The sequence below is a fragment of the Hymenobacter arizonensis genome (genome assembly GCF_900115775.1).
Taxonomy (GTDB): Bacteria; Bacteroidota; Bacteroidia; order Cytophagales; family Hymenobacteraceae; genus Hymenobacter; species Hymenobacter arizonensis.
In genome coordinates this window covers 114,955-230,297 of sequence record NZ_FOXS01000001.1, presented here as the reverse complement: position 1 = coordinate 230,297, position 115,343 = coordinate 114,955, and the positions used below count along the sequence as shown (strand labels likewise).

At 60.6% G+C, this 115,343-nt stretch carries 97 protein-coding genes (2 of these 97 only partly in view); 47 read left to right on the top strand and 50 right to left on the bottom strand.

Features of this window, described 5'->3' with window-relative positions:
* The 6 genes from hydA to BMZ66_RS00965 form a co-directional block, all read right to left on the bottom strand.
* A protein-coding gene (hydA, locus tag BMZ66_RS00990) for a dihydropyrimidinase (RefSeq protein WP_092668139.1) crosses the window boundary here: on the bottom strand, positions 1–956 show its 5' portion. 433 nt of this gene lie to the left of the window's left edge; the window shows 956 of its 1,389 coding nt (coding positions 1–956); it begins with the start codon at positions 954–956; its stop codon lies off the left edge, out of view.
* Entirely contained in the window at positions 949–1,434 is a 486-nt protein-coding gene (locus tag BMZ66_RS00985; RefSeq protein ID WP_143080001.1) for an SMI1/KNR4 family protein, read from the bottom strand. Before BMZ66_RS00985 ends, hydA begins: the two co-directional genes overlap by 8 nt.
* A 45-nt stretch (positions 1,435–1,479) precedes the next feature.
* Positions 1,480–2,832, bottom strand: a complete 1,353-nt coding sequence (locus BMZ66_RS00980) for an aminotransferase class III-fold pyridoxal phosphate-dependent enzyme (protein WP_092668137.1) — start codon at positions 2,830–2,832, stop codon at positions 1,480–1,482.
* Positions 2,833–3,266: 434 nt separating this feature from the next.
* Positions 3,267–4,739 carry a CoA-acylating methylmalonate-semialdehyde dehydrogenase gene (locus BMZ66_RS00975; protein WP_092668136.1) on the bottom strand — a complete coding sequence of 491 codons (1,473 nt, stop codon included), beginning with the start codon at positions 4,737–4,739 and terminating at the stop codon, positions 3,267–3,269.
* A 218-nt stretch (positions 4,740–4,957) separates the two neighbouring features.
* Entirely contained in the window at positions 4,958–6,868 is a 1,911-nt protein-coding gene (locus BMZ66_RS00970; RefSeq protein ID WP_092668135.1) for a WG repeat-containing protein, read from the bottom strand.
* 63 nt (positions 6,869–6,931) lie between these two features.
* Complete coding sequence (locus BMZ66_RS00965; protein WP_092668134.1) at positions 6,932–7,417, bottom strand: DUF6799 domain-containing protein; 486 nt, start codon at positions 7,415–7,417, stop codon at positions 6,932–6,934.
* Positions 7,418–7,724: 307 nt separating this feature from the next.
* Here BMZ66_RS00965 and BMZ66_RS25775 point away from each other — a divergent pair, with 307 nt between their 5' ends.
* The 7 genes from BMZ66_RS25775 to BMZ66_RS00930 all read left to right on the top strand — a co-directional run bounded on the left by BMZ66_RS25775 (position 7,725) and on the right by BMZ66_RS00930 (position 18,761).
* Complete coding sequence (locus BMZ66_RS25775; RefSeq protein WP_214606935.1) at positions 7,725–8,537, top strand: phosphatase PAP2 family protein; 813 nt, start codon at positions 7,725–7,727, stop codon at positions 8,535–8,537.
* Between the two features lie 300 nt (positions 8,538–8,837).
* Positions 8,838–10,490, top strand: a complete 1,653-nt coding sequence (locus BMZ66_RS00955; protein WP_092668133.1) for a TldD/PmbA family protein — start codon at positions 8,838–8,840, stop codon at positions 10,488–10,490.
* Between the two features lie 210 nt (positions 10,491–10,700).
* Positions 10,701–12,020 carry a TldD/PmbA family protein gene (locus BMZ66_RS00950; RefSeq protein ID WP_092668132.1) on the top strand — a complete coding sequence of 440 codons (1,320 nt, stop codon included), beginning with the start codon at positions 10,701–10,703 and terminating at the stop codon, positions 12,018–12,020.
* Between the two features lie 122 nt (positions 12,021–12,142).
* Positions 12,143–13,795: a TldD/PmbA family protein gene (locus BMZ66_RS00945; RefSeq protein ID WP_092668131.1), complete on the top strand. Its 1,653-nt coding sequence runs from the start codon at positions 12,143–12,145 to the stop codon at positions 13,793–13,795.
* 205 nt (positions 13,796–14,000) lie between these two features.
* Positions 14,001–15,335, top strand: a complete 1,335-nt coding sequence (locus BMZ66_RS00940) for a TldD/PmbA family protein (RefSeq protein WP_092668130.1) — start codon at positions 14,001–14,003, stop codon at positions 15,333–15,335.
* Between the two features lie 180 nt (positions 15,336–15,515).
* Complete coding sequence (locus tag BMZ66_RS00935) at positions 15,516–17,165, top strand: TldD/PmbA family protein (RefSeq protein ID WP_092668129.1); 1,650 nt, start codon at positions 15,516–15,518, stop codon at positions 17,163–17,165.
* A gap of 270 nt (positions 17,166–17,435) precedes the next feature.
* Positions 17,436–18,761, top strand: coding sequence for a TldD/PmbA family protein (locus BMZ66_RS00930; RefSeq protein WP_092668128.1), 1,326 nt, complete (start codon positions 17,436–17,438; stop codon positions 18,759–18,761).
* Positions 18,762–18,950: 189 nt separating this feature from the next.
* Here BMZ66_RS00930 and BMZ66_RS00925 read toward each other — a convergent pair whose 3' ends face one another.
* Positions 18,951–19,577: a porin family protein gene (locus BMZ66_RS00925; protein WP_092668127.1), complete on the bottom strand. Its 627-nt coding sequence runs from the start codon at positions 19,575–19,577 to the stop codon at positions 18,951–18,953.
* A 267-nt stretch (positions 19,578–19,844) separates the two neighbouring features.
* Between BMZ66_RS00925 and BMZ66_RS00920 the strand changes: the two genes are divergently transcribed.
* From BMZ66_RS00920 to BMZ66_RS00890, 7 genes are all read left to right on the top strand, one after another.
* Positions 19,845–20,468: a DUF4159 domain-containing protein gene (locus BMZ66_RS00920; RefSeq protein ID WP_092670163.1), complete on the top strand. Its 624-nt coding sequence runs from the start codon at positions 19,845–19,847 to the stop codon at positions 20,466–20,468.
* A 127-nt stretch (positions 20,469–20,595) separates the two neighbouring features.
* Complete coding sequence (locus tag BMZ66_RS00915) at positions 20,596–21,573, top strand: AAA family ATPase (protein ID WP_092670161.1); 978 nt, start codon at positions 20,596–20,598, stop codon at positions 21,571–21,573.
* Positions 21,574–21,684: 111 nt separating this feature from the next.
* Positions 21,685–22,560, top strand: a complete 876-nt coding sequence (locus tag BMZ66_RS00910) for a DUF58 domain-containing protein (protein WP_234794932.1) — start codon at positions 21,685–21,687, stop codon at positions 22,558–22,560.
* Positions 22,561–22,715: 155 nt separating this feature from the next.
* Positions 22,716–23,498, top strand: a complete 783-nt coding sequence (locus BMZ66_RS00905; protein WP_092668125.1) for a hypothetical protein — start codon at positions 22,716–22,718, stop codon at positions 23,496–23,498.
* Between the two features lie 208 nt (positions 23,499–23,706).
* Positions 23,707–25,353 carry a BatA domain-containing protein gene (locus BMZ66_RS00900; protein WP_092668124.1) on the top strand — a complete coding sequence of 549 codons (1,647 nt, stop codon included), beginning with the start codon at positions 23,707–23,709 and terminating at the stop codon, positions 25,351–25,353.
* Positions 25,350–27,626, top strand: a complete 2,277-nt coding sequence (locus BMZ66_RS00895; RefSeq protein ID WP_092668123.1) for a DUF4175 family protein — start codon at positions 25,350–25,352, stop codon at positions 27,624–27,626. The genes BMZ66_RS00900 and BMZ66_RS00895 overlap by 4 nt, the downstream gene beginning before the upstream one ends.
* Positions 27,627–27,669: 43 nt before the next feature.
* Positions 27,670–29,442 carry a hypothetical protein gene (locus BMZ66_RS00890; protein ID WP_092668122.1) on the top strand — a complete coding sequence of 591 codons (1,773 nt, stop codon included), beginning with the start codon at positions 27,670–27,672 and terminating at the stop codon, positions 29,440–29,442.
* A gap of 87 nt (positions 29,443–29,529) precedes the next feature.
* Here BMZ66_RS00890 and murI read toward each other — a convergent pair whose 3' ends face one another.
* A complete protein-coding gene (murI, locus tag BMZ66_RS00885) occupies positions 29,530–30,381 on the bottom strand; it encodes a glutamate racemase (protein WP_092670159.1) in 852 nt (283 codons plus the stop codon).
* A gap of 143 nt (positions 30,382–30,524) precedes the next feature.
* Here murI and BMZ66_RS00880 point away from each other — a divergent pair, with 143 nt between their 5' ends.
* Positions 30,525–30,752 (top strand): hypothetical protein, encoded by a 228-nt coding sequence (locus BMZ66_RS00880; RefSeq protein ID WP_092668121.1) that lies wholly within the window; start codon positions 30,525–30,527, stop codon positions 30,750–30,752.
* Positions 30,753–30,812: 60 nt separating this feature from the next.
* On the opposite strand, the gene BMZ66_RS00875 is transcribed toward BMZ66_RS00880, so the two are convergent.
* Entirely contained in the window at positions 30,813–31,565 is a 753-nt protein-coding gene (locus tag BMZ66_RS00875) for an arylesterase (protein ID WP_092670157.1), read from the bottom strand.
* 202 nt (positions 31,566–31,767) lie between these two features.
* On the opposite strand from BMZ66_RS00875, the gene BMZ66_RS00870 reads away from it, so the two are divergent.
* Both BMZ66_RS00870 and BMZ66_RS00865 read left to right on the top strand, forming a co-directional pair.
* Positions 31,768–32,469, top strand: coding sequence for an ABC transporter ATP-binding protein (locus BMZ66_RS00870; RefSeq protein WP_092668120.1), 702 nt, complete (start codon positions 31,768–31,770; stop codon positions 32,467–32,469).
* Positions 32,462–35,020, top strand: a complete 2,559-nt coding sequence (locus BMZ66_RS00865) for an ABC transporter permease (protein WP_369407578.1) — start codon at positions 32,462–32,464, stop codon at positions 35,018–35,020. Before BMZ66_RS00870 ends, BMZ66_RS00865 begins: the two co-directional genes overlap by 8 nt.
* A gap of 88 nt (positions 35,021–35,108) precedes the next feature.
* Here the strand turns inward: BMZ66_RS00865 and BMZ66_RS00860 are convergent, their stop codons facing one another.
* A complete protein-coding gene (locus tag BMZ66_RS00860; RefSeq protein ID WP_092668119.1) occupies positions 35,109–36,773 on the bottom strand; it encodes a T9SS type A sorting domain-containing protein in 1,665 nt (554 codons plus the stop codon).
* 406 nt (positions 36,774–37,179) lie between these two features.
* Positions 37,180–37,926 carry an arylesterase gene (locus BMZ66_RS00855; RefSeq protein ID WP_092668118.1) on the bottom strand — a complete coding sequence of 249 codons (747 nt, stop codon included), beginning with the start codon at positions 37,924–37,926 and terminating at the stop codon, positions 37,180–37,182.
* Between the two features lie 250 nt (positions 37,927–38,176).
* Here BMZ66_RS00855 and BMZ66_RS00850 point away from each other — a divergent pair, with 250 nt between their 5' ends.
* Positions 38,177–40,093, top strand: coding sequence for an ABC-F family ATP-binding cassette domain-containing protein (locus BMZ66_RS00850; protein WP_092668117.1), 1,917 nt, complete (start codon positions 38,177–38,179; stop codon positions 40,091–40,093).
* A 198-nt stretch (positions 40,094–40,291) separates the two neighbouring features.
* On the opposite strand, the gene BMZ66_RS00845 is transcribed toward BMZ66_RS00850, so the two are convergent.
* From BMZ66_RS00845 to BMZ66_RS00820, 6 genes are all read right to left on the bottom strand, one after another.
* Positions 40,292–41,077, bottom strand: coding sequence for a class I SAM-dependent methyltransferase (locus BMZ66_RS00845; protein WP_092668116.1), 786 nt, complete (start codon positions 41,075–41,077; stop codon positions 40,292–40,294).
* 182 nt (positions 41,078–41,259) lie between these two features.
* Positions 41,260–42,117, bottom strand: a complete 858-nt coding sequence (locus tag BMZ66_RS00840) for a hypothetical protein (RefSeq protein ID WP_092668115.1) — start codon at positions 42,115–42,117, stop codon at positions 41,260–41,262.
* A gap of 147 nt (positions 42,118–42,264) precedes the next feature.
* The gene (locus BMZ66_RS00835; RefSeq protein WP_092668114.1) at positions 42,265–43,233 is read right to left on the bottom strand and encodes a PorP/SprF family type IX secretion system membrane protein; all 969 of its coding nucleotides are present in this window, start codon (positions 43,231–43,233) and stop codon (positions 42,265–42,267) included.
* Between the two features lie 71 nt (positions 43,234–43,304).
* Positions 43,305–46,493: a T9SS type B sorting domain-containing protein gene (locus tag BMZ66_RS00830; RefSeq protein WP_092668113.1), complete on the bottom strand. Its 3,189-nt coding sequence runs from the start codon at positions 46,491–46,493 to the stop codon at positions 43,305–43,307.
* A 456-nt stretch (positions 46,494–46,949) separates the two neighbouring features.
* Positions 46,950–47,315, bottom strand: coding sequence for a DUF952 domain-containing protein (locus BMZ66_RS00825; RefSeq protein WP_092668112.1), 366 nt, complete (start codon positions 47,313–47,315; stop codon positions 46,950–46,952).
* 182 nt (positions 47,316–47,497) lie between these two features.
* Positions 47,498–47,884 (bottom strand): hypothetical protein, encoded by a 387-nt coding sequence (locus tag BMZ66_RS00820; protein ID WP_092668111.1) that lies wholly within the window; start codon positions 47,882–47,884, stop codon positions 47,498–47,500.
* A 155-nt stretch (positions 47,885–48,039) separates the two neighbouring features.
* Between BMZ66_RS00820 and hppD the strand changes: the two genes are divergently transcribed.
* From hppD to BMZ66_RS00805, 3 genes are all read left to right on the top strand, one after another.
* The gene (hppD, locus tag BMZ66_RS00815; protein ID WP_092668110.1) at positions 48,040–49,173 is read left to right on the top strand and encodes a 4-hydroxyphenylpyruvate dioxygenase; all 1,134 of its coding nucleotides are present in this window, start codon (positions 48,040–48,042) and stop codon (positions 49,171–49,173) included.
* Positions 49,174–49,405: 232 nt separating this feature from the next.
* The gene (locus BMZ66_RS00810) at positions 49,406–50,659 is read left to right on the top strand and encodes a T9SS type A sorting domain-containing protein (protein WP_143079999.1); all 1,254 of its coding nucleotides are present in this window, start codon (positions 49,406–49,408) and stop codon (positions 50,657–50,659) included.
* Between the two features lie 125 nt (positions 50,660–50,784).
* Positions 50,785–52,521, top strand: coding sequence for a phospho-sugar mutase (locus BMZ66_RS00805; protein WP_092668108.1), 1,737 nt, complete (start codon positions 50,785–50,787; stop codon positions 52,519–52,521).
* Positions 52,522–52,612: 91 nt separating this feature from the next.
* On the opposite strand, the gene BMZ66_RS00800 is transcribed toward BMZ66_RS00805, so the two are convergent.
* The 9 genes from BMZ66_RS00800 to BMZ66_RS00760 form a co-directional block, all read right to left on the bottom strand.
* Complete coding sequence (locus BMZ66_RS00800; protein ID WP_143079998.1) at positions 52,613–54,778, bottom strand: hypothetical protein; 2,166 nt, start codon at positions 54,776–54,778, stop codon at positions 52,613–52,615.
* Between the two features lie 118 nt (positions 54,779–54,896).
* The gene (locus tag BMZ66_RS00795; RefSeq protein WP_092668106.1) at positions 54,897–56,588 is read right to left on the bottom strand and encodes an ABC1 kinase family protein; all 1,692 of its coding nucleotides are present in this window, start codon (positions 56,586–56,588) and stop codon (positions 54,897–54,899) included.
* Between the two features lie 183 nt (positions 56,589–56,771).
* The gene (locus BMZ66_RS00790) at positions 56,772–57,248 is read right to left on the bottom strand and encodes a phasin family protein (RefSeq protein ID WP_092668105.1); all 477 of its coding nucleotides are present in this window, start codon (positions 57,246–57,248) and stop codon (positions 56,772–56,774) included.
* A gap of 274 nt (positions 57,249–57,522) precedes the next feature.
* Positions 57,523–58,500 (bottom strand): alpha/beta hydrolase, encoded by a 978-nt coding sequence (locus BMZ66_RS00785; protein ID WP_092668104.1) that lies wholly within the window; start codon positions 58,498–58,500, stop codon positions 57,523–57,525.
* A gap of 115 nt (positions 58,501–58,615) precedes the next feature.
* A complete protein-coding gene (locus BMZ66_RS00780; protein WP_092668103.1) occupies positions 58,616–59,779 on the bottom strand; it encodes a lysophospholipid acyltransferase family protein in 1,164 nt (387 codons plus the stop codon).
* 86 nt (positions 59,780–59,865) lie between these two features.
* Positions 59,866–60,534 carry a YggS family pyridoxal phosphate-dependent enzyme gene (locus BMZ66_RS00775; protein WP_092668102.1) on the bottom strand — a complete coding sequence of 223 codons (669 nt, stop codon included), beginning with the start codon at positions 60,532–60,534 and terminating at the stop codon, positions 59,866–59,868.
* A gap of 134 nt (positions 60,535–60,668) precedes the next feature.
* Positions 60,669–61,691, bottom strand: coding sequence for a vWA domain-containing protein (locus tag BMZ66_RS00770; RefSeq protein WP_092668101.1), 1,023 nt, complete (start codon positions 61,689–61,691; stop codon positions 60,669–60,671).
* A gap of 115 nt (positions 61,692–61,806) precedes the next feature.
* A complete protein-coding gene (locus BMZ66_RS00765; RefSeq protein WP_143079997.1) occupies positions 61,807–62,613 on the bottom strand; it encodes a hypothetical protein in 807 nt (268 codons plus the stop codon).
* A 106-nt stretch (positions 62,614–62,719) separates the two neighbouring features.
* Positions 62,720–63,622, bottom strand: a complete 903-nt coding sequence (locus BMZ66_RS00760; RefSeq protein ID WP_092668099.1) for a DUF58 domain-containing protein — start codon at positions 63,620–63,622, stop codon at positions 62,720–62,722.
* A 37-nt stretch (positions 63,623–63,659) separates the two neighbouring features.
* Here BMZ66_RS00760 and BMZ66_RS00755 point away from each other — a divergent pair, with 37 nt between their 5' ends.
* On the top strand, positions 63,660–64,112 hold the full coding sequence (locus BMZ66_RS00755) for a DUF4296 domain-containing protein (protein ID WP_177204536.1): 453 nt from the start codon (positions 63,660–63,662) through the stop codon (positions 64,110–64,112).
* Here the strand turns inward: BMZ66_RS00755 and BMZ66_RS00750 are convergent.
* The 6 genes from BMZ66_RS00750 to egtB all read right to left on the bottom strand — a co-directional run bounded on the left by BMZ66_RS00750 (position 64,109) and on the right by egtB (position 70,351).
* Entirely contained in the window at positions 64,109–64,453 is a 345-nt protein-coding gene (locus BMZ66_RS00750) for a tRNA-binding protein (protein WP_092668098.1), read from the bottom strand. The two genes, BMZ66_RS00755 and BMZ66_RS00750, sit on opposite strands and share 4 nt — an antisense overlap.
* A gap of 30 nt (positions 64,454–64,483) precedes the next feature.
* Positions 64,484–65,074: a DUF922 domain-containing protein gene (locus BMZ66_RS00745; protein ID WP_177204535.1), complete on the bottom strand. Its 591-nt coding sequence runs from the start codon at positions 65,072–65,074 to the stop codon at positions 64,484–64,486.
* A gap of 121 nt (positions 65,075–65,195) precedes the next feature.
* Positions 65,196–66,569: an MATE family efflux transporter gene (locus BMZ66_RS00740; protein ID WP_234794931.1), complete on the bottom strand. Its 1,374-nt coding sequence runs from the start codon at positions 66,567–66,569 to the stop codon at positions 65,196–65,198.
* Between the two features lie 147 nt (positions 66,570–66,716).
* Positions 66,717–67,838: a pyridoxal phosphate-dependent aminotransferase gene (locus tag BMZ66_RS00735; RefSeq protein WP_092668095.1), complete on the bottom strand. Its 1,122-nt coding sequence runs from the start codon at positions 67,836–67,838 to the stop codon at positions 66,717–66,719.
* Between the two features lie 117 nt (positions 67,839–67,955).
* Positions 67,956–68,918, bottom strand: a complete 963-nt coding sequence (egtD, locus tag BMZ66_RS00730; protein ID WP_092668094.1) for an L-histidine N(alpha)-methyltransferase — start codon at positions 68,916–68,918, stop codon at positions 67,956–67,958.
* Positions 68,919–69,040: 122 nt separating this feature from the next.
* A complete protein-coding gene (egtB, locus tag BMZ66_RS00725; protein WP_092668093.1) occupies positions 69,041–70,351 on the bottom strand; it encodes an ergothioneine biosynthesis protein EgtB in 1,311 nt (436 codons plus the stop codon).
* Between the two features lie 267 nt (positions 70,352–70,618).
* Between egtB and BMZ66_RS00720 the strand changes: the two genes are divergently transcribed.
* From BMZ66_RS00720 to BMZ66_RS00705, 4 genes are all read left to right on the top strand, one after another.
* Positions 70,619–70,888, top strand: a complete 270-nt coding sequence (locus BMZ66_RS00720) for a KGG domain-containing protein (RefSeq protein ID WP_092668092.1) — start codon at positions 70,619–70,621, stop codon at positions 70,886–70,888.
* A 39-nt stretch (positions 70,889–70,927) separates the two neighbouring features.
* On the top strand, positions 70,928–71,998 hold the full coding sequence (locus BMZ66_RS00715) for an o-succinylbenzoate synthase (RefSeq protein WP_092668091.1): 1,071 nt from the start codon (positions 70,928–70,930) through the stop codon (positions 71,996–71,998).
* Between the two features lie 86 nt (positions 71,999–72,084).
* On the top strand, positions 72,085–73,329 hold the full coding sequence (locus BMZ66_RS00710; RefSeq protein ID WP_177204534.1) for an aspartyl protease family protein: 1,245 nt from the start codon (positions 72,085–72,087) through the stop codon (positions 73,327–73,329).
* A 62-nt stretch (positions 73,330–73,391) separates the two neighbouring features.
* Positions 73,392–73,772, top strand: coding sequence for a DUF423 domain-containing protein (locus tag BMZ66_RS00705; protein ID WP_092668089.1), 381 nt, complete (start codon positions 73,392–73,394; stop codon positions 73,770–73,772).
* A gap of 100 nt (positions 73,773–73,872) precedes the next feature.
* Here BMZ66_RS00705 and BMZ66_RS00700 read toward each other — a convergent pair whose 3' ends face one another.
* The 3 genes from BMZ66_RS00700 to BMZ66_RS00690 all read right to left on the bottom strand — a co-directional run bounded on the left by BMZ66_RS00700 (position 73,873) and on the right by BMZ66_RS00690 (position 76,686).
* Complete coding sequence (locus BMZ66_RS00700; protein WP_092668088.1) at positions 73,873–74,427, bottom strand: DUF1573 domain-containing protein; 555 nt, start codon at positions 74,425–74,427, stop codon at positions 73,873–73,875.
* A gap of 227 nt (positions 74,428–74,654) precedes the next feature.
* Positions 74,655–76,085 (bottom strand): ATP-dependent DNA helicase, encoded by a 1,431-nt coding sequence (locus BMZ66_RS00695; RefSeq protein ID WP_092668087.1) that lies wholly within the window; start codon positions 76,083–76,085, stop codon positions 74,655–74,657.
* A 142-nt stretch (positions 76,086–76,227) separates the two neighbouring features.
* Positions 76,228–76,686 (bottom strand): PaaI family thioesterase, encoded by a 459-nt coding sequence (locus BMZ66_RS00690; protein WP_234794930.1) that lies wholly within the window; start codon positions 76,684–76,686, stop codon positions 76,228–76,230.
* Between the two features lie 212 nt (positions 76,687–76,898).
* On the opposite strand from BMZ66_RS00690, the gene BMZ66_RS00685 reads away from it, so the two are divergent.
* The 4 genes from BMZ66_RS00685 (at position 76,899) to coaD (ending at position 79,706) form a co-directional block, all read left to right on the top strand.
* Positions 76,899–77,492, top strand: a complete 594-nt coding sequence (locus BMZ66_RS00685; RefSeq protein WP_234794929.1) for a DUF4126 domain-containing protein — start codon at positions 76,899–76,901, stop codon at positions 77,490–77,492.
* Between the two features lie 133 nt (positions 77,493–77,625).
* On the top strand, positions 77,626–78,150 hold the full coding sequence (locus BMZ66_RS00680; protein ID WP_092668086.1) for an NUDIX domain-containing protein: 525 nt from the start codon (positions 77,626–77,628) through the stop codon (positions 78,148–78,150).
* Positions 78,151–78,286: 136 nt separating this feature from the next.
* Positions 78,287–79,141 (top strand): DUF3822 family protein, encoded by an 855-nt coding sequence (locus tag BMZ66_RS00675; protein ID WP_177204533.1) that lies wholly within the window; start codon positions 78,287–78,289, stop codon positions 79,139–79,141.
* A gap of 97 nt (positions 79,142–79,238) precedes the next feature.
* Positions 79,239–79,706, top strand: a complete 468-nt coding sequence (coaD, locus tag BMZ66_RS00670) for a pantetheine-phosphate adenylyltransferase (protein WP_092668084.1) — start codon at positions 79,239–79,241, stop codon at positions 79,704–79,706.
* A gap of 7 nt (positions 79,707–79,713) precedes the next feature.
* On the opposite strand, the gene BMZ66_RS00665 is transcribed toward coaD, so the two are convergent.
* Together BMZ66_RS00665 and BMZ66_RS00660 are read right to left on the bottom strand one after the other, a co-directional pair.
* Positions 79,714–80,193 carry a hypothetical protein gene (locus BMZ66_RS00665; protein WP_143079995.1) on the bottom strand — a complete coding sequence of 160 codons (480 nt, stop codon included), beginning with the start codon at positions 80,191–80,193 and terminating at the stop codon, positions 79,714–79,716.
* Between the two features lie 16 nt (positions 80,194–80,209).
* The gene (locus BMZ66_RS00660; RefSeq protein ID WP_092668082.1) at positions 80,210–80,914 is read right to left on the bottom strand and encodes an NUDIX hydrolase; all 705 of its coding nucleotides are present in this window, start codon (positions 80,912–80,914) and stop codon (positions 80,210–80,212) included.
* 136 nt (positions 80,915–81,050) lie between these two features.
* Here BMZ66_RS00660 and BMZ66_RS00655 point away from each other — a divergent pair, with 136 nt between their 5' ends.
* Positions 81,051–81,554 carry a metallophosphoesterase family protein gene (locus BMZ66_RS00655; protein WP_092668081.1) on the top strand — a complete coding sequence of 168 codons (504 nt, stop codon included), beginning with the start codon at positions 81,051–81,053 and terminating at the stop codon, positions 81,552–81,554.
* Positions 81,555–82,354: 800 nt separating this feature from the next.
* Here BMZ66_RS00655 and BMZ66_RS00645 read toward each other — a convergent pair.
* Positions 82,355–82,786: a hypothetical protein gene (locus BMZ66_RS00645; RefSeq protein ID WP_092668079.1), complete on the bottom strand. Its 432-nt coding sequence runs from the start codon at positions 82,784–82,786 to the stop codon at positions 82,355–82,357.
* A gap of 234 nt (positions 82,787–83,020) precedes the next feature.
* Here BMZ66_RS00645 and ltaE point away from each other — a divergent pair, with 234 nt between their 5' ends.
* On the top strand, positions 83,021–84,100 hold the full coding sequence (gene ltaE, locus BMZ66_RS00640; protein WP_092668078.1) for a low-specificity L-threonine aldolase: 1,080 nt from the start codon (positions 83,021–83,023) through the stop codon (positions 84,098–84,100).
* A 90-nt stretch (positions 84,101–84,190) separates the two neighbouring features.
* Here ltaE and nhaA read toward each other — a convergent pair whose 3' ends face one another.
* Positions 84,191–85,390: a Na+/H+ antiporter NhaA gene (gene nhaA / locus BMZ66_RS00635; protein ID WP_092668077.1), complete on the bottom strand. Its 1,200-nt coding sequence runs from the start codon at positions 85,388–85,390 to the stop codon at positions 84,191–84,193.
* A gap of 204 nt (positions 85,391–85,594) precedes the next feature.
* Here nhaA and BMZ66_RS00630 point away from each other — a divergent pair, with 204 nt between their 5' ends.
* Positions 85,595–86,248, top strand: a complete 654-nt coding sequence (locus BMZ66_RS00630) for a metallophosphoesterase family protein (RefSeq protein WP_092668076.1) — start codon at positions 85,595–85,597, stop codon at positions 86,246–86,248.
* 33 nt (positions 86,249–86,281) lie between these two features.
* Positions 86,282–86,914 carry a DNA-3-methyladenine glycosylase family protein gene (locus BMZ66_RS00625; protein ID WP_092668075.1) on the top strand — a complete coding sequence of 211 codons (633 nt, stop codon included), beginning with the start codon at positions 86,282–86,284 and terminating at the stop codon, positions 86,912–86,914.
* A 226-nt stretch (positions 86,915–87,140) separates the two neighbouring features.
* Here the strand turns inward: BMZ66_RS00625 and BMZ66_RS00620 are convergent, their stop codons facing one another.
* Together BMZ66_RS00620 and BMZ66_RS00615 are read right to left on the bottom strand one after the other, a co-directional pair.
* On the bottom strand, positions 87,141–87,680 hold the full coding sequence (locus tag BMZ66_RS00620) for a 2'-5' RNA ligase family protein (protein ID WP_092668074.1): 540 nt from the start codon (positions 87,678–87,680) through the stop codon (positions 87,141–87,143).
* A 6-nt stretch (positions 87,681–87,686) separates the two neighbouring features.
* Positions 87,687–88,268, bottom strand: coding sequence for a DUF1572 family protein (locus BMZ66_RS00615; RefSeq protein WP_092668073.1), 582 nt, complete (start codon positions 88,266–88,268; stop codon positions 87,687–87,689).
* Positions 88,269–88,425: 157 nt separating this feature from the next.
* Between BMZ66_RS00615 and BMZ66_RS00610 the strand changes: the two genes are divergently transcribed.
* Positions 88,426–91,128 (top strand): AsmA family protein, encoded by a 2,703-nt coding sequence (locus BMZ66_RS00610; protein ID WP_092668072.1) that lies wholly within the window; start codon positions 88,426–88,428, stop codon positions 91,126–91,128.
* Between the two features lie 181 nt (positions 91,129–91,309).
* On the opposite strand, the gene BMZ66_RS00605 is transcribed toward BMZ66_RS00610, so the two are convergent.
* Positions 91,310–92,347, bottom strand: a complete 1,038-nt coding sequence (locus BMZ66_RS00605; RefSeq protein WP_092668071.1) for an SMP-30/gluconolactonase/LRE family protein — start codon at positions 92,345–92,347, stop codon at positions 91,310–91,312.
* A gap of 169 nt (positions 92,348–92,516) precedes the next feature.
* On the opposite strand from BMZ66_RS00605, the gene BMZ66_RS00600 reads away from it, so the two are divergent.
* Complete coding sequence (locus BMZ66_RS00600) at positions 92,517–94,418, top strand: ABC-F family ATP-binding cassette domain-containing protein (RefSeq protein ID WP_092668070.1); 1,902 nt, start codon at positions 92,517–92,519, stop codon at positions 94,416–94,418.
* A gap of 664 nt (positions 94,419–95,082) precedes the next feature.
* A complete protein-coding gene (gene katG, locus BMZ66_RS00595; RefSeq protein ID WP_092668069.1) occupies positions 95,083–97,329 on the top strand; it encodes a catalase/peroxidase HPI in 2,247 nt (748 codons plus the stop codon).
* Positions 97,330–97,449: 120 nt separating this feature from the next.
* On the opposite strand, the gene BMZ66_RS00590 is transcribed toward katG, so the two are convergent.
* Positions 97,450–97,911, bottom strand: coding sequence for a hypothetical protein (locus tag BMZ66_RS00590; protein WP_143079994.1), 462 nt, complete (start codon positions 97,909–97,911; stop codon positions 97,450–97,452).
* A gap of 432 nt (positions 97,912–98,343) precedes the next feature.
* Between BMZ66_RS00590 and BMZ66_RS00585 the strand changes: the two genes are divergently transcribed.
* The 4 genes from BMZ66_RS00585 (at position 98,344) to BMZ66_RS00570 (ending at position 103,339) form a co-directional block, all read left to right on the top strand.
* On the top strand, positions 98,344–99,693 hold the full coding sequence (locus BMZ66_RS00585; RefSeq protein WP_092668067.1) for a type IX secretion system plug protein: 1,350 nt from the start codon (positions 98,344–98,346) through the stop codon (positions 99,691–99,693).
* 108 nt (positions 99,694–99,801) lie between these two features.
* Positions 99,802–101,262 (top strand): M48 family metalloprotease, encoded by a 1,461-nt coding sequence (locus tag BMZ66_RS00580; protein ID WP_092668066.1) that lies wholly within the window; start codon positions 99,802–99,804, stop codon positions 101,260–101,262.
* 114 nt (positions 101,263–101,376) lie between these two features.
* Complete coding sequence (locus tag BMZ66_RS00575) at positions 101,377–102,780, top strand: M48 family metalloprotease (RefSeq protein ID WP_092668065.1); 1,404 nt, start codon at positions 101,377–101,379, stop codon at positions 102,778–102,780.
* Between the two features lie 142 nt (positions 102,781–102,922).
* On the top strand, positions 102,923–103,339 hold the full coding sequence (locus tag BMZ66_RS00570) for a GxxExxY protein (protein ID WP_234794928.1): 417 nt from the start codon (positions 102,923–102,925) through the stop codon (positions 103,337–103,339).
* Between the two features lie 104 nt (positions 103,340–103,443).
* Here BMZ66_RS00570 and ychF read toward each other — a convergent pair whose 3' ends face one another.
* Both ychF and BMZ66_RS00560 read right to left on the bottom strand, forming a co-directional pair.
* Positions 103,444–104,544 (bottom strand): redox-regulated ATPase YchF, encoded by a 1,101-nt coding sequence (ychF, locus tag BMZ66_RS00565; RefSeq protein ID WP_092668063.1) that lies wholly within the window; start codon positions 104,542–104,544, stop codon positions 103,444–103,446.
* Between the two features lie 161 nt (positions 104,545–104,705).
* A complete protein-coding gene (locus BMZ66_RS00560) occupies positions 104,706–105,074 on the bottom strand; it encodes a DUF3276 family protein (RefSeq protein ID WP_092668062.1) in 369 nt (122 codons plus the stop codon).
* A gap of 335 nt (positions 105,075–105,409) precedes the next feature.
* On the opposite strand from BMZ66_RS00560, the gene BMZ66_RS00555 reads away from it, so the two are divergent.
* The 3 genes from BMZ66_RS00555 to BMZ66_RS00545 all read left to right on the top strand — a co-directional run bounded on the left by BMZ66_RS00555 (position 105,410) and on the right by BMZ66_RS00545 (position 107,451).
* Positions 105,410–106,333: a DUF58 domain-containing protein gene (locus BMZ66_RS00555; protein ID WP_092668061.1), complete on the top strand. Its 924-nt coding sequence runs from the start codon at positions 105,410–105,412 to the stop codon at positions 106,331–106,333.
* A 62-nt stretch (positions 106,334–106,395) separates the two neighbouring features.
* Positions 106,396–106,617: a hypothetical protein gene (locus BMZ66_RS00550; RefSeq protein WP_092668060.1), complete on the top strand. Its 222-nt coding sequence runs from the start codon at positions 106,396–106,398 to the stop codon at positions 106,615–106,617.
* 369 nt (positions 106,618–106,986) lie between these two features.
* Positions 106,987–107,451 (top strand): hypothetical protein, encoded by a 465-nt coding sequence (locus BMZ66_RS00545; RefSeq protein WP_092668059.1) that lies wholly within the window; start codon positions 106,987–106,989, stop codon positions 107,449–107,451.
* A gap of 395 nt (positions 107,452–107,846) precedes the next feature.
* On the opposite strand, the gene BMZ66_RS00540 is transcribed toward BMZ66_RS00545, so the two are convergent.
* Complete coding sequence (locus BMZ66_RS00540) at positions 107,847–108,464, bottom strand: OmpA family protein (RefSeq protein ID WP_092668058.1); 618 nt, start codon at positions 108,462–108,464, stop codon at positions 107,847–107,849.
* 278 nt (positions 108,465–108,742) lie between these two features.
* On the opposite strand from BMZ66_RS00540, the gene BMZ66_RS00535 reads away from it, so the two are divergent.
* Together BMZ66_RS00535 and BMZ66_RS00530 are read left to right on the top strand one after the other, a co-directional pair.
* On the top strand, positions 108,743–110,053 hold the full coding sequence (locus tag BMZ66_RS00535) for a cystathionine gamma-synthase family protein (protein WP_092668057.1): 1,311 nt from the start codon (positions 108,743–108,745) through the stop codon (positions 110,051–110,053).
* Positions 110,054–110,139: 86 nt separating this feature from the next.
* Positions 110,140–110,520: a PH domain-containing protein gene (locus BMZ66_RS00530; protein WP_092670147.1), complete on the top strand. Its 381-nt coding sequence runs from the start codon at positions 110,140–110,142 to the stop codon at positions 110,518–110,520.
* Between the two features lie 77 nt (positions 110,521–110,597).
* Here BMZ66_RS00530 and BMZ66_RS00525 read toward each other — a convergent pair whose 3' ends face one another.
* The 4 genes from BMZ66_RS00525 to BMZ66_RS00510 all read right to left on the bottom strand — a co-directional run bounded on the left by BMZ66_RS00525 (position 110,598) and on the right by BMZ66_RS00510 (position 114,889).
* Positions 110,598–111,569, bottom strand: coding sequence for a deoxyhypusine synthase family protein (locus BMZ66_RS00525; protein ID WP_092668056.1), 972 nt, complete (start codon positions 111,567–111,569; stop codon positions 110,598–110,600).
* A 116-nt stretch (positions 111,570–111,685) separates the two neighbouring features.
* A complete protein-coding gene (hslV, locus tag BMZ66_RS00520; RefSeq protein ID WP_092668055.1) occupies positions 111,686–112,225 on the bottom strand; it encodes an ATP-dependent protease subunit HslV in 540 nt (179 codons plus the stop codon).
* Between the two features lie 124 nt (positions 112,226–112,349).
* Positions 112,350–114,110 carry a pyruvate dehydrogenase complex dihydrolipoamide acetyltransferase gene (locus BMZ66_RS00515; RefSeq protein ID WP_092668054.1) on the bottom strand — a complete coding sequence of 587 codons (1,761 nt, stop codon included), beginning with the start codon at positions 114,108–114,110 and terminating at the stop codon, positions 112,350–112,352.
* A 155-nt stretch (positions 114,111–114,265) separates the two neighbouring features.
* Positions 114,266–114,889, bottom strand: coding sequence for a histidine phosphatase family protein (locus BMZ66_RS00510; RefSeq protein WP_092668053.1), 624 nt, complete (start codon positions 114,887–114,889; stop codon positions 114,266–114,268).
* Positions 114,890–115,028: 139 nt separating this feature from the next.
* Here BMZ66_RS00510 and BMZ66_RS00505 point away from each other — a divergent pair, with 139 nt between their 5' ends.
* Positions 115,029–115,343 carry the 5' portion of a hotdog fold thioesterase gene (locus BMZ66_RS00505; RefSeq protein ID WP_092668052.1) on the top strand. It continues 117 nt past the right edge of the window, so only the first 315 of its 432 coding nucleotides appear in the window; it begins with the start codon at positions 115,029–115,031; its stop codon lies off the right edge, out of view.

The following is a 115,343-nucleotide window of genomic DNA, read 5'->3' as shown; positions in this document are numbered from 1 at the left end:
TGGTCGGTGCCCACCACATTCACCAGCCCTTGGTTGATGCCGGCCCAGAGCGTGGCCTGGTCCTTTTTCTCGCGCAAGGGCGGCGACATCACCACCTTGGCACCATTAGCTTCATCTTCGTACAGCGACGCATCCAGCACCAGGTACTGAATGCAGGTTTCAACCAGCACACGCTGATTACGCTGGGTGGCGCGGCGTACCTGGTTGAGGGCGCCCTCGCAGGTGAGGTGCACGATGTAAGCGTTGGCGCCCGTGTAGTTGGCAATGTCGGCGAAGCGGCCCGAGGCTTCGGATTCGGTCACTTCGGGCTGCGAGAGGTAGTGGTAGAGCGGCGTGAGCTTGCCCGCAGCCCGGTGCTGGGCAATGAGCGTGTCTATCATGTCGCCGTTGGTGGCGTGCGCGGTTACGAGGCCGCCGTGCTTTTTTACTTCCTGCATCAGGCCCACCATTTGGGCGTCGTCAATCATGAGCGCGCCTTTGTAGGCCATGAATGTTTTGAAGGAGGTAATGCCTTCGGCTATCATCTCCTTGATTTCTTCCTTGGTGCTGGGGTTGAAATCTGTCACGGCCATGTGGAAGCTGTAGTCGCCCACGGCGTTGCCAGTGGCGCGGCCACTCCATTCCTCGAAGGCTGAACGCAAGGAATTGCCTTGCTTTTGGAGGATAAAATCGATGACCATGGTAGTACCCCCGTGCAGGGCAGCACGGGTCCCGGTTTCGTAGGTATCGCTGCTGAAGGTGCCCATAAAAGGCATTTCCAAATGCACGTGCGGGTCGATGCCGCCGGGCACGATGATTTTTCCGGTGCAGTCGATTACCTCCGCTCCTCCAGCTGCTAGGTTGCGGCCGATGGAAGCGATGGTTTCGCCTTCAATTAGGATGTCGCAGACTGCGTCGGAATCGGCGGTGACTACGCGGCCGTTTTTAAGCAAAACCAGATTAGATTTCTTATTCATTCTCAAAGAGTATTTCCCAGTAGGTCAAGTCAAAGCCGGGATTTTGCTTTTCAATACTTTTTAATACTATTTCAATTTCAGACTCACTGATTGGATTATTTTTCAACTCATCGGGGTATGCTCTGCCTTCAGAAACCTTTTGAAAAAGATGAATAATCTTTTGGAAATTAACTAGCGTATCCGCAATAGCATATGACTCCCAACTGCCCTCTCCGTGCATCGCAGATAGCACCATTAAATCGTCGTTACTGGTATCGACAATAATCGGGTCGCCCAATCCATCGTTTCCAATCACAAGCCATTCTTCCTGCCATGCTCCTTCCTCACCAGTTATCAGGGAGTTTCCATCGGCATCCACTCGATAACCTACTTGTGACTGCTCAAGAGACTCAGGAGCAAAAAAGGTAATTTCATTGTACCCTAAGGAAATACCAGGACCTCTTGCAAGAAAGTTCTTGACTTTTTGTGGGACTACCATCGCATTGGGATTTCCTGGGTATTGCCAAGTGTGGCCGGCTCGTTCTTAATTCACGTGCTTATCCGCAATGCTGATAGCCTCGGAAATAATAGCCAGCCCCTCGTCAATCTCATCCTTCGTGATATTCAGCGGGGGGCAAATAAAAATGTAGCTCCAGCGCACAAACGTGTACATCCCCAGTTCGCGGATTTTGGCGGCCACCTGGTTCATCACGGCCATTTGGTCGTTGGTGGCGTTCCAAGGGGCCATGGGCTCTTTGGTGTTGCGGTTGCGTACCAGTTCCAGGCAGCCGAAGAGGCCGGTGTTGCGCCAGTCGCCGATGCTGGGGTGCTGGCCCATCAGGTCGCAGATGCGGGCGTCCATGTACTTGCCCATTTCCACCGTGTTTTCGAGCAGGTTGTCCTCTTCGTAAATGTCGAGCACAGCTACGGCGGCGGCGCACGACACGGGGTGGGCCGAGTAGGTCAGACCTAGCGGTAGAGGCTTGTCGTCGAAGGCTTTGGCAATGGTCTCGTCCACCATCACGGCGCCCAACGGCAGGTAGCCGGCGGTGATGCCCTTGGCCATGCACATGATGTCGACTTTAACGCCGTGATGGTCGGAGCCGAACCACTTGCCGGTGCGGCCAAAGCCGCTCATCACTTCATCGGCCACGAGCAGGATGCCGTGCTTGTCGCAGATTTCGCGGATGCGCGTCCAGTAGCCGGGCGGGTACTTAATGCAGCCCGACGTGCCCGACTCCCCTTCCAAAATGATGGCTGCAATGCTGCCAGGGTTCTCGTAGCCAATGATGCGCTCCATGGCATCAGCGGCGCGCTGGGCGCACTGCTCGGGGGTTTCGGAGTACCAGGGGCAGCGGTAGAAATAGGGATTTTCGACGTGCACCACGTTGGGCATAGCCTGGCTATCAACGGCAAACTTGCGGGGGTCGCCGCCGGCACTCATGGCGCCGTAGCTGGCCCCGTGAAACGACTGGTACAGCGTTATAATCTTGTGGCGGCCGGTGTACACCCGCGCCAGCTTGATGGCGTTTTCTATGGCCTCGGCCCCGCCCAGCGTGAAGAAAGCTTTGGTGAGGTTGGGCGCAGTGATTTCGGCCAGTTTGCGGCCCAAGTCGCCACGGGCCTTGGTTATCATGCCGGGATACACGTAGCTGAGCTCGCGCATTTGGGCGGCTACGGCTTCGGTCACGCGCTGGTCGCCGTGGCCGATGTTCACGTTCATCAGCTGCGAGGAGAAATCGATGTAGCGCTTGCCGTCGCGGTCCCATACGTACACGCCCTCGGCGCGCTCGGCGTTGATGGGGTTCAGGCCCGTTTGCTTCGACCAGGAGAAGAGCGTGTGGTCGAGGTTGTCGTGCAGGATTTGGTCCTTGTCGAGTTCGAGAGTGGGATGCATAGCAATCGGAAGGAAAGGAGATAATGAGAAACGGAAGCGAAGAACTTCCCCGTTCAGCGCGGCAACTTACTTGCAATATGCAGCCTTCTATCTCTGCGGCACATGGCAATTCAGACGCCTGGTATTATGCACTGTTCAGGAAAGCTCTCCGTTCCGCCACGGCGCGCGGCGGAAGCGCGACGTGTTGAGTGGGAATTCTCGCCAGGGTGTTGTTTTTAATTGTTCGTTGTTAGTGTTGAATGTCATGCCGAACGCAGCGCAGCAGCTCGCTCGAGGAACCTCACCCCCTGACCCCCTCTCCAAAAGAGAGGGGGCACCGGTTCTGCGCGAGATTGAACTTGTCAGGCTCCCCTCTCTTTTGGAGAGGGGCCGGGGGTGAGGTTCCCCGAGCGAGCTGCTTCGCTCCGCTCGGCATGACGTTTTTTTTACTCAGCCTAGCTCATCCAGTTCACCCGCGACTCGGGGTTCCACTTCACGGTGGTCTTTTTCAGCTGGGTCCAGAACTCGATGGAGCTTTTGCCGGTGATGTCGCAGGCGCCGAACTTCGACTCGTTCCAGCCACCGAAGGAGAAGGGCTCGCGGGGTACGGGCACGCCGATGTTCACGCCTATCATGCCGGCGCTGGCGTTGTCCATTACGTAGCGGGCGTGGCTGCCGCTTTGGGTGAATACCGCGGCGGCGTTGCCGTAGTTGCTGGCGTTTTCGATGGCCAGTGCCTCGTCCAGCGTGTCGGTGCGCATGATGGCCAGCACGGGGCCGAACACCTCTTCTTTGGCAATGCGCATGTCGGGCGTCACATAGTCGATGACGGTGGGGCCGACATAGTAGCCGTCTTCGTGGCCGGGCACCACGGCGCCGCGGCCGTCGAGCAGGACTTTGGCGCCGGCCGCTTCGGCTTCAGCAATGTGCTGTTCGATGCGCTCCTTAGCCTCGCGACTGATGACGGAGCCCAGGTTTTCGCCGGGAATAATCTTGCGGGCTTCCTCTACCAGTTTGGCCACGATGTGGTCGACGGCCCCCACTCCTACCATGGTGGAGCCGGCCATGCAGCGCTGGCCCGCGCAGCCCGACATGGAGGCCGCCACGTTGGAAGCCGTCATGTCGGGATGAGCGTCGGGCAGCACCATCAGGTGGTTTTTGGCGCCGCCCAGTGCTACGCAGCGCTTGAGGTTGCTGGTGGCGCGGATGTACACGACCTTGGCAATCTTGGTGGAGCCCACGAAGGACACCGCCTGAATATCGGGGTGGTCGCAGATGGCTTCCACTATGGTTTTGTCGCCGTTCACGATGTTGAGCACGCCGGCAGGCAGGCCGGCTTCTTTTAGCAGCTCGGCGATTTTTACGGCGCTCAGCGGCACTTGCTCCGAGGGTTTCAGCACCATGGTGTTGCCGAGCACAATGGCATTCGGGATGGTCCAGTGCGGCACCATATTGGGGAAGTTGAAGGGCGCGATGCTGGCCACCACGCCCAGCGGCTTGCGCTCGACACGGGCTTCGACGCCCTTGCTCACTTCCAGCACTTCGCCGGCGATGAGCTGCGGCATGGAGCAGGCAAACTCGGTGAGCTCGATGGCCTTTTCGACTTCGGCGCGGGCTTCGTCGAAAGTCTTGCCGTTCTCTTCGCGCACCAGGTCGGCTAGCGCTTTCATGTCGCGCTCCAGCAGGGTTTTGTAGCGATAAAAAATCTGCACCCGCTCCTTAATCGGCGTGGCCGACCACTCGGGGAAGGCCGCTTTGGCAGCAGTCACCGCCGCGTCAAGCGCCGCGGCACCGCTCAACGGCACGGTAGAAATCAGGGCGCCACTAAGCGGGCTAAATACATCCATAGTGGCCGTAGAGGCATCTTCTACCGATTGACCGGCCACGTAATTGCGGATAGCTGGGTACTTTAAAGTCTGAACTTCCATATTACCTTAATGTTAAGCGGGCCGCAAGCTAAGATTTTTGTTGGGAAAGAAATAGCAGCGCAATCGTTTCCGGAAGATAAATTTCAGTTAGGCGGGCTTAGGAATTCCGTTTTGCTAATGCTGAAGTAAAAGAAGCCTGCATTTTTTCTATTTAATGAATTTATGCTCGCTGCCTTCAGCAGTTTTTAAGTGGTGAAAGTGGTCTGATTCCTTAATGGCTACTTCACCTCGGCGCCGTCTTTGTCAATTAAAAAAGTACGGCCATCCTGCATTACCCAGGCTTGGCCCTTGTCGAAGTCGGTGGCCTGATTGTAGCGGCCAAAGGGCTCCGTTCCGCGGCTGGGGTCGTCCAGGTAATCGGGGGTGATGAAGGTGTAGCCGTCGGGCAGCTTCACGCGAGCCAAGCCCTCGGAAAAAGAATACGCCTCGGTGAATAAGGCCACAGGCTTATCGGGTATTTTGGGACCATCGATGTAGTACCACCCGCGGTGGTCGAGCACGGCGGCGTAGCCATCGGAAAAATCGAGGGCTTTGGAAAAGAAGTGGTCAAACTCCTCCCCATCGGCGTCGAGAAAGGTGTAGGCATCGCCCACGCGGGCGCGGGCATAGCCGTCAGCGTATGGGTAGAGGGCATCGTAGGCCGGCGCTATTACCTCCTGGCCCTTTTTGTCGATAACCCCGTAGATGCCGTCTTTGGCCACCACGGCCCGCCCGTCCTGGAAGGGAGTGGCCGCGGTGTACTGCGCCGACACCACCGGGTTGCCCTTGGCATCGGCGTAGCCCCAGCGGCCATTTTCCTGGTAAGGCACCGGCGGGCTTTCTCCCAAGTGGCTTAGCCCCCACCCCAGCAGGCCCAGGGCCGCCAGACCAGCCGCAACGACGGCCACCCGGGGCCGCTGGTGCCCGGCCCGCAGTTCCTGCGCCCGGCGCCTCCCCTCGTTGAGCCAGGCCGTAGCCCGGGAGCCCGCCGCACCCAGCTGCTTATAGACGGCCGCCTTCCCCACTCGGGGCAGCCTAGGTTTGGCAGGGAGCGTGGTGGTGGCCCACGACGACGGACCCGCAACAGGCGGAATAGGCTGCGAATTAAGCTTTTCGATGAGCTGGTTTAGCTGCTGAATCTTGGCATCCAGCTCCTGGTTGCGGGCCGCCGACTCGGCACGGGAGGCTTGCATGGCTGCTTCCAACGCGGCTTTTTCGCGGTTTTCGTCGGCCAGGCGGGCTTCCAGGGCGGCGGCCTGGGGCGCTACGGCGGGCGCCTGGGCCAGCTCGGTGCGCAGCTGGGCAATGCTGCGCTCGCGCTCGGCTTCCCGCGCCTCCAGGGCCTGCAGTTGGGCACTCAGGTCGGCTTGCATTTGCTGGCGAAGCTGCTCCAGCTGTTCCTTTTCCTGGGTGCGGGCGGCGCTCACGGCCGGCACGTAGCCGTAGGCCGGGTCGTCGGGCACATCGTCGGCGCCCAGCCAGCGCCACAAGGCCTTGGCTTTCTCGCCCAGGTACCGAGCCGACTGGGCCGGCCCAGCGGCGGCCGTGGGCTGCCTGGCCTGGGTGAAAGCTTCCCATTCGGCGGCCCACTCGGCCAGGTCTTCGGCGGTGAGGTTGATTCCGGAACCAGCCAGCTCCTGCAGCGCCTGGGGCAAGTGAGGGGCCGCGCTCAGCAGCCGAAACCCGTTGGGGGCGCTTTTTAGGGCTAACTCCACATCGGAGGCGTAGGAAACGGGCGCCGCGAAAAGCACCACGCTGCTTATGTAGCGCAGGTCGGCTTGGGCGGGGGTGAAACGCGAGCCCAGCCATGCGGCTAGCTCCTGCCGTTGGGCTGTGAGTTGCGCCAAGGGGTTATCAAAGTTGTCGGCGCCGGTCAGGAGGGCGCCATCCAGTTGCCAGGGGCCGGCGTCCAAAGCCGGAATACTCAGTTGCCCGCCCCTCGGCACCAGCACCAGCAGTGTGATGCTGTGCGGGCGGACCACCACGGCATCGAGCGGCGCGGCGCCATCTTCCAGCACCAGGTTGCCGAGCAGCAACGTGTCCGTACTCGCATCGGCTTGCAGGGCGGCTTGCAAGGCGGCTTGCAAGGCGGCGTAGTGGTCGGCACAGGCAGCGTCGGCAAAAGGAGAGGCGAGGAAACTATAAACCATAACAAAAACAAAGTCGATAACAACAAGGCCGGCCCTATCGCGGCCGGCGCAACCAGGCCGCCCCTAGTCGTCGTCTTTCCAACGGCCTTTCCCTTTGCCCGGGCCTTTCCCTTTTCCTCGGTTCTTCTTGGCTTTTTTAGCTTTAAACGACCCTTCGCTGTTGCCAACCATCTGCTGCATCAGGGAGCGAACGGGCGGGGCATCGTCTGCATTGCTTTTTGGCTCGGCGGGTGGGCCCAGCACCAGCGAGCCATCTGGAACCAGGCGCACGGCTACGGGGCGCCCACGCAGGTCGCAGCCCTGGCCTTCGCGCAGCTCGGTGCGGGTGCCATCGGGGCTCACCACGAATCCATCTTTGGTGACAGTGGCCCCCGTGGGCAGGTGCACGTCGCGGGTCATGGGGCGAAGCTGGCCGTTGCGCACCACGTACATCTGGCCGTCGCGCCGCTGAAACCCGTCGTTGCTGCCATGCTTTTGGGCCTGGGCCGGCGGGCTTCGCAACACTAAAAGACTGGCCGTCCAAATCACCAGCAGAAGGTACTTCAACATCTATTACTATAATCTGAATCGCCGGTGCCTTTCCCGGCCAGGCGCACGCCGAAGTTGCTTATACGGCTGTGGCAAGGCCCGGCACGCACAACCTGCTTATAATACGGCCCGCTGCTATGCTGGGACAAAGGTACCCGCCCCGCCCGCAAACTGGACAAAGCCTGTTACCAGGGCAAGTCCTGAATTACTACGCCTGCCCCGGGCAGCTTCGTACTTTTTGTACGGTTGGCATGTTACGTTTAAGTTAAGTGTCCCTATTAGGACCTGATTTGGGCCAGCTCCTTTTTACCGAATTAATCTTACGTCAATGCGTTCCTCGTTGCTGACTGGCTTTGCAGCCCTCGTGCTTTTTTTGGGTGGGTTCAATCCCGCTGTTGCTCAAATTGTTCCGCCCCCGGCCGCTACCGACACCCTTAATAAGTACGAGAACCCGGACGGCGTGTCGGTGCCAGGCCGCACGAAGTGGTACAAGAGCAAGCTGTTCCGAGCCACTATCATTCCGGCGGCCCTCATTGGCTATGGAGCCTGGACCGCGAGCGGGGGCGGATTCTACACCGACCAGGACGCCCGCTACGATGTCCGAAAGCAATTCCCCAACTACCGCACCCGAGTAGATGACTTTCTGCTGGTAGTGCCCTACCTGGAGCTGGGAGCCGTGGCCCTGGCCGGAGTCGAATCGCGCAATGACCGAATCAATACGCTGCTCATCATCCTAAAGGGCGAGGCCATTATGCTGGGCAGCACCTTCCTCGTGAAATACGTGACCCGCAGGGAGCGCCCCGATGGTTCGGACCGGCTCTCGTTCCCGTCGGGCCACACAGCCCAGGCTTTTTTGGCGGCCAGCATCGTGCACACCGAGTTTCGGGACAAGAGTCGGTGGTATGGCGTCGGGTCCTACGCCGTAGCGGGCAGCGTCGCAGCCTTTCGGATGATAAACGACAAGCACTGGCAGAGCGACGTGGTGGCCGGCGCCGGCTTTGGCATTCTCTCGGCCCACCTGGCCTACCTCTCGCACCGCAACCGTTGGGGACGCAAGCCCATTGGCCGGGGCATTGGTATGGCCCCCGCCTATTTTAGCAACGGCGCCTCTGGCCTGACGCTAACGTGGCGCGCCAAGTAACCAGCATTTAGCACGTCAATTACCCACCCCCCAAAGCCCGTGAGCAGCAGTCTGCTTACGGGCTTTTGCGCTTAAATTCAGGGGTAGTAATCGACGTTCTTTATCGGACTTCAAAACGGAAGTGGCTGCATTCCAGCAGCTGGCAAATTCTCCGTCAAACAGGAAGCACTAATAAATCGGGTTTTTTACCTGGAAAGTATGGCATCGCGCAACTGTGCTCGGGCCGCCTTGTCTTTTCACTTAAGATTTGTGCCCATATTTACAAATCCTCCTGTTCTATTCCCCAATCTTTATAATCCTTTGAAAAGACGCGACTTTGTGGGACTCACCGGCTTGGCGGCCGGCACCCTGTTTCTGCCCAACTTTCCAAGTTTTGGCGGCACACCGGTAGACCCCTCCCGCCTGCTGGAGCCTGGTGTTGACGCAGCCATGAAAAAGCGCTTGGCCGATGCTGGCCTCAACGCTGCCAAAGCGGCTGGCGCCACCTACGCCGACGTGCGCATTGGCCGCTACCTCAACCAAAGCATTTTCACCCGCGAAAAGCAGGTGCAGAACATCGCCAGCGGCGAGAGCTACGGCGCCGGCGTGCGGGTGCTGGCAAACGGCACCTGGGGCTTTGCCGCCACCAACAGCGTGACCGAAGCCGGCATTGCCAAAGCCGCACAACTGGCCGTGCAGATTGCCAAAGCCAACGCCAAGGTGCAGAAAGAGAAAGTGGTGCTGGCCCCGCAAAAAGGCTTTGGCGATGTGACCTGGAAAACGCCCATTCAGCTGAATGCCTTCGAAGTGCCCGTGGCCCAGAAAGTGGAGCTGCTGCTGGCAGCCAATGCCAAGGCCACCGACAACGGCGCTTCATTCGTCAACTCCTCGCTGTTCCAAATCAACGAGCAGAAGTACTTCGCCAGCACCGACGGCTCCTACATCGACCAGGACGTACACCGCATTTGGCCCACGTTTAGCGTGACGGCCATCGACCGGGCCTCGGGCAAGTTCCGGACCCGCGATGCGCTGAGTGCCCCCATGGGCATGGGCTACGAATACCTCACGCCCAAGGCCGCCGACAAAATTGCCGGCGCCGCCGGCACCGGCCTCATCGGCTACCGCAACAGCTACGACATATTGGAAGACGCCGCCCTGGCCGGCAAGCAGGCCAAGCAAAAGCTCACGGCCAAGTCAGTAACCGCAGGCAAATACGACCTGGTGCTCGACCCCAACCACTTGGGTCTGACCATTCACGAATCGGTGGGCCACCCGCTGGAGCTCGACCGCGTGCTTGGCTACGAGGCCAACTACGCGGGCACCAGCTTTGCCACGCTGGAGTGGAAGGCGAAGAAGATTCCCTTTGGCTCGAAGCTGGTCAACATTGTGGCCGACAAACTACAGCCCGGCTCGCTGGGTGCCGTGGGCTACGACGACGAAGGCGTGAAAACCAAGCAGTGGGACCTCATCAAGGAAGGCACGCTGGTCGATTACCAGAAAACCCGCGACCAGGCCCACATCGTGGGCCAGAACGAATCGGATGGCTGCTGCTACGCCGACTCCTGGGATTCGGTGCAATTCCAGCGCATGCCCAACGTGAGCCTGCAGCCCGGCACCGCCAAAATGAGTGTCGACGACATGATTAAGGGCGTGGATAAGGGTATTTACATCGCCGGCCGGGGCTCCTACTCCATCGACCAGCAGCGCTACAACTTCCAGTTTGGCGGGCAGGTGTTCTACGCCATTGAGAAAGGCAAAATCACCGAAATGCTCGAAGACGTGGCTTACCAGGCCAACACGCAGGATTTCTGGAACTCCTGCTCGGCCATCTGCGACCAGAGCGACTACCGCCTCTTCGGTTCTTTTTTCGACGGCAAGGGTCAGCCCTCGCAGGTTTCGGCCGTGAGCCACGGCTCGGCCACCACGCGCTTCAACGGCGTGAACGTCATCAACACCGCCCGCAAAATAGGCTAGCCCTTGAACGGTCAAACTCCCCTCCTCAGCCGAGGAGGGGATGTTCGAGCCAACGGCTCGGACGGGGGTGGTTGACCTCGTTGAACGATGCCCGAACAATTTGCACTCAACGGCTCGAACGCCCCAACCACCCCAGCCAGCGCTTCGCGCCGGCGTCCCCTACTTGGTAAGAAGGGGAGTCTTTTTCAACTCCGAATTTCATCAATTCCCATGGCAATACTCTCTCAAACCGAGGCGCAGGACATCCTGAAAAAAGTTCTCAGCTTCAGCACGGCCGACGAGTGCGAGGCCACACTCAATGGTACCATTGGCGGCAACGTGCGCTCGGCGCGCAACACCATCAGCACGGCCGGCGCCGTGGATAATGTGTCGCTGGCCGTGCAGTCGCGCTTCGGCAAGCGCAGCGGCGTGGCCACCTGCAACGAGTTCGACGAGGCCACCCTGCGCCGCTGCGTGCAGCGCGCCGAGGAAATTGCCAAGCTTGCGCCCGAAAGCCCCGAGTACGTGCCCCTCATGGGGCCGCAGAAATACCTAAGCTCGCCGGCCTCGTTTGCCAAGCGTACGGCCGACATCACCCCCGACTACCGTGCGCAGCAGATTGGCGCCAGCATGGCCCTGTGCGACGCCAAGAAGCTTTCGTCGGCCGCGTTCTTTAATGATTCGAATAGCTTCATTGCCAAGCGCAATTCCAAAGGGCTGGAAGCCTACCAGCAGCTCACCAACCTCGACTTCACAATCACGGTGCGCACGCCCGATGGCCTGGGCTCGGGCTACGCCATTGCCAATTATACCGACCTGGCCAAGTTCGATGCCGCCCGCCTCACCCGCGTAGCCGCCGAAAAAGCCGCTTCGTCGGTAAAAGCCAAGGCCATTGAACCCGGCAAGTATACCGTCATTCTGGAGCCGGCCGCGGCCGTGGAAATGCTCAGCAACATGATGCGGTCAATGGACTCCCGCAACGCCGACGAAGGGCGCAGCTTCCTCAGCAAAAAGGGCGGCGGCAATAAGAAAGGCGAAAAGATGTTCGACGAGCGGGTCACCATCTACTCCGACCCCACCCACCCCGAAGTGCCCGACCTCACCTTTGCCGGCGACGGCCGCCCCCAGCAAAAGGTGACGTGGATTGAGAAGGGCGTGGTAAAAAACCTGTACACTTCGCAGTTCTGGGCCCAAAAATCCAACAGCCCCGACATTCCTCCGCCCAGTGGCTGGATAATGGAAGGCGGCACCCAGAGCACTGCCGACCTCATCAAAGGCACGGCCAAAGGCATTCTGGTCACGCGCCTGTGGTACATCCGAGCCGTTGACCCGCAGACGCTGCTTTACACCGGCCTCACGCGCGACGGAACCTTCTATATTGAGAACGGTCAAATCAAGTTTCCAGTGAAAAACTTCCGCTTCAACGAGAGCCCCGTCATCATGCTTAACAACCTGGAAGCGGTGGGCAAGGCCGTGCGTCTGGGCGGCAACCTGGTGCCGCCGCTCAAAATCCGCGACTTCACCTTCACCAGCCTATCCGACGCGGTGTAAGCTTGTAGCGTGGACTCTGCGAGTCCGCGCATCGGCCGTTTTCTGGCGGACCAGCTGGTTTTCTTTCCTCTTCAACTTATCCCACGCGCGGACTTGCAAAGTCCGCGCTACACTCACCCTCTATGAAAAGACGCGACTTTGTGGGACTTTCCGGCTTGGCGGCCGGCGCCCTGTTTGTACCGAGCATACCCGCATTTGCGGGCAATCTGATTGACCCCGCCCGCCTGCTGGAACCCGGCGTTGACACAGCCATGAAAAAGCGCCTGGCCGACGCCGGCCTGAACGCCGCCAAATCGGCCGGTGCCACCTACGCCGACGTGCGCATTGGCCGTTCCCTCAACCAAAACGTGTTCACCCGCGAGAAGCAAGTGCAAGGTATTTCGAGCACGGAGAGCTACGGCGTTGGCGTGCGCGTGATTGCGAACGGCACCTGGGGCTTTGCCTCCACCAACAGCGTAACCGAAGCCGGCATTGCCAAAGCCGCGCAGCTGGCCGTGCAGATTGCCAAAGCCAACGCCAAAGTGCAGAAGGAACAGGTGAAACTGGCGCCAGTGAAAGGGCACGGCGAGGTAGCCTGGAAAACGCCCATTCAGCAGAATGGATTTGAAGTTCCCATCAAAGACAAAGTTGATTTGTTGCTGAGCGTCAATGCGAAAGCCTTGGACATGGGGGCTTCCTTCGTCAACTCCACCATTCAGCAGGTGAACGAGCAGAAGTACTTCGCCAGCACCGACGGCTCCTACATCGACCAGGACATTCACCGCATCTACCCCAGCTTCGGCGTGACGGCCATCGACCGGGCTTCGGGCAAATTCCGGACGCGGCAGGCCCTGAGTGCGCCCGTGGGCATGGGCTACGAGTACCTCACGCCCAAGGCCGCCGACAAGATTGCCGGCCCCGCGGGCTCGGATGTTATCGGCTACCGCAACAGCTACGACATGCTGGAGGACGTGGCCATCGCCACCAAGCAGGTGAAGCAGAAGCTGACCGCTAAGTCGGTGACGCCGGGCAAGTACGACCTCGTGCTCGACCCGCACCATCTGGGCCTGACCATTCACGAGAGCGTGGGCCACCCGCTGGAGCTCGACCGCGTGCTCGGCTACGAGGCCAACTACGCCGGCACCAGCTTTGCCACGCTGGAGTGGAGAGCCAAAAACCTGCCTTACGGCTCGAAACTGGTGAATATTGTGGCCGATAAGCTGCAGCCCGGCTCCTTAGGCGCCGTGGGCTACGACGACGAGGGCGTGAAAACCAAGCAGTGGGACCTCATCAAAGAGGGAACGCTGGTGGACTACCAGAAGACCCGCGACCAGGCCCACATGGTGGGCCAGAACGAGTCGGACGGTTGCAGCTACTCGCAGTCGTGGCAGGACGTGCAGTTTCAGCGCATGCCCAACGTGAGTTTGCAGCCCGGCAAAAGCAAGCTGAGCGTGGACGAGTTGGTACGCAACGTGGACAAGGGCATCTACATCGCCGGCAATGGCTCGTTCTCCATCGACCAGCAGCGCTACAACTTCCAGTTCGGCGGGCAGGTGTTCTACGCCATCGAGAAGGGCAAAATCACCGAAATGCTCGAAGACGTGGCTTACCAGGCCAACACGCAGGATTTCTGGAATTCCTGCTCGGCCATCTGCGACCAGAGTGACTACCGCCTCTTCGGTGCCTTCAACGACGGCAAGGGCCAGCCCTCGCAGAGCTCGGCCGTGAGCCACGGCTCGGCCACCACACGCTTCAACGGCGTGAACGTCATCAACACCGCCCGCAAAATCGGGTAGCAAGAACGGCCCACTCCCCTCCTCAGAAGAGGAGGGGATGTTCGAGCCGCAGGCTCGGACGGGGGTGGTTGAACTCGTTGAACGACGCCTACACGAGTCGTTTGCCCATCGTTCAACGGACGTCACCACCCCAGCTAAGCTTAGCGGCTTAGCGTCCCCGCCTTAAAAAAGGTGGGGAGTTTTCTTAACTCCGAATCTCAGAATCATGCCCATTCTTTCTAAAGACGACGCCCAGACCATCCTGAAGAAGGTGCTGAGCTTTAGCACGGCCGACGAGTGCGAGGTTTCCCTCAACGGCCAAATTGGCGGCAACGTGCGCTCGGCGCGCAACACCATCAGCACGGCTGGCGCCACGGACAACGTGTCGCTGGCCGTGGAAAGCCGGTTTGGCAAGCGCAGCGGCGTAGCTACTTGCAATGAATTTGACGAGGCCACCCTGCGCCGCTGCGTGCAGCGGGCCGAGGAAATTGCCAAGCTCGCCCCCGAAAGCCCCGAGTACATGCCGTTGCTGGGCGCTCAACAGTACCAGGACAACAGCAAAGCCTTCGCCGCGGCCACGGCCGCCATCGACCCCGATTTTCGGGCTCGCCAGATGGGTGCCAGCACGGCGCTCTGCGACCAGAAAAAGGTCAGTTCCGCTGGCTTTTTAGTTGACTCGGCGGGCTTTTTGGCCAAGCGCAATTCCAAGGGTCTGGAGGCCTACCAGCAGTTCACCAACCTGGAGTTCAGCGTGACGGTGCGCACGCCCGACGGCACCGGCTCGGGCTACGCCGCTGCCGACTACACCGACGCCAGCAAGTTCGACGCCGCTCGCCTCACCCGCGTGGCCGCCGAGAAGGCTTCTTCTTCGATGAAAGCGCGGGCCATTGAGCCCGGCAAGTACACCGTCATTCTGGAGCCCAACGCCTTGGTTTCTAATGTTGACACCTCGCTAATGGCCGCCCTGATGGGCAGCTTCGACGCCCGCAACGCCGACGAAGGCCGCAGCTTTCTGAGCAAAAAAGGCGGCGGCAACCGCAAGGGCGAAAAGCTGTTCGACGAGCGGGTCACCATCTACTCCGACCCTACGAACGCCGAAATTCCCAGCCTGATGTTTTCGGGCGATGGCCGCCCGCAGAAGCGCGTGACCTGGATAGAAAAGGGCGTGGTTAAAAACCTGTATTCTTCGCGCTACTGGGCCCAGAAAGCCGCCATCCCCGACCTGCCCCGCCCCGGCGGCTGGATAATGGAAGGCGGCACCCAGAGCACGGCCGACCTCATCAAAGGCACGGCCAAAGGCATCTTGGTCACGCGCCTGTGGTACATCCGCCCGGTCGACCCGCAAACCCTGCTTTATACCGGCCTGACGCGCGACGGAACCTATTACATCGAGAACGGCCAGATTAAGTTTCCGGTGAAGAACTTCCGCTTCAACGAAAGTCCCATTATCATGCTTAACAACCTGGAAGCCATCGGCAAACCGGTGCGGTTGGGCGGCAACCTAGTGCCGCCGCTCAAAATCCGCGACTTCACCTTCACCAGCCTCTCCGACGCCGTGTAGCCCGCCGGCAAACCGAACAAACCCATAATGTCATGCTGAGCGCCGCCGAAGCTTCCCGCGTGTTACTATAATCCGCTTAAACTGGATTACTATTGCACATGAGATGCTTCGACCGCACTCAGCATGACTTTTTTCGACCTTCAACCCTTTCATATTCATCACCTTTTTACTCTGCAATCAATGAAAAGACGAGACTTTGTAGGACTCACCGGCCTGGCTGCGGGTGGGCTATTGCTCCCGAGCCTGCCCGGCTTTAGCTATACCGCCGTCGACCCGGCCCGTTTGCTGGAGCCCGGCGCCGATGTCATAGTGAAAAAACGCTTGGCCGACGCGGCCCTGAACGCCGCCAAAACCGCGGGCGCCAGCTACGCCGACGTGCGCATTGGCCGCTCCCTCAACCAGTATGTGTTCACCCGCGAAAAGCAGGTGCAGAACATCGTGAGCACCGAGAGCTACGGCGTGGGCATCCGGGTGCTGGTAGATGGCTGCTGGGGCTTCGCCTCAACCAGCGTGGTAACCGACGCCAACCTGGCCGCCACGGCCCGCGCGGCGGTCGACATTGCCAAAGCCAACCGCAAGGTGATGAAGGAGCCCGTGCAGCTGGCAGCCCAAAAAGGCTACGGCGAAGTGAGCTGGAAAACGCCCATCCAGCAAAGCGCTTTTGAGGTGCCCGTGAAGCAGAAAGTAGACCTGCTGCTGGCGGCCAATGCCGCCGCGCTCGATGCAGGCGCCAACTACATCAACTCGGGCCTGTTTCAGGTGAACGAGCAGAAGTATTTCGCCAGCACCGACGGCTCCTACATCGACCAGGACGTGCACCGGCTGTGGCCGACCTTTAGTGCCACGGCCGTGGACACGAAGTCGGGCAAATTCCGCTCGCGGGAGTCGCTGAGCGCGCCGGTCGGGCTGGGCTACGAGTACCTCACGCCCAACACAGCCGAGCAGGTGCGCGGCCCGCAGGGCACCGACACCATCGGCTACAAGCTGCGCTACGACATGCTGGCCGATGCCGCGCTGGCCGGCAAGCAGGCCAAAGCCAAGCTGACCATGAAATCGGTGACGCCCGGCAAGTACGACCTCGTGCTCGACCCCGGCCACCTGGGCCTGACCATTCACGAATCGGTGGGCCACCCCACCGAGCTCGACCGCGTGCTGGGCTACGAGGCCAACTTCGCCGGCACCAGCTTCGCCACGCTGGAGTGGAAGGCCAAAAACCTGCCCTACGGCTCGAAAGAAGTCAACATCGTGGCCGACAAGCTGCAGCCCGGCTCGGTGGGCAACGTGGGCTACGACGACGAGGGCGTGAAAACCCGCGAGTGGGACATCATCAAGGACGGCAAGCTGGTGAACTACCAGAAAATCCGGGACCAAGCCCACATCGTGGGCCAGAAGGAGTCCGATGGCTGCGCCTACGCGCAGTCGTGGGAAGACGTGCAGTTCCAGCGCATGCCCAACATCAGCCTGCGCCCCGGCAAAGCCAAAATGAGCCCCGATGAAATGGTGAAGGGCGTGGACAAAGGCATCTACATCGCCGGTGCCGGTTCGTTCTCCATCGACCAGCAGCGCTTCAACTTCCAGTTTGGCGGGCAGCTGTTTTTCGCCATCGAGAAAGGGAAAATCACCGAGCCATTGGAAGACGTTGCCTACCAATCGAACACCCAAGAATTCTGGGGCGCCTGCGCGGGCTCATGCGACCAGTCGGACTACCGCCTGTTCGGCACTTTCTTCGATGGCAAGGGCCAGCCCTCGCAGGTGTCGTCGGTCAGCCACGGCTCGGCCACCACGCGCTTCAATGGCGTGAACGTCATCAACACCGCCCGCAAGGTTTAGCGCTGGGACGACCACAACTCCCCTCCTTTTTTAAGGAGGGGACGCTCAACTGCCAAGTTGAGCTGGGGTGGTTGACCTCGTTGAACGATACCCGAACGACTCACAAGGGAATTGTTCGGGTATCGTTCAACGAGTTCCGAACAACTCACAGTAAAATCGTTCGGGTATCGTGCAACGACTCAACCACCCCCGTCCGAGCCGTTGGCTCGAATATCCCCTCCTCAGCTGAGGAGGGGAGTTTTTCCACCTTTCAATTCCTGCAAATCCATCATGGCTATTCTCACTAAAGACGACGCCCAAACTTTACTAAAGAAGGTCCTCAGCTACAGCACCGCCGATGAATGCGAGGCCTCGCTGCGGGGCCGCACTGCCGGCAACATCCGCTATGCCCGCAACAGCGTGAGCACGGCTGGGGCTCAAGATTCCGTTTCCCTGGCCGTTGAGTCGCGCTTCGGCAAGCGCAGCGGCGTAGCTACCTGCAACGAGTTCGACGAGGCCACCTTGCGCCGCTGCGTGCAGCGGGCCGAGGAAATCGCCAAGCTTGCTCCCGAAAGCCCCGAGTACGTGCCGCTGCTGGGCCCCCAAACGTACTTGAGCCCGCCCTCTACGGCCACCACGCTGCTCACGGCGGCCACCCGGGCCCAAGCCGCTTCCGAAAGCATGGCCGTGTGCGCCGCCAAAAACCTGAGCGCCGCCGGCTTCATGGATGGCGGCACCCGCTTCGTAGCCCTTCGCAATTCCAAGGGCCTGGAAGCCTACCAGCAATCCACCAACACCGACTTCTCGGTGACGGTGCGAACGGCCGACGGCAAAGGCTCCGGCTACGCCATTGCCGACGCAACCGACCCAGCCAAGCTCAACGCCAAACTCCTCACCGAACGCGCCGCCAACAAAGCGCTGAGCTCGGTGAACTCGAAAGCCATTGAGCCGGGCAAGTACACCGTGATTCTGGAGCCCGCGGCCCTAATGGCCGGCGATGACCTGTCGCTGCTCGGTGGTCTCATGTATGGCATGGGCGCCCGTGAGGCCGACGAAGGCCGCAGCTTTCTGAGCAAGAAAGGCGGCGGCAACCGCAAGGGCGAGAAGCTCTTCGACGAGCGGGTCACCATCTACTCCGACCCCATGAACGCCGAAGTTCCCGGCAATGCCTTCGACGACAACGGCCTGCCCACCCGGCGCCAGACGTGGATTGAGAAGGGCGTGGTGAAAGATATGTTTTACAGCCGTTTTTGGGCGCAGAAAAACAACGTGCCGGCCACGGCCTTCCCCAACGGCTTCGTGATGACGGGCGGCACCCAGAGCACCGATGAGCTCATCAAGGGCACGGCCAAAGGCATCTTGGTCACGCGCCTGTGGTACATCCGCGAGGTCGACCCGCAAACGCTGCTCTACACTGGCCTCACCCGCGACGGAACCTTCTACATCGAGAACGGGAAAATCAAATTCCCCATCAAGAACCTGCGCTTCAACGAGAGCCCCATCATCATGCTCAATAACATTGAGGCCATGGGCAAACCCCAGCGGCTGGCCGGCTGCCTGGTGCCCCCGCTCAAAATCCGTGACTTCACCTTCACCAGCTTGTCCGACGCTATCTAAGCTGAAGCTAATAACAAGCATAAAGCCCCCTGCTGAGCTGCATTGCGCTTCACTCAGCAGGGGGCTTTTGCAATAATCGTTGCTCCGGTCCGACCGCCCTAGGCGGTCCGACCGGTTGTCGCTGGAGCAGGGCTGCGCATTCTTAAACCGGTCGGACCGCCTAGGGCGGTCGGACCGGAGCAAACGGCGCTACCTTCCCCCGAACTGCAGGGCGGCATAAAACTGAAACACCCGGTTCTGCAGGCGCGGGTCGTTGATGCCGGAGAGATTCTTGACGTCGTTGATGTCGTTGAGGCCGGCCACGAGCCGACTGCCGAGCGAAAAACCGCCGGCCAGCTTCAGCCCGACGCCGCCCACCACGCTAAAGTCGCCGCGCTTGAAGTTGCCCGTGGCTGGCCGCGACTCGTTGCCGTAGGCCGGTGTGCCATCGGGGGCCAGCCCAACCTGCATTTGGCCCGATTGGTCGGCGCTCAGCAGCACCCCGAATTGCGGACCAGCTTCCACAAAAACCGGCCCCACGGTGAGCTTGGCAAGCACGGGCACCGTGAGGTAGTGCAGCTGGCTGTCGTAGTTGGTGAAGGCTGATTTCAGCCTGCCGCCTGCTACCGAGTATTGTACTTCCGGCTGGATGGCCAGCGGCCCCAGCACCTTGGCTTCGTAGAAAAGCCCCACGTGGTAAAAAGCTTTGTAGGATGAGCTTTCGCCATCGCGGCCGGTAAGCTCGGCTAGGTTTAAGCCACCTTTTACGCCCAGTTGGGCATTGGCAAGCGGAACAAAACAAACAGTAAGCAGGAATATAAAAACAGCCTTTTTCATAGCATAAAAGGGAATGGTGGCAAACGGAGGGGCAGCGCCTTTTTTGGTAACGTGCTCTGCCAGCGCAGGATGGATACGCGGGGTGGGTTAACTTCTTCGTACGGCAGTCGCACAATGAAAAGTTGCGCTTTATCGACCATCTGCTTCAAAACGCCGTTACTTTGCCTGATTTCAACGGAAAAAGCAACTCATTTATTCTGAGCTCGACTATTACCCCGAGGCCTGCTTGTCCGCGCTCCAATCTTCTACTTGCCCACTTCGCTACCTGTGCCCGCAGCCCCTTTCACGTTTGTCCGCCTGAAGTACCAATCCGGCGACTGGGATGCGGTAGACGAGCGAATGCCAGCCAATCTGCTGCACTCGCTGGTGCAGTACACCACGGTGCCCGTCGACCCCAAGGAAAAGGTTGTGGCCCTCGATAGCCCGGAGCTCTTCAACTACCCGTTCTGCTACCTGTCGGGCCACCGGTTGGTGCAGTTTTCGGCGGCCGAGAAAAAGAACTTTATCCAGTACGTGCGCAACGGCGGCTTCGTATTTGTGGATGACTGCAACCACGACATCGACGGCCTTTTTGCCCGCTCCTTCGAGGAGCAGATGCGCCAGTGCTTTGGGGCCGGCGCCCTCAAGAAAATCGCTAAGACGCACCCCATCTACTCGCAGTTTTTCAAGTTCAAGGACGGCCCGCCCAACACCGGCTTCGAGCTGAACGGTTGGGGCGACGACCTGGTGCACGACTACCTGAAAGCCGTGGAAATAAAAGGCCGTATTGGGGTGCTGTACTCCAACAAAGACTACGGCTGCGAGTGGGACTATGACTTCCGCAACAAGCGCTTTCTGGCTGAAGACAATACCAAGTTTGGGGTTAATATCCTGCTGTATGCCCTAACCTGAGAACTAAAAAAGAAAGGTCATGCAGAGCGCAGCGAAGCATCTCGCTCGCGTCATTGAACTACCAACCCAAGCGAGATGCTTCGCTGCGCTCTGCATGACGGCCTTTCCTGCCGACCAAAACCCCAACATGACCGAACAAGAAGTGAACTCTCTCGTGGCCAAGCTGCCAGTGCTCAAAGCCGAAATTGCCAAGGTTATTGTGGGCCAGGAAAATGTACTCGACGAAGTGCTGGTGGCGCTGCTGGCTGGCGGCCACGCGCTGCTGGAAGGCGTGCCCGGCCTGGCCAAAACCCTGCTGGTGCGCACCTTGGCCGCGGCCACCGACCTGCCCTTCCGCCGCATCCAGTTCACGCCCGACCTGATGCCCACCGACATCCTGGGCACCGAGGTGCTGGAGGAAGACCACGGCACCGGCCACCGCTCGTTCAAGTTCAACCAGGGACCCATTTTCGCCAGCCTGGTGCTGGCCGATGAAATCAACCGGACGCCGCCCAAAACCCAGGCTGCCCTGCTGGAGGCCATGCAGGAAGGCCACGTCACCTACGCCGGCACCGAACACGCGCTGCCCAAGCCCTTCTTCCTACTGGCCACCCAAAACCCAATCGAGCAGAGCGGCACCTACCCCCTGCCCGAGGCCCAGCTCGACCGCTTCCTGCTGTACGTGCGCATCGGCTACCCCACCGCCGATGAGGAGCTGGCCGTGCTGCGCGGCACCACCGGCGCGGCCGGCCAGCAAGTGCAGCCCGTGCTGGGCGGCGCCGACATTCGCCAGCTGCAGCAGCTGGTGCGCCAGGTCAGCCTCAGTCCTGAGCTAATGGATTTCGTGAACCGCCTGGTGCGGGCCACGCGCCCGGCCACTTCGGAAGTGAAATTCATCAAGGATTACGGGCGCTGGGGCGCGGGGCCGCGGGCCGGGCAGGCGCTTATTCTTTGCGCCAAGGCTCGGGCCTTGCTGCACGGCCGCTTCGCCGCGACGTTGGATGATGTTCGGACGCTGGCTCCGCCGGTACTGCGGCACCGGGTACTGCTGAACTTCAACGCCGAAGCGGAAAATCTGACGGCGGACGATGCCGTGGCGGAGCTGTTGAAAGCCGTTAAAGTTTAAATTCTCGCTGAGGTTCGCAGAGGTTTCCGCTGAGGTGCGCGGAGTTCGACCACTGCGAACCTCAGCGATACCCTCTGCGGAAACCTCTGCGAACCTCAGCGAGAAATAATTTTGCTCACTCCCGAACTACTCCACGGCCTGCGCAACCTGTCTCTTGCCGCCCGGCAGGCGGCCGAAGGCTTCCTGAATGGCGCGCACGCCAGCCGCCGCCACGGTGCGGGCATGGAGTTCAGCCAGTACCGTCCCTACCAGCCCGGCGACGACCTGCGCCGCCTCGACTGGCGCCTGGCCGCTCGCTCGGACCGCTACTACCTGCGCGAGTCGGAGGTCGACACCAGCCTGACCGTGCACCTACTGCTCGACGCCAGCGCCAGCATGAACCACCGCGACGACAACGGCCTCACCAAGCTCGACTACGCCCGCCTGCTGCTCGCGTCCTTGGCCTATCTGGCCCAACAGCAGGGCGATGCCGTGGGCCTGACCATCCTTAGCCCCGCCGGGCTGCGCCACCTGCCCGCCCGCGCCGACACCCGCCAGCTGCCCCGGCTCTACCACGCCCTAGAAACGGCCGAAGCCACCGGAAACTTCCCCAACAGCGCCACGCTGGCTCCGCTCACGGCCCGGCGCCAGCGCGCCCTCACGGTGTGCGTGAGTGATTTGTACGAAGAGGAATCGGAGATTAACGCCTTGCTCACCCGGCTGCGGGCCGTGAGCGGCGACGTGCTGCTGCTACACCTGATGGCCAATAACGAACTGAATTTCAGCTACCAAGGTGCCGTCACTTTCAGGGATTTGGAAACTGGCCGCACCATGCAGCTCGATGCCGACCAGCAGCGTCCGACCTATCAGCTGCAGCTGCAGCAGTGGCTACTCGACACCGCCCAAGCCGCCCGCCGCCAGGGCTTCGACTACCACCAGCTCAGCACCGCCGCTCCGCTCGACTACGCCATGCGCGAGTTCATCCGCCGCCGCAACGCGTCGCTCTAGGTTCAGATTTCGTCGGCTGAGCGGCCGAAAAGCAGCCGTTTTTGAACGGCGGGATTCATGCTGCTTTTGGTGCGCACCAGGAATTGGGCCGGAAATTGCCTAGCATTATCAGCGTCTATTAGCCCGACGCTCGTATAGCTTTCTTTTACCAACTTATGAAACGCATTCTTTTTCCCATCGCGCTGGCGGCTCTGCTGCTGCCTTTGGCGGCGAGCTCGGCTTTTGCCCAACAGACCACTAGCCCGAAAACCACGCCTGCTCCCACCGCAACTGCCCCCGCCGCTAAAGCGCCGGCCCCAACCACCAAAGCGCCGGCCGCGGCCACCAAGGCTCCGGTTGTCACTAAGGCCCCGGCCACTTCCAAAACGCCAGCCATGAACCTGGAACAAGAACTCCGCACCTTCAGCAACTGGGTCGACGACAAGTTGGAGCTGAACATGGCGACCGTGCGACTCGATTGGACAGCAATTGAGACTGACTACTCCCGCATGACCAAGCGCCTGGACGGCGCCCTCGATACCCTCACGGCCCAGTCGCGCCGCGAGTACCTGGGCCAAAAAGCCCGCTACAAAGCCTGGGCCGCCGAAAACGGCCACCCCGTAATCGAAATTCCGTTGGCGGGCGACGAGCGCAGCAGCGCCGTGAACGACATGCAGCGCAAGCTGCTCAACACCACCGCCCCCATCAACCGGGCCATGGCCAGCACCCTGCCCGACTTATACAGCCGCCTCATCGAATCGACCCGCGTGAGCCACAAGCGCTGGGTAAAAACCGATTGGGAAGGTGCCAACCTGGTGCTGGAGCGCCTCAATGCCCGCTACGAGCAAGTTGGCAGCCAGCTGCAGCTCGAAGACCGGGTGCGTATTCGGTCGCTTCAAGCAGAATTCAAGACCCTGGAAAAAGCGCGCGATTTGAGAGGCATTCTGGACGGCTTGTAGGCCGCCGCACTGCATGCTGTGGGCGTCCGGTGGCTGCATTTGAGCGGCTGCCTTTTGGCCGAAGCAGCATGATGAGTAAGGCAAACCAGTGCGCGGAAAGCTGAGCGAATGGCTACTTTGCAGGACTGTTTGGGATTCTTCCCGGCCTTCCTGCAATTGTTGGGACATTTGGGTGTCCATGTCCTGACTTTACTCCGACTCACTTTCCTTGTTCACGCTACTAACGCCTGCCGCTTTGCTGGCCCTCCTTGGGCTGATAGTGCCGGTGCTTATTCATCTTTGGAACCGCCGGCCCGGCCGCGAGGTAGCAGTGGGCAGCCTACGCTGGTTAGCGGCCGGCGCCAACCGCCGGCTCCGCAACCTAAAGCCCGAGCAGCTGTGGCTGCTGCTGCTGCGTTCGGCGCTGCTGGTCGTGCTGGCGGTGGCCCTGGCGGGCCCGGTGTGGCGAGTTCCACAGCCAGTTGGCCGCGGCCAGGTGCTGGTGAGCCCCGAGCTGCTGGGCACGCCAGCCTTCGCGGCCCTGCGCCCCACAATCGACTCCCTGCGTCGCCGCGGCTACGCCCTGCGGTGGCTGGCGGCTGGCTTTCCCAAGGCCTCGCGGGCTGCCTTGCGCGCCGATTCGCTGGGCCTGCGCGATAGCGCCCGAGTGCTGGCGGCCACTAGCCCGGCAGGGTCGCGGGTGCTGTGGGCGCGGGTGCGGCAGGCCGCCAGCACTTTCTCGGGCCAGCCCCTGTACGTGCTGACGCCAGCTACCATGCAAGACTTTCAGGGCACGCAGTCTCCATTGCCGGCCGAAGTCAACTGGCAAATGCTGCCCACTGCCGCCACCGCAACTTGGTTGCAGGCCGCTGCCATACGCGGCGACAGCCTGCGCCTACTGCTGGGCCAAAGCAGCGAAACCCAGACAACATTCCGGCCGGTGTCCGTGAAGAAACCAGCGCCGGGTGGCACGGTGCGGCTGACCGGTCTGCCTGCTTTTCGGTTCGAAACCGGGACTGCGGGCGCCCAACTCCAACCGGTTGGGGCATCGTCAGCGGGCAAGGCCGTGCCGGCTATACCGGTGCGCACCAACCCGGTGCGCGTGGTCATTTATTCGACCCCTGACTTCGCGCCTGATGCGCGGTACTTGCAAGCCGGCCTGCGAGCCGCTGCCGCGGGCCTACTATCGCCGATGGTCATCAGTACTACTTCCACTCCGCCCGCCCCCACCAACCGGCCAGATTGGCTATTTTGGCTTGCTGATGTCCCTTTGCCTGCGGACTGGCGCGCTGCAGTAGGCCAAGGCACCCAGGTGTGGCAGGAAGCAGTGGGTCCGGGTCGGTCAGACAAAGCGCGCTTGGCAACGGCCACCTTCGATGAAGTCCCGGCTTCCATTTTTAGGCGCAGCCCCTTGCCCGCAGAGGCAACTGGTGGTACTTCCTACCCGCTCTGGGCCGATGGCCAAGGGCGGCCAGTGCTTTCGCGCCAACTGCTGGGCCGGGGAGCTATCCACCACCTAGCCACCCGGCTCAACCCCATCTGGAGCGAGCTGGCCGACAGCCCCGCCCTTCCAGCCCGCCTGCTTGCCCTGCTGCAACCCGAAAGCACCGATGCCGCAAGCCAGCCGCCCACTGCCCTTGACCAGGCACTGGCCTTGCAAGACCAACGTGCCCTCGACCCCATGCAGCTCCGGTTAAGCAGCCAAGCGGCAGGAGCAAAACTAACTACGACTACCGTTGCGCAAGCCGCAGCCCCGCAGTCCTTTCTTCAAACAGACCTTCGGCCCTGGCTGGTGCTGGCGGCCGGGCTGCTGTTTGCTTTTGAACGCTTGCTGGCTTATCGGCGCGCAAACCAGTCCTTGCCTTCAATTTCATGAGCCAACCAGTAGCCGATACTCAATTATTGAGCCTAGCCTCGGCCCGTCAGCTGCTCGGCGCGGTGGGCCGCAGCTATGCCTGGCGGCGGGCGGGCAGCGTGCTGCTGCCCGCGGCGGCTGGTGCGCTGCTCTTGGTATTGCTCAGCCGGCATTGGCCCGCCGCCCAATGGGCCTGGGCTGGTGCGGGAGTGCTGGGTTTGGCGGTAGTAGCAGCGCTGCTCTGGCCGCTGCGGCGGGTGCAGCCAGCTACTACCGCCACTTGGCTCGACCGGCTTTATCCCACGCTCGAAGACAGCACTGGCTTGCTATTACAGCCATCTGAGCGCCTCAACCTGCTGGAACAGCTGCAGCAGAGCCGGGTAGCCCAGCGGCTGCAGGAATTGCGGGCCGCTAAATCTCTCGCCCTGCCTGTGGCTTACCGCAGCGCACTGCTGGCAACGGGACTGCTGATGCTGGCCAGCGCGGTGGTCTGGTGGCTGCCGACTGCTTCGCCGCTGGTGGCCAAGCCGGGCAACGTAGCGGTTCGCTTTTCCAATAGTCCGCCCCCTGTGCCGGGCCAGACGCCAGCCCGCATTGCCGCAACGCAGCTGCTGGTGACGCCGCCAGCCTATACCCGGCAAGCCGCCTTTGCCCCTGCCCAGGCCTCGTTTCAATGCCCGCAGGGGTCGCGGGTGCGGTGGCAGGTGCAGGTGAGCGGAAGCAGCCGCGCGGTGCCCGAAGTGGAAGTAGGCCGGCAACGCCTACGCATGCAGCCAGTAGCAGGGAAGGCAGGCTCCTTTTTCGCTGAACAAAACCTAGCGGCTTCTACGCTTTATCGGCTGCGCTACGCCGGCACGGTGTCCGATGATTACGCCATCGACGTTCGGCCCGACCAAGCCCCAGTCATTCGCATCCAAATGCCCAAGCCCTATACCCTGGTAGAATTTGGCATGCGGCCCGAGTTGCTGGTGCGCGCCACCCTGCGCGACGACTACGGCCTCAGCCGGGCTGAACTGGTGATTACGGTGGCCCAGGGCCAGGGCGAGTCTGTAAAATTCCGGGAAGTGCGGCGCGATTTGAGTGCGGGGCTGGGTGGTCAGCCTTCGCAAACCAGCCTGAGCAGCCAGCTCAACCTGCCCAAGCTTGGCCTCACCTACGGCGATGAGCTGTACTTCTACATCTCGGCCCGCGACAATGCCGGGCACTCTTCGCGCACCGATGCCTACCTCGTGCAGTGGCAGGACACCGCCGTGGCCGATAGCCCCGCCGACGTGGGCATGGGCGTCAAGGTAGCGCCAGCCTACTTCCGTAGTCAGCGGCAAACCATCATCGATACCGAAAAACTGATTGCCGAAAAGCCCAAGCTTGACCCGGCCACCGTGGCCACTCGCGCCAATAACCTGGGCGCTGACCAACAAATGCTGCGCCTGCGCTACGGCAAGTTTATGGGCGAAGAGGTGGGCGGCAGCATCGGCCCCAGCGCCCCGCATTCGCCCATAGCCGAGGATGAGGACGAAGGTGCTGACCACAACGAACACGCGGGTGAACACGCTGGCGAACACGCGGGTGAAGGTCACAACCACGACCACGCCACGCCGCCTGGCTCTTTGGCCCAAGCCTCGCCCACCGCCGAAACCGATGCGCTGATGGAACCCTACGTTCACAAGCACGACGACTCCGAAACCGCCGACTTCCTGGAGCCTGCCGTGAAAGCCAAGCTTCGCGTGGTGCTCGACCAGATGTGGGCGGCCGAGCTGCGCCTACGCACTGGCCAGCTCACGGCGGCTCTGCCGTATGAGTACAAGGCCCTGCGCCTCCTGAAGGAAGTGCAGCAGCAAACCCGCGCTTACGTCAAGAAAGCCGGCTTCGTGCTCCAGCCGCTGCCCGAAGCCACCCTGCGCCTCACCGGCGACTTGGCGGGCGCCGCCGTGCCCCGCAACCAACAAAACCTACCGGCCCCGGCCACTCAGCCCACCGTGCGGGCTGCCCTGCGCTGGCTGGCCCAAACCCCGGCCACCGACCAAACCAAACCCGCCGATGCGCTGCTGCTTGAGCAGGCGGGTGCGGTATTGGCGGGCGCCGCCCTGCAACGGCCCGGGGTGTACCTGCCCGCCTTGCGCGCCCTGCGCGAACTAGTAGCCGATGTGCGGGCGGGCCGGCCCGCTTGCGCCACCTGCCGCCCCCCCGTGGAGCGCGCCCTCACCGACCTGCTGGCCTCGCCCCCGCCCACGCCCCAGGCTCCGCCCGCTCCCAACCGCCTGGCACGGAGCTATTTTCAAGAGTTAAGTCGCTAGCATTTTGCCATTCACGTCGCTTCATCCTACCAGTTATTACGTTTTGCTGGCGTTCTGCCTCCTGCTCGGCCTCGGGCTGATGGTTGGGGCGTGGCGGCGCACCCGGCAGCGGCAGCGGGTAATGCGAATGGTGGCCGGCGCGGTGGCTGCGGCTGCGCTGTGGCTGGTGGCCTTCCCACCCATGCGCTCGCGGCCTGCCGCCCGCGCCGAAGCCATTCTGCTCACGGATGGCTACCAGCCCGATACGCTTCGGCAGCTTTTGCGGCGGCTGGGTGCAGGTACTCCGCTGTGGTACTATGGCAGCGAGCCCGCCCCCGCCAAGGCCCGGCCCCTGGCCAGCTTGCTCACGCTGGCCGAGCAACGGCCCGCACTCCGCCGCGTGCACGTGGTGGGCCACGGCCTGCCCGGCGCCGAATTAGCTGCTCTGGGCAAGGTGGCGGTGCAGGCGCACGCTCCGCCTGAGTCATTTGGCTTTCGCACTGCTTTATGGAATCAGAAAGTAGCCTTGGGCGAGACTTTTCAGGTGGAGGGCACCGTGGCTTCGCCCAAGGGTAGCCAGCCAGCCTGGGTGTGCCTGAGCGCCGCCGGCACCGTGCGCGACTCAGTGTCGCTGCCCACAGGTGCCGGAGCTTTTCAGCTCCGCTATTCGCCCAAAACGGCTGGACTTGCTACTTATAAGCTGCAGCTGCGCCGGGCAAATCAGCTGCTCGCGGCCGAACCACTGCCGGTAGAAATTACCACCTCACAGCTGCCCGCCGTGCTCTTGCTGACTGCTACGCCGGCGTTCGAATTCAAGTTCTTGAAGAACCACTTGGCCGAGGCGCAGTACCCCGTGGCCCTGCGCACTACCGTAAGCCGGAACCTGGTGCAAACTGATTTTGTGAACCAACCGGCCCAAGAGCTGAGTCGGCTCACGCCCGCCCTCCTGAGCCGCTACAAAGTGCTGGTTGCCGATGCTCCCACGCTGGCCGCCCTCACGGCAGCGGAAACACAGGCGGTACAAAATGCCATCAGTGCCGGGCGGCTTGGCTTGCTGGCGCTGGCCGAAGCAGCGCCCCTGCCCCGCGCTACTCCCGGGCGCACAGCGTTTACCATTGTGCCCCGCGCCGCAGCCCAGGCTGTGCCGCAGGTTCTTACCTGGCCCAATGCGCCGCCAGAAGCCCGGGCAGCCCTGCCGGCCCAGCTGCGCCCGGCGGTGGGCTTGCGCTCGTTGGTTACGGGACCAGGCCAGGCGGTGGTAGCGGCCAGCCACCGCCTGGGCCTGGGGTTTGTGGTGGTTTCGGTGGTGCCCGAAACCTTCCGTTGGGCATTGCAGGGCCGCGCCCCTCTGTATTCTTCGTTTTGGAACCAGCTGCTGGCCGCCGCCGTGCCCCCAGCCCAGCCAGCCGCCGCCTGGAACACCGGTTCGCGCTGGCCCCGCGCTTCGCAACCGCTCACCCTGCACCTTGCCGCCACCCTCCCGGAAAGCCAGCCCACCGTGGCCGCCTTACCAACGGGCTCACCCGTGCGGCTCGCCCTGCGCCAGGATACTCGCCTGCCCGAATGGAGCACTGCGCAGTTTTGGCCTGCTACCTCGGGCTGGCACCAAGTGCGTGGCCCCGGGCGCACCACTCATAACTTTTACGTGTACCCGGATTCGGCCTGGCAAAGCCCCGAGCAGCAAGCACGGCAGCAGGCTTTTGGGGCGCGGGCTCTGGCCATGCCGGCCGCAAGCACCCTATCGCAGGAAAACGTGCTGGAGCCCTGGCCAGCGAGCTGGTTTTTTGGGCTATTTCTGCTTGCGGCGGGATACTTGTGGTTGGAAGAAAAACTATAAGTATTCTGCTGGTTTTTGCCTGCCATGCTACCGCAAAAAGGCCTCTGCAGTTGTGTCGATTGTAAGGATTCCGGAAGAGGACAACGCCTACTCCCAGAGGGGGTAATGCTCCAACTGCACTTTTTGCTCGAAGAATATCCGAGTGCTTTCCTCAAACGACCGGGTGAAATCCGACACGTAGAAATGGTGGGCTGGCGGTGTGGCTGTGGCCGGGGCCAGTAGGCCGTGCGCGGCCAGATAGGCTTCGGCATCGGCCGCTACTACGTCGGAGGCATCGAGCACATCGACGCGGCCGGCGTAGTAGCGCGCAATCTGGTCTTTAATGAGCGGGTAATGCGTGCAGGCCAGCACCAGCGCATCAATGTCGGCCAGGGCGGCATTGCCCAGGTAGGTACCGATGATATCGTCGCTGATGGAGTTCTGAAAGAAGCCCTCTTCTATCATGGGCACAAGCAGCGGGGTGGCCAGCGACTGCAGGTCCACATCGGCGTCCAGTTCGTCTACTTTCTTCTTGTAAACGTTAGAGTTCACGGTTTGCTTGGTGCCGATGAGGCCCACTCGCCGGCCGGGGTACGCCTGGCCCAGGTGCGCCACAATGGGGTCGATAACGTTCAGCACCCGCGCTTTGGAGCCCACGTACTCCCGCACCAGCTCGTAGGCCGCGGCCGATGCCGAATTGCAGGCAATCATGATGAGCTTGCAGTGCTGGCGCAGCAGCAAGTCGCATATTTTGACGGAATACGCCTGGATGGCGGCCGCACTTTTGTCGCCGTAGGGCAGATGAGCGGTATCTCCAAAATACACTATCCGCTCGTGGGGCAGGCGCCGAGCCACGGCCCGCGCCACCGTAAGTCCGCCAATGCCAGAGTCGAACATGCCAATCGGCCGGTTGGCCAGGGCCGCAGCCGAAACGGCGGGTGCAGAAGCAACAGTAATCATGCGGCAAAGGTAGGCGAGCCTGATGGTTGCCTTGCCCACTGCCACCGAGTGGCCCGCATCAGAGTGCAACTTTTTCGGGAGCAAGCTTTCTGTTTTCTCAAAAAGCTCCTATATTTCGACCCTATTCTGCATCTCTATTTATTATGAGCACCATCCTGGCCGAAATTGACCACGCCCTGGCCGACCACAATGGTCGCCTGGGCCGCCCGGTGGCCATCTACCTCGGCGAGCGCAAGTTTACCCAGCTCACCCTCGACGCCGCCCGCGCCGCCTTGCCCGACCTCAGCACCGCCGCCGGCCGCCCCCTCACCTACCGCAACCTGGAACTGCTGCGCGACGAGATAGACGTAAACGGCCTGCGAGTAATTTAATTCTCCACTCGCTTCCCAACCGTTGCACCTTGGTGCAGCGGCAATCTAACCAACAGGTTGTTAGCCTTCTTGCGTAACCAGCGCCGCGCTATCGGCGGCTTGCTGGGCACTAGCCTGTGCTTCGAGCAGCGGCTGCAGCACCGTCCACACGGTGCGGGCCAGAATGCGGTGGCCCGCCGGCGTGGGATGAATGCCATCGGGCTGGTTGAGGCGACGGTTTCCACCCACACCTTCCAGAAGAAACGGGATGAGCACCAGCTCGTTTTTGTCGGCGATTTCCCGATAGAGGGCTTTAAAATCGGCGGCGTAGGAGGCCCCCAGGTTGGGAGGAATCTGCATGCCGGCCAGCACAATCTGGGCGTTGGGGCTGCGGCGGCGCACCGTGTCGATGATGGCTTGCAGGTTGCGGCGGGTGTCGGTGAGCGGCAGGCCGCGCAGGCCGTCGTTGCCGCCTAGCTCCAGCACAAACACATCTACCGGCTGGCGCAACACCCAGCCCACGCGGCTGCGCCCCCCGGCAGTGGTTTCGCCGCTCAAGCCGGCGTTAATAACTTCGTAACCAAGGGCCAGCGAATCAATTTTTTTGCCGACCAAGGCAGGGAAGGCTTCTTCGGGCTCGACGCCGTAGCCCGCGGTGAGGCTGTTGCCGAAAAACAGCACACTTTTCCCGGCCGAGCTGCGTTGCTGCAGGCCTGGGCCTTTGGCAGTTGCAGACTTAGACTGTGCAGTGGTGGCGTCGGTAGAAGAGTCGGAACTGCAGGCGCCCGTGGCGAAGGCAAACAGCAGGGCAAAGGACAAGCGAACGAAATTCATGGAGAGCATTTTGGGCACAAACCCGGAAAAGCGGAAAACATAGCGCCGGTTTTGGCGTCTTCTGTACTCGTAACGAACGACAAGCGGCCCGGTTGCGTGCCCGCCCCTCTCCGATTCTGTTGCCGAGCAGCCGCAATGGGCCCGAGCACCTCGTGCGCCCAGGGGCTACCCAGTAACCACATTCTTGATTTTTATCTGTTGCATGAGCATTCTTCGAGTCGATAACCTCACCAAAACGTACGCCAGCGCCGGTCACGAACTCACCGTTCTGAACGCAGTGAGCTTTGAGCTCCAGGCGGGCGACACTTTTGCCATTGTGGGCCCGTCGGGCTCGGGCAAGACCACCCTGTTGGGATTGTGCGCCGGCCTCGACCGCGCTACTTCAGGCAGCGTGTGGGTCAATGGCATTCAGCTCGACAACCTGAGCGAAGACCAGCGCGCCGCCGTGCGCAACCAGCACGTGGGCTTTATTTTCCAGAACTTCCAGCTCCTGCCCACCCTCACGGCCCTGGAAAATGTGCTTGTGCCACTCGAACTGCGGGGCCAGCGCGGGGCGTCCAAAACTGCCCTGGCCCTGCTCGACCGCGTGGGCCTGGCCGACCGGGCCCAGCACTACCCGGCTCAGCTCTCGGGCGGCGAACAGCAGCGCGTGTCGCTGGCCCGCGCCTTTGCCAACCGCCCCGCCCTGCTCTTCGCCGACGAGCCCACCGGCAACCTCGACCCCGACACCAGCGAGCGGGTGGTCAACCTACTGTTTGAGCTGAACCGCGAAGCTGGCACCACCCTGGTGCTCGTGACGCACGACCTGGAGCTGGCCGCCCGCACCCAGCGCACCCTGCGCCTGCGCGGCGGTGCCGTGCTCGCCGATTACGTAAATACGACTTATGCCCAGCCCAGTGCTTAAGCCCCAACCTACCGCCCGGCCGGGCCTGGGCTGGCTGCTGCGCATGGCCTGGCGCGACAGCCGCCGCAGCCGGGCGCGCCTGCTGCTGTTCATGGCCAGCATCATCCTGGGCATTGCGGCCCTCGTGGGCATCCGTTCATTTGGCGACAACCTGGCCCTGAGCGTGAACGAGCAGGCGCGGGAGCTGGTCGGGGCCGACTTGGTGCTCTCATCCGGTGGCCGGCGGTTTCCCCAAAACCTACAGCCCGCCTTGGATAGCCTTGGCACGGCCCGCACGCAGGAAATAGCTTTTGCCTCGCTGGTAGAGTTTCGCCCCGGCCGCGGAGTGCGCCTGGTGCAGGTGCGCGCCCGCGACGGCGGCTTCTTTTACGGCGATTGGCAAACCGAGCCCCGCACGGCGGCCGAACGCTTTTCGCAGCCGGGTGCCGCGCCCGGCGCCTTAGTCGACGACGTGCTGCTAGCTCAGTTCAACGCCAAAATCGGCGACTCGGTACAGATTGGTAAGGTCACACTGCCCATCATTGGCCGGGTGCTAAAAACGCCGGGCCAAACCGGCATCAGCACGGCGGTGGCGCCCACGGTTTTTATTCCCGAGTCGCTGGTAGCCGCTACGGCCCTGGTGCAGCAAGGCAGCCGGGTCCAGTACCGGCGCTCGTTCCGGTTTGCTCCCGGGGTCGACGTGGAAGCAGCCATCAAACCCCTGCAATCTCGCCTCGACAAGGCCGACATCGACACCGATACCGTGGCCAGCCGTCAGAAGCAGATTGGCCGCTCCTTCGCCGACCTCACCCGCTACCTGAGCTTGGTGGCCTTCGTGGCCCTGCTGCTGGGCTGTGTGGGCGTGGCCAGCGCCGTCAATTTGTATGTGCGCGAAAAGCTGGCCGCCGTGGCCGTGCTGCGCTGCCTGGGTGCCAGCGGACGCCAGGCCTTGCTCATTTATTTAGTGCAAACCACCGGCCTGGGGCTAGTGGGCGCGATGCTGGGTGCTGCGCTGGGAGCGGCCGTGCAGGGCCTGCTGCCACGGGTGCTGGGCGACTTCCTCCCGGTGGCCATCACCGTGAGCGTGTCGTGGCCGGCGGTGCTCACGGGCCTCGCCACCGGCCTGCTGATGGCGGTGCTCTTTGCGCTGCTGCCGCTGCTTAGCATCCGGCGCGTGTCGCCGCTGCGAGTGCTGCGCGTGGCCTTTGAAGACGATACGGCCACGCCCGACCCCGTGCGCGGGGTGGTCATGGCCATTATTGGGGTATTCATTCTGGGATTTGCCTACTCGCAAACCCGCGACTGGAAGCTCACCCTGGGCTTTGGGGCGGGCCTGCTGGCGGCCTTTGCAGCCCTGGCCGGCGTGGGCCGCTTGCTCATGGCGCTGGTGCGCCGCTTTTTCCCGGTTGGCTGGGGCTACGTATGGCGTCAGGGCCTGGCCAATTTATATCGGCCACAAAACCAGACGCTTACCCTGGTCACTTCCATAGGCTTGGGCACGTTTTTGCTTGCCACCCTTTTTCTCTCGCAAGCGCTGCTGCTGGGCCGGGTGCAGCTGGCCTCCAAAGAGTCGCAAGCCAACCTGGTGCTTTTTGACATTCAGCCCGAGCAGCAGGCCGGCGTAGAAGAGTTGCTCCGGACGCAGCGGCTGCCGGTGCTGCAGCGCGTGCCCATCGTCACGATGCGGCTGACGTCCATCAACGGCCGCAGGGTTTCGGAAATTAAGAAAGACTCCGTGAATGGGGTACCGCCATGGGTGCTCACTCGCGAGTACCGCGTCACCTACCGCGACACGCTGAACTCTTCGGAAAAGCTGGTACTCGGCAAAATTCCTGCCCTAGACGCCGACGGCACCCCGCTTATCTCGGTCGAGAACGGCTACCTGGAGCGTGCCAAGCTAAAGCTGGGCGACACTCTGGATTTCAACGTGCAGGGCGCCCCGCTGCGCACCATAGTGGGCGGCACCCGCGAAGTCGACCGCAGCCAGGTGCAGCCCAGCTTTCTGGTAGTGTTTCCGGCCGGGGTTTTGGAAAAGGCCCCGCAGTTTCACGTGTTGCTCACCCACACCGAAGGCACGGAGGCCCTTGCGGCCGTGCAGCAGGCGCTGGTGCGCGAGTTCCCCAACGTCTCGGCCATCGACCTGGGCCTAATACTGCAAACGCTGGAGGACATTCTGGGCAAAATCTCCTTTGTGGTGCGTTTCATGGCAGGCTTCAGCATTCTTACCGGACTGCTGGTGCTTAGTAGCTCAGTGGTTATCAGCCGCTACCAGCGGGTGCGCGAAAGCGTGCTGCTGCGCACGCTGGGCGCCAGCCGCCGCGACATTCTTAGCATTACACTGGTTGAGTATGGCCTGCTGGGGCTGCTGGCCGCGCTGGCAGGCATTGGCTTGGCGGTGCTGGCGGCCTGGGCCCTAGCCGTGTTCGTGTTTGAGGTGGGCTTCGGGCCGGCCACCTTGCCCTTGCTGGGGCTGGCGGCATTGGTGACTGCTCTCACTGCCGGTATTGGCCTGCTCAACAGCCGCGACGTGCTGCGCCGCTCCCCACTGGAAGTGCTGCGCGGAGAAGGCTAACCGGCCTACTGCGTGGTGGAAGGACTGCATAATTGGTTTACCGCCTAAGCTCAGCCATGAGCTTAGGCGGTAAACGCGCGGGTGGGGGCTACCGCGTTAGCAGCACCCGGGTCTGCAGAAGCTGCTGCGCCCCAACCACGCGCAATATGTACACACCGTCCTTGGTGCTTTCGGGCAATGACAAGTGCAAATCCTGCTGCCCGTTAGTAGGCCGCAGCACCTCGCTTCGTACGGTGCGCCCTAGTGCATCGAGCAGCTGCACACGCAGCACCTGTCCTTCGCCGCCTACTACGGTCACCGTGAGACCATCCGAAACCGTTGCGGGATTGGGCGCGACCCACAGCCGCATGCCTTGGGGAGCTACCGCGGCTACCTGCACCACGGGGCTGTAGTGGCTGGCTCCGTCGGTGTCTACCTGCCGGAGGCGGTAATACATGCTAGTATTGGCAGGAACCGAGGCATCCAGAAAAGAATAGCTGCGAGGCATGGAAGTGGTGCCCGCCGCCGGCACCGTGCCCGTCACGCTGAAATTCACCCCATTAGCAGAACGCTGCACTTCAAACTCACGCGAATTCAGCTCGGTGGCCGTGTGCCAGTTTAGCTGGACGCCGGCGCCGGCGCGCCGGGCCGTGAATGCCGAAAGCTGCACCGGCAGCGGCACGATATCCCGCCGATAAGTATGAAAAATATTGACCTGCTTGGTAGCCACGTTGTACGATGAGCTGTCGGCGCCCGTCACTTTGATGTCGGTGATGGTGCCGGGCGAATCGACTAGCAAAGTCAGGTTCTGGAAGCGGATGTTGGCCCCCACGGCGCTGTAGTCAAGGTCTACCGTTAGGGTATTGCCGCTAAGGGCTTCCTGTTTAACCACTTCTTTGCGCACGCGGCGGTACTCTTCCATCTCGCGCAAAGTGGTTACCCACAACTTGTCTCCGGCAATGGACTGGGTGTAGTTCATCCAGTCGCGCAGCACATTAAAATTGATGGCATGGGCAAAAACCCGCTGCACATACACCTCCGAAGCCGGATTGCCGGGAGCCATCAGGGCATCGCTAACAGCTTTCAACCGGGTCAGCAGAGTTTGTGCTGATTCGCCGTTGCTGGCATCGGCGCTGTAGCGCCGGAACACAAATGGAGTAGGAGAAACTGGCAGCGCACTCAAGGCTACACGCTTTTCATCCCAGGCATTGAACATGGGTAAATTATCGCCCTGGCTGGCGCTAGACACGGCCACATAGCCGGCGTTGAAGGCGGCTGTGGGGTAGCCGGCGTAGTTGGTGGGCACAATATGCACCGAGGGCCGGTAGCCCTTCAGGCGGCTGGCTATCAGCTCGTCCAAAGATGCCAATTGCTGAGCGGGGAGCGGAACGAATTCGGTGTGCCAATCCGAATGGTTTTCAATATCCCAGCCGTGGTCGAGCAACTGCTGCGCCTGGGACCAAACCAGTTTGCCGGCGTCGTGATTCGGACCAGGGTCCAGCCACACTGTGTTGTTGTAGGTGTTGTGCCCGTTGATGGCCACTGCGCCCACGTAGGGCCGGCTGTTGTTGCAGCCATCGGTGTAGCGCAGCCCAGGGCAAAGCTCGCCGTTGCGAGCCACGCCCCCATGAAACAACGGGTAAACTTCCGTAAAAATGGTCTGCGGCGAATCATCCTCCTCAAAATTCAGGACCCGCGCCTTGTTATACAAGGTAGGTGCCAGCCGGGCCGTTGCGGTGACCGGTGCCGTAGCGAAAGTAACCGTCAGGCGCACAGTGCTTCCCAAAGTAGTTCGCGCTGCACCTTTGCTCGAATGTGCAGCAGCAGGCGGCGCACTGCCAGCGAGAGGAGGAGGAGACTGAACCGCTGTTTGACCCGGAGCAGCGGCAGAGGCAAAAAGCGCCAACGGCTTGGCGAAGGTCAGCAGGAGAAGAAAGCAATAATTCAAGTAGAGAGAATGTTAAGCCTAGAGCCAGAAATGGCAGACAGAAAAACAGTTGGCATCTTGCCTCTGGCAAACCCATCCGTAGTTCTGAACACTAAAATTGTTCAAAGCTAACACTCAAAGGTATATAATTGTTGCTATACCAAATTAAATACCCATTAAATCCATTTCTTGATGGATTTTGGGCGTCCTGGACCTTCAGCACGAGGAGCAAAATGTGAAGTTTATTCTTTACTTAATACAATACACTTGTTTTAAGCGAAGCTTCTTCCTTTGCTCCTAACACCGGGGCCAGCGTGTTCCAAACCGTACGCGCCACAATGCGGTAGCCCGCGGCGGTGGGGTGAATGCCGTCGGCCAAGTTTAGCTCGGGCACGCCGCCCACATTATCCAGCAGGTAAGGAATGAGCAGGGCGCGGTTCTTGGTCGCCACGTCCTTGAAAACGCCCTGAAATTCGCTGATGTAGCCCTCCCCAAACATCCCGGGAATCTGCATGCCCGCTATCACAATCTGAGCCCGGGGGTTCTTGCGCCGCACCGCGTCGATAATGCCCTGGAGGTTGCCGCGAATGGTGGCCACTGGCACGCCGCGGAACACGTCGTTGGCGCCCAGCTCCAGCACAAACACGTCGATGGGCTGGCCCAGCACCGTGCTTACCCGGCGCAGGCCGCCCGCAGTGGTTTCGCCGCTCACCCCGGCATTCACTACGGTGTAGTTCAGGCCAGCAGAATCAATCTTTTGGGCAATCAGGCTCGGGTAATTGCTTTTGGTGGGCACTCCGTAGCCAGCCGTAAGGCTGTTGCCGAAGAACACCAAGCGCTTTTTGGCGGCCCGGGCGACAGCAGTAGTCGACCGCGAAGCCGCCGGCCGTGTGGCCTGCACGGGCCGCTGGCGGGTAGCAGTTTGGGCATTGGCCAAACCATTGCTGCCAAACAACACCAAGGCAAACCACGCTACAAATCCTAATTGGGGCACTTTCATCACGGAACTTGTCTTTTGATAGAAATAAAATAAAGAGTGCAGAAACAGTTGCAGCCCGCACACAGAAACAAGGCAAAACGAAGCCCTTGACGCGCCGGCTGTGTAAACTGCTGCCTCGCAGCCATTTGTGCACCACCGTCTGTGTCCTAAGCCGAAGTCTCACAAAGCCTAACGGCAGTTGGGCCCAAATCCTCCCAAACCGGCCACAACTGGCGAATCGCCCGCCCCCGGGGCCGTACCTTTGCAACCTATGAACTTGTTATCCGCCGAGAACATCTCGAAGAATTACGCCGACCGCTGGCTTTTTAAAGACTTGAATTTTGGCCTGCAGCAAGGCCAGCGCGTGGCCTTTGTGGGCATCAACGGCACCGGCAAAACCACGCTCATGCGCGTGCTGGCCGGCCTTGAAATCCCCGACACCGGCTTGGTGAGCGTGCGCAAGGGCATCCGGGTCACCTACCTGGGCCAGCAGCCCGTGTTCGACGAAAGCCTGACGGTAGAAGAAACCATCTTCGCCAGCCAGAACGACACGCTCCGGGCCATAAAGGACTACGAGCACGTGGTGAACGACCCCAACCACAAGTCCGACGACCTGCAGCGGGTGATGGAGTTGATGGACACCCTCAACGCCTGGGACTACGAAGCCCAGGTGCAGCAGATTCTGGGCCGCCTTGGCATCCTGGGCGAGCTGCTGACGCGCAACGTGAGCCAGCTCTCGGGCGGGCAGCGCAAGCGCGTGGCCCTAGCCCGGGTGCTCATCGAAGAGCCTGATGTACTACTGCTGGATGAGCCCACCAACCACCTGGACCTCAGCACTATTGAATGGCTGGAAAACCGCCTGAACTCGCCCAGCCTTACCCTGCTGATGGTAACCCACGACCGGTACTTCCTCGACAAAGTGGCCAATGAAATCGTGGAGCTCGACAAGGGCCAGATGTACCGCTACCAGGGCAACTACGCCTACTTTGTGGAGAAAAAGGCCGACCGCGAAATGCGCGAAACCGTGGAAGTAGAAAAGGCGCGCCAGCTCTTCAAAAAGGAGCTCGACTGGATGCGCCGCATGCCCCAGGCCCGCGGCACCAAGCAGAAAGCCCGCATCGACGCCTTCTACGTGACTAAGGAGAAGGCCAGCACCAACCTCAACAAGCAGCAGATTGAGCTGAGCGTGAAAACTACCCGCCAGGGCGGCAAAATCATCGAAGCCGACAGTCTGAACAAGAAATTCGGCGACAACGTGGTGCTGGATGACTTCAGCTACGTCTTTAAAAAGAAGGACCGGATTGGCCTGGTAGGCCCCAACGGCGCGGGCAAGTCCACGCTGCTCAACATGCTCACGGGCAAGCTGAAACCCGATTCCGGCACCATCGACGTGGGCACGAACACCGTGTTCGGCTATTATACCCAGACCGAGCTGGAATTCGACCCTACCCAGCGCGTCATCGACATCGTGAAGGAAGTGGCCGAAGTAGTGGAGCTGGCAAACGGCGACGTGCTCACCGCCAGCCAGTTCCTCAACCTGTTCCTGTTCCCGCCCGCCCAGCAATACACGCTGGTGAACAAGCTGAGCGGCGGCGAAAAGCGACGCCTGCAGCTGCTGCGCGTGCTCATCAAAAACCCCAACTTCCTGATTCTTGACGAGCCGACCAACGACCTGGACCTGGCCACGCTCAACATCCTGGAAGATTTCCTGCTGCACTTCACCGGCTGCCTGCTCATCGTGAGCCACGACCGGTACTTCCTCGACCACCTCGCCGAGCACCTCTTCGTGCTCGAACCGGGCGGGGCCGTGCTCAACTTCCCCGGCAACTACACCGACTACCGCGAGTACCTTGAAGAGCGGGAAGCCGAAGCCGCCATCGAAGCCGAGGAAAAAGCTGCCAAAGCTGCCCGCGCGGCCGCTAAGCTCGCCGCTCCGGTGGTGGCCAGCGCCGCTGTGGCTGCCGCCCCAGCCAAGCGCCGCGCCACCTTCGCCGAGAAGAAGGAATACGAGCAGCTTGAAAAAGCCATGGCTGCCCTGGAAACCGAGAAGCAGGAAATCACGGCCAAGCTCAACGGCGGCGCGGGCACTCCGCAGGATTTTGCCGCCTGGGGCGCCCGCCTGCAAGCGCTCGAAAATGAGCTGGAGCAGAAAGAAGGCCGGTGGCTGGAATTGGCAGAGCTGGTTTAGGCTCCGGCTACCAAAACCTGCAGAGACCAGGTGCTGCTAGTACCCACCCTGCTTCATACATAAGCACTCGTCCGTCATGCTGAGCGCAGCCGAAGCATCTCTACCTCAAAACTAACCTTGATTAGTTACGCATTAGAGATGCTTCGGCTGCGCTCAGCATGACGTTTTGCTTATAATTGGCAATTGCTGCGCGGGGACCTAAAGGGTGGAATTGCCCTGCTTGCGGCCCAGAAAAATGTAATGCCGCCCCAGCAGCGAGCGGAAGCCGAATAGTTGCTGCCGCAACGCGTGCCCCGTGTGGTTGCGCAAGCGCCGCAGGTAGAACCACTGGAAGGGAAATACCAGCAGGGCGAAGGGCAGAAACAGTAAATCTTCGGTGTAAAAAGAAGTATACACCACCTCCTGTAGCTCGACTCCGTTGCGCTCCAGCAGGCGCTTTAGCTCCTGCTGCTGCACAAACTGGGTGATGGCCTCATCGTGGTTAAAAAGCAGCTTGAAGCGGCGCACGCGGCCCAGGAATAAGTACGACAGCCGGTCGCGCACAGCCAGCACGTTGTCGTTGGTAACCAACAGCACCCCGCCCGGCCGGAGCTGCCGCACGCACGACTCTATGAAGCTGCGCGTATTGCCAAACATCATCACCCCGCTGATGGAAGTAATCAGGTCGAATGGCTGGCCATTGTCCGTTAAATCAAACGGTTGGGTCAGGTCGACTTGCTCGTAGCGCAGGCCGGCCACCGCGGGAGGAGTGGGCTTGATGTCGCAGCCAGTGAGGGAAGCTGCGGGCCAGTAGCGCCGCAAGGCCGTGAGGAATTCCCCATCGCCGCAGGAGGTGTCCAGAACTTTGCTGGTCGGCGCCAACCCCGTGCGTTCGAGCACCATGCGCAACACCTCCCTATTGACGTTCTTCTGGGTGTTTCCGCGCGGCACATCGCTGTAATCAGGCTTGGAAAGAACAGAATTGGAAGCGGAAGTGGGAAGCATGCTGGGCTGATAATGACGGACTGCCCGCAAATTACCCCACGAAAGTAATAGCCCTGCCCACCCCGTTGGCGGCTCCGCACTATTTGGGCCTAGCCAGGGCAATTCCCATTCCGGCGGGCGCAGGAGACAGGAGAATTTAGGCAAAGCAAATTCGCTGGGCAGCAGTGCCGATTTGTTGCTTTTTACAGTCGCCTCCGCACCTGCACAAACTCCAGCGGCACGGCGTTGCTGCCCACGGGGGCTTTCACCACCAGGCCATCGGCCGCGTCGTAGCGCGGGAAATAGAGGTAGCCCTGCACCCGATAGCCGGGTTCCAGCGTCACCTTGCGCAGGGCATACTCCTGAAGGTCGGCGGCGCGGGCCTGCATTACTTCGGCGGCTACTGCGCGCCCGATTTTGGTGGCGCTGGAAATGGAGTTATAAGTGAACGCTGCATCGCGAATAGCGGCACGGGTCTCGTACTGCGCGCGGGTTTCTTTGCTGTTCGTGATGCTCGCTACATCCGTGGCAATGCTGGCCACGCTCAAAGCCACGCCAAACCAATCAATCCGGGCTGCCTTGATGGCTTCCTTTTCGGCCCGTTCCTTCAATGCTGTTATCTCGGGTTCAGGGTCGAAAGCCGCTACGGCTTGTGGCGGCAGGGGCGGTAGCGGGAGCGCCATGCTGGCGGCCGCTACGGCGGCGGTCACCTCCGTGCCGGGCAGGGGCTTGGGGCGCTTGGCCTTCTTCTGGCCTTCGGGTACAGGCGCGGGAGCCAAGCGGCTGGCTTGGTACTGAAACGCGGCCGGGTCTACAATCAGGTTGCGCTTGGTGGGGTTGTAGTATTCGGCTTCGAATACCACTCGGGCGCCTTCGTAGCACACAAAGCTTAAGCGAACCTCTACGCTGTCGGCCACGGCCAGCACCTGTTCCCGGCCCTCCTTAAACAAACCCGATGACTGGGCTGGCTTTAGCCCCAGCTCATAAGTGGGGGCACAGGCAGTGGAGGCGAGCCCTAGCACGGCCAGCCCAAACAAAGAGCGAGAGGAAAAAGGCAGCATAAGACCAGTCTAAAGGAAAGTGCTTCTCTCGAGAAGATGCCGAATTGCGACGTTTGGTTGCATCGATACCGGCGCTTCCTGTTTAGGCAAATATATTTTTAAGAATTAATACAAAGGCCAACAGCCACTGTCGAGGAGGGCCCTCCCCTACCAAAACCGGTTGGTGCACACCACCTGGGCTTTTTTCTTGAGGCGCAAGCCCACAAGCACTTCGTGGCTGCCGCCGTTGTAGCCGGCCAGTTGGGAGAGGCCCGCGTCGTAGGAATAGCCCAGCGTGTATTGCTCGTAGCTGAGGCCCATCATGGCCACGGCCGAATCGAAGGCCCGCCACGACGCTCCGAACCAGAGCAGGTCCTGGTACTTGAGCTTGGCGTTGACGTCGAGGGAGAGCGGCGCCGGGTTCACGGCCTTCACCAGCACCGACGGCACCAGCGACCAATCATCGTTGATGGGCAGTCGCACCCCAGCCGTGGCGAAGTAGTGCCGCTTCAGGGTGTTGCCGGTGCCCTCACCCAGTTGGTTGGCGCCGTAGGAAAAGTTGAGCTGGTTGCCCAACAGCTGCGCCCCCGAGAAACCCACGTAAAATTTGGAGCTGTACATCCAGACGCCCACCGTCCCGTCGAGGACCCGCGAGGCGGCGCTGGGAGCAACCGTGGTGGGGTCGAAGAAGCGCAGCTGCTGCCCATCGACGGCAAACTGCTGCATGCCGGCCCACGCGCCCAGCGCCAGCCGCAAATCGGGCGTCAGCAGCAAATTGTAGGCGTAGGACAGGTGGGCGCTGGTCCGACTCGTGGGGCCGGTTTCGTCTTTGTACACGATGCCGCCCACCGCATGAAACGGTCGGCGCCGGTCCCGGATAGTGCGCTTGGGGGTGCTGCGCCACTTGCCCAGCGAGGAACTCGCGCTGGCGTAGTAGGTTTTGGGCGCGCCCTCCAAGCCCGTCCACTGGGTGCGGTAGCTGAACTTGACGTCGATATAATCCTCCACGCCGGTTGCGCCGGGGTTCAGGATGTAGTTGTTGTTCATGTACTGGCTGTACTGCGCCTGCTGCTGGGCCCGGGCCGGCGCGGCCGCCAGCAGCAGCAGGAGCAGCAGCAAAGGGAGGGCTGTTTTCATGGCATTCGGTGCCTAATTGTCGGGGAAGAAGCAGGCGGGGCGGCTCCGCCGGCCTCCGCGCGACGCGTTGGTTAATGCAGAACCGTTAGCGCGCCAGAGTAGGAGCGGCTCAGCGGGCCCTTCGTCACGACCACGTAGTAATAGGTGCCGACCGGAACGGGCACGCCGTTGATGTCGCCTTTCCACTCGTTGGCCCGGCCGTAGTTGGTGGCCGAAAAGACCCGGTTGCCCCAGCGGTTGAACACGTTCACGGTATTTTCCGGGAACTGCTCGATGAACTCAATCTGCCAGGTGTCGTCGCGGCCGTCGCCGTTGGGCGTGAAGGCGCTGGGGATGCGGATTTGCGGGCGCACGGTCACTATTACCTGGTCGGAGGAGGCGCAGTCCCCGGTGCCGCCGGTGAGCGTGTAGGTGGTGGTCACGTCGGGCGCCGCCCGGGGCCGCAGCGGGTCGTTGCCAGGGAAAGTAAGCCCCGTACTCGGGGTCCAGGTCACGGGGTAATTGCCGTCGGCGCGGCCTTCCAGCAGCACGGAGGTGCCGGCCAGAACCTCCTTATCGGGGCCGGCATCCACCACCGGCCGCAAAACGCGCACGGTAATGCCATTGGAAACAGCCATCGCAGCCTGGCCGCAGGCATTGGTCGTGCGCAGACGCAGCGTCACGGTCTGGCCGTCGCGCAGCGTCGTGCTGGTAAAGTCCGCCCCCCGCGCCCCGGCCACGTCCGTGCCGTTGACCTGCCACTGGTACTCGGGCGCCGGGCCTGCCCCGGTTACGCTCGCTATGCTGAAGGTCAACGGGTCGCCCGGGCACACCCGCCCGTTTGGCTGCACGGCAATGGCGAGCGTGGGCGGCGGTGTGGGCGTGCGCGTCACCGCGACGGTGGCCGTAGCCGGGCCCGTGCTGCACAGCCCGGTCGAGGGCGTGACCGCCACCCGCACCTGGTCGCCGGTCACCAGCGTGCTGCTGGTGAACGTGGGCCCGCTGGTCACGGCCACGTTATTGACGAACCATTGGAAGGTAGGCGCCGGGCCCGCGTTGCTGGCCCCGGCCGTGAAGGTCAGGGGCGTGCCGGGGCACTGCACGAGCGGGGCCGCCAGGGTCACGGCAGGCGTCACGGCGGGCTGCACCCGCACCTCGACGGCGTTGGACACCGCCGTGGGGCAGGTGCCCGACGTCACCCGCCGCCGGTAGGAAGTGGTAGTGTTGAGCGGGCCAGGCTGGTAAGTCCGCACATTGGATACACCAGGGGCATTCTCCCAAATGCCATTTATCAAGATTTCCCACTGGTAGCGGTAGCTGCCCGGGCCCCCACCGCCAGTGGCTTCAGGGCCGGTGAGTGCAGCCGGCTCGGTTCCAGCACAGATGGTTTGACTGGCGGCAATGCTGCCTGGATTCAGCGTCGGTAGCACGGTGAGCTCGACTGTATTCGTGAATTCAGGCCCACAAAGCCCGGAACTCACGCCGCGACGGTAGTAGGTGGTGGCGGTGAGCAAGCCGGGAGCAAATTCCTCTCTAGTGGCGTTGGGGATGCTCGTCCATGAGGTTGTGCCGTTTGGCGATGACTCCCATTGATAGGCAAACCCACCGACGCCGCCCGTGGCCGGGGACGTGCTCGTAAGCGGCGCAGCTTCCGCACCAGCGCATAGTGTTTGGGAGGCAGCGATGATACCCGGGATAGGACGGCCGGGCAAGAAAATGCTACCGGTAATCTCGCGGCAAAAACACGATTTACTGATACTTAATGTTAAATCGTAGAAGCCAGCAGCTGCCGGGAAGGTGAATGCGGTTTGTTGCCCCGCCCTAGTGCCCAGAACGGTTCCTGCCTTATCCTTGAATACCCAGGTGTAAGAATCCGGGTTGGGCAAGGGCGAGTTGGCCTGGAAGGTAATCTCCTGACAGCCTGTGAAATTGAACGAGAAGCCCAATTGCAGCAGAGAGCTTTGGTTGAAGTTGGGCAGGCCCAGGCCGCTCAGGCGGCCGCCCAACTGCAGGGTATCGTCGGCATAGCGGGCCCGGGCACCCAACCTGTCGGGGAAGCTGATTAAGCCCAGCGCGGGCTGATTGTTGCGGGCCACGTAAATCTTGCCATCGGGCGCCGCCTGCAGCGAGCCCAGGTCGGCGGAGGTCTTGAGCAGAATGTCCTGCCTGCTGCCCGGCACGTTGGCGACCGTCAAATCAAATTGCAGTAGCCGGGGAGGGTTCATGACGGTGGCGAAGAGCCGGCTGCGGCTCAGCGAAAACGCCACGCCATAGTAACGCCCCGCCCCGCTATCGATGAGGCGGCGGTCGCTGACCATGCCCGTGGCGGCATTGAAGGCAAACAGCTCGACGCTGCTGCTGTTGTCGCCCGGCGTTTCACTGTAGCGGGCAACCGCTAGCCGTTCACCATCGCGCGACGCTGTCATTTGGCCCCGATACCCCTGGGGGCCGGCGTGCCGCGCTCCAATGGGCGAAATCACTGGCGGGTTAACCCCGGTAGGGGTCACTTGGTATGCCAGGAAAGCGTCGCCTCGGTTATCCGTGTCGGTGGGCCCGGCAGAACCATTGCCGAAGCCGTGCACAATAATCCAGATGTCGCAGCCATTTCGATGCTGCACAGCGGTCATCTTCTCAGCTGTGCCGCGTGCCAAGGGCGTGTTTTTGGTAGTGGCCACCACATCGCCCTGCCCCCCTCCTGCTGGAATGACAATCTCCGAATAGCTCAGTCCTTTGGGCCCGCCCTGCGCATCTTGGGTGAACAGGTAATAGCTCGTTGGCCCACCAACAGTTGCTGGACTGCCTGGTTTCTTGATGGCAACGGGGCCGTCGGTAGTCAAGCGGTTACCATCCAGCCCGTTGCCGTTATTCATAACAACATGGTTACTGCCCCAAACAGCTTCGCCGTTGCTGTAGAAGCGCAGGCTACCATTGTCGCCCGACATCACCCCGGAGCCAGCTGGCGCGTCCATCTGGCTATCAAAGCGCACCAAGGGCAGAGCGGCGTTCGAGGCCGAGTTGAAGTCCAACCCCGCCTTATAGCCAAAATACCAATTGTTGATGAACTGATTGTCCCGGCTGCATACTAAGGGCGCCGTCTGCGCCAAGGCGGTGGCCGCGCCGCTTAGCAACACCAGCAGGAAGACCAGCGTGAGTAGCCAACCAGCAGCCGGTTTTACCCGCCTGGCGGGGGTCCAGCCGCGAACCGGTGATTCGGGCTTGGCATGTGGCAGGCGTGAAATACAGGACTTGAATACTGCAGGATACGGTAGCTCTGCGGGCATAGAGGAGCAAATAAGTGGGCGACCCGGTAGGCGGGCTTTCCGTAAGAATGCAGAGCCAAACACCGCATTTAAAGACCGGAACTTAGTGGGGCTGGCCACTTCTAAAAGGGCATTACCAGCCGGTTTAAGTAAAGCTACGCACAGCCAGCCAGGTTGGGCAAAGCAGTGCCTGATTGATGCTGGAAGCCACAGCCAACTACCCGGCCCGGTCCGGGTTAGCTTTTTAATCCAATTTTTATATTATCGAGACTCCCAACCCTCTTTTGCTCATCACAAAATGCGTACCATACTAGCCGCGAAGAGGAATGTGAAAAATTGGTGGCTGATGTAAAAAATATAACCTATCGCGTCTCCGGGGCCGCGCCGTTTCGGCATGGTCCACCGCCGAGGCTCGCTGGTTCGCATCTCTACACCGTTCGCATTCCTCTCCGCGACGAGTATAACGCCCGCAAAACGTCACTCCGCCGCTCCGCTACCCGACAAAGCAGGCGGCAAGCAAAAGGTGCCCTTCGCATCCGCGGCAAAGGGCCACGTGCGGCGCACAGCCGCCAACGGCACTGGCCCGAACACGTGGGCAAAGGCTTCGTTGCGGGAAGCCACCCACTCCCGCTCCACCCGCACATTGTTCGCCGCGAGAACTTCCTCGTCCCATTCCAGCAAGAATAAATCAGCCCGCCCGGCATAGTACCGGCGAGCTGTTTCCAGAATCTGGTGTGGCTCCGAAGAGTGCAGGAAACCGTCGGCCGCGAGGTCGGCACTGGTGAAGAAACCGGTTTGCTGCGCATGGTGCCAGTCGGCAGCTTCGGCAATGCGGTAGAGCATAGTATTTGAATAGAAAAGAACGGAAAGGAAAGAACGTCATGCCGAGCGGAGCCGAGGCATCTCGCGTGGAGTGAGTAGTAATCCAATCGATTGAGTTACTACCACAAGCGAGATGCCTCGGCTGCGCTCGGCATGACGTTCTTAATTGCTACAGCGGTGTGCTGTTTGTATGAAGCTTTTTCCTACGCTTTCCACAGTTCCTGCTGCACCTGCTTGCCTACGGTAAGCATGATGCGCACGGGATTGGGTATAAGCGTAATACGAGCTTCTTTGCCGGGGTACTTCTCCGAATCAACCCAAACGCCTTCTTTGGGCGAGGGCGTGGAGCCGGGCGTGCTGGGCAGGTAGGCCGTGGGAAGCAGCACGTCGGTGTCCGATTTCAGGTCGGTGTGCACCTTGTCGAGCGCTGACTCCAGGAAGTCGCCGTACTCGTCGTTGAAGTCGTCTTCCAGGTCGTGCAGGGCTTCCTCCACGTCGTCGTAGCGCGCGTCGTCGTACGTGAGGGTGTGCAGCTCGGCTTTCTTTTCAATCAGGGCCACGAGGGCGCGGTTCAATTCTTCGGTATTCATGGGGCGCTAAGGCAGATGATTGGGCACAAAAATGGGAATGAATTACTAAACACGCGCCGCGGCCGCCTATCATTTTTTTTAGCACCGGCTGAATTCTGCCGGAACCCGTAATTTTACCCCAACCAATCTCCACCGTAATTCTCCCCTTCCCACCCATGCAAACCATGACCTCGCCCGAAGTGCTGGCCCAACCCGCCCAGGACTTCCTTCCGCTGAAAGGCACTGACTTCGTTGAGTTCTACGTCGGCAATGCCAAACAGTCGGCCTACTACTACCAGGCGGCATTTGGGTATGAGCTGGTGGCCTACGCCGGCCCCGAAACCGGCCTGCGCGACCGCGCCAGCTACGTATTGCAGCAGGGCAAAATCCGGCTGGTACTCACCACCTCCCTCCTGCCCGACTCCGACATTACGCGCCACGTGGCCCAGCACGGCGACGGCGTGAAGGTGATGGCCCTGTGGGTCGACGACGCCCGCAAGTCCTTCGAGGAAACCACCAAGCGCGGCGCCCGCGTGGCCTTCGAGCCCTATACTATTGAGGACGAGCATGGCTCCGTCACGCTGGCCGGCATCTACACCTACGGCGAGAGCGTTCACACCTTCGTGGAGCGCACCAACTACACGGGCCCCTTCATGCCGGGCTTCGTGGCCAAATCCAGCGCTGTGCCACAAGGCAACCCAGTGGGTTTGCTGCACGTGGACCACTGCGTAGGCAACGTGGGCTGGGGCGAAATGAATACCTGGGTGAAGTTCTACGAGGACGTAATGGGCTTCAAGCTTCTGCTCACCTTCGACGACGAAGACATCAGCACCGAATATTCAGCCTTGATGAGCAAGGTGGTGAGCAACGGCAACGGCTACGTGAAGTTCCCCATCAACGAGCCCGCCGAAGGCAAGAAAAAGTCGCAGATTGAGGAATACCTCGACTACTACCACTCGCCCGGCGTGCAGCACATTGCCATTGCCACCAACGACATACGCAGCACCGTGACTGAGCTGCGCCGCCGCGGCGTGGAGTTCCTCTCGGTGCCCGGCACTTATTACGACGACCTGCTCGACCGCATCGGTGCCATCGACGAGGACCTCGCTTCCATTAAGGAACTGAACCTGCTCGTGGACCGCGACGAGGAAGGCTACCTGCTCCAGATTTTCACGAAGCCCGTCGAAGACCGGCCCACCGTGTTCTACGAAATCATTCAGCGCAAAGGCGCCAAGAGCTTCGGCAAAGGCAACTTCAAGGCATTGTTTGAGAGCATTGAGCGCGAGCAGGCCCTGCGCGGCAACCTGTAGCGTTGCCAGTTTAAGAGGAAGCCCCGGCACGCCTTGCTGAACGGCGCCAAAGCACCTCTCCCGTTTCGCCTGTCATGCTGACGAAGGAAGCATCTTTTCACGTCTGAACGACTGTTCTATCGTGAGAAGGTCCTTCGCAAGCTCAGGATGACAGGCGAAACGGGAGAGGTGCTTTTTTTATAACAGATTGCTGTTCAGCTCCACTCAGCAGGATGCACTTTTTTTGTTTGGCATGTTGAAAACAGCTACTCATTTCCTGCTCCTCCTGGCCTTTGTGGCAGGCTTCAGCCCGGCCCGTGCGCAATCCGGCTGCCCCGACCCGCGTGCCACCAACTACAACCCCGCCGCCATCATCAACGATGGCTCCTGCCAATACGCAGTTACCAGCGCCGCCTTGCCCCTTAAAACGCCACTGGCCAGCGCCGTGCCCGAAAGCTCGGGCCTGCAATACTCCAGCCAGAGCCTGTGGACCTTCAACGACAGCGGCAACCAGCCCATCCTGTTCAAAGTAGATTCTACCACCGGCAACGTGCTGCAGCAAGTGAGCATCAGCAACTTCGGCAATGTGGACTGGGAAGACATAGCGGCCGATGCCCAGTACCTATACATTGGCGACGTGGGCAATAACAACGGAAACCGGCGCGATTTGCGGGTGCTGAGGGTGCGCAAATCTGCCATCGGGCCGGGCGCTACCGAAACGGTGGCCGCCGAAGCCATTGCGTTTAGCTACCCCGACCAAACCAATTTCAGCCCCGGCACCAACAACCACAATTTCGATTGCGAAGCCTTCTTCTACGCCAACGACTCGCTGCATCTGTTCACCAAAAACTGGGCTGATTTACGCACTAAGTACTATACTATCCCGGCCGAGCCCGGCACCCACGTAGCTCGCCTCAAGGCCACGTTTGCCGTGAACGGCCTCATCACGGCCGCCGACCTCAACCCTACTGGCACAGCGGCAGCCTTACTAGGCTACAACCTGAGCACCGGCGCCACCTTCCTCTGGCTGCTGTCCAACTTTCGAAACACGCAGTATTTCCAGGGCAACAAGCGCCGCATTGAGCTGCCCAGCGCCTTGCTCATCGGCCAGGCCGAAGGCCTGTGCTTCGTAGACCGCCACCGCGTGTTTGTGTCGAATGAGCGGCTGACCGGCATCGTTACGGTGCCGCAGCGGCTGTATGAGCTCAACACCAGCAGCTGGCTCGCCCCAATTGTCGTCACGGCAGCCGCGACCGCTGAGGCGGCGGGCTTCCAGATTTCGCCCAACCCCGCGCACCAGTTTCTGCGCATCGAGCGGCCCACGGCCAGCACCGGCGAGCTGCGCTTGCAGCTGCAGGATGCCAGGGGCCGCACGGTGGCGGTGGCCAGCCTGCCAGCGGGCAGCCGCAGCCGGGAACTACCAGTGGCCCACCTGGCGGCCGGCTTATACCTGCTGCGCGTAGAATCATCGGCCGGGGCTTTTTCGCGAAAAATTGAAATTCAGTAGCTAAGCCGCTCCCCGGCACCGTGGCAGAAGGCAGCGCCCACAACTCTGGCGCTTTGTAGCCGTTTTTTGCAATCTTCTTTTCTTTACGCCCGTACTTCGGTTCTCCAACACCCTTTTTCTTTCTCATGGCCCTTACCCCCGAAATCCAGCAAACCATCAACACCTGGCTCACCCCCGATTACGACGCCGACACGCAAGCTGCCATCCGCGAGCTGCAAACCAGCGGGCAGGACGACCAGCTCACCGATGCCTTCTACCGCACCCTCGAATTTGGTACGGGCGGCCTGCGCGGCATCATGGGCCCGGGCTCCAATCGGATGAACCGCTACACGCTGGGCATGGCCACACAGGGCTTGTGCAATTATCTGATTCAGAGCTTTCCCGGACAGGATATTAAAGTGGCCATCGCCCACGACAGCCGCAACAACAGCGCCGAATTTGCGCAGATTGCCGCTGGCATTTTCTCGGCCAACGGCATCACCGTTTACTTGTTCGACGCCCTGCGGCCTACGCCCGAGTTGTCGTTTGCCATTCGCGAGCTTGGGTGCCAGAGCGGCTGCGTGATAACGGCCTCGCACAACCCCAAGGAATACAACGGCTATAAAGTGTATTGGAACGACGGCGCGCAGGTAGTGGCGCCGCACGACAAAAACATCATCACCGAAGTAAACAAAATCACCAGCGTTGGCGAAGTAAAATTTGAGGCCGACCCGTCGAAAATCATCAGCGTGGGCGCTGACGTAGATGCCCTCTATTTTGCGCAGGCCCGGCAACTCAGCATCGACCCGGCCGCCATTCAGCGCCAGCACGATTTGAAGATTGTGTACACGCCGATTCACGGCTCCGGCATCACGCTGGTGCCCGGCCTTTTGCGCGAGTTCGGCTTCAGCAACGTGAGCATTGTGGAGGCCCAGGCCACGCCCAATGGCAACTTCCCTACCGTGCAATCGCCCAACCCCGAGGAGAAAAGCGCCATGCAGCTGGCCCTCGACCAAGCGCAGGTCCAGGATGCCGACATCGTGCTGGCCACCGACCCCGACGCCGACCGCGTGGGCGTGGGCGTGAAAAACGACAAAGGCGAATGGGTGCTGCTCAACGGCAACCAAACCGCGGCCCTGCTCACCTACTACCTATTGAGTGCCCGCCACCGCGCCGGCCAGTCCACGCCCCAGGATTTTATCGTTTACACCATCGTAACGAGCGAAATCCTCGGCGACATTGCCCGCCAGCACAATGTCAAAAGCTACCAGACCCTCACCGGCTTCAAGTACATCGCCGGCCTCATCCGCGACCTGGAAGGCCAGGAGAAGTACATAGGTGGTGGCGAAGAAAGCTACGGCTTCCTCATCGGCGACTTCGTGCGCGACAAAGACGCCGTGTCGGCCTGCGCCCTGATTGCCGAGATGGCCGCTGTGGCCAAAGACCAAGGCCGCACCCTCTACCAGGAAATGGTGCAGATGTATGCCCACTACGGCCTCTACGTCGAGGACCTGATTTCCCTCACCAAAAAAGGCCAGCGCGGCGCCGAAGAAATTCAGGAAATGATGGCCGGCCTCCGCGCCAACCCGCCCGCCACCATCGCCGGCCTGCAAGTGGTGGAAATCCGCGACTACAAAACCGGCCGCATCCACGACCTGCATACCGGCATCGCAACCGAAACCGGCCTGGAAAGCTCCAACGTGCTCCAGTTCATCACCGAAGACGGCAGCAAGATTTCAGCCCGCCCCAGCGGCACCGAGCCCAAAATCAAGTTCTACTTTAGCGTGAAGCAGCCGATGAAATCGGCAGTGGATTTTGACTTGGCGACGCGCCTGGCGCAGGAGAAAATTCAGGCCATCATTGCGGACATGCAGCTGAAGTAGCGCGCAAGGTTCCGCAAAGTTTAAAAAGGAAAGTCCCGCAGAGATAAACTTTGCGGGACTTTCCTTTTTAAACTTTGCGGAACCTTGCGCGCTACAGCCGTACCCCCACGCCTGGCCCCAGCAGGTAAAACCACTTGCCAGCCCCCAGCAGCCGCCCCCCGCCCAGATAAAGCGGAAACGTAAACTTGGCATCGCGCCGCGTGGGGTACACCGAGCCCAAAATCACAATGCCCAAGTCGCGCTCGCTGGTGCTGTTCTGGCTGAGGTTAAAGGCGTTGAGGGCCACGAACCCGGCGCCGATTTTGTAGGGGCGCAGGCGGTTGATTTTGTCGGGGCTGTAGAAGCTCAGCTGCGCCAGGGTGGCCAGCGAAATACCGCCGAAGTTGCCGTAGCCCTCCTGGCCCTCACGCCGGGTGAGCAGGCCCGCCGGAAAGCTGACGTCAATGTCAAACTTGTAGCGGCGCTTGAGCACCACCTCCACGGTTTGGGTGTAGCCGGGCTCGCTGTATTGAGCAGCCTGGTGCTTCACAGTCACTACAATACGGCTCCAGTCATCAAAGTCGTAGGTTTTGCGGCCCAGCAAGGAGTTGATGCTCAAGGGGTCGGTGCGGCACTGCTTGTCGGCGTAGAAAGCAAATCGGGGCGAGTTTTCGCCGGGGCAGATTACTACGTTTTCCACGTTGCGCATCTCCATTAGCTCCCCTTTGCTGTTGAGGGTCCGGATTTCGAAGCTCAGGAATTGCTTGCCATAGAACTGCTCGCCTTTGTCAATGCCCTCCGGGTTGAACTGAAACACCACGTCGCGGATAGTGCCGTCGTGCAGTACCGGGCCATCGAGCCGCGTGATGGTGCGGGCGGCCTCCCCATACAGTACCGATACAAAATCCAGCGGGTGAGGCCGCTGAAACTCCTTCACCGTGAGCGAGTAGCCGGTGGGCTGACTGCCGTTATAAATAATGCTTTTGCGCTTCGCGAAGCTCACTGGTATCTGCACGCGGTACACGAGCCGCGCATCGGTGCGCACCGTGGAATCGGAGGGAATGATGGGCAAGTCTTCGAAAAATAAACGCGCCTTTTGCAGGCCTTCGCCCTCTAGGCGCACGTCCACTATTTCGCCGGGGCTCACGTTGAGCGAGGAGGTCCAGTCGCCGCCTCGGTGCAGCACCTGCACGCTGCGCACCACGGTTTGGGGCGTAATGTCGAGGTTGGTGACGTAGCGGGCAACGTCGTTTTCCTTGATGTAGAGGTAGCCCTCGGTCTGGCGGTGGGTGTTGTAGGGGCGCAGGTAGCACAGCACCCGGTCGTTGCTGAGGTACTGGCGCGTATATATTTCGGCCACGAGCGTTCCACCCGGCTCTTCCTGCTCCTCCACGCGGTAGGTCCGGTGCAGGTCGAAGCTGCGGCCGTTGTCCAGAATCAGCTCCACTCCCTTGCGGCGGCTGGCCTCGTCCATGGTCACGCTGCGCTTATCGGGCGACAGAAACCGCAGGCGGCTGCCCTTCACGTTAAAGTCCTGACGCAGCACGGGCAGCTGGTAGCTCAGGCGCCCACCGGGTGCCAGCGTGGGCCGCTCGGTTTGCAGCTTTACCAACAGCGTGCGCACCCCCAGCTGATGGGGCAGCACGTGCAGGCGGAGCATGCCGTTGGCTTCGCTCACGAGGCGGTAGTCAAATTCGGCCCCTCGCACCCACTCGCCGGTGGCGTGCACGTTGCGCGCATTCGAGCTGGTTAGCTCAAACACCTTTTCCTCGCCCACAAATAGTTCGTTCTCAGCCGCGCGCAACGCCACCGTGGTGCGCGACAGCGGCAGCAAAGGCACTACTTGCCGGCGCGGCTCGCGCCCCACCGAGTCGGAAGCCTGCTCCACTACCAACCGCAGAAAGCCGCTGGTCGTCAAATTCTTAAACTTCAACCGCGTTCGCAAAGCGCCGTCTTCTTCCTTAGTCAACGAGTCAAGCTGCAAATAATCAGGGTTGCGCCGCAGGCGCAAGGCAGCATTGCGGGCCCCTGCAATCGGGTACAGGCGCAGTTCCACGGTTTCATCGTCGCGCCGATACCAGAACGACATCGTCGGCACACCCTGCACGTCTACTTTGTTGCGGGTCAGCGAGTAGGTGGCGGTGTCGGTTTTCAGGGTAGCATCTCGCAGCAGCACCGGGCCATCGGCGTTGGCCTGGGCAAGGGCCAGGCGAGGACAAACGCCCATCAAGCAGCCGAACAGGACCAGTAGTAATCGGGAGCGCAACAAAATGGGCATTCAACGGCAAGTAGAGCAGAAATACGACCCCACGCCGCAAAGTTCGGGCCGCTTAAGCTCGGCTACAATGCTGCTCTCCCAAATTATTGATTTAGCTATATTAAGTCTGTGCTTTCCCCTACCCTTTCTCCTTTTCCCGGCGGCCGGTGCCCAGCAGCAGCAGCACTAGCAGCAAAAAGCCCGTGGCTCCCAGGCTCCACCAGGTTATTTCGGGCACGCCGCGCCGGTAGGGCATGGCGGGCGAGTAGCGGCCCAACAGCGACAGGCCAGAAAAAATGAGCCCGCCCACGCACAACAGCGCCAGAATGGTGCGGCTCACTAGCTGGTCGGCCTTGCGCATGAGCATGTTGTAGCCCACCAGCTCAAACTTGAGCCGCAGCTCGCCTTTGCTGATTTTGCGCACAATCTGACGCACGTCCGACGGCAGGGTTTGCAGCAGGGCCAGCAGCTGGGTGCCGGTGTATTCGGCTTCCAGCAGCAGGTTTTGCTTCGAATACTGTTCGCGGATAATCTTAGCGCCGTAGGGCCGCACAAACTCAAACGTGTTGAAACGAGGGTGCAGTACCTTGCCGATGCCCTCCAGAATCACCAGCGCCCTTAGGATGAGGAACACTGCCCCCGGCACCTGCAGCTTGTAGTTATAAATGACGGTTTGCAGGGCGTCGGCGAGGTCGCTCATGCTCATCTCCTTCACGTCGAGGGTGGCAAAGTCCTCAATCAGCTGGCTCAGGTCCGACTCGAACATGCGCATGTCCGGAATCTCGGCCGTGAGGGCCAGCCGCCGGAAGTTGAGCGCCATGTTGCGCGCATCCTGCCGCGCCATGCCAATAAACACGCCCGCAAAGGCGTATTTCTGCTGCTTGGTGAGGCGCCCCACCATGCCGAAATCGATAAGCACCACCGTGCCATCGGGCTGCACCAGCACGTTGCCGGGGTGCGGGTCGGCGTGGAAAATCCCAAACTCAAAAATCTGCGTCAGGTAGATGTCCATGCCCGTTTCGGCCACGGTCTCCGGGTTGAGCCCCCAGTCCAGCAGCTGGGCCTTGTCGGTGATTTTGCAGCCGCTCACAAACTCAATCACCAGAATGCGCTCGCTGCTCAGTTCCCGAAACGGCTTCGGGATGTAGAACGTGGTGTAGTCTTCGTACAGCTTGCGAAACTGCTCCATCGAGCGCGCTTCGGCGGTGTAGTCCAGCTCCTTACTCATGCTGCGCTCAAAGGCATCCACAATGTCCTGCGGATTGGCGAGGCCCTGCTTTTGCAGGAAGCCGGCCGTGAGGCGTACCAGTTCGTGCAGCAGGGCCAAGTCGGAGCGCACTTTTTCGCGCACGCCGGGGCGCTGCACCTTCACCACCACTTCCTCGCCAGTCAGCAGCCGGGCGCGGTGTACCTGCCCGATGCTGGCCGAGCCCAGCGTGGTGTCGTCGAACTCGCTGAATACCTCCGTAATCGGGCGGCCCAGCTCTTGCTCAATAATCTGGCGCGCAATGGCCACGTCGAACGGCGGCACGTTGCTTTGCAGCTTTTCAAACTCATCAATCAGGGCCTGGGGGAGCAGGTCGGCCCGGTTGCTCATGGCCTGGGCCAGCTTGATGAACGTGGGGCCCAGCTCCTCAATAATGAGGCGCACCCGCTCCCAACGCGTGGTTTCAAACACCTGGCGGTCGGAGCGCTGCCAGCTCAGCCGGCGGCTTTGGCTCACCAGCCGCCGCAGCGGCGTGGTGGTCACCACGTCCTCAAACCCGTAGCGCAGCAGCACCTCAGCCACCTGCCGAATGCGGGTGAGGTTAGAAATCGTGTTTTTAAACATCGGCAGTGAAAGTAGTGCTATGGCGCGGCATCAGATGGCGAGGCCCGGTTGAGAATGAGCGAATTTACTGTTTTGTATTTCCTGAAGAACCTTCCCTTCCCAGCCTTACCCCTTTTCAAGCCACAAAAGCCCCGCTTACTTCACGCAAACGGGGCTTTCGAATTGGGTTAGCAAGCTACACGCCTACTCCTTGTCGGCAGCGGGGGCAGGTGCCGCGGCAGGCTTCTTGGGAGCAGCGGGCTTCTTGGCAGCGCCAGCTTTGGCGGCGGCTGATTTTTGGGCCGTGCCGGCCGCAGAGCTCACTTTATCGGCAGCTTTCTTGGTGGCACCAGCGGCTTTGCTGGTGGCGCTGCTGGCCGGCTTGGCGCTCGACTTGCTGGCGCCCGACTTGGCCGAGGCCGTGCGCGAGCTGCTTTTCGTTTTGGAATCGCCCAAACCAACGGTGCTTTTCACGCGCTCGGTGAGGCCCTGAAACTGCTTTTCGAGCTCTGTCCGCTTGCTTTCGCCGCTCTTCATCAAGTCGTCAACAATCTTTTTGCCCTCTTCCTGGGTCATCTTGTTGTCTTTCACCAACTTCTCGATGGTGGCTTGTACTGACTTGCTGCCCTGGGCAATGTAGCCAACGCCAGCATTAACGAACTTTTTGAATAAATCTTCCATGGTAAGGAAAGGGTTGAGGTGAAAAATGAAAGCAGGGAAGTAGTTGAAGTAAAAGCCCTTGCCGCACGAATTTAGTATGCAAGCCGACTATTTTCGTTGCAAACCTACGAACACTATCCAATATAGTTGAACTGTGTACGCCGCATTTTCAGAAAAGTAGCCTTAATTCCTCAAAATCAGGAATAATTTTTCTAATTCCCCCACTCTGCACCCTACGCAGAACCCCAATAGCGCCCCCCTCCCGCACAAAATTACCATCCGAAGGGAGTCAAAATCAAGCTGCCCGGCGACGCTCCACGGTGCGACGGCGCTCAACCACCGGCAAATCCACCGGTACTGCGGCGGCACTTTCCCACAGCTGCTCTACAAAGCTGGCTACCTGGTCGAGGGCCTGCCGGGCTTCTGGCACCACGCGCCAAAACAGGTGCCACCAATGCACCAGGCCTTCAAAGGGTTGCAGCGTGACTTTGCTACCAGCAGCCCGGGCTTTGTCAACGAACTTGAGCACGTCTTCATACAGCACTTCGGCGCTGGAAACCTGGATGAGGAGTGGTGGTAGCCCGTGCAAATCGGCTTGGGCAGGCGAGAGCAGCGGGTGAATAAGGGGCGTTTTGCGGGCGTAGAGCGGGCCCCAGGTGCGCATTTGCAGGGCTTCGAGCAGGAGGCCTTCTTCGCGGGCCACGCGGCGCAGGGCCGTCATGGGCAGGTTCAGGTCGGTCCAGGGCGAAAGGCCGACGGCCGCGGCGGGCATCATGTCGCCAGCGTCGCGCAGGGCCAGCAGCAAGGCCAGGGCCAGGCCACCGCCGGCTGAGTCGCCGGCCACCACAATATCGTGGGCTCGGTGGCCTTGGCGCAGCAGCCAGCGGTAGGCGCGCTTGGCATCGTCGAGGGCGGCCGGAAACGGGTGGTCGGGTGCCTTGCGGTAATTGATGGTGAGAGCGTTGAGACCACAGCGCTGGGCCAGGCTGCCCACCATGCTGCGGTGGGTGTTCAGGGAGCCCAGCACGTAGCCGCCGCCGTGCAGGTACAGCAGCACCCGCGTGGGGTGGGCGCCGCGGGGCCGCAGCCACTCGGCTTCCAATCGATTGTCCACTTTCAGGCTTTCCAGGTGCACGTGCCAAGGCATAAACTGGAACAACGCGCCGGCTTCCATAGCTGCGCGCATGGCGGCTACACTAGGCTTGCGACGCGCCAACGGCGACGCAGCCGCGGTTAATAGCTGCTTGAGCAGCAAGTGCTGAAACGAGGGCATCGGGTGGGATTAATGCGGGAGGGAGAGCAGGGAGGGCAAAGACGATAGCAGCAAATGAAGTCATGCCTCGCTGCGCTCGGCATGACGTTCGACTATTGTCTTTCGAACATGCGGCTTAGGGTTTTTGGCCCAGCTTATTGCCGCGGTATCCTTTGATGGCCAGCGGAATCCAGCCTAGCAAAGGAATGAAATAAGCAAGGGTAATGGGGTTACGCCACAACATACGCAACCAGGCCCCGGGGCGGTCGAGCTGCATCCGAAAATTGCGGCGGCCTTCCTTCACGTAAAGGCGCTCGAACTCGGTGAACACGGCCGGCCAGGCAAAGGGCAGGAAGAATGGGAAGAAGCGCCAGTTCTCTTTGATACGCTGCCACAGCTCGCGCCACTCGTAAGGGCTTTGGCCGTGGGCGGCCACGGCGGCATCCATCTCTACCTGCATTTTCTGCCGGATTTGCTCCGACAACTCGGCGTAATCCTCGCGGGTGTGTTCTTCGGGCTTTTTGGTGGTCAGCTCGGAGGGCCGAATGCGGGTGCCCATCACAAAGGTGAGCTTGGCGGGCAGGGCCAGGTAAAATGCCCAGGGCTGGATAATTACCAGCAGCAGCAGCAGCGTAATGGGCAAAAAAGGGATGCCTATTTTCTTGGTGTATTTGTTAATCCAGTCCCAGGAATACGCGTAGGGATTGAGGTATTCGGCGTTGATGGTGTAGAAGGGCACGATGTCGGTGCCGTGCTGCAGGCTGAGCCGCACCATGCTGGTGGCCAGGCGCTGAAACTGGTACTTGCGGTTGAACCCCTTGCCGATGCCAGGCACCCCCTCGGGGTACAGCATCAGGTTGTGGTCCTGATAGTACATCATGGTCTCGAAATTGAGCGTGGTGGCATCCACGCAGCCGCATTTTTTCCAAAACTCCTTTACCAGGTAGGGGTTCATGAGGGCCGTTTGGGAGAGCAGCGGGGCCGAGAGCGGCCGGGGCAAATCGTGCAGTACGCCGTCTTTTATGAGATGCCGCCACAAGTGCGACAAGGCCACGATGGCGTCCCAGGGAAACGCCATGCCCGAGTGATTGGACGCGAAAATCAGCGGCCGGTCGGGGTTGTTGCGCTGCGGGTAATTTTCGAAGCCTACCAGCTTGGAGCGAAACCACACGCGGTCCAACAGCTGCAGGATGTTCTCGTCCAGCGTTTGGGTAAATTCCTCCCGGAAATAGTCGTCGTAAATGTGCTGATTCGCCTGAATGGCTGGCGGAGGCGACGTAGCGGAAGCGGCAGTGGGCATAAGCAAGAAGCAGCGGATGGAGGAAAGATAGGAGAATTTCTCCCGTTACGCCACTGGGCCAGCGGGCTCCGGCTCCTGGCACGCCGCTAGCCGCGGCTGCCGAAGATGGCGCTGCCCACCCGCACCAAGGTGCTGCCTTCGGCCACGGCCAGGGCATAATCGCCGCTCATGCCCATGGAAATTTCGCGGAAGCCAGGCTGGTTGGCAAAATAGGTGGTTTTCAGCTGCTCGAAATAGCCGCGCAGCTGCTGAAACTCCTGGCGCAGCTGGGCTTCGTCGGAGGTGAAGGTGGCCACGCCCATCACGCCGGTCAGGCGCACGTGCCGGAGTTGCTGGAACTCTTCTGAGGCCAGAATTTCTTCGGCTTCGCCCAGCGACAGGCCCGATTTGTTTTCTTCCTGGGCGATGTGAAACTGCAGCAGGCCGTTGATGAGGCGGTCGTTGGCAGCCGCGTGTTTGTCCAGCTCGCGCAGCAGCTTGAGGCTGTCGATGCTTTGCACGGTGTGCACGAAGGGCGCCAGCAGCTTCACCTTGTTGGTTTGAAGCTGGCCGATGAGGTGCCACTCCACATCGGCCGGCAGTTGGGGCTGCTTGGCGGCCATTTCCTGGGGGCGGTTTTCGCCAAAAATGCGAGCACCGGCCGCATAGGCTTCCTCCAGCTTCTCGACCGGGTGCGTTTTGGTGACGACTACTAAGCGGGCCGTTGTGCCCGCGAGCTCCTGCTCGATGCGGTGGATATTATCAGCAATAGACATGTTCTTTATTTAACAGGTAACAATTATCATTTAACAATCTCTTTTTAGAGGGTCATTGAGTCGACAATCAACTTCATTATCAAATCACTAATGGCAATGATGTTAAATGATAATTGTGAATTGTTAGATGATTTTCAGTCTTCCAGCGGATTGCTCATGAAGGAGCTTTTCAGTACCAGCCAAAGCAACCACAGGCCGATGGAAAGCCAGAGGTAGGGCAGGTATAAATCCTTGGTATTGCGGTAGCGCAGCTGCTTGATTTCCGATTTTTCGAGCTGATTTATTTGCTTGAAAACTTCGCGCAAACCGGCCGTGTCGGTAGCCCGGAAAAACTGCCCGTCGGCCGCGGCGGCGAGCTGCCGCATGGTGGTTTCGTCGAGGCGGGTTTGCACGTAGCGGGGGCGGCCTTGCGCGTCCTTGCCGTAGGGCACGAAACCGTCTTGCCCCAGCCCGATGGTGTAGATGCGGATGCCGTAGGCGTGGGCCAGCTGGGCGGCCAGCTGGGGGTCGAGGCTGCCGGCGTTGCTTTCGCCGTCCGAAAGCAGAATGCAAACCCGCGAACGGGCCGTGGACTCGCGCAGCCGGTTGGTGGCCACGCCCAAGGCCGTGCCAATGGCGGTGCCGTCCTGCTTCATCATGCCGAAGCGGAGGCTGGCCAAGTGCTCGCGCAGCAGGTCGTAGTCGGTAGTGAGCGGGGCCAGCGAGTAGGCCTCGCCGGCAAAGGCCACCAGGGCCAGCCGGTCGCCGGCGCGGGAATTGACAAAATCGGTGGCAATGCGCTTGGCCGCTTCCAGGCGGTTGGGCAGCAGGTCCTGAATTTCCATGGAGCCCGACACGTCGATGGCCAGCACCAAGTCGATGCCGCGGCCGGATTGCTCCACCCGCTCGTCGGTGCGCTGGGGGCGCGCCAGGGCCACAATGGCAAAGCTGAGCGCCAGGCCCAGCACCACATCGGGCAGAAAGCGCAGGGCCGCAACCCAATCGCGCGGCGCGGCTCCGGGACCAAACGCCACCACTACCTGGGCCCGCCGCCGCGCCAGCACCCAGCGCAGCACAAACAGCAGCGGCACCGCCACAATAAGCAGCAGCAACCGCGGCTCTTGCCACTGATAGCTGGCCAGCGTAGAATAGCGCAGAAGGTTAAAAAAGTCGTTCAAAGCAACCGCGAAGGTAGGGTTGGGCCGTGAGCTGTGAGCGAACGCACACGCCCCAATGAGCAGCGCCGGGCCACTAGGGCCGCATCGGCCAGTTGCAGGCGACCGCGCGGCCTGCTCATTGGGTTACCGAAGCATAGCGGCGCTCGGCAAACCCGCGCAGGCGCTGAAAGGCGCGGTCAACCTCCTTGGCATCTTCGGTTTGCAAGTTGCCGTAAATCACTTTGTCGGTGGCGCTGAGGGCTTTGCGCACGTCCACGTCGTTTTCAAAGTAAGCCACAATCTCGCGGGTAGTGAAGGAGCTAAGCTCGCTGTTTTCGAGACCGGCGAGGTAGTTTTTCCAGAGCGCTACGGCCCGCTCCACGTTGGTGGCCGACCGCGACAAGTCAAACCGCTCGACGTGCCGGGCAAACTGCGCCAGAAAGTACCCGTGGTTTTTGCGCCGCTTATACGACTGGTAGCGCCGCGTGAGGCGCCGCCGAAACAACGTGGCGCCCCCCGCCAGCAGCAGCAGCACTCCCACGCCGCCAGCCAGCCAATACGGGTAATTGAAAACGGGCTCTACGGGCACTAGCGCCAGGTTTTGCCGCAGTTCGGGCAGGGCGCCGGCCGGCTGTGGCGGGGCCGTGCGCAGCAGGCGCACCCGGCTGGGCGCCGGCGCCACGCGGAGCGTATCGCGGCCCCGCAGCACCATCACGGGCAAGGCCAGCGTTTGCACCGAGTCGAGGCGGAAGGTGCGCAGGTGGTAGATGGTGCGGTCGAGGCTGCGGCCATTGCGCGTGCGGGTTGGAAAAAACGTTTTGCCCGTGTACTCAAAAGGCGCAAAGGCCGCCACCGAATCCGGGAATACCACCTCCAGGTCGGGGGCGTGGTCGTAGCGCAGCTCGTAGTCTATAGGCTCGCCAACTAGGACTGTCGATTTCAAGAAACGTCCTTGTGGTGCAGCCGGCAGGCCCGATTGCGCGGCCGCGCCGCTGCTCAAAAGCAGGCTCAGGGCCAGGCAGCCGGCCAAGCGGGTACTTGCGCTGCGCTTACCCACGGCGGCCGGACTGCTGGCGGTGACGAAACAGATTGACCAGCTGGGGCACGAAGTCGCCTTCGGTGCTCAGAGCCACAAACCCGGTGCGGGTACGGCGGCAAATATTGACCAGCTGGGCCTCCTGGGCATCGGCGGTGGCTTGCACCTGCGCCCGAAAGCCGGCTGAAGAGGTATTAACCCAACGCAGCTGCCCGGTCTCAGAATCGCGCAGGGGAATGATGCCCAGGGCCGGAAAGTCACGCTCGCGCGGAGCCAGCAGCTGCACCACAATCAGGTCGTGGCGCTGGGCGAGCATGGTCAGCTCGCGCTCGTAGCTGCCGTCGATGAAGTCCGATATCAGCACCACCAGCGTGCGGCGCTTGAGCAGGCCCAAGGCCTGCTTAATGCCCGCGCCCACGCCCGTGCGGCGCGACACTGGCTCCAGCGCAAAAAGCCGCTGAATGAGGGCGTACGCCGCGCGGGGCCCCTTGCCGGGGGGCAAATACATTTCCTTCTGGTCGGAAAAAGCAAACAAACCCAGCGCCGAGCCCTGCCGGGCGGCCGAGAGGGCCAATAGGCCGGCAATGTCGCGGCCCACGTCCAGCTTGCGGCGCTGGCCGTCACTAACGTCCAGCGAGCCGCTCACGTCGAGCAGCACCAACACCTGCTGCTCTTTCTCTTCCCGGTAGGTTTTCACAAAGGTGCCGTGGCCCTTGCTCGATACGGCCCAGTCGATGGCCCGCACCTCATCGCCGTACTGGTAGAGGCGCACATCGTCGGCCTCCAGGCCCGTGCCCTTGAACACGGAGTGGAAATCGCCCTGCAGCTGGGCCTCCACCGCCTTGCGGATGCGAATTTCGAGGTGGCGCAGGCGGCGCACCAGGGCGGTGAGGGCCGAAGGCACGGAGGGGTTCATGCAGGCGAAGCTACGGCTTGGGACTAACTTTGCGGCTGTGAAATCATTCTTTCGTCATTGTCTGGGGCTGGTGCTGGCCCCGCTGCTGCTGGCTTTGCCCGCCTGCCAGCGCCCCGAGGAGGCGCCCCAGCCCGCCGACTTAATCCCGCGGGAGAAGATGATACGCCTGCTCGCCGACCTGCACGTGCTCGAAGCCCGCGTGGAAAGCAGCCGCCTCCAGCCCGATTCGTCCCGGGCCCTGTTCTTGGCCGAGCACAAAAAACTGCTCATGCAAACCCAGGTCACGGACTCGGCTTTCCAGCGCAGCTACCGCTACTACGGCATCCACGGCAAGGACCTGGACGAGATATACAAAGCGGTAATCGACACGCTGGGCCGGCGGGAGCAAAAGCTGGATTCAGCCGCCGTCAAAAAAGCGCGGGTGGTTACCCCCGCTCCTGATTCCACTTCCAAGCCCGCTCTTCCTGCCGCTACTCCGCTAGCGCGCTAAACCAGGCGGCTGCCGTTGGGCACGGGGCCAGCCACGCTGGCCAGCACAATGTGCCCGTCGGCGTCGGCAAAACCGGTCACCAGCACTTCGGAGCGGAATTTCCCAATTTGCTTGGGCGGGAAGTTGACCACGGCCAGCACCTGGCGGCCCACCAGGGCTTCGGGCGTGTAGTGGTGGGTGATTTGCGCACTCGATTTTTTCCGGCCGATTTCGGGGCCAAAATCGACCAAAAGCTGATAGGCCGGGCGCCGGGCTTCGGGAAAAGGTCGCGCCTCCAGAATGGTGCCCACGCGCAGGTCCACGTGTTCGAATTCAGCCCAGGTCAGCGAGGGAATAAGCATAGGTAGGCGAAAGTAGGGCTAGCAGCTGCCTTACTGGGCAGGCAAGGCAAACGCCTCAAGCTGCGCCAGCCTGACCTGCGTTTGCTTTTCCCAATAGTCCTGGCGCACGGCGTTGAGGCCGTGGTTGGTTTCGGCATCGTAGCGGTTCTGCTCCCGGTCCCACTCGGCATAGATGCCTTTGGTGAGGTTGTTAAAGGCCGGCTGCAGTTTGGCACAGTCGACCTTAGCTTGAAACACCACCAGCTTTTGGCGCAGCAAACGGGCGTAGACCTCCGTCAGGTCAAAATGCAGCTGCTCGTGGCGCAGGAGCTGGGGCGTGTAGTTCTTGGGGTCCCGAAACCAGGAAGCGCTGGGGTCAAAAGTCGCCTTTACGGTGCCCGAGAACACAAAATCGCGGCAGGCGGCTCCTGCTTTAATGTCGGTGGTGGTGAGGGCGGCCAGCTTCTCGTAAGGCTTGGGGCGGCTCTGGAAGTCGGCCACGGTGAGCCGACGGTCTGCCGACCACAGAATGGGACCAGCCGGCGCGGGCGCCGCAGCCGGGGCAGCTTGCGCGGGCTTGGGAGCCGCTGGGCCTTGCAGTAGGCCAACGGCCACTAAAAAAGAGGTCAGGAAGGAAACCATAGCAGAGGAAGTGAGGACGGGATACCAGCCCACGGGTTGATTGGGCTGATTGAACATTACCGAGGCAACAAAAATTGCCTGGGCCACGCAATTTAATTGTTCCGCACCATTTCTCCTATATCTACACGGCTGCGGGCTCCTCAGCCGAAGCAGCCAGCGTGGCTGCAAACTCGGGCTCCGTCTCGCGCCGGAAGCGCTGGAGCAGCACTACGGCCACAATAGTGAGGCCTACGAGCAGCCCCGTCCACACGCCGGGCGCGCCCATGCCGAGCTTAAAGCCCAGAAAATATCCTAAAGGCAGCGCCACCGCCCAGTAAGCCAATAATGCCACCACCGATGGCACTTTAACATCTTCCAGCCCGCGCAAAGCGCCCAGGCCCACCACCTGCAGGCCATCGGAAACCTGAAATAATGCCGCCACCAGCAGTAGGGTACTGGCCTGCGCCACCACCTGCGGGTCGGTGATGTAGACGTACGGCACTATGTGGCGCGTCATAATCAGCAACGCCGCCATGACGCCCATGAACCCAAACGTGAGCCAATAAGCGGCAAACCCGGCCTGGCGGGCGCCCCCCAGGTTGCCCGACCCGCGCAGGTTACCCACCCGAATGGTGGCCGCAGCGGCAATGCCGCTGGCTGCCATATACGTCATGCTGGCCACGTCGATGGCCACTTTGTGGGCCGCCTCGGTGGTTACGCCCAGCCAACCGGCCATGAGCAGCGACAAGCCAAAGGCGCCCACTTCCAAGGCCATTTGCACGCCGATGGGCGCGCCCAGGTCGGCGGCCCGGCGAATGGTGGCCCCGGCAGGCAGCAGGCTGGTAACAGCCGCACGCTCTTCGCGCAGGCGTTTGGCGTTCAATACATATGCGGCCATGAAGGCTGCCATCATGCCCCGGGCAATGAGCGTGGCCCAGGCCGAGCCCATCATGCGCATTTCGGGCGCCCCCCACCGGCCGTACACAAACGCGTAGCAAAGCACCCCGTTCAGGCCGTTGGCAAGGATGGAAAGCCACATGGCCTGGCGCGTGAGGCCCAGCCCTGCGGCAAACTCCCGAAAGCCCTGAAACACCATGAGCGGAAACAGCGACAAGCTGATAACCTGCACCCAAGGGCCGGCCAGCCGCACTACTTCGGAGGGCTGCCCCAGCAGGTACAGCAACGACGGCAGCAGCTGGCCCAGCCCGGCCAGCACCAGCCCGGCCAGCGCGCTCATCCACACCGACGCCACCAGCAGGCGGCCCAGCTCGGGGAGGTCGCGGCGGCCATCGGCAGCGGCTACCAGCGGCACCGTGCCCATGCTCAGGCCAATGCCCAGCACCAGCAGCACGCTGGTGGTGCTCACCCCCACCCCTACCGCGGCCAGGGGCACTTTCCCAATGTGGCCGACCACCACCGAATCAACAAAATTTACCAGCACGTGGCCCAGCTGCGACAGCATGACCGGGTAAGCAAGCAGCAGCGTGGGACGCAGATGCGGACGAAGTTTTTCCAACTTAACAAACAAAATCAACCGGCCACCTAGCCGGCCACAAAGGTACGCGCGCCGGCTTGCGGGGCAGTGCCCGCAAGGGTCGTGGCCGCGGCTAAAACGAATTCCACAGACGCTGCCAGTCCGGGCTTTGTTCCCGGGCCCGTTTGCTTAGGCTACGGGCTGGACCAGCAAGCGCTGCATGCGGGCCAGAGCCTCCTGTAGGTCTGCTTCCGGCACCGCATAAGAAAGCCGCACGAAGCCCGGGGCCCCGCAAGTGGTCCCATCCACTACTTCCACCCCAGCAGCCTTCAGTTGCTGCACCAGCTGCGCCGACGCAGCGGCAGCGGGCAGCCCGGGTTTGAGCCAACGAGTGAAATCGGCAAACACGTAGTAGGTGCCCTCGGGCGCAACCACAGCGGGTGCATCGGGCAAACTGGCCAAGCCGTCCAGCAGCACTTGCCTGGTCGCTTTCAATTGCTCGCACAGCGCGCTGCTAATGGCCTCGGCCTGCTGGGTGGCGGCCAGGGCCGCTGCCTGCACCGGCACAGGTACGCCTGCCCCGGTGGCAAATATTCGGGCCGTTACCGCTTCGGCCAAAGCTACTGGCGCTACCAGGTGCCCGATTCCCCACCCGGCCAGCGCCAGTGATTTGGAAAAGCCGCTCACTACCACGTGACGCTGGTGCGGGTCGGGCAGGGCCAGCAGCGTGGGCACGGGTTCGGGGCCAAAGGAAATGCCTTCGTAAATCTCATCGCTGAGCACCCACAGGTCGGGGAAGTCCTGGGTTACGGCCAGCAGCTCGGTCCAATCTGCCCGGGAGTACACGCGGCCGGTGGGGTTGTTGGGGTTGCTGAGCAGCAGCAGCCGGGTGTTGGGCTGAAGAGCTGTTCGTAGCGTTTCGGGCGACAGCTCGTAGTTCGTGGCAGCGGCCAACGGTAGGTCGCGGAGGGTGCCGCCCGCCCGGCGCACCAGGTCCTGGAAGCCGAACCAGTTCGGAGTCGGCATCAGTACGTCATCGCCGGGTTGGAGCATTTCGCTGAGCAGGGCAAACAGGCCAGTTTTGGCTCCGGCCGTTACCACCACCTGCTCGGCGGTGACGGTGGCGCCGCGCCGCTGGTAGCGCTGGGCAAGGGCTTCGCGTAGTTCGGGCAGGCCGGCTGCCGGGCTCACGGCCAGTGGGGCGTTGTGCTGCTGCGCGGTGGCCAGTGCCTGGGTCGCGGCTTCGAGCGCTACGGGTGGAACTGCAAAATTGCCGTAGCCGGAGGCCAAACTGATGGGTACCGCTGCCATGGATAATACGCGTTTAGGCCTTCTTTCCGAGAAGGCGGTTAGTTCCAGCAAATATGCAGGCTGGCCCTCTGTCCTCCTTGGCAGGCCCGATGCACGGCTGAGGCGCCAGCTACCGCCTTATTCGTCTTGAGCGGCCAGCACCACATCGGCAAAGTCACCCGCCGCGTCGGTGAAAGATGCCACCACACGCAAGCCGACTTCGGCCGCCAGGGCCTCAATCTGAGGCAGGGTAAACTTGTAGGAGTTTTCGGTGTGAATGATTTCCCAGGCCGCGAAATCGATGGTTTCTTCCAGGGCTTCGATGTGCACTTTCTGGGCGCAAGTGCTCACCAGGTACGAGCGCACGGCCCCGTTCAGGGGGCTGTAGTCGGTGTAGTGCTCCCACTGGCTGAGGTCAAAATCGGCCCCCAGCTCACGGTTGAGGCGGGTGAGCAGGTTGAGGTTGAAAGCGGCCGTGACGCCCTGAGCATCGTCGTAGGCCGCGCGGATGCGGCGGGGGTCCTTCTGCAGGTCGAAGCCGATGAGCAGGCGGTCGGTGGGCGCCAGCGGAGCCGCCAGCTTGCGCAGAAAATCACGCCGGTCGGCCGGATGGAAATTGCCAATGTTGGAGCCGAGAAAGAGCACCGCTTTGCTGCCCGGGCGGGTGGGCAGCTGCGTGAGGGCTGTGGCGTAGTCCGATACCACGGGCACCACCCGCAGGGCGGGCAGCTCGCGGCCCAAGGCCTCCACCAGGCCGGTCATGGCGCCGGCCGAGATGTCGACGGGTGCGTAGATAAATTCCGTGTTGGCCTGGAGTAATTCGCGCAGCAGCAGCTTGGTTTTGGCTCCATCGCCCGCCCCCAGCTCTACCAAGGCAAACTCTCCGGCGCCTTCCGGGTGTAGCGCGGCGGCAATGGCTGGGCCGTGTTCCCGAAAGATGGAAAACTCGGCCCGGGTGGGGTAATACTCCGGCAGCTCCATGATTTGCTGAAACAGCCGGCTGCCCGCGTCGTCGTAGAAATACATAGACGACAGGGTTTTGGGCGTGCGCTGCAACCCTTCGGCTACGTGCTGGGCCAGCTCGGTGGCAGAAGCCTGCATAACAAGTGAACGGCTGGTATTCATATTAGCTGCCAGAGGCATGGGAAAGGCCCGAAAGCCTGGTTGAGTGGAATAATTGGCGCAGCCAGAAATCCGAAAAGGACTCTAATGCTCACCGAGCGCTAACGCGCCAGCCGAATGCCGGTAAACTGCCAGCGCTTGTCGGCGTGAAAAAAGTTACGGTAGCTGAGGCGGATGTGGTTCTCAGGAGTGGCACAGGAGCCGCCGCGCAGCACCAGCTGGTTCACCATGAACTTGCCGTTGTACTCGCCCAGGGCGCCCGCGGCGCGCTGGTAGCCTGGGTAGGCGTGGTAAGCCGAGTAGGTCCATTCCCAGCAGTCGCCGAGCAGCTGGTGGCACTGCGTGGGGTCGGCATCGGCGGGCAGGGGCTGCGGGTCTAGCAGGTTGCTTTCCAGCCAAGTGCCCTCGTCGGTGGTGGCCCCAAAGTAGCGGGCGGCGGTTTCCCATTCGGCTTCGGTGGGCAGGCGGGCGCCGGCCCAGTTGGCGTAGGCGTCGGCCTCGTAGAAGCTGATGTGCGTGACGGGCGCGGCGGGGTCAACGGGCTGCAGGCCGTTGTGCGTGAACCGGTGCCAGGCGCCTTCTTTCTGCACCCAGTACAGCGGCGCTTCCCAGCCTTCGGCCTGGGCCAGGTCCCAGCCCTCCCCCATCCAGTGGCGGAAGTCGCGGTAGCCACCTGCTTCTATAAAGGCTAGGTATTCTCCATTGATTACCAATCGGTTTTGCAGCTCGAACGGCGCCAGTAACACTTCGTGTGCCGCCAGCTCATTGTCGAAGCAAAACCCTTCCTCCTGAAACCCAATGCGGTGAATGCCGCCGGGCACTTGCAGGAAGGTGGCTGGCGGAATGGCACGTGCTGAGTTCTCGTGGCCGGCAGCCGATTTCTTATTGAGCGGGGTGTAAACCGGAGCCAGCGGACTGGTGCTGAGGATGTACTTAATATCGGTTGCCAGCAGCTCCTGGTGCTGCTGCTCGTGCTGCAGGCCTAGCTCCAGCAGCTCGAAGAAAGTAGCGGGCAGGTCTTCGGGCTCGGTTAGCAGGGCCGACAAGGCCGCATCAACGTGGGCACGGTAGGCCAGAACATCGGCCAGCGGCGGCCGGGAGAGTGTGCCGCGGTCGGCACGGTTCACGCGCGAGCCCAGGGAGTTGTAGTAGGAGTTGAACAGGTAGGCGTAGTCGGGGTGAAACACCTGGTAGCCGGGGGCGTACTCATTCAGCAGGAAGGTTTCCCAAAACCACGTGGTGTGGGCCAGGTGCCACTTGGGGGGGCTCACGTCGAGCATGGGCTGCACCACGGTGTCTTCGGGCAGTAGCGGCGCGCACAGGGCCTGGCTTTGGCTCCGCACCGCTTGGTAGCGGCTCAGCCAAGACTGCGTGAGGGCCGGGGCCACGGGGGAAGCATGAAGTTGAGACATAAGCACAGCAGAAAAGGTGACCATCTTCCTAACCGCGCTAGCACGCCCGAGGTTACGTTGGGCTAAAAACGCGCTTCTGTTACGCATCTACCGCAGGCGAAATTATAAACACGCAGAACGCGACAGTAAGTACGTAGAAGCTCTTCCGTAGAAAGTGGTATTTATGGGCATTTCGCGTCTAAATCACAACTAAATGAGGGGGTTATAGTAAGATTATCGCCGGTCAGACTTAGACTTGTATATACTTAACCTCCTTTCCAAAGTACTATGGCATCTTCAATTTCCAACATCGCCAATTCAGCAGCTGCGGCCGCCAAATCGTCCACTCGTCCTGCGAACCGCGTGGGAACCAAGAGCCGTCGTGGCTTCGCCGCCATGAGCCCCGAAACCCAGCGCCGCATCGCCAGCGAAGGCGGCAAGGCTTCGCACGCCAGTGGCCGTGGCCACCGCTTCTCGGCCGAAGAGGCCCGCGACGCCGGCCGCAAAGGAGGCTTGGTAAGCCGCCGCGGCAAGACCAACACCAGCAGCACCAAGTAGGGCACGGCCGGAGCACTGGCCGCCGCGCATCTTTGCGGCATGCTCCGTCTCCGCTTCACTCAACACGCGCTGCGTTTCAACTTCCCCGCCCGTACCTCGCGCGGGGCCCTGGCCGAACACGTGGCCTGGTACCTGCACCTCCACGACCCCGCCTACCCCGCGGTCGTTGGCATCGGCGAAGCTGCGCCCCTGGCCGGTCTCAGCCTCGACTACACCCCTGCCTTTCCCGACGCAATAGCCCGGCTTTGCGAACGGTTCAATGCCGGAGCTTTTGCCACCTTCCCGGTGGCCGATGCTCCGGCATTTGTGGGTTTGGGCTACCCGTCGCTGGTGTTTGCTCTCGAAACCGCCCTCCTCGACCTGGCGCGGGGCGGCCACCGGCAGCTGTACCCCAACGCTTTCAGCCGGGGTGCTGAAGCGCTGCCCATCAACGGCCTGGTCTGGATGGGCGATGCGCCCTTCATGCGCGAGCAGATTCAGCAAAAGCTGGCCGCCGGCTACTCCTGCCTGAAGCTCAAAATTGGCAGCCTGGACTTTGCCACGGAGCTAGCGCTGCTGGCCGAAATCCGGACTGTAGCGGGCCCCGAGCAACTTATTCTAAGGGTAGATGCCAACGGGGCCTTCGCTCCGGCCGAGGCCCCGGCCAAGCTTGAACAGCTGGCCGCGTTCCACGTGCACTCCATCGAGCAGCCCATTGCCGCGGGGCAACGGCCGGCCCTGGCGGCGCTCTGCCGCTCCTCGCCCATTCCCATTGCCCTCGACGAGGAGCTGATTGGCGTGACCGACCCGGCCGAGCAGGCCGCCTTGCTCGACGAAGTTCGGCCGGCCTACATTGTGCTCAAGCCCACGCTGCTGGGCGGCCACGCTGCTACCCGCCATTGGATTGCCCTGGCCGAGGCGCGAAAAATTGGCTGGTGGATAACCTCGGCCCTTGAGTCCAACATTGGGCTCAACGCCGTGGCCCAGCTCACGGGCGAATACGACGTGCAGGGCTTTGCCCAGGGCCTGGGCACGGGCCAGCTCTACCACAACAATATTGCCGCGCCGCTGTCTATCGAACGCGGCGCGTTGCGCTTCGACCCCGACGGGCCCTGGGAAAGCCCAACGTAATGCGACCCTGCTAGGTAAAGGCGCGTCATATTCGCTTAATTTACCGCTCGTGTAAGGCGTGTATTACTATGGGTGTCTTGCGTTTTATGTGTCTGCTGTTATTCCTGAGCATTTGCTGGGATGGCGCGGCCGTGCACGCTCAGACGCCCGACGCCACTGCCCCGTTCACTTTCCTGAAAGCGGGCCGCAACAAGGCCCGCGTGCCGGTTAAGCTGCATCGCAACCTGCTGGTCATTAGCGCCACGCTAAACGGGCTTGGCCCATTTAATTTTTTGCTCGATACCGGCGTCGGCACGTCCATCATCACAAAGTCGGCACTTGGCGATTCCCTGGGGCTGCGCAAAGGGCAGTTGTTTCGGGTGGTGGGCGCGGGCGGCGCCCAAACAGGTTTGCTGGCTTACCAAACCGACAGCGTGCGCGTGCAGATAGCCGGCGTGGTGGCGCCGCACATGACGTGGCTGGTGCTATCTGAAGACGTGCTGAACCTGTCCGGCTACATTGGGGTGCCCATTCACGGCATTTTGGGCTCCGAGCTGTTTCGCAGCTTCGTAGTCACTCTGCAGTCCGAAGATGGGAACATGCTGTTGGAGAACCCGGCCACGTACCGCACGCCCCGCGGCGGGCGGTGGTCGTCGGTGCCGCTCATGCTCCAAAACAACAAGGCTTATATCACGGCCACCGTGCAAATCACCGATTCGCTGACGCTGCCCCTGAAGCTGGTGCTCGACACGGGCGCCAGCCACGCGCTGTCGCTTGAGCTCGACTCGGACCCGCGGCTGGTGGCGCCCGCCAAGCGCTTGTCGGCCGACCTGGGCCGGGGCCTCACGGGGCTGGTGCAGGGCTACCTGGGACGCGTGGCCAACATGAAGCTGGGCCGCTACGCCCTGCGCTCCGTGCTTACCTCCTACCCCAACGCGGCCGACGTGCACCGCCGGGTCGACGTGCCCCGCAACGGCAACGTGGGGTATGAGCTGCTGAAACGCTTTTCGATGGTAGTTGACTACCCGCACCAGCGCCTGCTGCTGCGGCCCAATCCGAAGTTTCGGGACCCTTTCGAGCACGACATGTGCGGCATCGAGCTGCTGGCCACCGGCCCCGATTTTCGGCGCTACTTGGTGTTGCGCGTCATGCCCGGCTCGCCGGCCGCCGCCGCGGGCCTGCAAGTCGACGACGAGTTGTTGAGCATCAATTTCCTGCCCGCCAGCTCCTTCAGCCTCACCCAGCTCGACCGCATGCTGCACTCCGAAGACGGCCGCACCTTGCTCATGATACTGCGCCGGGCCGATGGCAACCTGCACTCGGCCGCCGTGCGCCTCAAGCGGCAAATCTGAGGGCAGCCCCGCCCCCTGGGCCGTACCTTCGCGCCATTCGTTCTTTTTACCCCAACTCGTACATGACTGCTCGTCTTCTCCTTCAACTTACGGCCCTGCTGGGGGGGCTGGGCGTGGCCATCGGGGCGTTTGGCGCCCACGCCCTGCGCGAATCCCTGACCAAGGCCGGCCGCCTCGACACCTTCGAAACCGCCGTGCGCTACCAGTTTTACCACGTGCTGGCCTTGCTCGCCATTGGGGTGCTGTGGGCCGTGCGCCCCGAGCTGCGGGCGCTAGGCCTCACGGGCTGGCTGTGGCTGGGCGGCATCGTTGTTTTCAGTGGCTCGCTCTACGCCTTGTGCTTCACGGGCATTACCAAGCTCGGGGCCGTGGCGCCCGTGGGAGGCCTGCTGCTGATGGCCGGCTGGGTGAGCCTGATATTGGCTCTGCGCAAGCTGGGCTAGCCGGGTCCTTGTTACCAAGTGTTGGCCAAGGGTGCTGCTAAACAAAAAAGGCCATTCGCTCGCGCGAATGGCCTTTTTTGGGTTCAGGTGCTTCAGGGAATTACTTCACTTTGGCTTTAAATTTAGCGTCGGAGGTCTTCTCCTTTACTTTCTTGCTGTCGCCTTTGGCAGTGCCGGCGTCGGCCATGGCCGAACCGTTGGCGTCTACGCGCGTGCTGCTGGTGGCGCTGGTAGCAGCCGATGCTTCTTTCACTTCACCAACCAACGATACCGTGGCGCTGCCAGCGGGGGCGTTCGACTCTACGGTCAGCACTTTGTTCTGCATGCCCAACTTACCAGCCGTGTTGAAGTGGGCGGTGATGCTGCCGGTTTTGCCGGGCATTACCGGCGTCTTGGTCCACTCTGGAGTGGTGCAGCCGCAGCTCACGCCAATGTTGGAAATGACGAGCGGAGCCGTACCGGTGTTCTTAAACTTGAAGGTATGGTCAACCACCGCGCCCTGGGCCACGGAACCGAAGTCGAACTTCGACTCTTCGAAGACGATGGCGGGGCCGGCAACCGGGCCAACCGCTTTGGTGGCAGACTGGACAGCCTGGGCCTGGGCAGTATAGGCGGCGGCGGTCAGGCTAAGGGCGAGGAGCAAGGTTTTTTTCATGGGGAAGGTATGGATGAGATTGAAAGAGCTTTCGCTTGAAGATGCTGGGTTTAACAAATTTACTCGATTTAAGTCACCAGGCAAATTTACTACCAAACTACCCGAGGGGTCTGAAACCAGCCAGAAAGTCCTCCCTAACCAAGGCGTTAGGTTTTAAATTCTTCTTCATAGAAAAATTTGCGTGCCGCCCTTGCCAGCAGAGGCCGCATGAGCGACAGCTGCGGGCTTTAATCCGGCTCAACAGCGTCGCTAAGCAGCTTGGCCTGAAAATTCAACAAAAACAGCCGCTCCGACGCCCGCGTGATGGCCGTATAGAGCCAGCGCGCAAACTCGCCCGCTAGCGGCTCGTCGGGCTTCAGGAAGCCGTGGTCGACAAACACGGCCTGCCACTGCCCGCCCTGCGCTTTGTGGCAGGTGAGGGCGTAGGCAAACTTCACCTGCAGCGCGTTCAGATACGGGTCTTTGCGCATTTCCTTGTAGCGCTCGGCCTTGGTTTTGAGGTGGGCATAGTCCTCGCTCACGGCCATGTAAAGGGCGTTGTTGCGGTCAGAAGGCAGGGCCGGGCTCTCGGTGTGCAGGGTGTCGAGCAGCAGCTTGACTTCGATTTGGGGCTCGTCGGGATAATCGACGAGCCGAACCTGGGCCTGGGCAAAATGGAAACCGTAGACCTCCTCGCGCCGGATAATCTTGGTGATTTCCAGAAAGTCGCCGTTGGCCAAAAAGCCGATTTCCGACTCTTTGGGCAGCCAGAAGTAGTTGTTGCGCACCACCATGAGGTAGTCGCCGCCTTCAATCTCCTCCTCGGCATCGAACAGCGCCCGCCGAATCAGCTGGTTGTACTGGTTGGCGTTGCGGTTGGAGCGGCAGATGATGGTGGTGTTCTCGTGCCCGAAGTTGCGGTAGGCCCAGCGCAGGCCGTCTTCCAGCTTGTCGCCGCCCATCTTAAAAATGTCGCCAAAGCCCTTGGTGTGCAGCTGAATGTTAGGAGCTTCCTCACGCAGCTCTTCGCGCAGCTCCGTGGCGTTCACCAGAATACCCGATTCCTGGGCCTGGCGCATTACCTGGCGCAGCTCCACGCTGCCCACGTGTGCCCGGAAGCGGTGGGCCAGCAGCTCGGGGTCGAGGGCGGGGCTCAGGAGCTGGCCCACCGGCGGCAGCTGCGCCGTGTCGCCGATGAGCAATAGCTTGTTGCTCGTTTTCTCAAACACAAAGCCCATCAAATCGTCGAGCAGGCCGCTTTCGCCAAAGGCTTTCTCGTCCGATATCATCGAGGCCTCGTCCACGATGTACAGGGTTTGTTCGGCGCGGTTGGGCTGGCGCTGGAAGTTGAGCCGCTCGGAGGGCGAGCCAGAGGTTTGGCGGTAGATTTTTTTGTGAATGGTGCTGGCGGCCACACCCGCATAGCCGGCCATTACCTTGGCGGCGCGGCCGGTGGGGGCCATCAGGGTGTAGCGGCGCTGCAGCTTGTGCAGCCACTGCACCAAGGCACTCACCACGGTGGTTTTGCCAGTGCCCGCGTAGCCGCGCAGCACAAACACCTTACGCCCCGGCAGGTCGTCTTTAAGAAACGCGTCGAGTTGCGTGAAGAGCAGGGCCTGGTCGTCGGTGGGCTCGTAAGGGAAATAGTCCCGAACGGAGGGAGTGCGGAGTTTTAACATAGATATTGAATAAGCTGCTTTCCGCTCAGCATTAGAAACGGAATTGCAACTGCTGGAAAGACGGATTCCAGGTTGTTTCTATCAACATAAGCCGAGGCGTAAACGTCCGCTCAACTAATGGTTCACGCAAGGATTTTTCCAGCTATTGCTGGGGCTCAATCGCCACCATTGTAGCGCTGGCCTTGGCAATGAGTAGGTCGTCGCACCACACTTCGGCCTCGCAGAACTGCAGCCGCCGCCCGGCTTTCAACACCCAACCTATGGCTTTTAATTTCTGGCCAACGCCGGGGTGCAGGTAAGAAATTTTTAAGTCGGAGGTTACCAGGCCGTAATCATCGGGAATGAGGGTGACCCCGGCGAACCCAGCCACCAAATCGGCCATCGTGGCAATGAGGCCGCCGTGGGCAAAGCCGCGCTGCTGCTGGTGCTGCTCGGCCAGGTCCAGCTCGGCCTCCACGCGGCCGGGGGTTATCACGGTCAAATCGGCGCCGATGAGGTGCATGAAGCGCTGGCGCGTGAGCTTGCGGCGGATGCGGGCTTCGAGGTCGTTGGGTACGGTTGCGGCTGCCGAATCAGGGGCAGAATCAGGAGTGAAAGACACTGGAATTCTTTATGTTTGATAGCCAGCGTGGCTGAAACCACGTCCGGCGCTGGGTTATGTACTAAGATATACTTTGGGTCCTAGCCAAGAACTTCTTATTGCTTCAACACCGCGTTTTGAGGCATTGGAGCCGGTTTGGGCCCGCTGTGTCAAAGGTACTGGCTTGGCGGCGGGCCCTGCTTATTTCCTCATTTTTTAGCCTTCCCGACCCAATGGACGAATTGCCGGCAATGCAGTACTTCGTGGCGGGTGCCCTGGGCCTTGGCTTGGCAGCGTGCAGCGGCTTTCGGGTGTTTATGCCGCTGCTGGCGGCCAGCCTGGCCTACCATTTCGGCTACCTCACGCCTGCGGCCGGGTTTGTTTGGCTGGGCAGCTGGGCCGCGCTGCTCACGCTGGCCGCCGCCACGCTGGTAGAAATAGTTGGCTATTACGTTCCGGTGGTCGACCATTTGCTCGACACCCTCACCACGCCGGCTTCTTTTATTGCGGGCACCATTCTCATGACCTCGGCCCTCCCCCACCTCGACCCCACCCTGCGCTGGACGCTGGGCGTGCTGGTGGGCGGCGGCACGGCGGGCCTGGTCCAAACGGCCACGGCCTTGCTGCGCGGCGCCTCCACCGCTACCACCGGGGGCTTGGGCAACCCCGTGCTGGCGACGGCCGAAAATGCGTTGGCCGTGGGCGGCGTGGCCTTTACGCTGTTGCTGCCGCTGATAGCAGCCGGCGTTGCGCTGCTCTTCATTGTGTTCATCCTTAGCCAGCTGGGGCGCTGGCGCGCCCGGCGTCGCAGCCAAGCCCGACAATAAGCCGGGGTTGGCCGCACCCTGGCTTGGGGACTTTTCTTTTTTGGGGCGAAGAAAAACAATGTCCCAAATACCGCGTTAGTCGTACATCCCCGCCCGCTTTCCTTCGGTGAGGTCCGGTTTTCCACGACGCTCAATGCCCAATCTGCCCAAATCCAAGAGTATTCCCCCCGATGCCTTGCTCCAGGCCTACGCCGGTAAGGTGCGGGTCAGGGTCGGGGGACTGTTGCTGCGCGACGGCGCCATTCTGCTGGCGGCCCACCGCGGCTTATTGCCCCAGGAAGCGCCGTTTTGGTCGCCGCCGGGCGGTGGCTGGCAATTCGGCGAGAGCATTCACGCCGCGCTGGTACGGGAGTTTCAGGAGGAAACCGGCCTGGAGGTGCAGATAGGTCGCTTTCTCCATCTGCACGAATTTAGCACCGACAAGTTGCAGGCTCTGGAGCTCTTTTTTGAGGTAGTGGCCCCCGAAGGAGCTCTCCCCCAGCTCGGCCACGACCCCGAACACACCTCCGACCAACAGCTGCTGACGGAACTGGCCTGGTTCACCCCACGCCAGCTGCTGCAACTGCCTCCCGCCCAAGTGCATCCGGTGCTGCGCATGGTGCTCAGCCTCGACGATATTTTTGTGCCGCAAACCCGGTTTGTGGAGCTGCGCGGCTAAGATGGTCCAGCAAATTGCTGGAGCCGCGACGCGAGCTAAATTTCTTCCTGCTCCTTCTTCCTGAAGCAAAGCGTTATCTTTAGCCCCGGCCACTGGGCCTGTTTAGCTTCGATTCGTGCCTGCTTCCGCTGCTTCTTTGTCTTCTGTCCCCACGGCTACGCCCTCGTTTCTGCTGCGCTTGCGCGACGAGACGTTTGACCCCGCCAATCCCGCTGCCTACAACCTATACCTGCTGGCAGGCCCGGCCCGCCTGTACCTGGCCGTGGCCGATGTGGAGCGGGGAAAGTTTGTTGCGCTGGAAGAATACGCGCTGACCGCGGGCGGCGTGCCCGCCCTGGCCGCCCAGCACGATTTCCTGGGCCTGCGCGGCTGGAACGCCGTGCGCCTGGCCGTGACGGGCCGGGCCTTCACGCTGCTGCCCGCCACCCTTTTCCGGCCCGGCGATGAAGCCACGGCCCTGCGCCTGCACCACACCCCCACGCCGGCCGAAACCGTGCGCCACACCACCCACCCCGGCCTGGAGCTGGTGAATGTATTTGCCGCCGACACGGCCCTCACCGACTGGCTGGCCAGCACCCACGGTGCCACCGGCCGGCTGCTTCACCACACCAGCGCGCTGCTGGCCGGGCTGGTGCACCAGCGCGGGGCCGCCGCGCCCCGCCGCCTCTATCTAAACCCTGGCCAGCAAGAGCTGACGCTGGTGGTGATGGGCCAGCAACTGGAATACTGCAACGTGTTTTCCTGCACCACCGCCGAAGACGTCGTTTACTACACCATCCTCGTCATGCAGGAGTTGAGTCTCGACCCCGACCAGGACGAAGTGACCGTGTGGGGCGAGCTCACCCCCGACTCGGCCGTTTTTGGCCTGTTGCGCACCTACGTGCGCAACGTTAGGTTTGGCCCCCGGCCCGGCAACGTGCACTACAGCTACCGCCTCAACGACGTGTTTGAATACCGGTACTTCGACCTGTTCAGCCTGCACTTCTGCTAGTTATTTATCAGCTGTAAATCATGAGTTGTGTATGACTTCCCGCTTCGAGTAACTCGTAGCCCTGAACTCATACCTTGTATCTCATAACTCCCTACTCATGTCCCGCATCGCCATTTTCCCCGGGTCGTTCGACCCCTTCACCAACGGGCACCTCGACATTGTGCAGCGCGGTGTGGGCCTGTTCGACGAGGTGATTGTGGCCATTGGCACCAACAGCAGCAAGCAGCGCTACCTGCCCGTGGAGCACATGCAGGCACTCATTGCCGAGGTGTTCCGGGACGAGCCCCGGGTTTCCGTCCGCACCTTCAAGGGCCTCACGGCCGAGTTTGCCCGCGAAGTGGGTGCAAAGTATTTGCTGCGCGGCCTGCGCAACAGCCCCGACTTTGAGTACGAAAAGCCCATTGCCTACGGCAACCAACATGTGAACCCGGCTCTGGAAACGGTTTTTCTGCTCACCTCGCCCGCGCTGGGCGCCATCAGCAGCACCATCATCCGCGACATTCACCGCTACGGCGGCAACGTGGATGCTTTTGTACCGTTCGCGATGCCGCAGCTGGCTAGCTAGCTGCCGCCTATTGGCTTACCTGGGTGGCTATCACCCGCACGCCCATGATGTTGCTGATGTGGTTCGCCTCAAAAACGGGCAGCACCAGGTACCGTTCAGAATTGAGGCTTAGGTTGGCCTCGGCCATAAGTTTGTCTTCGTCGGAACCCAGAAGCAGCAAGTTGCTCACCCGCCGCGTGCGGTAGTCATAGGAGGCAACCAGCGCCAGCCCCTTGTGACGAAACAAAAGGGTGGAATCCAGTTGTTCGTTTTGTTTGGCCAAAGGCACCAGAATGGGGTCGACAAAGCCTGCTGGCACGGGCCGATGGGGCCCAATCTTTTGATTAAGGCCGTCGATGGACAGCGTCAGCAGGCTGGGCACGTCCAGAATAATTTTATGCTGAACCATGGCCGGAGCAGTGCCCGTGGTCCGGTCATGCGCAGGCTCGTGGGAGCCCGAGCAAGCCCCCACACCCAACGCAAAAAACAGCAATACAATCGGTCGCATAGACCGCAATATAACTCTATTTCCCAGCGGCAGGCGTTGCCTTGGCTGGCTTGCCGGCCATGGTGTTGAGGTAATGCCGCACCACCAACGCAATTGAGGCATAAGAGTCCTCAAGCTTGGCCAGAGCTTCCTGCGGCGACATCCAGCGCACTTCCTCGATATACTCCTCGGTTTGCGGCTTCATCAGACTGTCGTCCAGGCACTTCATTAAGTACCAATTGGTTTTCTTCAACATCTTATTACCCTTGTAGGCATAGCTGTGCCAGGTGCTGGGCAATTTTTCGCCCAGCTCCAGCTTGATGTTGGTTTCTTCTTCTACCTCGCGCAGGGCGCCGGCCGCGGTGTCTTCGTCGCTCTTGAGCTTGCCCTTGGGTAAGTCCCACTTGCCAAGGCGGTAAATCATCAGCACCTGGTCGTCTTTTACCACCAGTCCACCGCCGGCTTTGGCAATCTTGAACTGGTCTTTGAAGTGCAGAATCACGTGCTTCTTCTTTTTCACCAGCATGGTGAGGGAATTCAGCTTTTTGAGCTTCTTCACCTCCATCAGGCGCAGCAGCCGGTCGATGAACAACGGCCCCGCGTCGCGCACCAGCACATCGCCCACCAGGTCTTTGGAGGTAAACTCGTCGTCCGGGTTCAGAATCAGGTCGAACTTGTGCTTGTACACTTTTTCGCTGAGCTTTTTGATAACCAGCGGTATGTCGTTGATGAAAATATTCATCGGGATAGGCGTATTGAGAAGATGATGACGGGCAGCGAGTGGCGCCGGGGTCAGTAAATTAAGAAAAAATATCCTCGGGCAACGGCTGCAAGATACGGGGGCGTACCGATTTGCCGGTCTGCCGCATCTTTGCGGCATGACGCGAATAGGCTTGCTTTCCGATACCCACGGCTACCTCGACGAACGAATAGCGCATCATTTGCGCGATTGCGACGAAATATGGCACGCCGGAGACTTTGGCGATGCCCGCGTGGTGAACGAATTGCAGGCCCTATCGCCGCGCTTTCGGGGCGTGTACGGCAATATCGATGGCTCGGACGTGCGAGCCACACAACCGCTAGTGCAAGACTTTGAAATTGAGGGCTTGCGCGTGCTCATGACGCACATCGGCGGCTACCCCGGCCACTACGCGCCGACGGCCCGTCCCCTGATAGCGGCGGCGCGACCGGGCCTGTTCATCACCGGCCATTCGCACATTTTGCGGGTGATGCCCGACAAGAAACTGGGCCTGCTGCACCTGAACCCGGGGGCGGCGGGCCGGCATGGGTTTCACCAGGTGCGCACGCTGCTGCGCTTCGGCATCGAGGCCGGGAAGGTGGTAGACCTGCAGGCGGTGGAGCTGGGCAAGCGGGGCAGTTAGAGGGAATCTATAGCGCAAGCAAGAAGAAGCAGCGCAATTGTAGCGCACTCGCAAGAAAGGCGAAAGGTGTGAGGGAACATGCGGGCAGCTATTCGAGCCTGCTAAAAAGCTTGATAAGTCCGTTCCTCCGTAGATGAATCTGTGCCACCAAAGTATTGCCGTAGGGTGTAACGCAACCGTAAAGTGCCGGCCGTAAACTCGATTACCTCGTACGGAACAGTGGCTCCCACTATGTGGGTGCCCAGGGCCAGGGTCCTCTCGTTGTCCGCCCAGTTCCACGAACTGGTTACCGTTTGCGAAAAGGTGGGGTTGCATGTGGTTGGTCCTTCATCGTAGACCATGGACTGGTCTGGCCGAAAACGTATGAAATTGTCCCGTTCGCAGGCGGGAATAGTCGCGTAGGCGTCAACAGTTGTGCTAACGCCTTTCGAGACAGAGACGACCGTGGACGCAGCCAAGCGCCAGTTGTTGGTCGTCAAGAGTTCTGTTTTAGAGGGCGCCGAGGGGTCTTGCCCTTTTTTGCAGGCTGTTAGTCCAATACAGAAAAGCAACAGTAGTAGATTTTTTTTCATCTATGGTAGCAAGGTGGGTTACAGAAACAGCACTTCGTCAATAATTCGCGTAAGCTATGGCGTTCCGCAATTTCTATATTCGACTCTTTTCGCGAGTTAGGCTCCGCGAAACTTGCCCCAATGCAGGGGTCTCTCCTAGCACCACAAAACAACAAGCCCCGCTACCTGAAAGCAGGCGGCGGGGCTAGTAGACGGAGCCGCACGCGGATGCGACCGGCTCGTGGGTAATTAAAGCGCGATTTCGGGCTTGGGGTGCTCGCCAGCCTGGTCGTCTTCGTTCACGGGCTTGGTTACGGCTTCGGCATCGTCGAAAGACTCGGCGTTGTCGGCAGCAGTCGAGTCGTTAGAACCCGAAACAGCTTCTTTCACCGACTCAACTGCGTCGGCTACTACTTCTTTTACTTTTTCAACAGCAGCAGCAGCGGTGTTTTTCACAGCATCGACGGCGCCAGTGGCATTTTCAACGGCAGCGGCGGCGGTGTTTTTTACAGCAGCAACTGCACCGGTGGCGGTTCCGGTGGTGGTGAAACGCGACTTCAGCTCTTCCAAATCAACGTTTTTCAGAACGGGCGTGCGAAGCAGCTCCTTGATGATGTGCTGCTTGTTGTTGGCACGGGCAATGTTTTTGCGGTGCTTGCGCTTGAGGCGGGTAACGGTCATGATGCCGGAGTGGTTAAAGTCTAGGGGCTTACGAAACGGAGGGCAAAAGTAAGGCTTTCATTTTGAAAGTGCAAGCCCATGAGGCATTTTGCTGAATTACTGCGTATTCGGCCTAGCTAGAGCGGACAGGCTGCGGGCGTTACTTTTGCTTTGGCGACAGCCTTTATTTTTCGTGGCGGCCCAGGTGCCCGCTCCGACTTCTGCTATCTTTTCCAACAAGCCCGGCCTGGTTTTATGTCCTATTCCACTCTTTCCGTCGATAAGTCAGCTAGCGCTTCCTCCCTGCCCGTTGTCGACCTCCGCTCCGATACCGTAACCCGCCCTTCGCAAGCCATGCTCGCGGCCATGATGGCCGCGCCGGTTGGCGACGACGTGTACGACGAAGACCCCACCGTGCGCCGTCTTGAGGAAATGGCGGCCGCGCGCTTTGGCATGGAAGCGGGGCTGTACTGCCCCTCGGGTACCATGACCAACCAAATTGCCATCAAGGCCCACACCGAGCCGCTGAGCGAAGTTATTTGCGAGCAGACGGCCCACGTGTACCTGTGGGAGGTGGGCGGCATTGCGTTCCACTCCGGGGCCTCGGTGGCGCTGCTGGCCGGCAACCGCGGCCGCCTTACGGCCGAGCAGGTAGAGGGCGCCATCCGGCCCGAAAACCTGCACTACCCCACCACCCGCCTCGTGTGCCTGGAAAACACTCACAACCGCGGCGGCGGCAGCTGCTACAGCTGGGACGACATGGCCGCCATCAGCGACGTGGCCAAGCGGCACGGCCTGGCCCGCCACCTCGACGGGGCCCGCATCTTTAACGCGCTGGTGGCCACTGGGCAGCGCAGCCAGGACTACAGCCAGCTGTTTGATACCATTTCGGTGTGCCTTTCCAAGGGCCTGGGCGCACCGGTGGGCTCGGTGCTGCTGGGCTCGGCCGATTTTATTAAGAAAACCAAGCGCATTCGTAAGGTGATGGGCGGGGGCATGCGCCAGGCCGGCTACATTGCCGCGGCGGGCCTCTACGCCTTGGAAAACAACGTGGAGCGCCTCGCCGACGACCACCGCCGCGCCACCCGCCTGGCCGACGTGTTGCGCCAGCAGCCCTACGTGACGGATGTGCTGAACCCCGAAACCAACCTCGTTATCTTCCGGCTGCACGACAGCCAGCCGGCGGCTGAATTCCTGGAAACGCTGGAGCAGCAGGGCATCCGGGCCAGCAGCTTTGGGCCTCAGTGGATACGCTTCGTCACGCACCTCGACGTGGACGACGCCGGCATTGCCCGCGTGGAGGAAGCCTTGCAGCAGGTAGCCCAACTGGCTTAAATGCTGGAACCGGCCTTAAAACGCCAGAACGGTGCAGCCACGTTTTTATGCGTGGCTGCACCGTTCTGGCGTTTAGGTTGAAACAGCTTTCTACGCCTTCAGCGACGTGGCTGGAGACGAGGCTTCGTCGGCTTTTACTGCTTCTTCAACTTCCTCGGGGTTGTTGGTGAACCAAAGCACAGCGGCGCCTAGGCTTGCGGCAATGGCCGAGCCAATAAGCACCGCCAGTTTGGAAACGTCGACGGCGGCAGGGTCGCGGTAAGCCAGGGTGGCAATGAAAATGGCCATGGTGAAGCCGATACCAGCCGTGAAGCCCAGCCCCAGCATCTGACGCCAGTTGACCTGCGAGGGCAGTTCAGCCATGCCCACCTTCACCAACAAAGCCACCACGCCCACGATGCCCAGCGGCTTGCCCACCAGCAAGCCCAGCCCGATGCCCAGCGCCAGCGGCGAGGTGAAAATGGGCCCCAGGCCGCCACTCAGTACAATAGCAGTGTTGCAGAGCGCGAACAGCGGCAGCAGGATGTAGTTGACGGGCCGTTGTAGCGCGTGTTCAATGCCTTCGATGCGGTGCTGCGGAATGGTGAGGGCCAGCAGCACCCCGGCCACCGTGGCGTGAATGCCCGATTCGAGCACGCAGAACCACAGTAGCACGCCGAGCGCCAAATAGATACCGAGCTTATCAACTTTCAATCGGTTGAGGAGCAGCAGCAGAGCAAAAATACCGGCGCCTCCCACGAGGTAGCTCAGATGCAGGTTGCCGGAGTAGAAGATGGCAATGATGAGCACGGCCAGCAAGTCGTCGATGATGGCCAGAGCGGTGAGAAAGATGCGCAGACTGGCAGGCACGCGCTTGCCCAGCAGCGCCAGGATGCCCAGCGAAAAAGCAATATCCGTAGCCGTGGGCACAGCCCAGCCCGACGACCCCGGCGTGCCGTGGGTGAACGCCAGATGCACCAGCGCCGGCGCGGCAACGCCACCCACAGCCGCCAGAGCAGGCAGCAAGGCCTGGCGCGGCTCCGACAGTTCCCCGTCGACAACCTCGCGCTTGATTTCCAGGCCCACCAGGAAGAAGAAGATGGCCATGAGGCCATCGTTTATCCAGTGCGCCACGGACTTATCGAGAGGTCCGTAGCCCACGTGTAATTCCCACAAAGACAAATAGCGGGCGCTTGCCGCAGTATTGCTGAGCACCAATGACACAATGGTGGCCAGGATGAGCAATAGCCCGGCTAGTTTACCACTTTCAGATAATTCCCGAATGGGACGAAGGACGCGACGAATGGGCATAGGGCAGCTAAGGAAACGACGGCCAGGGCGGGTCGTTGGGGCACAAAAGTACCGCTTACGATTTCCCCAGCTCCGTTCAGCCTAGTTCTTGAGTTTGCTTTGTTAGTACGGGCAAGCCCGTTCTATTGATTTAAAAGCGCGAAAACAGGCGACCAAATTGGACGCTGCCGGACCCAAAAGCCCGCTTTGCACGTTCTCTTCACCATGAATATTTTCATTGTTGGCGATGTACACGGGTGCTTCCACACGTTCGGCGAGGTGCTGACGCACTGGCAGCCGGCCACCGACCATCTGATTCAGGTAGGCGACCTGGTGGACCGCGGCCGCTACGTGGTGGAAACCGTGGAGCTGGCCCGCCAGCTAAGCGAGGCGCACCCCAGCTCCACCACGTTTCTGATGGGCAACCACGAACAGGGCATGCTGCGGCATTTCGGACCAGCGGGTCCTTACCCGAGTTGGTTGCTCTGGGGCGGCCGCAGCACGCTGGAGCAGTACAAATGCCAGCCCAAGAAGCTGGCCCTGCACCTGCCCTGGCTGGCCGAGCGGCCGCTGCACTGGCAAAACGACCACCTGCTGGTGAGCCACGCCGGCCTGGCCGATTCGCCCCACGCCAACGACCCCACCCACCCCGACGGGCTGCTCTGGCGGCGCGGCCCCCTCAAAAAGCTCAACAAGCTGCAGGTGGTGGGCCACACCCCCACTCCCAAGGGCCAGCCGTTGACCGACACCGCCACCAACACACTCTACATCGATACGGGCGCGTTCCTGCGCCGCCACCTGACGGCCGTGCGCCTCTCCCCCACAGCCGAGCTGCTGGACATTGTTTCGGTGCGCACCCACCGTCAGGATGTTCGCTGAAGACTTGCTGTTTGCCCCTTACCTTTTTGCCCCATGATAAACCAAGCTGCCATTCAGCACCTGTCTGCCGCCGACCCCCTCCTGGGCAGCCTGATTGCCCGAGGACGCGAGATTCACCCGCGGCCGCACGAAGACCTGTACCTCGCGCTGCTGCGCGCCATAGTGAGCCAACAGATTTCGACCAAAGCCGCGGCCGCCATCTGGAAGCGTTTCCAGGCGCTGTTTCCACCCGAGGGCTACCCCGAACCCCGCGAAGTGCTGCAGATGGACGAAGACCTGATGCGCAGCGCGGGCCTCTCGCGCCAAAAGGTGGGCTACCTCAAGGCCATTGCCGAATACAACGAGCGGGGCCTGCTCGACTACGAGCACCTCACGGGCCTGTCGGAGGAAGCCTTTACGCTGCACCTTACCACCATTCGCGGCGTAGGGCGCTGGACAGCCCAAATGCTGCAGATGTTTGCCCTCGACCAGCCCGATGTGTTTTCAGAGGGCGACCTAGGCGTGCAAAACGCCATGCGCAAGCTCTACGGCCTGGAAGAAACCGGCCGGGCCCTGCAAAAGCGCATGCTGCAGATTGCCGAAAGCTGGCGGCCCTACCGCACACTGGCCTGCAAGTACCTCTGGCAGTCGCTGGACAACGGCACTCAGATTCCGCCCACAGTTTGAATTCAATTGACAGTTGACAATTGAGTCGCCTGTCATTTCGAGGAGGCACGACGAAGCAATCCGTCCTGTAAAAACCAGACAGTTTAACGAAACGAAAAGCCCCGGTTCTGCGCAGAGCCGGGGCTTTTCACATTATATAGGCTTGTCGCTGAGAACAGGACGGATTGCCGCGCTCCGCTCGCAATGACTCATGCGTCAATTGTTAATTGCTAATTGTTAAATGAATTCAATGTTTGCCTGTTAGCTCAAACATCTCTTCGCGCACAAACAAGTCTCCCTTTTTCCGCAGAATGGCCAGATTGTTTACGTTCAGGCGCAGGTTGTAGGTTTCTTCGTTGAGGTGGCCGAGCACGGGGCCTAGCAGGTCGGGCGTGGTGTCGTGCAGGGCCAGGGAAATGTGCGGCAGCCAGCGTTCGGGGCGGTAGTAGGTACCGGCGTGGCAGAGCGGCGAAGTGACGTCGAGGACGCGCTGGTGCAGTAGGTTCAGGTCGTTAGAGCGAAGCACCGGGATGTAGATGACCGGATTTTTGCCTGGAAATACCCCCAGCCCGGTGGTAAAGGCTGAGAAGGGCGGCGTGGTAGAAGCCACCTCGCGCAGCATGGCTTTCAGCTCGTTGAGGCGGCGCGTACCGGTGAGCAGGTAGGTCAGGTGCGGGTCGGGGGTGTCCTGCACATCGTCGAGCCCGAATTGGGTTTCCAGCTCTTTTACAATGCGATTAATGCGCTGGGCATTGCGGGGGTTGAGCAGCGAGGTGATGGCGAACATACCGGACTAAACTGGAGAAGAGCGTTCTGGGTTGGCGCGAAAGTGCATTTGCTGATTGAACTGCTCGCTCTGCCCGCGCGGAATGCTGAGAGACTGGAAGGCTTCGCCCCGAATGATTTTGGCCAGCTGCACCAGCTGGCCAGCGTGGCTAGCGTAGTGTGCTACCTGGCGCTGAATGGCCGCCAGCACCGTGTGCGCCTCGCCCCGGATGCTTACCGAGCGCAGCAGGTCGTTGGGCTGCAGGCTGTCCAGCAAAGCGAAAAGCATGGCCCAGGCGGCCTCCCACTCGGCGCGCAGGGCCGGCACGGCCGCGGCAGACTGGGGTTCCTCAAACTCGGCATCGCGCCGGCGGCTGGGCTTTTCGCCGTCGGAAGTCAGGAAGTCGGTGAAGCGGGAGCGCAGGTTGCCCACCATATGCTGCACAATGACGGCGGCGCTGTTGCTGCCAGGCGCCGGCTGATACAGCCACTCGGCGTCGGAAATCTGGGTTAGCGCGCGGTCGCCCAGGGCTTTGTAGGCCCGGAAGTTTTGCCGGAAGGCAGCCAGCAGAGCGGCGCCGACGGCCTCGGATGCAGCGGGGGTGAGCATGGGCCAAAGTAACGCCAGCCCCGGCAAACAATTTGATTCGGGAAAGTATTTGAATCCTTCTACTGGTCGGGGAAATCCCCGCTTTCATCGAATTCAAGCCACCTGGCACAACCATGGCCGGGCCCTTTTTCGTTACGCTAGCATCGCTCTTATCGCCGTGCCTGAAACCCTTGCAACTGCCGATTCTTCTGCTGCTGCTTCGGCTCCGAAGAAAGCCGCTACCACCCCACGGCCCCGCCGGTGGGGGCGCTGGCTGCTGGGCATTGTAGGACTGCTGCTTGTGCTGGCTTTCGTGGCTCTGCAATTTCTCGACCCCTGGCTGCAGCGCAAGCTGGAAAAACAAGTGGCCACTCAAACCAACGGCCAGTACCGCCTGCAAGTAGGCGAGCTGCGCACCAGCCTTTGGCAGCGCGCTATCCGGCTGCGAAACGTGCGCCTGCGCCCCGCCGCCACCGTGGCCGACACCCTGCCCCGCGTGCGCCTCGACGTGGAACAGCTCAACATTACGGGCATCGGTCTGCTGGCCCTGCTGCGCAAAAGCGTGGTTCCCATCGATAGCGTGGTGCTAGACTCTGCCCGTATCGAAGTGCTGGCCCTGGCCCAAAAGCCCACCAAAAACGCCGGCAAGCCCCTCCACGCGCAGCTACCGATGCAGCTGAAGGGCCTGGAAATTGGCTACCTCGGCCTACTGCACACCCAAGCCCGCTACCTGCCCGCAAGCCCGACCACGGCAAAATTTGAGCGGGCCGACCTCAGCGCCCGCGAATTCCTCATCAGTCCGGCTGGGGCCGCCGACACCCAGCGCCTGGGCTACGCGGCCAGCTGGCGCCTGGCCATGCAGCAAAGCGAGGGCCATGCGGCCGGCCACCGTTTTGCCGTGGCCGGCCTGCTGCTTTCTACTGATGAGAAGCAGCTCCAGCTCGATTCAATTCGCATTCGTCCCGAGGGCCCTGGCCAACCCCAAAAACCCAAGCTCGACCTGGTCCTTCAGCGCCTGCGCCTTACCGGGCTTGAGGCGGCCGCGCTACAGCATCAGCGACGTTTCCGGGCCGACTCGCTGCTTGTGCAACAGCCGCAGCTTGCTTACACCGCGGCCCAGGCGCCGGCCAAAGAAGCCAAGGGAACTCCTCTCCCCTATTTTGAGAAATTTGACCTGGCCCATTTGGCAGTAAGCGGCGGCAACCTGCGGGTGAAGGGAACTGCGGAGCCCACCGAAATCCAGCGCATCGATATTGGCGCCGCGGGCCTGCACTATACCGCCGGGGCAACGCCCGACTTGCAGCGCCTGCTCTACGCAAAAAGCTGGAACGTAGCACTCGGCCAAACCCGAAGCACGGTGGCCGCTCATGCCCTCTCGCTGGCCAGCCTGCGCCTGGCTTCAGCCGCGGGCACCCTTGATTTGCGCTCGCTGCGCGTTCGGCCGCCCGCCCCGGGCCAGGGTAAGCCGGGGGGCATTCGGGTCGACCTCACGCTGCCCAGTTTGGCCCTGACCGGGCTCGATGCCGCCGCCCTGCAGCACCAGCAGCATTTTAAGGCCACCGCACTGGTGCTGAACGAGCCGAAGCTGACTTTCACGCCCCCAAAGCAGCCACCGCCCCCGGTTTGGAAGATTCTTTCAAAGTTTCTGCGCCGCTCCGATCTGGCCCAGTTCAAGGTGAACAAGGCCGACTTGCAGATTGGCGGCCTGCGCCACTCGCCCGAGGTGTTCGACCTCAACCTCACCGGCCAGTCCATCCGCATCGACTCCCTGACCGCCGCCGCGCCAGACCGCATTGCCTATGCCCGCTCCTGGCAGGCCAATTCCGGCCTCGTCACGGCGCCCTTCGACCCACCTTACTACCGGGCCAGCAGCCAAAAAATGCGCCTCGACACCAACGCCAAAACGTTCCGCTTCGACGGCTTGGCCCTCACGCCGAAGTTCTCGGCCGTGGGCATGAACCTGCACAATGGCTACCAGGCGCCCGCCATCAGTATCAAGGTGGCGTCGCTGGCGTTGAGCGGGCTCGATTTTGCCGCTCTGGTTCGCGACACTGATTTCCGCATGGCGAGCGTGGTTGCCCAAAGCCCGCTGGTGCACATCGCCTCCGACGGCCGTGGCCCCATCAACCCCAACATGTCCAAGGTATCGCCGGAGGAAATGCTTAAGCTGCCGATGGTGGTTGATGTGCGGAGGCTCGAAATCAAGGACGGCAACCTGTATACCACTTACCGCAGCCCACTCACGCCGATAATCGGGACGTTGAGCATCAACCGGTTCAACGGCACGTTTTACAACCTGAGCAACGACCGCAAGCGCCAGACGCCCGCCACGCCCCTCACCGGCAAGGCCTATACCTACCTGCAAAACCGCTGCCGGCTCGACGCCAACGTTTCGATGTACCTGCTCGACCCGCTTGGCCGCCACCGCGTGTGGGGCGTCTTCGGCCCCGGCTCCTTCGCCATGCTCAATTCCATGACCGTGCCCACCCGCCTGGTCAAGTTCAAAAGCGGCGACGTGCGGCGCATGCGCTTCGACTTACAGGCCGACCGAAAGGGCGTGACGGGCACCACCTGGACCGAGTACTCCGGCCTGCAGATGACCCTGCTGAGCTATAAAGAGAGCGAAGAAGAAATCAAAAAATCACTCTTCAGCCGCGTTAAATCGAAGGTGGTGAATGTGGTGGTGGTTCGCGACCAAAACCCACGCAAGCGCGGCGAGCTGGTGACCGGCGAAATGACCTCGACCCGCGAGCCCCGCTTCTCGGTGTTCACGCTCTGGCGGCAGGGCATTGTAAGCGGGCTTTTTCATAACGTGGGCGTACCCCAGAAAATAGCGCAGAAGCTCAGCGAAAGCAAGGACGAAGGCCCCCTGCCCAAATAGACTACCGCTCCGGTCCGACCGCCCTAGGCGGTCCGACCGGTTGTCGTTGGTTCGGTTACCGTTTTGGCTTCAACCGGTCAGACCGCTTAGGGCGGTCGGACCAGCGAATTCGGCAAAAGAAAAAGCGGCTGCCTCAATAGAAGCAGCCGCTTTTTAGCGTCTTAGATGCAGCAATCCTAGCTTATTGGAAATCAACCCGATTGATGCTGTATTGGCTCACGGCCGGCATCTGGCTCGAGAACAGGGCGTTGAGGTTGGCGTAGAGCACGTAGCTGGCGTCGTCGCGGCGGGCCAGGGTGGTCGGGAACTGGGGCGGCGTCACGAACGTGCCCGACAGCGTGGCCGAGGTGAAGCCGTTGGTGCTGGCCATCCGGAACACCCGGGCCTGGGCGTTGCTCACTACCTGCAGCGTGTTGTTGTCCTGCAGCAGCATGCCGTCGGCGGCCGTCAGGTTTTGGGTGGTGGTCACCTGCGTGAAGCCAGCGGGGTTGTTGAGCGGCACTTTGTAGATGGCGCCGTTGTCGGATTTGGCCACTAGCAGGTATCCGTCGGGGTGAAACACGATGCCGTTGAAGCCGAAGGCACCGCCAGTGGGTGGCGCCAGCCGGGTAGCGTCTTCCAGAAACACGGTGGGCGTGTTGGTTTGGGCGTCTACTTTGTAAATAATGTTGGCGAAGCTGTCCGTCACGTAGGCATTGCCTTGGGCGTCGACGGCCACGTCGTTGGCAAAATGACCAAGGGCAGGCCGCAGGCTGCCCAGTTCCACAATGGTGGGCGCGGCCGCAGCATTGGCATTATTAAAAATTGCTAGCCGGGCCAGCCTGCCCTGAGTGGCGGCGGTGCTGCGCTGCTGGTTGGCGCCCGGGTCCGAAATAGCCACCAGCACGCGGTTGCGCGGAGCGTCGAGGAGCATGCCAATGGCCGACACCAGCCGGGGCTCGTCGGGAAAAGCGGTGCTGTAGGTGCCGTCGTCCTTCACCTGGCCCACCCGGCCCGTGGTGAGAGAAGTCACCAAAAAGCGGCTATTGGGCGCGTCGTACTGCACGCCCTCGGGGTACAGGCCAGCCTGGGTGAAGGCAATGGTGGCCGGGGCGGGCGGAGTAGTCATGCCCGTGTCCTCGTCCTTGGAGCAGGACGAGAGCAACAACAGGCCCATCAGGGCCACCGGAACCAAGCGGGTAGAAGCAGCCACGCGGCTGCGGAGACGGAAGTAAGACATGAAGAAGAAGGATTAATGAACAAGAAAGGATGATGCAGAACGTATTCGTGTACGAACATTGTTTATACCGCCGAGCATGCTTTTTAGTTATGAATTAGGCCTTCCGGCAATTTTGACTGACGGGCTCCAATCGGGCGCCGTACCTTTGCCCCCCAATACCTCTGACCCGATGATTTCCATTTCCGACCTCGACTTCCACTTTGGCTCCCGCACGCTCTACGACAACGCTAGCCTGCACATCAAGCCCAAAGACAAAATCGGCCTCATTGGCCTCAACGGCACCGGCAAATCCACGCTGCTGCGCCTGCTGGTGGGCGAGTTCAAGGCCGACGGCGGCTCGATTTCGATGGCCAAAGACGTGAGCCTCGGCTTCCTCAACCAGGACCTGCTGAGCTATGACACCCACGAGAGCATCCTGCACGTGGCCATGGAAGCCTTCCAGGAGGCGTTGGAGCTGCAGAAAAAGATTGACGATATCCTGGTTCAGTTCGAAACCGATTATTCCGACGACCTTGTCGACAAGCTGGCCACCATGCAGGAGCGGTTTGAGGCCCTGGGCGGCTACACCATGCAGGCCCAGGCCGAGGAAATCCTCGAAGGCCTGGGCTTCAGCACCGAAGAGCTGCAGAAACCGCTGAAAACCTTTTCGGGCGGCTGGCGCATGCGCGTGATGCTGGCCAAAATCCTGCTGCAAAAGCCTTCCCTCCTGCTGCTCGACGAACCCACCAACCACTTGGACTTGCCCTCCATCAAGTGGATAGAAAACTACCTGGCCGACTACGAGGGCGCCGTTATCATCGTATCGCACGACCGGGCCTTCCTCGACCGTACCACCAACACCACCGTGGAAGTAACCGGCGGCAAGCTGGTGCCCTACGCCGGCAACTACTCTTACTACCTCGAAGAAAAAGAGGAGCGTAACATCATCCAGAAGGGCGCTTTTGAAAATCAGCAGTCCCAAATCCGGGCCGCCGAGCGGTTCATTGAGCGGTTCAAAGCGAAGGCCAGCAAGGCCAAGCAGGCCCAAAGCCGCGTGAAGGCCCTCGACAAGCTCGAGCGCATTGAGGACGTGGCGCAGGACGCGGCCAAAATCAACATGAAGTTCACCTTCAAAGTTGAGCCCGGCCGCCACATCCTCCGCATGGAGCACGTGACCAAGAAGTACGACCAGAAGCTGATTTTCCGCGACACGAACGTGCACATCGAGCGGGGCGACAAAATTGCCCTTATCGGCGCTAACGGCAAAGGCAAGTCGACGCTCATGCGCCTGGTGGCCGGCACCGAAGCTCCTACCGCCGGCAAGCACCAGCTGGGTCACAACGTCATCATGTCGTTCTACGCCCAGCACCAGCTCGAAAGCCTGACGCTCGACAACGAGATTCTGCAGGAGATGAGCGAAGCCGGCTCGAAGCGCAACGACATGGAGCTGCGCTCGGTACTGGGCTCCTTCCTGTTCACGGGCGAAGAGGTGTTCAAGAAAATCAAGGTGCTGAGCGGTGGCGAGAAAAGCCGCGTGGCCTTGGCCAAAACACTGATTTCGGAAGCCAACTTCCTGCTGCTCGACGAACCGACCAACCACTTGGACATGGTGTCGGTAAACATCCTGATTCAGGCCCTGGAGCAGTATCAGGGCACGTTCATCGTAATCAGTCACGACCGTTTCTTTGTGGAGAACGTGGCCACCAAAATCTGGTACATCGAAGATTTCCAGCTGAAGGAGTACCCCGGCACCTACGCCGAGTACGAACAGTGGCAGGAAGACCGCGAGAAGGCCGCCAAGAAAGCCGGGCTGCCCAGCCCGTCGGCTCCCAAGCCCCTGCCAGTAGAACAGCCCAAGGCCGTTTCGAACAACAGCAGCAATAACAACGACGCCAAAAAAGCCGCCAAAGAGTTGGCCGAAGTAGAGACGCGCATCACTGCGCTTGAAAAAGAGCTGGCCATTTACGAAGCTCAGCTCGCCGACCCCGGCATCTACTCCAATGCCTCGCAGCTGAAGGACACGACTATGAAATTTGAAGCAGTGAAAAAGGAGTTGGCGGCCCAAACCCAACGCTGGGAGCAGCTCGTGTAACGCTGGCGTTTTTAGCAGCTACTTTCAACTTGAAAACCGGCCTTGCTCCTTCGGGAACAGGGCCGGTTTTTCTGTTTATAGGCTTTGCTCAAATGTTTATTAGTGACCCGAAACGTCCGCTTCCACAATGTGAAGATGATACCTAGATAGAACTGGAGGTTGGTTTACACGCCGCTTTCAGTAGCGCGACCGTGCCCGGCAGGGACTTTGTAGTTCGCGTCCCAGAACGAGCTAGCGGCGCGGAGACGCGAACTACAAAGTCCCTGCCGGGCACGGTCGCGCTACTGACAGGCATGCATACCCCAAAACGGAGCTAAGTGATGATTTCGCGCTGACGACTATTAGCAGCCTGCCTGCTTCCTAATGCTATTCCAGAAACTGAACAATGGTAACGCGACCACTTGAACGTCTACTCCAACTGACAGCTAGTTGCGGCAATACAACTTCGAGGCAACTATAACCTGCGATTATAAACCCATAAATTAAATCAATTTTGATTATGGAAAGCGCGGCTGTAAGTTTGTTGCAATCCTCACCTTCCGAGCGAATTACAGCGCACGTCTCAGGAAGAATCAATTCAGCTGAGGAAGTAGACCATACTTCCGGAGCGCTTGATTTCTGGCTTCTAACCTTCGCAAAACAGTACAACCTAAATAACTTCACCATGCACGAGACGCAGAGCATTCCGGAAAACTCCATTCTTCACGACCTAAACGAGCCCGCAGCGCAGTGCCCGTTCAGCAGCGGCGCGCTGAAGCAAAGCGCCGGTGGTGGACGGCAAAACCGTGATTGGTGGCCCAACCAGCTGAAGCTGAATATCCTGCGCCAGCATGCGGCTTTCTCAAACCCGCTGGGTGGAAATTTTAACTACGCCGAGGAGTTCAAGAAGCTCGACCTTGCCGCCGTTAAGCAAGACCTGTTTGAGCTGATGACGACTTCGCAGGACTGGTGGCCGGCTGACTACGGCCACTACGGTCCGTTCTTCATTCGCCTGGCCTGGCACAGCGCCGGCACCTACCGCATCGGCGACGGCCGCGGTGGCAGCGGCTCGGGCGCCCAGCGCTTTGCGCCGCTCAACAGCTGGCCCGACAACGCCAACCTCGACAAGGCCCGCCTGCTGCTGTGGCCCATCAAACAGAAATATGGCCAGAAAATCTCCTGGGCTGACCTGATGGTGCTCGCCGGCAACTGCGCCCTGGAGTCGATGAATTTCAAAACCTTCGGCTTTGCCGGTGGCCGCGAAGACGTGTGGGAACCCGAGCAGGACATTTACTGGGGCCCCGAAACCGAGTGGCTCGGCGACAAGCGCTACACCGACGACCGCAAGCTGGACAACCCCCTCGGGGCCGTGCAGATGGGCCTCATCTACGTGAACCCGGAAGGCCCAAACAGCAAGCCCGACCCGGCGCTGTCGGCCCACGACATCCGCGAAACCTTCGGCCGCATGGCCATGAACGACGAAGAAACGGTAGCCCTGATTGCCGGCGGCCACACCTTCGGCAAAACCCACGGCGCCGCCGACCCCAGCAAGTACGTGGGCTCGGAGCCCGCCGGGGCCAGCATGGAAGAAATGGGCACGGGCTGGCGCAACAGCTACGGCCAGGGCCACGGCGGCGACACCATCACCAGCGGCCTCGAAGGCGCCTGGACCAGCACGCCCGCCAAGTGGAGCAACGACTACTTCGACAACCTCTTCGGTTTTGAGTGGGAGCTGACCAAGAGCCCCGCTGGCGCGCACCAGTGGCGCCCCGTGAACGGCGGCGGCGCCGGCACTATCCCCGATGCCCACGACCCAGCCAAAAAGCACGCCCCCTTCATGCTCACCACCGACCTCGCCCTGCGCGTAGACCCGGCCTATGAGGTGATTTCGCGCCGCTTCCACGAAAACCCCGACCAGTTTGCCGATGCTTTTGCCCGCGCCTGGTTCAAGCTGACCCACCGCGACATGGGCCCCAAAGAGCGCTACCTGGGCCCCGAAGTGCCCACCGAGGAACTGCTCTGGCAAGACCCGATTCCGGCCGTTACCCACGCCTTAATTGATGACCAGGACATTGCGGCCCTGAAAGAAAAAATCCAGGCTTCGGGCCTGTCGACCACCCAGCTGGTAACCACCGCTTGGGCGTCGGCCTCCACGTACCGCGACTCCGACAAGCGCGGCGGTACCAATGGCGGCCGCCTCCGCCTGGCGCCGCAGAAGTACTGGGAAGTAAACAACCCAGCCGAACTGTCGCCTGTGCTGCATGCGCTGGGAGGCATTCAGCAGCAGTTTAATCAGGCCCAGACCGGCGGCAAGCAGGTGTCTATGGCCGACCTGATTGTGCTGGCTGGCGGTGTCGGCGTAGAGCAAGCAGCGCAGCAGGCCGGGAAGCAAGTGACGGTTCCCTTCACCCCGGGCCGCACCGATGCCTCGCAGGAGCAAACTGATATCATGTCGTTTGCAGCCCTGGAGCCGGCAGCCGATGGCTTCCGCAACTACCTGAAGCCGCACCACAAAGCCGCGGCCGAAGAAATGCTAATTGACCGCGCCCAGCTCCTGACGCTGACCGCACCAGAGCTGACGGTACTGTTCGGCGGCTTGCGGGCCATCAACATCAACTACGACCAGTCGCAGCACGGCGTCTTCACCACCCGCCCAGGCGCGCTGACCAACGACTTCTTCGTGAACCTGCTCGACATGAGCACCACCTGGAGGTCCACGTCGGATGCGCAAACCACCTTCAAAGGCTACGACCGCAAGACCGGCGCCGTGAAGTGGACCGGCACCCGCGTCGACCTGATTTTTGGCTCAAACTCCGAGCTGCGCGCCCTGGCCGAAGTGTACGGCTGCTCGGATGCGCAGGAGAAGTTCGTAACTGACTTTGTAGCCGTGTGGACCAAGATGATGAACCTAGGTCGCTTTGACCTGGCTTAACAGATAAGCCGCCAACCGGCCGCACGTCGTTTTACCAACAAAAAAGGGGCCCCACGTGGGGCCCCTTTTTTGTTGGTAAAACGACGTGCGGCGCAAGCTACGGAACACCTTGCCTTGGCTTTAAATTTTATTCTCGGCGAGGTCTTTTGCTAGGCTTGAAATTTTAAGCTTCTTGTTTCGAATCACATAATGAACATCGGGCATGTTGTCAATTGACAACTGCCGGTGGTAATAATTGAGGTGTTCAAGCACTGCAAAAGCGTTTGCAAGCAGCGCCCACGCCAACAGGTTTTCGGCTTTAATCTCCCAATCAGCCACATACCATTGCACCACGCCCACGATTGGCATCAGCGCTACCAAAGCCAGATTGAGCCGCTTTGCTTGCTTAAAGAATTGCAGATTCTTCTCTTCTTCAATGTCTTTTCCGATGAGCCTGTGCAGCTTCAGCTTCCAATAATGCTGGCCTTGGACCAAAATAATGATGCAAGCCAGCAAGCCGTACAAAAGGAAAAAAACATTTCGAAAAGCATTGGCCCAAAGCAAATAGACCGCAATGACTGGGAATGTGAGGTACGCATGCATTCTCTCCATTGGGTAGTACCACCTCAGCCGGTTAACTAGCGCTTGCTTGCCCATTATTTACTTCTCCTGACCTTGAATTGATTTATTCTGCAGGTTCCTTGGTATTATGCAAGCGCACCTCCGCAAGTTCTGCCGGCATACAAGGCCTACACTGCAACCGGAGGCGAACTTTAGGGAATGGCGAACTTTAGGGAATTATACTTAAAGATGGCAGTTAGCACAAAATAAACTGATTAAATTCAACAAGCTCATAAGTGATAAACCTTATTCTTGCATGTAATCAGCGTAAGCCGACACAACCCCTAAAGCTTGGTTACTGCAGGATTGGGCACTGTCAGCCGATTTGTACAGGCCTTGGCAATAAGGACAAGGAAGCGGCGAGTGCCAGCGCATGGCTGAGACTAGCGTATTCTTCAGCCGTACTTTCGCAACATGCGCCTTCTCCTATCTGCTTCCCTCCTCCTTCTAGCTACCGCCTGCGTGCCCCTTGGCACTCCCATCACCGACCCCAACGCGGCCCGGGGCACCGCCGGCACCCAAAAACCGCCGGAATACTACGCCGACAAAACCCTGCGCTACCAGGACCACACATACTCCCCCGAGGTGCGCAGCGTGCAATGCTACGTGGCCACCGGCCAGGTCAACGAAGTGTTTCAGCCGCCGGTGGTGCCGCTGGGCCGCAGCCAGGCCATCACGCTGGAGTTCGATGTGCTGGGCGACCAAAGCCAACGCTTCACCGCCAAGCTCATTCACTGCGACCAGAACTGGCAGCCCTCGGTACTCACCGACCTGCAGTTTCTCAACGAGATAAACGAGTTTCTCATCACCGACTACCGCGTGGGCATCAATACCCGCGTGCCGTATTTCCACTACCGCATGCGGGCCCCGGGCGTGAAGCTGAGCGGCAACTACCTGCTGGTCGTGCAGAGCACTGGCGGCGTACCGGTGGTATCGCGGCGGCTGCTGGTGTATGAAAACCAGGTGCAGGTGGGCCTGAAGCCCGGCATTGTCATTGGCGGCGAGCAGCGCTACACCCTGCAGCAATTGGACTTTGGCATCAGCTACGCCAGCGTAAACCTCGTGAACCCAGCATCGGAAGTAAAAGTGGTGCTGCGCCAGAACTTCCGCTGGGACAATGCCAAGTACAACCTGCGCCCCACCTTTGTGCGCGATAACGAGCGCCGGCTCGAATACCAGTATTTCGGTTTCGAAAATGCCTTTCCCGGCCTGAGCGAATACCGGTTCTTCGACACCCGCTCGGTGCAGGCGGCCGGCATTGGCGTGCTCCGCATCGACCCGCAGACGACGCCCGTGACGGCGCTGCTGCAGCCCGAAGTGTCGCGCGCCAGCCAGAACTATACCCAGTACCAGGACGCCAACGGCCAGCGCGTATTCGAAAGCCGCGAGTTTGGCAACGGCGCCACCAACGCCGACTACGCCGAAGTCACCTTTCAGTTGAAGGCCGCCCAGCCTGCTCCTGGTCCGGTCTACGTGCTCGGCGCCCTCACCGATTGGCAGCTCAAAGACGAGTTTAAGCTGACTTATGACGAAGCCAAGCAGCTTTATACCGGCCGCGCCCTGCTCAAGCAAGGCTACTACAACTACAGCTTTGCCGTGGCCGGCACCGGGGCCAGCCGCACCGTGCCCAACGAAGTGTACTTCGAAGGCAGCCACCAAGAAACCGAAAACCAGTACGACCTGCTGGTGTATTACCGCCCCCCGGGAACCCGCGCCGACCTGCTGATTGGCTACCAAACCGTGACCATGAACAACCGCCAATAAGCGGGCGCTACAACCTGCTTGGTCCGGCTGCGTTTGTTAGCACATTCCAGCCACCGGCGAGCGGCGGGGCCAATTCCGGCTCCGCCCCCGGCAGCAACTCTTACCATCATGAAATCACGACTACACCTAAGCGTTGGGGCGGCTGCCGTGCTGCTGCTGAGCGGCTGCGCCACCAATCCCGTCACGGGCAAACGAGAAGTAAGCCTGGTATCGGAAGGCCAGGAAGTGGCCATGGGCGCGCAGTCGGACCCGGCTGTGACGGCCCAGTTCGGCTTGTACGAAGACCCCAAGATGCAGAAGTTCATCGACGAAAAGGGGCAGAAAATGGCCGCGGTGTCGCACCGCGCCAACCTAAAATACCAATTTCGAGTAGTTGACTCGCCGGTGATTAACGCCTTTGCCGTGCCCGGCGGCTACGTGTACTTCACGCGCGGCATCATGGCGCACTTCAACAACGAGGCGCAGTTTGCCGGCGTGCTCGGCCACGAGATTGGCCACGTAACGGCCCGACATTCGGCCCGGCAGCAAACCAAAGCCATTCTGGGCCAGGTGGGCCTAATGGGCGCCATGATAGCCTCGCCCCAGGTGGCGCAGTTTGGCGAGCAGGCCATGCAGGGCATGCAGCTGTTGTTTTTGAAATTTGGGCGCGACGACGAGCGGCAGTCCGACGAGCTGGGCGTGGAATATTCTTCCAAAATTGGCTACGACGCCAGCCAAATGGCTGACTTCTTCCAGACCCTTGCCCGGCAGCAGCAGACCTCCGGCAGCGAAGCCATCCCCGACTTTCTTTCCACCCACCCCAACCCCGAGGACCGCTACAACACCGTGCACAAGCTGGCCGACCAGTGGAAGCAGAAAAACGGCAGCCCCAAGCTGGCCGTTAACCGCGACCAGTACCTGCAGCTCATCGACGGCATGGTGTACGGCGAAGACCCCAAGCAGGGCTTCGTGGAAAATAGCATGTTCTACCATCCCGAGCTGAAGTTCCAAATGCCCGTGCCTACCGGCTGGAAGTCCCAGAACACGCCCCAGCAATTCCAGATGGCCGACCCCGCCGGCAAAGCCCTCCTCGTACTGATGACGGCGCCGGGCAGCACCGTAGAAGAAGCCGCGCAGGCCATTGCCAAGCAGCTCAGCCTGCAGCCCACCGATTCGCGCCGCACCACCATCAACGGTTTCCCGGCCCTGGTATTCGTGGCCGACCAGGTGCAGCAAAACCAGCAAACCGGTCAGCAAGTAGCGGGCGTGCGGGTGCTGGGTCACATCATTCAGGACGGCAAAACGATTTACGCCATCATGGGCGTGTCCGCCCCCGCCGACTTCCCCAACTACTCGCAGCAGTTCAGCAGCGTGGCCGAAGCCTTCCGCCGCCTCACCGATGCCGACAAGCTCAACCGCCAGCCCGAGCGCATCCGCATCAAGAAGCTGGCCCTGCGCAGCAACCTAGCCCAGGCCCTCACCACCAACGGCATACCCACGAAACGCCACGAGGAGCTGGCCATCCTCAACGGCATGGCGCTCAACGAGCAGCTCAACGCTGGCTCGTTCATAAAAGTCGTCGGAAAATAACTGGCATTATGTTGGTTTAGGTAGGCATAAGCTTGCCACGCAACCCTGTTTACTGGCGTGCGTTTGCAAGCTCAGCCCCCACAGCTCATGTGGTGTATATAGATTTTTTTCAATATGAACATCTCCTTTTTGCGCACGGGTGCCGCGCTGCTGTTGCCGCTGACTCTCATCAGCGCCATTCCCACCAGCACCAACCAAGGCTCCAAGCCCGACCCTCAGGTACTGGCCCAGTTCGGCCTGTACAACAACCCGACACTGCAACGCCTGATTGACACCAAAGGCCAGCAGATGAACAAGGTTTCGGACCGCCCCGGCGACTACGGCTTCACCATCGTGGATTCGCCGGTTATCAACGCCTTTGCCACGCCCGATGGCCACGTGTACTTCACGCGCGGCATCATGGCCCACTTCAACAGCGAGGCCCAGTTTGCCGGCGTGCTCGGCCACGAGCTTGGCCACATCACGGCCCGACACGGGCAGGCGCAGCAGCGCCGCTCTACTGCCGCGGGCATTGGCCTGCTGCTAGGCTCCATTGTGGCCCCGCGCGTGATGCAGTCGGTAGGAGGAATCGTGCAGCAAGGCGTTGGCCTGGGCATGCTTAAGTACGGCCGCGACGACGAGCGGGAGTCTGACCAGTTAGGTGTAAAATACTCCACCAAAATTGGCTACGACGCCAGCCAGATGGCCGATTTCTTCCAGACCCTGCAGCGCAACGAGCAGGCCAGCGGTGGCGGCGGCACACCCGGTTTTCTTTCCTCGCACCCCAACTCCGCCGACCGTTATGCCACGGTAAAAAACCTGGCGGCCCAGGCCAAGCAAAACGCTGGCGGTCAGCAGCTCACCGTGGGCCGCGATACTTACTTGCGCATGATTGACGGCCTGCCCTACGGCGAAGACCCGCGCCAGGGCTACGTGGAGGGAGGCGTATTCTACCATCCCGAACTCAAATTTCGGATGCCCATCCCCTCGGGCTGGAAGTCGCAGAACTCCCCTACCCAGTTCCAGATGGCGGAGCCTAACGGCAAAGCCCTGGTGGTGCTACTCCCGGCAGGCGGCAACTCGCTCGACGAGGCAGCCCAGGGCTTAGCCAAAGCCATTGGCCTGCAATCGGCCAACGCCCAGCGGACCACCATCAGCGGCTTCCCCGCCGTGGTGATGCAAGGCGACCAAGCTGCCCAACAAGGCCAGGCCGGTGCCCGGGTGCTGGCCCACGTCATTCAGGACGGCAGCAACTACTACGGCATCGTGGGCCTCACCACGGCTGCCGCATTCCAGACCTACTCCAACACCTTCAGCGGCGTGGCCCAAGGCTTCGCCCGCCTCACCGATGCGAGCAAACTGAACCGCACGTCGGAGAAAATCCGCATCAAAACCGCCTCTGGCAACCAGACGCTGGCCCAGGCCCTGAGCGCCAACGGCGTTCCAACCAACCGCCACGAAGAACTGGCCATCCTCAACGGCATGCAGCGCACCGACCGCTTGAGTTCGGGCATGCTGTTTAAGACCGTGGGCAAGTAGTTATCTGAACCACGGATTCGTGCGGATTTTTCGGATTTCACGGATTTTGTAGACGTTTCAATCAATCATTGAAACACAAAAAGGTCACTCAGTTGAGTGACCTTTTTTATTTGGGTTTCCACTTACTTTGTTGCTGAGCTGCATGCGTAGTTCAACCATTTTAATGCTGCTTGATACACGCTTTAATGAATTAACACGCAGCATAATTGGATGTGCTATGACCGTGCATCGAATGCTCGGAAACGGCTTTCAGGAAGTTATTTACCAACGCTGCCTTGCTGTAGAAATGGAGCAAGCTGGACTTCGTTTCGCGCGGGAGATTGAAATGCCAATTTTCTACAAGAATGTTGAGGTCGGTACCCGACGCGTCGACTTTTTGGTAGAAGAAAATGTGCTGGTAGAGCTGAAAGCTATTGCAGAGTTAAACCCTTCAAACTTTGCTCAAATCATCAACTATCTAGAAGCTTATCGCTTGGAAGTGGGATTGCTCATCAATTTTGGAGAAACCAGCTTAAAGCACAAGCGTTTCCTGAAAAACCAGCCTAGGCAAAAAACTTAAAATGATAAAGCAGCAAAAAGGCCGCTCGATTGAGCGGCCTTTTTTACTTTCAGCATCCGTCCACAAAATCCGTGAAATCCGAAAAATCCGCACGAATCCGTGGTTCAGACATTGAACCGGAAGTGCATGATGTCGCCGTCCTGCACCACGTAGTCCTTGCCTTCTACCGACATCTTACCCGCTTCCTTAATCTTCACCTCGGTCTTGTACTCCTGGTAGTCCGGCAGCTTAATAACCTCAGCGCGGATAAATCCTTTTTCAAAATCTGAGTGAATAACACCGGCTGCGGCCGGGGCTTTATCGCCGCGGTGAATGGTCCAAGCGCGTACTTCCTGCACGCCGGCGGTGAAGTAGGTAATCAGGTTCAACAGCTCGTAGCTGGCGCGAATGAGCTTGTTCAACCCAGACTCGGTGAGGCCATATTCGCCCAGGAACATGGCCTTTTCTTCGGGGTCTTCCATCTCGGCAATCTGCGCCTCGATGGCAGCCGATACCAGCACCACTTGGGCACCTTCGGCTTTCACGTGCTCGCGCAGGGCGGCCACGTGCTTGTTGCCATCGGTGGCAATGCTGGCCTCGTCCACGTTGGCCACGTAAATCACGGGCTTGATGGTGAGCAGCTGCAGGTCGGCTACGGCCTCCAGTTCTTCGGGCGTGGCCTGAATGGCGCGGGCGTTCTGGCCGTCTTCCAGCGCAGCTTTGAAGAGCTGCAGGGCTGCTACTTCTTTCTTGGCCACGGCGTCGCCGCCCTTGGCGCTGCGCTCCGACTTCACCAGCTTTTTATCAACGCTCTCCAAATCTTTGATTTGCAGTTCGGTATCGATAACGTCTTTGTCGAACACGGGGTCTACGCCGCCGGCTACGTGCACAATGTTGGGGTCGTCGAAGCAGCGCACCACATGGATAATGGCATCAACCTCGCGAATATTGGCCAGAAACTTGTTGCCCAGGCCTTCGCCTTTGCTGGCGCCTTTCACCAAGCCAGCGATGTCGACAAACTCGATAATGGTGGGCAGCACGCGCTTCGGGTTCACGAGTTCTTCCAGAATCTGGAGCCGCTCATCGGGCACGGTAATCACGCCCACGTTGGGCTCGATGGTGCAGAATGGGTAGTTGGCCGATTCGGCCTTGGCGTTCGAAAGCGCGTTGAAAAGAGTGGATTTACCGACGTTCGGCAAGCCGACGATACCGCAGCGGAGGCCCATGTGTGGGAGTAATTGAGTGACGGAGTGATTGAGTGAACTGCCTGGCAATTCAGCCGCAAAGGTACGGCTTGCCGCCACGCAAAACGGCGCGAAGGGATTAAATCCCTTCGCGCCGTGGAAATAAAAGCCAGTAGCCAACAGCTATCCGCCAATAGCTAGTTTTAGTAGTTGTCGTCGCTCTTATTGGGGTCGAAAGCCGGACGGTCGAACTCGGGACGGGGCCGGTCCCGGTCTTCAAAATCGCGCGGACGGTCGAGTTCGGCTACTTCCTCGGGGCTCAGCAATTCTTCGCGCACGTAGTCCACGGCATCCTGCAGGGCGTCCACAAATTTGAGAAAGTCCTCCTTGTACAGGAAAATCTTGTGCTTTTCGTAAGAAACCGAGTCGTCACTGTTTTGGCGGCGCTTGCTCTCGGTGATGGTCAGGTAGTAATCCTGGCCGCGGGTGGCTTTCACGTCGAAGAAATACGTGCGCTTGCCGGCTTTAATTCGTTGGGAGTAAATTTCTTCCTGGTCGTGACGGTCGTCCACGGGAATGGGTTGGGGGTATGAGTGGGAAATAATTCGGGTCGGTTGAATGAAAGGCCTAACTTACGGAAAGCCGAACAAATATAAACGCCCGGGGTAGCGTTGGTATTAAATAGCGTACCGACAAGGAAGTAGCAAAACCGCCGGTCATGCCAAGCGCCGCCGAGGCATCTCGCCCGCGCCGTCTATCATCCTGAGCCTGCGAAGGACCTTTTCACGTTATACAGTTCACCAAGTATCAGAAGGTCCTTCCTTCATCATCAGGACAGTCGGCGCAGGCAAATTGCCTCGGCTGCGCTCGGCATGACGTTCTTTATGGTACCATTTCCTAGCTCCCATTGCCCATGCCCATTGACCTCGCCGCCATCCGTTCCTTCGAAAACCTCGAATTTCTGGCCCGTCAGCTCGTCGATGGCTTCATTACCGGCCTGCACCAGTCGCCCTACCATGGGTTTTCGGTGGAGTTTTCGGAACACCGCCTTTACAACCCCGGCGAAAGCACCCGCCACATCGACTGGAAGGTTTTTGCTCGCACCGACAAGCTGTTCGTGAAGCGCTACGAGGAGGAGACTAACCTGCGCGCCCATATCTTGCTCGACGTCAGCCCCAGCATGTACTACCCCGCGCCGGGCTTCGACAAGCTGAAATTCAGCATACTGGCCGCGGCAGCGCTCACCACGCTGCTCACCCGGCAGCGCGACGCCGTAGGCTTGGTCACCTTTGCCGAAACCGTGGAGCTGCAAACGCCGGTGCGCTCCACCAGCACCCACCGCCACACCCTGCTACTAGCCTTGCAGCAGCTGCTCGAGCGCCCGCCCGCGCCCAAAACCGTGCGCGGCACCGACGTGGCCGGCACGGTGCACGCCATTGCCCAGCAAATTCCCAAACGCTCGCTGGTCATCTTGTTCAGCGACATGCTGGGCCGTAGCACCAGCGAGCAAGACGCCGCCCTGGCCGCCCTGCAGCACCTCAAACACCAACATCACGAAGTGCTGCTGTTCCACGTGCTCGACCGCACAACCGAGGCCAACTTCGAATTTGCCGAGCGCCCCTACATCTTCGAAGACGTTGAAACCGGCCTGGAAATCAAGCTGCAGCCTTCCCAAATCAAAGAACAGTACCAGGCCGCCATGTCGGCCTACGAGCAGGAGCTGGCCCTGCGCTGCGGGCAGCTCCGCATCGACTTTGTGCCCGTCGACGTGCGCGAGCCCTTTGAGAAAGTCCTGTATGCCTACCTGGTAAAACGCGGCAAAGTGCGGTAGCCGACCACCCCCGCAACATCTTCCGCGAGCAGCGGTTTGCTACCTAGCCCTCCCCATTTGCCGTGCGCCTCCTCGACATTTTACTCATTCTCATTCCGGCCACGCTGGTCTTCGCGCCCATCACGGGCTACATTGCGTCGAGCCACGGCCGGTCGTTCTGGCGTTGGTTTGGGTTGGGCATCATTCTGCCATTCGCCTCGGTTTTTGTAGCGCTTTTTGTGGCCATATGGTCTCAAATAGCCGAAACCAAGGCCAACCGCCAGCTGCCCAAGCCGCCTTTATAGCCTGCGCCTTGCACTCAACGGCCAGCAACACCGGAACATCGTAATACCGACCTGTTTGGCATGCCGTACGGCTTCGGCCCATACCTTTGCCATCGGTTGAGCTGGAATTACGCTATTATGCCCGAAGCACTTGTTGTCATTTTCCGCCAACGTTAGCCCTGTTCGCAGGACGGTAGTTGTGGCCAACGGCCATACTTCTCCTGCTGGTGGTGGCTTGGTTTGGTTTCACATTTCTCTGCCTGTTGCTTTCCGTTTTTATGTTCGTGGCGCATTGTCACGGGCTAGCCTGAGCCAACAAACAGGCCAGCGAACCCACCCTTTGCGTCCCAAGCCTTCTTTTTCTTATTCTTACCTCTTTTTTTCACTTTCATGTCTGCTTACTCAGTACTTCTTGCGTTGCACTCCTGGTCTCGTTGGCTGGTAATTGTGTTTGGTCTCATTGCCATTTACCGCGCCTACGTGGGCTGGACTGGTCGCCGCCGCTTTGTGGGCGCCGATAACGGCATGGGCGCCAGCTTCGTGGGCTCCATACACCTGCAGGTATTGCTAGGCCTCGGACTTTATTTTGGGCTCAGCCCCTGGGGCCTGAACGCCATGAAGCAGGCCGGCGCCATGAAGGACCCCACGGCTCGCTTTTTCGGCATGGAGCACGTAGCCGTGATGCTGCTGGCGGCGGTGCTGGCCCAGGTAGGCCGCAGCCTTTCCAAGAAAGCCAGCGACGACACCCTCAAGCACAAAAAGGCTTTCACGTTTTTCGGCATCGCCTTGCTGCTCGTCTTGCTCATGATTCCGTGGGGCATTTGGAATCCGGCACGGCCGCTATTTCGTTTTTAATTATTAAGTTTGGGCATCCGCGTATATATCGCTCTCTTGTTTGTTTTCTATTTGGCTCTATTTTTATTTAACCCGTGTCCACCTCACCCAAACGTTCCTATTCTGTAGAGGACTTCTCTGAGTTGATAAATTCACGCCTTCAAGTCCTTGAAGGTCAGAAGGAAGCCAGGCAGCGCTATGGAAGCTTGCTGGCTGTATTGCGCCAGCAAGTGGATTCATACCGACAGCAACGGCGCGAAATTAAATAATATATTGTCAATAAAATACTATAATAAAAACGACACAAAAAGGCCAGCCGGGTAGCTACCCGGCTGGCCTTTTTGTGTCGTATAATTGGCAACCTTGCTTGCAGCGCGGCCCAACGTGTCGCTTATGCAGCACGCCGCACCGCCTGCTTAGCGCGTGCGGACCACAATTTCTACGCGCCGGTTTTTCTGGCGCCCTTCGGGAGTGGCGTTGGTGGCAACGGGCTGCTCCTGGCCGAAGCTTTCGGTGGTTACTTTATCGGCGGCAAGCTTGCCGTTTTGGGTCAGGTAATTCTTAACGGCTTCGGCGCGCTCTTTGGCCAAGTCGAGGTTGTAGCTGGCTGCGCCGCGCGAATCGGCGAAGCCCATTACGCGCACGTCTTTGCCGCTGTAACGCTGGTTGATGGAGCCGAGCACCTCGTTCAGCGCATTGGCGGCGCTGGGCTTGATGGCGGCTTTGTCGGTGTCGAACAGCACCACTTCGTCGACTGAATAAACCTGGTAGTCGGCATCGCCGCGCACGGTGGTGCCTTTCGTTTTGATTTCGGGCAGGGTAGCATCAGCCAGCTTGGCCCTGCTCAGGTCGAAGGCATCGCCGGTGGCATCAGCAGCACCTTCGGCTACGTCGCCCACGGTGCGGCCGTCGCGGTATACCACTGCGGTATCGGCGGTGGCTTCGGCGGGGTCGTTGGCCACTTCGTTGGTTTGATTACAGCTGGTGAAGCCAATAGTGGCAACTGCTAGGAATGGAAGAAGGAAAGTTTTCATAAGAAGGTGTGGGTGGTGAATAGAACTACCCCTAACGGCGCCGGAGTGTTATTGTTGGGCTGGCCCCCATCGCGCCCTTCTCAAGCGGGTGCCTTCCACCTATCACAACGACTCCCTTTCGGGCAAATGACGTGCGAAATACCACCAGCACAAAGCAGCTTGCTCAACCTGCATTGTCTGCGCTGATACGCACTGCCCCGGTAAGGGCCAGGCTTGGGCGTTTCGCAGAAAAACCTACCTTCACGGCACATTCTCTCTTCCCACCCAAACGCATTTTCATGTCGAATACCCCCGAACACGCTCAGATTGGCGGCAAAAACCTCCGTCCCGAAAGCCTGATGATGAGCTACGGCTACACCCCGGCCTGGAGCGAAGGCGCCATCAAGCCGCCTATTTTCCAAACCTCCACCTTCGTGTTCAACAGCGCCGAAGAGGGCAAGGCGTTCTTCGAGCTTGCCTACGGCCTGCGCCAGGCCGCGCCCGATGAGGAAATGGGCCTCATTTACTCCCGCCTCAACAACCCCAGCCTCGAAATTCTGGAGCACCGCCTCACCCTCTGGGACGGCGCCGAGGAAGCGGCCAGCTTCGCCAGCGGCATGGCGGCCATCAGCACCACGCTGCTGGCCCTGTTGCAGCCCGGCGACGTGGTGCTGCACTCCGAGCCCGTGTACGGCGGCTCCGATTTCTTTCTGAAAAACGTGCTGCGCAAGTTCGGGATTGAGGCCGTGGGCTTCCGCCCCACTGCCACCCCGGCCGAGCTCACCGCCCAAGTAGCCGGCATCGAGCAGGGCCGGCTGGCCATGATATTCGTGGAGACGCCCGCCAACCCCACCAACCACCTCGTAGACCTGGAAGCCTGCGCGGCCCTGGCCCGGCAGCACGGCACGCCCGAACACCCCATTCGCTTAGTGGTCGACAACACCTTTCTGGGCCCCGTATTTCAGCATCCGCTCAAGCACGGCGCCGACGTGGTGCTGTACTCGGCCACCAAGTTCCTTGGGGGGCATTCCGACCTCATTGCCGGCGCAGCCCTGGCCAGCAAGCCGCTGATGAAGGAGATAAAAGCCATGCGCACGTTCATGGGCACCATGTGCGACCCCAACACCGGCTGGATGCTCATGCGCAGCCTCGAAACGCTGAAGTTGCGCATGGAGCGTGCCGCCCATTCGGCCCAAATCATTGCCGACTGGCTGCGCGAGCACCCGCTAGTGGAGCGTACCTACTACCTCACCCACCTGGAGCATAATCCTGCCCAGCAGGACATCTACCGCCGCCATTGCCTCTCGCCCGGCTCCATGATTTCCTTCGACATTCGTGGCGGCGAGGACGAAGCTTTCCGCTTCCTCAACGCTCTCAAGCTCATTAAACTGGCCGTGAGCCTGGGCGGCACCGAAAGCCTGGCCGAGCACCCCGGCACCATGACGCACTCCGACATTACACTGGACGAACAGCGCGAAATGGGCATCACGCCGCAAATGATACGCCTGAGCATCGGCGTGGAAGACCCGCAGGATTTAATGCTGGATTTGGGACAGGCCTTTGAGGCGGTGGGCGTGCCCAAGCAGGTACCGCAACTGGAAATGGCTTAACTGCCCCCGCTGCACCGGCACGCAAGCTTCGGTGGGCAATGAGCCGAGCTAAACACATTTTCAACCAACCTTTTTACCCGAAAACCATGGGCTTTTTCTCTGCATTAATGGGTAACGCCGGCGTTGCCCAACCCTCCGAGCTCATCAAAGAATACGGTGTGCTACTCGCGGAAGGTGAGATTATCGAAATCGGCTTTAAGCTGGTGCGCGATGTCTTTATATTCACAAATAAGCGCCTTATTTTGGTTGAAAAGCAAGGCCTTACCGGCAAGAAGGTAGACTATCTTTCCGTGGCTTATAAAAGCATCTCAAGGTTTGGCATCGAAACCGCTGGTCACCTGGACCTCGATGCCGAATTGAAAATCTGGGTATCGAGCGAGGTGCAGCCCAGCATCGTCCGCAAATTCAACAGCCAAGTCAATATCTACGACCTGCAGAAGGTGTTAGCCCAGCACGTATTGGGCTAGCTGAAAACTAGCGCTGTAAACAAGAAAAGCCTCCGCTGAATGTCAGCGGAGGCTTTTTTGTCTCTAAAACTGAGCAATTACTGCCCCAGCACGATGGCAAACACCAGCGGAGCCACGATGGTCGCGTCACTCTCGATAATGAATTTCGGGGTTTTCTCGCCGAGCTTGCCCCAGGTGATTTTCTCGTTGGGTACGGCGCCGGAGTAGCTGCCGTAGCTGGTGGTGGAGTCCGAAATCTGGCAGAAGTAGCCCCACAGTGGCACTTCGTGGCGACCCAGGTCCTGGTGCAGCATGGGCACCACGCAGATGGGGAAGTCGCCGGCAATGCCGCCGCCAATCTGGAAGAAGCCCACTTTGCTGTCGTCGGTGGCCTGCGCGGTGTACCAGTCGGCCAGGTACATCATGTACTGGATGCCGGTGCGCATGGTGTGCACGTTCTTCACGTCGCCGGTCATCACGTGGCCGGCGTAGATGTTGCCGAGAGTCGAGTCTTCCCAGCCCGGGCAAATGATGGGCAGGTTTTTCTCGGCTGCGGCCAGCATCCAGGAGTTTTTGGGGTCAATTTGGTAGTACTGCTCCAGCTCGCCCGAGAGCAGAATCTGGTAGAAGAATTCGTGCGGGAAGTACGACTCGCCGGCCTTGTCGGCCTTTTCCCAGAACTTGAGCACGGTGTGCTCGATGCGGCGCATGGCCTCTTCTTCCGGAATACAAGTGTCGGTAACGCGGTTCATGTGGCGCTTGAGCAGCGCGGTTTCGTCGGCGGCGGTGAGGTCGCGGTAGTTCGGCACCCGCTCGTAGAAATCGTGGGCCACGAGGTTGAAGATGTCTTCTTCCAGGTTGGCACCGGTGCAGCTGATGATTTGCACCTTGTCTTGGCGAATAAGCTCGGCCAGTTGAATGCCGAGTTCGGCGGTGCTCATGGCACCGGCCAGGGTTATCATCATCTTGCCACCTTCGGCCAGGTGCTTGTTGTAGCCATCGGCGGCGTCAATGAGCGCGGCGGCGTTGAAGTGGCGGAAGTGGTGGCGGAGGAAGTTGGTTACTTGCATTTTTTTGGCTGTTGGCTAATAGCCGTTGGCTGCTAGCTTTTTGTCAGAGTGAATTAATACGGTTTCCTTACGCAACAAGAGGCGCCAACAGCCAACGGCCATTGGCTAACAGCTTGTTAAGAAGGCGACTCAATCATCAAATTGTGATTGGTGTAAATGCAGATGTCGGCGGCAATGTGGAGGGCGTCTTCCACCATTTGCCGAGCCGATAAATGCGGTGCGTGCTTTTTTAGTGCCAACGCGGCGGCCTGGGCGTACATGGCGCCGCTGCCAATGGCGGCCACGTCGGAATCGGGTTCCAATACGTCGCCGGTGCCGCTAAGGATGAGCAATTCGTCTTTATCCACCACAATCATCATGGCTTCCAGCTTGCGCAGGTACTGGTCTTTGCGCCATTCCTTGGCCAACTCGATGGCGGCCCGCTTGAGGTTGCCGCCGTAGCCGTTCAGCTTTTCATCAAACTTATCGAGCAGCATAAAAGCGTCGGCCGTGGAGCCGGCAAAACCGGTCACGACTTTGCCGTCCTGCAGCTTGCGGATTTTGCGCACGTTGCTCTTGGCTACGTGCTTGTCCATGGTGGCCTGGCCGTCGGCGCCAAGGGCAATTTCGCCGTTGTGGCGGATGCCGAGAACGGTGGTAGAGCGTATTCTAGTCATTTAACAATTAGCATTAATCATTTAACAATCAGTTTTCAGCCAACGCAAACAGGTGGCCGAGCCGGCGCAGTGCAAGCTCAACCACCTGTTAAATGTTAATTGCTAATTGTTAAATGAGGTTGAATTAAATCAGCATGCGCATCGGGTCTTCCAGCAGGCCTTTCAGGGTCTGGAGGAAAGCGGCGCCAGTGGCTCCGTCTACCACGCGGTGGTCGCAGCTCAAGGTTACTTTCATGATATTGCCGACCACAATCTGCCCGTCTTTTACGATGGGCGTCTGCTTGATGCCGCCCACGGCCAGGATGCAGGCGTCGGGCGGGTTGATGATAGCTGTGAATTCGTCGATGCCGAACATGCCCAGGTTGGAGATGGTGAATGTGCTCCCCTCCCACTCAGCGGGTTGCAGCTTCTTACTTTTGGCTTTGCCGGCCAGCTCTTTCACTTCGGTAGCGATTTGCGAAAGGCCTTTTTGGTCGGCGTTGCGAATCACGGGTACCAGCAAGCCTTCGTCGACGGCCACTGCTACGCCGATGTTGATGACCTTGTTCTGGCGGATTTTGTCGCCGAGCCACGAGGAGTTCACCACCGGGTGCTGGCGCAGGGCCACGGCGGCCGACTTCAGCACCAGGTCGTTGAAGCTCAGCTTCACCGGCGACAGCTCGTTGAGGCGTACGCGGGCTTCCATGGCTTTGTCCATATTGATTTCCATCGTGAGATAGAAATGCGGGGCCGTAAACAGGCTTTCCGAGAGGCGCTTGGCAATCACCTTGCGCATCTGCGACACCGGCGTGTCGGTGTACGTGCCTTCAGCGGCGGCGGGAGCAGCTGGCGCGGCTTGAGGCGCGGCAGCAGCCGGAGCGGCAGCGTGGCTAGGAGCTGCAGCGGGTGCAGGAGCAGCAGCCGGGGCCGCTGAGGCCGCCGAGGGCTTGAAGTTCTCCACGTCGCGCTGCACAATGCGGCCGTTGTCGCCGGTGCCTACCACCTGCGAAAGGTTGATGCCTTTTTCCTTGGCAATGCTCTTGGCCAGCGGCGAAGCCAGGATGCGGCCACCGGTAGCCGGAGCAGCCGCAGCAGGCTGGGAAGCAGCAGCTTCGGGAGCCTCTGCTTTAGGCTCTTCTTTGGTTTCTTCTTTAGGCGCTTCGGTTGCCGCGGGGGCTTCGGCGGGAGCAGCAGCACCACCGCTTTGGCCGCCCAGCAGGGCTTCAATGTCGGCGCCTTCTTCGCCAATAATGGCCAGAATGCCATCGACGGGCACGGCCTCGCCGGCCTTGGGGCCAGTGTAGAGCAGGGTGCCGTCCTCGTAATTCTCCAGCTCCATCGTGGCTTTGTCGGTCTCGACTTCGGCCAGAATATCACCGGACTTTACTTTGTCGCCTACGTTTTTCAACCAGCCGGCAATGGTGCCCTCGGTCATGGTGTCGCTCATTTTGGGCATGCGCACCACGGTGGCTTTTTTGCCATTGGCGGGCGCGGCAGGGGCCGCTTTGGGTGCTTCGGGTGCCGGGGCAGCCTCAGCTTTGGGGGCTTCGGCGGCTGGCGCGGCGGCCTTGGGGGCCTCAGCGGCCGGAGCGGCTTCTTCCTTGGGAGCTTCGGCGGCAGGCGCGCCGCCGCCCGTGGCCTCGGCTAGCAGGGCCGAAAAATCCTCGCCTTCTTCGCCAACGATGGCCAATACCCCATCCACTACGACAGACTCCTTCTCCTTGGGTCCGATATAGAGCAGGGTGCCGTCTTCGTAATTCTCCAGCTCCATGGTGGCTTTGTCGGTCTCGACTTCGGCCAGGATATCACCGGATTTAACTTTATCACCCACTTTCTTGAGCCAAGCCGCGATGGTCCCTTCGGTCATCGTGTCGCTCATTTTGGGCATTTTTATGATTTCGGCCATCGGTTTGTCGCGCTTGTATTGAGGAGGCCAAAATTAGCCCGAAAAGTTGGGCACACAATTATCACACGGTTTTGCGGGGTGAAAAGAGGTTTCGCAAGCTTATACGGCAGCGTAAACCTGGGCGCGCCATTACATTCGCCCTGCAAAAGCTTGGGCTAAGCTGGTACCTGCAAATGCGCCACGTCGAGGAAGTTTTTCACGGTAAACACCGTTCCGGTGAATTCCAGCTTGTACAGGCACAAGTTGCTGTGCTCGAAGCCTTCCATGCAATGAAGCGGGTAGTTGAGCAGCTGGCACAGCATGACGCGCATGGCGCGGCCGTGCATGCAGATGAGTACCGTTTCTTCGTCGTGGCGGGATTTCAGCAGCTCAATGAACGGGCGCTGGCGGGCGGCGACTTCATCGGGACTCTCGCCCCCGGTTAGTCGCGCATTCGTGCGGCCGGCGGCCCAATCGGCCAATACCTGGCGGTACTCGGCGTCTTCTTCCATGGTGATGCGCGTGCCCTCGCGCACGCCCCAGCTTATCTCGTTGAGGCCGGCGTGGGCTTCGTGCGGCAGGCCCAGGTCCAGAAATTGCTGCACCGACTCCTGCGTGCGCCGCAGAACCGAGGTGTACACTTTGTCGAACGGCATGTGCCCATAGGCGGCAAAGAACTGCGCGGCCTGGCGGCGGCCGGTGGCGTTTAGGCTCGAGTCGACGCCGCTGCCCTGCACAATGCCCTGCACGTTAAAATCTGTCTGGCCGTGGCGTAGAAGGTAGATGGTCCGGGGCCTCACGTTGAGTGGTAGTTTTGCATGTACTTGCGTCAACAATCTGCCAAAGTACGGGGTTTTAACCCCGGCCGTTGGCTCTTTAATCTGATTTCATTCGCAGCAACGGGGTTTCTGCCTCGGTTCGCCTGCCCTCCCCTGCCCCATGACTCTGGAAGAAGTGAAAAGCTGGACCGCCTCCCGCCCAACTCTGGCCGATGCCCTCGGCATCGAAATCACCGCCATAACAAAAGATTACATCGAAGGCCGCATGCCGGTGGATGGCCGCACCCACCAGCCCATGGGCCTGCTGCACGGCGGCGCCTCGGTGGCATTTGCCGAAACGCTGGGCAGCATTGCCGCCGCCACGCGCGTCGACCGGACCAAGCAAGCCACCGTGGGCCTGGAAATCAACGCCAACCACATCAAAGGAGTCCGCGACGGCTGGGTGCTGGGCCGCGCCACGCCGGTGCACGTGGGG

Bases quoted from the DNA above. Each gene is read 5' to 3' on its own strand.
- BMZ66_RS00790 (WP_092668105.1), bottom strand. From the start codon at position 57,248: ATGGAAGATTTATTCAAAAAGTTCGTTAATGCTGGCGTTGGCTACATT.
- BMZ66_RS00530 (WP_092670147.1), top strand. From the start codon at position 110,140: ATGGGCTTTTTCTCTGCATTAATGGGTAACGCCGGCGTTGCCCAACCC.
- BMZ66_RS00875 (WP_092670157.1), bottom strand. From the start codon at position 31,565: ATGAATTTCGTTCGCTTGTCCTTTGCCCTGCTGTTTGCCTTCGCCACG.
- BMZ66_RS00915 (WP_092670161.1), top strand. From the start codon at position 20,596: ATGACCGAACAAGAAGTGAACTCTCTCGTGGCCAAGCTGCCAGTGCTC.
- BMZ66_RS00930 (WP_092668128.1), top strand. From the start codon at position 17,436: ATGGCTATTCTCACTAAAGACGACGCCCAAACTTTACTAAAGAAGGTC.
- BMZ66_RS00985 (WP_143080001.1), bottom strand. From the start codon at position 1,434: ATGGTAGTCCCACAAAAAGTCAAGAACTTTCTTGCAAGAGGTCCTGGT.
- BMZ66_RS00705 (WP_092668089.1), top strand. From the start codon at position 73,392: ATGACTGCTCGTCTTCTCCTTCAACTTACGGCCCTGCTGGGGGGGCTG.
- BMZ66_RS00665 (WP_143079995.1), bottom strand. From the start codon at position 80,193: ATGCGACCGATTGTATTGCTGTTTTTTGCGTTGGGTGTGGGGGCTTGC.
- BMZ66_RS00685 (WP_234794929.1), top strand. From the start codon at position 76,899: ATGGACGAATTGCCGGCAATGCAGTACTTCGTGGCGGGTGCCCTGGGC.
- BMZ66_RS00750 (WP_092668098.1), bottom strand. From the start codon at position 64,453: ATGCTTATTCCCTCGCTGACCTGGGCTGAATTCGAACACGTGGACCTG.
- BMZ66_RS00850 (WP_092668117.1), top strand. From the start codon at position 38,177: ATGAACTTGTTATCCGCCGAGAACATCTCGAAGAATTACGCCGACCGC.
- BMZ66_RS00540 (WP_092668058.1), bottom strand. From the start codon at position 108,464: ATGAAAACTTTCCTTCTTCCATTCCTAGCAGTTGCCACTATTGGCTTC.
- BMZ66_RS00820 (WP_092668111.1), bottom strand. From the start codon at position 47,884: ATGAATACCGAAGAATTGAACCGCGCCCTCGTGGCCCTGATTGAAAAG.
- BMZ66_RS00965 (WP_092668134.1), bottom strand. From the start codon at position 7,417: ATGTTGAAGTACCTTCTGCTGGTGATTTGGACGGCCAGTCTTTTAGTG.
- BMZ66_RS00535 (WP_092668057.1), top strand. From the start codon at position 108,743: ATGTCGAATACCCCCGAACACGCTCAGATTGGCGGCAAAAACCTCCGT.
- BMZ66_RS25775 (WP_214606935.1), top strand. From the start codon at position 7,725: ATGCGTTCCTCGTTGCTGACTGGCTTTGCAGCCCTCGTGCTTTTTTTG.
- ychF (WP_092668063.1), bottom strand. From the start codon at position 104,544: ATGGGCCTCCGCTGCGGTATCGTCGGCTTGCCGAACGTCGGTAAATCC.
- BMZ66_RS00855 (WP_092668118.1), bottom strand. From the start codon at position 37,926: ATGAAAGTGCCCCAATTAGGATTTGTAGCGTGGTTTGCCTTGGTGTTG.
- BMZ66_RS00590 (WP_143079994.1), bottom strand. From the start codon at position 97,911: ATGCATGCGTACCTCACATTCCCAGTCATTGCGGTCTATTTGCTTTGG.
- BMZ66_RS00780 (WP_092668103.1), bottom strand. From the start codon at position 59,779: ATGCCCACTGCCGCTTCCGCTACGTCGCCTCCGCCAGCCATTCAGGCG.
- BMZ66_RS00805 (WP_092668108.1), top strand. From the start codon at position 50,785: ATGGCCCTTACCCCCGAAATCCAGCAAACCATCAACACCTGGCTCACC.
- BMZ66_RS00760 (WP_092668099.1), bottom strand. From the start codon at position 63,622: ATGAACCCCTCCGTGCCTTCGGCCCTCACCGCCCTGGTGCGCCGCCTG.
- BMZ66_RS00800 (WP_143079998.1), bottom strand. From the start codon at position 54,778: ATGCCCATTTTGTTGCGCTCCCGATTACTACTGGTCCTGTTCGGCTGC.
- hppD (WP_092668110.1), top strand. From the start codon at position 48,040: ATGCAAACCATGACCTCGCCCGAAGTGCTGGCCCAACCCGCCCAGGAC.
- BMZ66_RS00785 (WP_092668104.1), bottom strand. From the start codon at position 58,500: ATGCCCTCGTTTCAGCACTTGCTGCTCAAGCAGCTATTAACCGCGGCT.
- BMZ66_RS00525 (WP_092668056.1), bottom strand. From the start codon at position 111,569: ATGCAAGTAACCAACTTCCTCCGCCACCACTTCCGCCACTTCAACGCC.
- BMZ66_RS00975 (WP_092668136.1), bottom strand. From the start codon at position 4,739: ATGGAAGTTCAGACTTTAAAGTACCCAGCTATCCGCAATTACGTGGCC.
- BMZ66_RS00660 (WP_092668082.1), bottom strand. From the start codon at position 80,914: ATGAATATTTTCATCAACGACATACCGCTGGTTATCAAAAAGCTCAGC.
- BMZ66_RS00570 (WP_234794928.1), top strand. From the start codon at position 102,923: ATGCGTAGTTCAACCATTTTAATGCTGCTTGATACACGCTTTAATGAA.
- BMZ66_RS00935 (WP_092668129.1), top strand. From the start codon at position 15,516: ATGAAAAGACGAGACTTTGTAGGACTCACCGGCCTGGCTGCGGGTGGG.
- BMZ66_RS00745 (WP_177204535.1), bottom strand. From the start codon at position 65,074: ATGGTTTCCTTCCTGACCTCTTTTTTAGTGGCCGTTGGCCTACTGCAA.
- BMZ66_RS00845 (WP_092668116.1), bottom strand. From the start codon at position 41,077: ATGCTTCCCACTTCCGCTTCCAATTCTGTTCTTTCCAAGCCTGATTAC.
- BMZ66_RS00655 (WP_092668081.1), top strand. From the start codon at position 81,051: ATGACGCGAATAGGCTTGCTTTCCGATACCCACGGCTACCTCGACGAA.
- BMZ66_RS00830 (WP_092668113.1), bottom strand. From the start codon at position 46,493: ATGCCCGCAGAGCTACCGTATCCTGCAGTATTCAAGTCCTGTATTTCA.
- BMZ66_RS00925 (WP_092668127.1), bottom strand. From the start codon at position 19,577: ATGAAAAAGGCTGTTTTTATATTCCTGCTTACTGTTTGTTTTGTTCCG.
- murI (WP_092670159.1), bottom strand. From the start codon at position 30,381: ATGATTACTGTTGCTTCTGCACCCGCCGTTTCGGCTGCGGCCCTGGCC.
- BMZ66_RS00735 (WP_092668095.1), bottom strand. From the start codon at position 67,838: ATGGCAGCGGTACCCATCAGTTTGGCCTCCGGCTACGGCAATTTTGCA.
- BMZ66_RS00580 (WP_092668066.1), top strand. From the start codon at position 99,802: ATGAAATCACGACTACACCTAAGCGTTGGGGCGGCTGCCGTGCTGCTG.
- hslV (WP_092668055.1), bottom strand. From the start codon at position 112,225: ATGACTAGAATACGCTCTACCACCGTTCTCGGCATCCGCCACAACGGC.
- BMZ66_RS00710 (WP_177204534.1), top strand. From the start codon at position 72,085: ATGTGTCTGCTGTTATTCCTGAGCATTTGCTGGGATGGCGCGGCCGTG.
- egtD (WP_092668094.1), bottom strand. From the start codon at position 68,918: ATGCAGGCTTCTGCCACCGAGCTGGCCCAGCACGTAGCCGAAGGGTTG.
- BMZ66_RS00615 (WP_092668073.1), bottom strand. From the start codon at position 88,268: ATGCTCACCCCCGCTGCATCCGAGGCCGTCGGCGCCGCTCTGCTGGCT.
- BMZ66_RS00575 (WP_092668065.1), top strand. From the start codon at position 101,377: ATGAACATCTCCTTTTTGCGCACGGGTGCCGCGCTGCTGTTGCCGCTG.
- ltaE (WP_092668078.1), top strand. From the start codon at position 83,021: ATGTCCTATTCCACTCTTTCCGTCGATAAGTCAGCTAGCGCTTCCTCC.
- BMZ66_RS00625 (WP_092668075.1), top strand. From the start codon at position 86,282: ATGATAAACCAAGCTGCCATTCAGCACCTGTCTGCCGCCGACCCCCTC.
- BMZ66_RS00970 (WP_092668135.1), bottom strand. From the start codon at position 6,868: ATGGTTTATAGTTTCCTCGCCTCTCCTTTTGCCGACGCTGCCTGTGCC.
- BMZ66_RS00630 (WP_092668076.1), top strand. From the start codon at position 85,595: ATGAATATTTTCATTGTTGGCGATGTACACGGGTGCTTCCACACGTTC.
- BMZ66_RS00905 (WP_092668125.1), top strand. From the start codon at position 22,716: ATGAAACGCATTCTTTTTCCCATCGCGCTGGCGGCTCTGCTGCTGCCT.
- BMZ66_RS00870 (WP_092668120.1), top strand. From the start codon at position 31,768: ATGAGCATTCTTCGAGTCGATAACCTCACCAAAACGTACGCCAGCGCC.
- BMZ66_RS00715 (WP_092668091.1), top strand. From the start codon at position 70,928: ATGCTCCGTCTCCGCTTCACTCAACACGCGCTGCGTTTCAACTTCCCC.
- BMZ66_RS00835 (WP_092668114.1), bottom strand. From the start codon at position 43,233: ATGAAAACAGCCCTCCCTTTGCTGCTGCTCCTGCTGCTGCTGGCGGCC.
- BMZ66_RS00980 (WP_092668137.1), bottom strand. From the start codon at position 2,832: ATGCATCCCACTCTCGAACTCGACAAGGACCAAATCCTGCACGACAAC.
- BMZ66_RS00720 (WP_092668092.1), top strand. From the start codon at position 70,619: ATGGCATCTTCAATTTCCAACATCGCCAATTCAGCAGCTGCGGCCGCC.
- egtB (WP_092668093.1), bottom strand. From the start codon at position 70,351: ATGTCTCAACTTCATGCTTCCCCCGTGGCCCCGGCCCTCACGCAGTCT.
- BMZ66_RS00840 (WP_092668115.1), bottom strand. From the start codon at position 42,117: ATGCTGCCTTTTTCCTCTCGCTCTTTGTTTGGGCTGGCCGTGCTAGGG.
- BMZ66_RS00585 (WP_092668067.1), top strand. From the start codon at position 98,344: ATGCGCCTTCTCCTATCTGCTTCCCTCCTCCTTCTAGCTACCGCCTGC.
- BMZ66_RS00895 (WP_092668123.1), top strand. From the start codon at position 25,350: ATGAGCCAACCAGTAGCCGATACTCAATTATTGAGCCTAGCCTCGGCC.
- BMZ66_RS00680 (WP_092668086.1), top strand. From the start codon at position 77,626: ATGCCCAATCTGCCCAAATCCAAGAGTATTCCCCCCGATGCCTTGCTC.
- BMZ66_RS00605 (WP_092668071.1), bottom strand. From the start codon at position 92,347: ATGTCTTACTTCCGTCTCCGCAGCCGCGTGGCTGCTTCTACCCGCTTG.
- BMZ66_RS00545 (WP_092668059.1), top strand. From the start codon at position 106,987: ATGTCTGCTTACTCAGTACTTCTTGCGTTGCACTCCTGGTCTCGTTGG.
- BMZ66_RS00810 (WP_143079999.1), top strand. From the start codon at position 49,406: ATGTTGAAAACAGCTACTCATTTCCTGCTCCTCCTGGCCTTTGTGGCA.
- BMZ66_RS00775 (WP_092668102.1), bottom strand. From the start codon at position 60,534: ATGTCTATTGCTGATAATATCCACCGCATCGAGCAGGAGCTCGCGGGC.
- katG (WP_092668069.1), top strand. From the start codon at position 95,083: ATGCACGAGACGCAGAGCATTCCGGAAAACTCCATTCTTCACGACCTA.
- BMZ66_RS00940 (WP_092668130.1), top strand. From the start codon at position 14,001: ATGCCCATTCTTTCTAAAGACGACGCCCAGACCATCCTGAAGAAGGTG.
- BMZ66_RS00825 (WP_092668112.1), bottom strand. From the start codon at position 47,315: ATGCTCTACCGCATTGCCGAAGCTGCCGACTGGCACCATGCGCAGCAA.
- BMZ66_RS00645 (WP_092668079.1), bottom strand. From the start codon at position 82,786: ATGACCGTTACCCGCCTCAAGCGCAAGCACCGCAAAAACATTGCCCGT.
- BMZ66_RS00880 (WP_092668121.1), top strand. From the start codon at position 30,525: ATGAGCACCATCCTGGCCGAAATTGACCACGCCCTGGCCGACCACAAT.
- BMZ66_RS00700 (WP_092668088.1), bottom strand. From the start codon at position 74,427: ATGAAAAAAACCTTGCTCCTCGCCCTTAGCCTGACCGCCGCCGCCTAT.
- nhaA (WP_092668077.1), bottom strand. From the start codon at position 85,390: ATGCCCATTCGTCGCGTCCTTCGTCCCATTCGGGAATTATCTGAAAGT.
- BMZ66_RS00515 (WP_092668054.1), bottom strand. From the start codon at position 114,110: ATGGCCGAAATCATAAAAATGCCCAAAATGAGCGACACGATGACCGAA.
- coaD (WP_092668084.1), top strand. From the start codon at position 79,239: ATGTCCCGCATCGCCATTTTCCCCGGGTCGTTCGACCCCTTCACCAAC.
- BMZ66_RS00945 (WP_092668131.1), top strand. From the start codon at position 12,143: ATGAAAAGACGCGACTTTGTGGGACTTTCCGGCTTGGCGGCCGGCGCC.
- BMZ66_RS00620 (WP_092668074.1), bottom strand. From the start codon at position 87,680: ATGTTCGCCATCACCTCGCTGCTCAACCCCCGCAATGCCCAGCGCATT.
- BMZ66_RS00795 (WP_092668106.1), bottom strand. From the start codon at position 56,588: ATGTTTAAAAACACGATTTCTAACCTCACCCGCATTCGGCAGGTGGCT.
- BMZ66_RS00695 (WP_092668087.1), bottom strand. From the start codon at position 76,085: ATGTTAAAACTCCGCACTCCCTCCGTTCGGGACTATTTCCCTTACGAG.
- BMZ66_RS00950 (WP_092668132.1), top strand. From the start codon at position 10,701: ATGGCAATACTCTCTCAAACCGAGGCGCAGGACATCCTGAAAAAAGTT.
- BMZ66_RS00600 (WP_092668070.1), top strand. From the start codon at position 92,517: ATGATTTCCATTTCCGACCTCGACTTCCACTTTGGCTCCCGCACGCTC.